Here is a 115,343-nt window from a genome sequence, read left to right as displayed (position 1 = left end):
GCTCGCCGGAGCCGAGCTTCATGGCGGCTTCTTCCGCCTTCTGCTGGTCCATGGTCGCCTCGGCCTGCTCGATGAGGGAGAGCAGGTCGCCCATGCCGAGGATGCGGCTGGACATGCGGTCCGGGTGGAAGATGTCGAAGTCTTCGAGCTTCTCGCCGGTGGACGCGTAGAGGATCGGTTTGCCGGTGACCTCACGGATGGACAGGGCGGCACCGCCGCGCGCGTCGCCGTCGAGCTTGGTCAGCACGACACCGGTGAAATCGACACCGTCGGCGAAGGCCTGTGCGGTGGCGACGGCGTCCTGGCCGATCATGGCGTCGATGACGAAGAGGACTTCGTCCGGGTTGACGGCGTCGCGGATGTTGCGCGCCTGGGTCATCAGCGTCTCGTCGATGCCGAGACGGCCTGCGGTATCAATGATGACCACGTCGGCGTGGGTGCGGCGGGCTTCCTCGATCGAGGCTTGGGCCACCTCGACCGGGTCGCCGTGGGATGTGCCCATCTCATGTTCGCTCGAATCTAGGGAGGTGCCAGGGTCCGGCGCGAAGGTGGGAACGCCAGCCCGCTTGCCGACGATCTCCAGCTGCTGCACCGCACCCGGACGCTGCAAGTCACAGGCCACCAGCATCGGGGTGTGGCCCTGCTTGGTCAAGTGAAGGGCAAGCTTGCCCGCCAGCGTCGTCTTACCGGCACCCTGCAGGCCGGCAAGCATGATCACCGTCGGCGGGTTCTTGGCCAGATTCAGCCGGCGGGTCTCGCCGCCGAGGATGTTGGTCAGTTCCTCGTCGACGATCTTGATGACTTGCTGCGCCGGGTTCAGCGCCTCGGAGACATCGGCACCGAGCGCGCGCTCTTTGACCCGCTTGATGAAGGCGCGGACGACCGGCAGGGAGACATCTGCCTCGAGCAGGGCGATGCGGATCTCACGGGCAGTGGCGTTGATGTCCTCTTCCGTGAGCTTGCCCTTGCCGCGCAGGCCTTTGAGCGCTGATTGCAAGCGGTCGGACAATGACTCGAACACGTGTGGCACGCTCCTTGGAGAACGGTAGAGGGATAAGACAGAAACTTCCCTATACCCTAGCGCGCCGACACTCAACGCCCATAAGTGAAGGGGTTCCGGTACCGCTAATCCACGATCGCGTCCTCATCGGTTTCACCCGTGCGGACACGGATGGCGCGTTCGACCTGCGACACCCAAATCTTTCCGTCCCCGACCTCGCCAGTGTGAGCCGCACCCAAAATCGCGTCGACCGCCGCAGCCTCTTGCGCATCAGTCACCAGCACTTCGAGCTTGAGCTTGGCCACGTACGGCGATGAGTACTGTGCTCCGCGGTAAAACTCGACGCCGGCACGCTGCCTGCCCCTGCCCTGCGCTTCGGTGATCGTGATGCCCTGAATGCCGGCGTTTTCCAGCGCGACGACAACGTCTTCAAGGGTGAAAGGTTTGATGACTGCGGTGACGAGTTTCATCGTTCAATCTCCTTCTCGCGAGTGGCGACCTCTTTCTTCTGAGTTGTACCCGCTTTGCCGGAATGCGGTTCGTGGTGCTCCCGGGACTCGTTCAAACCGAGGTCCGCAGCCGGTTTATTGCCGGCGGGGAGACCTCCCGGCCGCATGCCGGGGCCGCCGAAGTCGTAGCCCGTTTCGCGGTGTATCGAGTAGTCGATTCCCTCGAATTCCTGCTGGCGGGTAATGCGCCAGCCGATAGTGTGCTTGATCGCGAGCGCGATCAGCAGCGTGATGACACCGCTAAGCAGCATGGCCACCACAGCAATGAGGGTCTGCACGACGAGAAGCTTCCACCCGTCAGCTCCACCGCCGGTGAAGATTCCGCTCTTATCGGCGAAGAACGCCACACCCACCGTGCCCCAAATACCTGCCACCAAGTGGACGCCCACGACGTCAAGCGAGTCGTCGTAATTGAAGGTGTATTTCAATCCCACACCGAAGCACGCGAAGATGCCGCCGATGAACCCCAGAACGAGAGAAGAGACAGGACTGATATCGCCCGCCGCGGGTGTGATGGCCACCAAACCGGCCACTAGACCTGAGGAAGCACCGAGCGAGGTCGCGTAACCGTCACGGAGGCGCTCAATCGCCAACCAGCCGAGCATCGCCGCGGCTGCCGCGGCGACTGTGTTCAACCATGCCAGCCCCGCAAGACCGTCAGCGGCGAAAGCCGACCCGCCGTTGAAGCCGGCCCACCCGAACCACAGCAGGGCGGCGCCGATCATGACCAACGGCAGATTGTGTGGACGGGAGTTGGAATGCGGGAATCCCTGACGGCGCCCGATAACCAGTGCCAGCACGAACGCTGCTGTGCCCGCAGAAATGTGCACCACGATGCCTCCCGCGAAATCAATGGGCACGATTGTGGCTTCACCGTTCTCGTGCCCAAATAGCAGAGCAGAAAGCGAGTTCTCGCCCTCGCCGAGGATTCCTCCTCCCCACACCATGTGGGCAAGCGGGAAGTACACGAGCGTCACCCACGCGACGACGAATGCGATCCAGGCGCCGATCTTCACGCGGCTTGCAATCGCACCCGAAATGATCGCCGCTGAAATCACGGCGAATGTCAGTTGGAAAACGATGTCGACAACATTCGCGTAGCCGTTAGCACCTTCGAGATACGATCCGTTCGCATCGACGATCGAATTGCGCAGACCGAAGAACTCGACCGGGTTGGCAAAGAGGCCGGCAACGGACTGGCTTCCGTAGGACTCCGACCACCCCCAGAGCACGTACACCACCGGCACGACTCCGAGCGCGGTGAAGGACATCATCATCATGTTGAGAACACTTCGGCGTGAAGACATTCCCCCGTAGAAAAGCGAAAGCGCCGGTGTCATGAGCAACACCAGCGCCGCTGACACAAGCATCCAGCTTGTGTTACCTGCCATAGTGGCTGTCTGTTCGGGCATCACCTTCATCACCTCACAAGATCTCTTTCGGTTATCGGTGCTGGTCTCAGCAACCGTTTAAACCGTAAACCTGCAGACCCTGCGTAAATCCGGCAAAACGCAAAAAATGCGACATAGGTCACGCCTATGCCGCATTTTAAATTCATTCGGTTGGACCTATGAGCCAGTCATAGAACCGCAACCGCAGCTAGCCGAGCAACGCGTCGACAAAGCCCTCCACCTCGAACGGAGCGAGGTCGTCCGCGCCCTCGCCGAGGCCGACGAGCTTGACCGGCACGCCAAGTTCCTCCTGGACCTGGAAGACGATGCCTCCCTTGGCGGTGCCGTCCAGCTTGGTCAGGACGACACCGGTGATCTCGACGACGTCCTTGAACACGCGCGCCTGGGTCAGGCCATTCTGGCCAACGGTGGCGTCGAGCACCAGCAGAACCTCGTCGACCTGAGACTTCTTCTCCACAACGCGCTTGACCTTGCCCAGCTGGTCCATCAGGCCGGTGGAGGTGTGCAGGCGGCCTGCGGTGTCGACGAGCACGACGTCAGCCTGCTGCTCCACACCGGTCTTGACCGCGTCGAAAGCGACGGACGCAGGGTCTGCGCCTTCCTTGCCGCGGACGGTGGAAGCGCCCACGCGGCGGCCCCACGTCTCCAGCTGGTCTGCTGCGGCTGCACGGAAAGTATCCGCTGCACCGAGCACCACGCTGTGGCCCATGGAGATGAGCACGCGCGCCAGCTTGCCGGTCGTGGTGGTCTTGCCGGTGCCGTTGACGCCGACGACGAGGATGACTGCCGGCTTGCCGTTATTCGGCATCGCCTTAATGGAGCGGTCCAGTTCCGGCTTGCCCGCCTCGATGAGGGTCTCGCGCAGCATCGCGCGCGCTTCTTCCTCGCTGGACACGCCGCGCTCGGCGATTTTCTCGCGCAGGGATTCGGTGACCTTCATAGTCAGTTCCGCGCCAAGGTCCGCCATGATCAGCGTGTCCTCGATTTCTTCCCAGGCGTCCTCGTCGAGGTCGCCTGCGGAGAGAATGCCCAGCAGACCCTGGCCGATCGCGTTCTGGGAGCGTGACAGGCGCCCGCGCAGCTTCCCGATGCGGCCCGCTGCCGGCTCAATGTCGTCCAGCTGCTCGTCGGGTACTGGCTCGGTCTCGATGACGCTGGCCTGCGTCTCTTCCGCGGCCTCGTTTGCTTCTGCGGTGCCCGCCGCCGCAGCGCCGGCACCGGCGGCAGCCGCACCAGCCGCACCGGTAGTACCAGCAGCGGCATCCGGCTTCGGTGCCGGAGTCTGTTCGCGCGCCTCTTCGGCAGCGTCAGCGGTCGTTCGTGCCGCCTCGGCCGCTTCCTTCGCTTCTGCTTCTGCTTCGGCTTCTGCCCGAGAGTCATCCGCGGCGACTTCGGGTTCGACCAAGTGGTCGGCGCCAGCAATGCCGCCGGGCTTGCCCGTTGGCTCAGCGGGGGTTTCCGGTTTAGCAGGCGGTGCAGCCTTCCCCTGATCAACCTGTGCTTCCGGGGCGGGGTCCTTCGCCGGCTCGATCTCGGCCGGATCCGGCTCAATCACTTCGGTCTCGGTCTCGCCAAGCTCGACGGGGTCGACCTCGTCTGCGGCAGTCGGTGCCGGCGCGATCTGCTCCATCTCGGTGGTGCCAGTGGTATCGGATACGTCAGAAGAATCGGAAGCATCAGCAGGCTTTGCTGCCGAAGCTGCGGCGGCACCAGCAGCTCCAGCGGCAGCGGCACCAGCGCCTGCTGCTTTAGCGGAGGTGGAGGGGGTGTCGCGCTTCAGCGGTTCGTCGACACGCACAGGCTCTTTCTCAGCCGTCGGCGCGCCGGCGGGAGCAAAATTGAACCCGCCCTTGGCCTGGTAGTTCCCGGATTTCTCCTGCTGGGTGAGTTCCTTCTGCTGCTCCGGCTCCTTCTTCTCGAAGGAGACGGTCTTGGACTTCTTACGGTTCTTACCGACGACGATGATGATGCCCAAAATGATGAGCAGCGCCACGACGACGGCGATGGTGACCCACAGTGCAGTTGAATTCATCATGTCCCCCATAGTGCCACCAGATCCGGTGGCGGGGCGCAGCTACTCCGTAGACTCCGCGGCTTCGCGCGGCGCGGGGCTCATGCGCTGGGAAATCACGCGGGTCACTCCGTCGCCGCGCATAGTCACACCGTAGAGCACGTTCGCGACATCCATCGTGGGTTTCTGGTGGGTGATCACGATGAGCTGCGAGTCTTCGCGGAGTTCTTCGAGGAGAGCGATGAGGCGGCGGAGGTTGACGTCGTCAAGCGCTGCTTCGACCTCGTCAAGGACGTAGAACGGGCTGGGGCGCGCGCGGAAGATGGCTACGAGCATGGCGAGCGCGGTGAGCGATTTCTCGCCGCCGGACAGAAGCGAGAGGCGTTTGACCTTCTTGCCGGGCGGGCGCGCTTCGATCTCGATGCCGGTGGTGAGCATGTCGGAGGGGTCGGTGAGCAGAAGGCGCGCCTCGCCGCCGGGGAACAGCGTCTGGAACACCCGCGGGAATTCACGTTCGACGTCGTGCCACGCGTCGGTGAAGAGCTGCAGAATTTGCTTGTCGACATCCTCGATCACCCCCGCCAGGTCCTTCCGCGCCTGGACCACGTCGGCGAGTTGGGTGGACAGGAAGCTGTAGCGCTCCTCGAGCGCCTTGTACTCCTCCAGCGCCAGGGGATTGACTTTGCCGAGCGCGGCGAGGTCCCTTTCCGCCTTCTTGAGGCGCTTGTTCTCCTCGGCTTCGTCGAAGTCCTCAGCGGGCGTGTAATCGGCGAGGAGATCGTCGATGGCGATGCCGAGCTGCTCGACGATCTTCGTTTCGGCCTCGTCGATGCGCACTTGCGCCTGCTCACGGGCAATGTCGGCGGCGTGCGAGGTGTCACCGAGGCGGGCGAGCTGCTGGCGCAAAGCGCTGACCTTCTCGCGGGCCTGGGATTGGCGTGCGGCGAGCTGTTTCACGTCGGCGGCCAACGTGTCGCGGCGATGCGTGGCGCGCTCGAGGGAGTCGGCGATGCGCGAGGCGAGGTCGCGGGCATGTCCGGCGACAGCCTCGGCGAGCTCGGCCTGAGCACGTTTACGCGCCATCGCGGCGTCGTGACGGGCTTTCGCCTGGCGCTCGTGCTCCGCTTGACGACGAAGCGCCGCTCCCCTGCCCGCAACATTGTCCACCGCTTGCTGGGCGGAACGCGCCGCGAGCGTGGCTTCCATTTCCGCGGAACGGGCCTCGGTCAGTGCGGCGTTGGCTTCGTCGCGGGCGGTCGCGTCGGCCTCCTCGTCCGAGTCGGGGCGCTCCACGCGGGAGAGGCGGTCGCGGGTCTCGGCCAGGGCCTTCTCGCGTCCGCTGAGGCGGATATCCGCCTCGTTGGCCTGTTTCGCGGAACTGGCATGCTGCTTCTGCGCCTGCTCCGCCTGCTTGATCAAACGCTGGTGGTCGCGCTTCCACGAATCGGCCTGCGCGTCGTGCTCTTTGAGCGCGGCCTTGGCGGATGCGGCGGCCACGCGGGCCTCCTCCGCGGCGATCTTCGCGCCTTCGAGGGTGCCGGAAAGCTCATCCAGCTGCGCCTGTGCTTTTTCCAGCTCGGAAGTAGCGGATTCAATCTGAGCGGCGACCTCCACGCTCGACGCACCGCCGGAACCGGCGGCGAGCCAGCCTTCGCCCACGACGACGCCGTCGAGGGTCACCGCGCGCAGGCGCGGGTCATCGGCGACGGCACGGCGGGCGGCGGCCACATCGTCGGCAAGCACGACGTCGACGAGAATGCGGGTGATGGGGCCGACAACCTCGTCGTCGAGCGTGACGTGGTCGAGCAGCCAAGTGGCGCCGGCAGGCGGGGTACCGTCGAGGCGCCACGAGCGGCCGCCTGAAGTTGTGTCCACTACCACGCCGCGCGAGGCCCCGCCGAGCTGCTCAGCGATCATATCTGTGTCGACGTCGCCGGCGAGTGCCTCCGCATGCGCGCCGAGGGCCGTCGCGAGTGCCTTCTCCATCCCCTTGGCTGGTTTCATGCGGTCGGCGACAGGCGAGAAGGCCGCGCCGAGCACATCGGCGGCCTCGGCGACGGGAGCGGTCTCGCTGAGCGTCGCGATGCGCGCCGACAACGAGTACACCGCCTTCTCCCTCGACTTCTGCTCTGCGCGCAGCTGCTCCAGGCGCTGTTCGGCTGCTTCCGCCTCCGCGGCAGCGCGCACATGGGCGTTTTCCAGTGGTTCGCGTCCGCGGGCAATCTCGGCGATTTTCTCCGCGGCGGACTGTGCTTCCGCATCAGCTTCCTGGGCCCGCGCGCGGGTCTCGTCGGCTGCGGCTGCGAGCCGCTCGATCTCCTGCTTCGCGCTCTCGACAGCTGCGACCTGACTCTCCTCCTGGGCGAGCAGGCGCACCACGCCTTCACGCCGGTCGGCGATCGCGCGTACCTGGGCCATATGTTCCGCCTCCGCGGCGCGGGCCTTTTCAGCCAGTTCCTCAACGCGGGCGGCGATGTCTTTGCGCTTCTGCTCGGCTTTCTCGTATTCGGCCAAAGCGTTGGCGTGCTGCTGCTCGGCGCGCTCCGCACGTGCGACCAGATCGTCGGGGTCCTGGCCGCGGTACTCGGTGGTGTCCCCCACATGCGAGGCGCGCTCGGTGGCAATACGCAGGGTTGCGGACGTGCGCTCCGCCAGAGACGACAACCCGAACCACAACTGCTGCGCATGCTCGGAATTCACCGCTGCAGCAGAATGCAGTTCCTCCACCTCCCCCTGGTGCGCTTCAGCGTCGGCGAGCTGCCCGGTCACGGTCTCGACCTGCTGGGCATGGAGGTTGGCGGTGCGCGCGGCGTCGTCAAGCGATGCCCGGAGCGTGACCACCTTGTGGCCCGCAAGACGCAGACGCGCATCACGGACATCCGCCTGCACGGTCGCTGCGCGCTGCGCGGCCTCGGCCTGGCGCGCCAGCGGTTTGAGCTGCTTCCCCAGCTCGTCGGTGAGATCTGTCAGGCGGTCGAGATTCGCCTGCATGCCCGTGAGTTTGCGCTGGGCCTTCTCGCGGCGGCGGCGGTGCTTGAGCACGCCAGCCGCTTCCTCAATGAACGCGCGGCGGTCCTCCGGGCGCGACTCGAGAATCTCGTTGAGTTTTCCCTGCCCGACGATGATGTGCATCTCACGGCCGATGCCCGAGTCGGACAGCAGCTCCTGGATATCCATCAGGCGCGCCTTCGCCCCGTTGATCTCGTACTCGCTGGCTCCGTCGCGGAACATGCGACGCGTGATGGCCACCTGCGAATACTCGATCGGCAGCCTGCCGTCAGTGTTATCGAAAGTCAGCGTCACTTCCGCTCGTCCGAGCTGCTTGCGCTCCCCCGCGCCAGCGAAGATGACGTCCTCCATCTTCCCGCCGCGCAGATTCTTCGCGCCCTGCTCCCCCATCACCCAGGCAAGAGCATCCACCACGTTCGACTTACCGGATCCGTTCGGACCGACGACCGCGCAAATGCCCGGCTCGAATTTCATCGTCGTCGCAGACGCGAAAGACTTGAATCCTCTAAGCGTCAGCGAAGTCAGGTGCATTGCACCAATATTACCGAATCGCGCCCCGACCTTGAACTTCTCCGGACACGGCGGCTGTGTCACGCCACGTTTTACAACCTGATCGCGATCTACCCGTATGCACGCGAGTACATTTCGGATGCCACGCGCCGGATGGGCCTTCCGGCGTTGGTTCTGGACCTGTTGAAGCGGTAGGCCTACCGCTCTTCGAAGCCGGTCGCGCCGCGCGGTTCGCTGTACTGCGGCACGACGGCGCGCACTTCGCCGGGACGCCTAGCTGTCGAGGGTTGCTCTTCAAGTAGGGCGAGGAGCTTGTCGATGTCCGCCTGCTCCCCTTCCGCCACCACTTCCACGCGTCCGTCGCGCAGGTTCTTCGCGTAGCCGGCGAGTCCGAGTTCGAGGGCGCGGCTGCGCGTCCACCAGCGGAAGCCGACCCCCTGGACGCGGCCGGAGACGAAAGCTGTCATTCGTGTGGTGCTCATGCGCACCACACTAGCCTTAGATGCGGGTGAGCCCGCCCTCGTCGGTGCCGTCGGCCGCACCTTCGCGGCGCGCCTCGTCGACGGCCACACGGTCCTCGGCGCTGCGGCGGGTGACCGGGTCGGAACCGTCCCAGAACTCGACGTTCTTGAGCTCCGGCAGCATGTCGCGGTGGAAGACTGGGTCAAGGCCCTGAGCGCGCTGCTCGCTGAAGTTCTTCAGCAGCTTGAAGGCGATACCGCCGAGCGGGACGATCGCGATCAGGTTGATGAACACCATCGTGGCGGCCATCGTGTCGCCGAGCGCCCACACGAGCGGCAGGGAGCCGAAGGCGCCGAAGATGACGAAGCCGATCACGCCCAGACGGAAGACGGTCAGCACCGACTTCTTCTTGGTCAGGTACTCCACATTCGCCTGCGCGAGGTAGTAGTTGCCGATCACGGAGGAGAACGCCAGGAAGAACAACACGAAGGTGATGAAGTGCGTGCCCCATGCGCCGACGGAATCCGACAGCGAAGCCTGCGTCAGGGCGGCGCCCTGCACTTCCTCGCCGTAGATCGGTGCCGGGCCGAGAAGAATGATCAAAGCGGTGATCGAGCAGACGATCAGGGTGTCGAAGTAGACGCCCAGTGTCTGGACCAGGCCCTGCTTGACCGGGTGGGACACCGTCGCGGTCGCGGCGGCGTTCGGGGCGGAGCCCTGGCCGGCCTCGTTAGAGAACAGGCCACGGCGCATGCCGTACGTGAAGGCGTGGCCGACAGTCGCGCCTGCGACCTCCTTGATTCCGAGGGCGTGCTCGACGATGAGGGCGAACATGCCGGGAATCTCGCGGTAGTTGACCACAAGAACCACCAGGCCGATGAGAATGTAGGCGCCGGCCATGAACGGAACGACGATCTGGGTGACGTTGGCGATGCGGGTGACACCGCCGAAGATCACCAAGGCAGTCACGATGGCCACGCCGGCGGCGACGGCGCTCTTCAGTGTGTTCGAATCAGTGCCCAGGGAGCCGCCGACGGACTCCACGATGGAGTTGGTCTGGATGGCGTTGTAGACGAAGCCGTAGGTAACCGAGATGGCCACGGCGAAGATGACGGCCAGCGGCTTCCACTTCTCGCCGAGGCCGCGCGTGATGTAGTAAAGCAGGGCCACCGTGGTAATTGCCCTGGGCATCCTTGGTCTTCCACAGCTGGGCCAGGGTCGACTCGACGAAGGCCGTCGCGCCGCCGACTAGGGCGATGATCCACATCCAGAACACAGCACCCGGGCCGCCCATGGTGATCGCGAGGGCCACACCCGCGATATTGCCAGTTCCCACGCGCGAAGCGGCGGAGATGGTGAAGGCCTTGAAAGCGGAGATACCGCCGTATTCCTCGTCGAGGTCGCGGCCGTCGTGGTCTTTGCCTTTCGGGCTCTCCGCCACGGCCTTGAACATGTCGGGCAGCATGCGCAGCTGCACGAAGATGGTGCGCAGCCCGAAATAGATACCCGCCGCGAGAAGCAGGAACGGGATCACCTTCCACAGGTTGTCGTTGACGATATCCGTCACGAACGACTCAATTTTTTCATGCGGGGAATTCTATACGGCCCTAGGGCGTGCCAACGATTTCTCGGCGGCCGGTCAGCGGAGAGTCAGCGCGTCTGGCAAGACGGGCAATAATAACTCGATCGGCCGTTGACGACGGTGCGGATGATCGGCGTACCGCAGCGCGCGCAGGGTTCACCGGCTTGGCCGTAAGCGTTCAGGGAACGAGAGAAGTAGCCGGAAGCGCCGTTGACGTTCACATAGAGGGAATCGAAGCTGGTGCCGCCCGCTTCGAGCGCGCGGGCCATGACAGCGTGCGATTCCTCGAGCAGGGCAACGGCATCGCGCTGGCGCAGCGCCTTGCCTTTGCGTGTGGGCTTGACCCCTGCTGCCCACATCGCCTCATCGGCGTAGATGGAGCCGATTCCGCTGACCACAGACTGATCCAGCAAAAGCGATTTCACAGCCACATTCTTCTTGCGCATGGCGCGGGCGGTGGCCACCGGATCGAAGTCGGGTTCAAAAGGATCGGCCGCGATGTGCGGAATGGTGGTGGGGATGGGGCGGCCCCGACCGGAAACAGTGAGCGGCACATACTGCCACGACCCGAAGGTGCGCTGGTCGACGAAGTCGAGCTCCTTGATTCCATCAGGGCTGTGCAGCTGCGCACGGATGCGCAGATGGGGGCTGTCCACCACACCAGGCTCCCCCACCAGCATCTGCCCCGACATGCGGAGGTGGACGAGCAGCGCGGCACCGTCGGAAAGCGTCAGCCACAGGAATTTTCCGCGGCGGTCGGTCCCGGTGATGGTCAGGCCGGGCAGCACCTCGGCAAGATCGACTTCGTTGCCGCGGACGGCGCGGGGGTGGAGCACGTTGATCTCACCGAATGCCGCGCCGACGACGTGGGTGTCGAGGCCGCGGCGCACCACCTCCACTTCGGGAAGTTCCGGCACAGCCTATTCCCGCCTAAGAGCGATGGTTTCCGGGTGGTCTTTGAGGAAGAAGAAGGCTTCGCGGGCCGCGTTCTGCTCGGCGGTCTTCTTGTTGTGGCCGCGTCCGGTGCCGCGGGAGGTGCCGTCGATAAGCGCGTGCGCGGTGAAGACCTGCTCGTGCTCCGGGCCTTCGGCGGTGGCGGTGTAGACCGGCGGGTGGCCGCCCAGCTCTGCGACGCGCTCCTGCAACTCCGTCTTCCAGTCCTGGATCCAGTGTGCGTTGTCGATCTTGTCCTTGAAGAGGCGCAGGATCACGTCACGGGTGCAGTTGAAACCGTGCTGGCGGTAAATCGCGCCGAGGACTGCCTCGGTTGTGTCCGCGAGGATCGAGTCCTTGTCGCGACCGCCGGTGGTCTCCTCGCCCTTGCCCAGCAGAATGTGCGCGCCGAGCCCAATTTCGCGGGCGACGTCGGCGAGACCGTAGCGGGACACGATGCGGGCGCGCATCGGCGACAGGTCTGATTCAGGGCGCGACGGAAAGCGCTCGAACAGCGCGTTCGCAATGGTCAGACCAAGCACCGCGTCACCGACGAACTCGAGGCGCTCGTTGTTCGGTAGTGTCCCGTGCTCGTTCGCGAACGAGCGGTGCGTCAACGCAAGGCGCAGGATGTCCGGTTCGATCTCGACACCGAGCTTGTCCAGCAGCGGTGTGTGGTCAACAGCGGCGAACGCTTCGGCCAAGGCCTGGTCGCCGGGAATCTTGTTCTTCTTCGCGCGTGGCACGTGACCCCCAGTTACTTCCCGGAGCCTGTTTCAGCGCCAGCGTTCGTGCTGTCACCGCCATCGCCGCCGGTGAGGAATTTCTCCAGGCCGGCCCAGCGTGGATCCACCAGATCGTTCTCTTCGCCCGACACTCCGTCGGCGCTCGGCACCTCGGAATCCTCCGGGCACTCCGGCTCGCACACCGGGTTGAACGGCAGGCTCAACCCGACCTCGTCGACGAACGCTTGCTCCAAGTTAACGGTGTCGTCGATGATCTGCGGGACATCGTCGCCGGAACCTTCGTCCTCGGAGGTGACGTCATCGCCGGTGATGAAGTCGTCGGAACCCGAGAACACCTGGGAGACGGTGATGGTCTCTGTCGGGGTCAGCTCACGGAGGCAGCGCACGCACTGGCCTTTGAGCTGTACCGTCGCCGTAGCGTCGACAAGCACGCCCTCACCGAGCGGCGTGACAGTCGATTCGACGCTGATTTCCTGCCCTTCCGGGATGGCGATCATTTCCGGGCCGATGCGCGACGGCGACGGGCCTGTCTGGGTGGTGGTCACCGGAAGCCCGTCGCCGCGCTGGGCGGCCGAGACATCCACAATAAACGGGTTAGTAGCCATAACGCACCCCAGAATACATTGAGGAAAACCTGCGGCTCATCCACGCCGGGATGCCGCCGGGAAAAGCGGTTTTAGTGCCCGCGCGGGTAGCCGCGGTCGTCGCGGACTTCCCTAGCGTCACGGGCGTCACGGGTGTCACGGACTTCACGGACATCGCGCGCACCGCGCTCGTAGCGGCCGGAGGCACCCGCGCCGTGGCGGAGGGCGGAGCGGTCGGAGGTGACGGTGCGCAAAACACCGGTGAGGGTCTCCTCAAATTCGGCGAGTTTCCCGTCGACGTACTCGTCGCACTCGTTGCGCAGGCGGCTGGACTCCGCGTGGGCGGACTCGACGATCCGGTGGGCTTCTTCGTCGGCGCGGCGGGTGACCTCAGCCTCGGTCACCAGGCGCTGCTGCTCCTCCAGACCCTCAGCAACGGAGCGGTCGTAGGACTCGTTGCCGTCTGCGACGAGTCGCTCCGCTTCACGACGAGCACGCTCCACCAGCTGTTCCGCCTCGTCCCGCGCACGGGTGACCGTGTTGTTGGCGTCCTCCTCCGCATTGGCGACCATCAGGGTCGAACGCTGCTGGGCATCGCTCAGCATGGATTCGGATTCATTGTGGGCATCGCCGACCAGGCGCTGGGCTTCACCTTCCGCGTCCCCGATAATCGCGTCCGCGCGGTCCTCGGCGCCGCGCAGGATCTCGTCCTGCTTATCCAGCACGTCCTGCGCGTCGTCGATCTCGACGGGGAAGGCGTTGCGGATGTCGTCGAGAAGCGCAAGCACTTCATTGCGCGGAACCATGCAGTTCGACGTCATCGGAACGCCGTAGGCCTGTTCGACGGTGTTGACCAGTTCATCGAGAGCTTCAAATACGCGGTACATGAGCCCAACAGTACTGGTAATACAACGAACGCCCCGGCAAGCCGGGGCGCGTGTCCTGCGATGGGCAGTGAAGTTCAGGCGCTAGATGACACCCTGGGCCAGCATCGCGTCGGCGACCTTCTTGAAGCCGGCGATATTGGCGCCCACCACATAGTCGCCCTCATGGCCGTATTCGGCCGCGGTGGCGGAGGTGTTGCGGAAGATATTCTCCATGATGTCCTTCAAACGGTTGTCGGTGTACTCGAAATTCCACGAGTCGCGCGACGCGTTCTGCTGCATCTCCAGTGCAGAGGTGGCTACACCGCCGGCGTTGGCTGCCTTGCCCGGCAGGAAGTGGATCTTGTTCTCGCGGAAGACTTCGATCGCCTCAGCGGTCGACGGCATGTTGGCACCCTCGGCAACATACTTGACGCCGTTGGCCACCAGCTTCTTCGCGTGCTCGCCGTCGAGCTCGTTCTGGGTCGCGCACGGCAGAGCGACATCGGCCTTGAGGTCCCAGATGGAGCCGTCGCTGTGGAAGGTCGCGTCCTCGATCTGCTCGGCGTACTCGGAGACGCGGCCGCGGCGGACTTCCTTGATCTCCTTGAGGAGCTTCACGTCGACGCCGTTCGGGGTGTCGACCCACCCGGACGAGTCGGAGAAGCCCACGACAGTCGCGCCGAGCTCCTGCGCCTTCGCGATTGCGTAAATGGCCACGTTGCCGGAACCGGAGACGATGACCTTGGCGCCGCTGAGGGAATCACCGTTTTCCTGCATCATCTGGTTGTTGATGTAGACGGTGCCGTAACCGGTGGCCTCGGTGCGCACGAGGGAGCCGCCCCAAGTCAGTCCCTTACCCGTCAATACGCCGGACTCGTGCTTATTGGTCAGGCGGCGGTACTGGCCGAAGAGGTAGCCGATCTCGCGGCCGCCCACGCCAATGTCACCGGCGGGGACGTCGCGGTACTCGCCGACGTGGCGGTGCAGCTCAGTCATGAAGGACTGGCAGAAGCGCATGATCTCAGCGTCCGACTTGCCCTTCGGATCGAAGTCGGAGCCGCCCTTGCCGCCGCCGATGGGCAGGCCGGTCAGGGAGTTCTTGAAAATCTGCTCGAAACCGAGGAACTTGATAATGCCCAGGTTCACTGACGGGTGGAAGCGCAGGCCGCCCTTGTAGGGGCCGAGCGCGGAGTTGAACTGGACACGGAAGCCACGGTTAACGCGAACTTCGCCATCGTCTGCGACCCACGGAACGCGGAAAATGATCTGCCGCTCCGGCTCGCAGAGGCGCTCAATAAGGCCGTAATCGTTGTAGTGGGGATCCTTGTGCAGAACGATCCGGAGGGAGTCCAGCACTTCGGCAACCGCCTGGTGGAATTCTGGCTCCCCCGCATTGCGCTTCAGGAGTTTGTTGTAGTACCCCGAGATCTGGTCTTCGTTCGACATCACTATCGATCCTTTCTTCCGACTGCTCGATAATTAAAAAACTATAGTCGCGGAAAGAGTGATCGAGTTCTCTTCTCAAGCAAATTGTTAGCATTCGAGGAGCCAAACGCGATAGACATGCGCACCGTCGAGCCGCCGAGAACAACCGGAAGTCAAAGGAGCACAGTTTCCATGTTCAGTTCCCGCCCGATTCCCGATCCGGGCATCCCCGAAGATGAAAGCGCGGGATTACCAGCGAATTTCGTCGCCGACGCACAAACCCTGCGTGTCGCCGTGGCCCCCGATTCCTTCAAGGGATCCGCGACAGCGCAGCAAGCGGCGGAATGGATCGCCGAAGGCATCCAGTCCATTATCCGCGACTGTGACATTGAGCACATTCCTATGGCAGATGGGGGCGAAGGAACATCGGCACTCTTCAGTGGCGAGGTAATCACTCTGCCGACAACGGACGCCGCGGGGCGCCTCACCGAGGCCAGCTACGTCTACAGCGCGGCGGAAGAAACCGCCTATATCGACGTGTCCGCGGCAACAGGATTGCCCGCTGTCAAAGACAATCCGGTCCCGCTCACCGGCGACACCTACGGCACCGGCGTTCTCATCGCGGACGCGCAAACCCGCGGCGCCCGGCGCATCGTGCTCGGCTTGGGCGGCACCGCAACGATCGACGGCGGCACCGGCATCCTCGTCGCCCTTGGCGCCAACCCCCTCAACGCCGACGGCCATCCCCTGCGGCACGGCGGCGGAGCCCTGAGCGACCTGGCGGATTTCGACACCGCCAAGGTGAATATTCCTGCTGCCTCCGTCGAGTGGATTCTCCTGGCGGATTCCGAGTTCCCCGCCACCGGCCCGCACGGCGCGGCGCGGGTCTTCGGCCCGCAGAAAGGTGCGGGACCCGAAGAGGCGGAGAAGGTCGACGCCGCACTCGCCCACCTCTGCGAGGTCACCGGCATCGACCCGGAGCAGCCCGGCTACGGCGCCGCCGGTGGCCTACCCATCGGCATCACCTGGCTGTCCGAACTGATGCACGGCAACCGCGACCACGTCCACGTCGTCTCCGGCGCGCGCACCGTCGCCGCCGCGCAAGGACTGCGCGAGAAAATCGCCGAAGCCAATCTCGTAGTCACCGGCGAAGGAAAATATGACGAGCAGTCCGCCGCGGGCAAGGTCGTCTCAGTGGTCGCCGAACTCGCCGAGGGAACCGGCGCCACGGTCGCCGTGCTCGCCGGCGCATTCGAGGCCGACCTTCCGGAAGGCGTGCTGGCGGTCGAGATCGGCGAGCAGACCGACGATGTGCGCGAACAGCTCACCCGTGCGGGAGCCCAAGCCGCGGTCGACTACCTCAATACCTCGACGGCCCAGGGATAGACCGCGGGCAGTTCGAAATCCATCTGGCGCTCCAGCGCCACGGGGTCTTTAGGCAGCTCGGCTTTCGGCGTGAGCACCCGGGACAGGCCCATGGCCAGCTGGTTGACGGAGCCCGCGCCCTCGGACTCGATGAGGTACCGCTGCACGGCCGCGTCGCCGGGCTCCACACCGCGCTCCTCCTCGTAGACCCGGCGCAGCTGCGCGGTCGTTTCCTCGGGCACGTCGGGTTCCGCCACTCGCGTCACGGAGCCGGAGGTGAGGCGTTCGTGGCGGACGAGGATCTCCACGGCACTGGCGAACGCCTCCTCCACCCGCTTTCCTGCTGCGTCATCGGGAACAAGCACGTCAAACTGGATCGTCGGCATGAGGACAGAGTAGCGAATAGCCTTGGAATGCATGACGCACCCGACGTTTCCTCTGTCGCCCCCTCTATCGGCCTCGCGCGATCCGCTGCAGCGGATGGCGGATGGGACCCTCAAGCAGCTCAACCCGTTCTCGGGCACGCAGGTGTGGACAGTGCCCGGCCGCGGCAACCGTCCCCTGTCTGTGCCGAAAAAGGAGCCGGAGAAGCTCGGGGAGAAAGACTTCACGGATAAGTGCAATTTCTGCGTCGATAAGCAATTTCGCACGCCACCGGAAAAATCCCGAATGGTGCGGCGCGACGGCGGCTGGGAAATTCTGCGGGACCTGCTCCCCGACCAACTCGGCGACACCGAGGCCGCATTCCGCCGCGTGCCCAACCTGTTTGAGATCGTCTCTTACGACTACTGGGCCCAGAATTACGGCTTCAGCATGGACGAGGCCCGCCACAACCAGATGGAGCGCTACCTCGCCGACGACGAAGGGCGCCGCCATGTCCTCGACATCGTGCGCATGCGGTTGACCGCTTCCGGCCAGGACGACAACGTTAGCGAAGAAGAGCTGCTCTCCCACGCTCCCGCGTATTTCGGCGGCGGGCACGACGTGATCGTCGCGCGGCGCCACTACGTGGACGGCGCGACGGAATCCACGCAGCTGGCGTCGTCGGGCACTCTGCCTCTCGCCGAGCACAACGCGTTCATCGTTTTCACCATCGACTCGCTGCGCGACCTCTACGAGCACAACCGCTATGCGCCGTACGTCTCCGTGTTCCAGAACTGGCTGGCGCCCGCGGGCGCCTCGTTCGAGCACCTCCACAAGCAGCTCGTGGCTATCGACGAACGCGGCGTCCAGACCGAGCTCGAAATCGCCAAACTGCGGCAGAACCCGAATATGTACAACGAGTGGGGCGTGAACTACGCCAGCTACCACAACCTCGTCATCGCGGAGAACGACCACGCGGTCATGTGCGCCGGTGTCGGCCACCGCTATCCCACGATCAGCGTGTACTCGAAGTCCGCGGTCCCTGAGCCCTGGCTGCAAACGGACGAAGAGGTCCGTGGCATGTCGGATCTCCTGCACGCCGCGCACGCCGGCACCGGCCCGGAGGTTCCGTGCAACGAGGAATGGCACCACAAACCGGTCGACTTGGATGTGCCCATGCCGTGGCGCATCAACATCAAGTGGCGCGTGTCCGTCCTCGCCGGCTTCGAAGGCGGCACGAAAGTGAACGTGAACACCATCTCCCCGTACGACCTCCGTGACCGCATGGTCAGCAGCTTGTACCGCCTCCGCGACGAGGGCAAGGTCGCGGCCGACATCCGTATCGCCACCGAGTGCGCGCCCGCCCGCAACGTGCTGCGGTACAACCCGGTTCTCTGGCGCTGACCGACCAGCGCCCCCACAACCGGAGCCACGCCTAGACTGGGCTGTCGCACGACCAAGACCGTCTATCCACCCCCACCACTACCGAGGAGGACCTGAAATACATGCCCGCCCATGCTGATCTGAGCGCGATCAAGGAGATTCTGCGGAACTACACAGTTGATCCCGCATGGCAGCGCGAGCTGTACGAGTACCTGCACGCGCACCCGGAGCTGTCCATGCAGGAAGAGAACACCCACAACCGCATCCTCAAGGAGCTCGAGCGCTTCGACTGCCGGGTCATCGCACCGATCGGCGGGTACGGCATCGTCGCCGTGTTCCACAACGGCGAGCCGACGCACGGCTCCGCGGGACCGACGGTGCTCTTCCGTGCGGATTTCGACGGCCTCCCGGTAACAGAGACCACCGGCGCGCCGTACGCGTCGCGCGACACCGCCAAGCGCGCCGACGGCACCGAGGTCGGCCTCATGCACGCCTGCGGCCACGACATGCACGTGACTGCCCTGCTGGGCCTGTGCGACATCATGGACAACAACAGGGAACACTGGTCCGGCACGTTCGTCGCCCTCTTCCAGCCCGGTGAGGAAATCGGCCGCGGCGCCACCGAGATGATCACCGACCGGTTGACCGACCGCGTCCCCCGGCCGGATATCTGCCTGGGCCAGCACGTGATGCCGGGCCGCGCGGGCCAGGTGCAGACGAAGCCCGGCCCCCAGTTCGCCGCGTGCGATTCCATCCGCATCCGCATCCCCGGCCGCGGCGCCCACGGCTCGATGCCGCACGCCGCGGTGGACCCTACGTATACCGCCGCCCACATCATCCTGCGCCTGCAGGGCATTGTCGGCCGCGAGGTGGCACCGAAGGACTTCGCGGTGGTCTCCGTCGGCCAGATCAACGCCGGAACAACGAACAACATCATCCCGGACCACGCAGAGCTGGTGCTCAACTGCCGCTTCTACAGCGACACGGTCAAGCACAAGGTCTACGAAGCGATCCAGCGCGTCGTCATCGCCGAGTGCGAGGCCTCCGGCATCAAAGACGAGCCGCACTTCGAGTTTTTCGCCCACGGCGAGCTCCTGGACAACGACCGCGGGGCGTTCATGACCGTGCGCGAAACCTTCGACGAGGTGTTCGGCCCGGACTCGGTGGACTCGCAGCCGTCGACGGTCTCGGAGGATTTCTCCAATATCCCGCTCGCATTCGGTGTGCCGTACATTTTCTGGCTCATCGGTTCCACCCCGCGCACCGTGTGGGACAAGGCAGTCGCCGAGGACCGCGTGATCACCGATGTTCCGGTCAACCACATGCCCACCTTCCTGCCCGAGTACGAGCCCACGGTCTACGCCGCCACCAACGCCGCCGCCGCGGCGGTGCTGACCTACTTGGCGAACCCGCTCGAGCGCCAGCCTTAGACGCGGCGCGGCGTTCCGGGACCTCCGGTCACTCCCGGGTGCAATACCGGTACAGTGGGCGGGCGTTAGCGATCTATTGGACGATCTGACTCCCCGAGGTATTCAACGTATGAATTTGCCAGCGCATCCCCCTGCTTTCATCGACACTGTCGGCGGCCACGTCCGTTCGGTTTCCGGCTCCACCCCCGACGCGTCCAGCCGGAAGAAGTTCTGGACCGGTCTGTCCCTGGCCACAATGGAGCAGTTCGCGGACAAGTGGGATGCCACCCGCAACGCCTACGCTAAAACCCGCCAGCAGGCGTACTTCTCCGCGGAATTCCTCATGGGCCGCGCCCTGCTGAACAACCTGACCAACCTGGGCCTTGTTGAGGACGCGGTCAAAGCCGCCGAGGCCAACGGCCACGATCTCCTCAACGTTCTCGAAGCCGAGCACGACGCGGCGCTGGGCAACGGCGGTCTGGGCCGTCTCGCCGCGTGCTTCCTCGACTCCGCCGTCACGCAGGATTACCCGGTCACCGGTTACGGCCTGCTCTACCGCTACGGCCTGTTCCGCCAGGAGATTGCCGACGGTTTCCAGAAGGAGCACCCGGACGCGTGGCGCGAGAGCTTCTACCCGTTCGCGGTCCGCCGCGGCACTCAGCAGCGCATCGTGAAATTTGACGACATGCACGTCCGCGCGATCCCCCACGACATGCCGATCACCGGCTACGGCACGGACAACGTGGGCACACTGCGTCTGTGGGACGCCTCCCCGATGGCCGAATTCGATTACGACGCATTCAACTCCCAGCGTTTCTCCGACGCGATCCTGGAGCGTGAGGCTGTCCACGACCTCACCCGCGTGCTGTACCCGAACGACACCACGTACGAGGGCAAGGTTCTGCGCGTGCGCCAGCAGTACTTCTTCGTCTCCGCTTCCCTGCAGGAGATGATCGACAACTACATCGCGCACCATGGCGAGGACCTGCGCGGCTTCGCCGAGTACAACTCCGTGCAGCTCAACGACACCCACCCGGTGCTCGGCATTCCGGAGCTCATGCGCCTGCTTCTCGACGACCACGGTATGACGTGGGAAGACGCTTGGGACGTGACTACCAAGACGTTCGCGTACACCAACCACACGGTGCTAGAAGAGGCGCTGGAGACCTGGGAAGAGTCCATCTTCAAGAAGCTGTTCTGGCGTATCTGGGAGATCGTGGAGGAGATTGACCGCCGCTACCGACTGGACATGGAGTCCCGCGGCATCGCCCCGGAGACGGCGCACCACTACTCCCCGGTGCACGACGGCAAGGTGCACATGGCCTGGATCGCCTGCTACGCCTCCTACTCCATCAACGGTGTCGCGGCGATCCACACCGACATCCTGAAGCGGGACACGTTGAGCTTCTGGCACGACTTGCACCCGGAGAAGTTCAACAACAAGACCAACGGCGTCACCCCGCGCCGCTGGCTGCGCATGTGCAACCCGCGCCTGTCCGGCCTGCTCGACCGGCTCGTCGGCTCCGACGAATGGGTCACCGACATGGACAAGCTCAAGGAGCTGCGCCGCTACGCCGAGGACGACGCGGTGATGGAGGAGCTGCGGGAGATCAAGGCGGCGAACAAGAAGGATTTCGCCGACTGGGTGCGCGTGCACGAGCATGTGGAGATCGACCCGGAGTCGGTCTACGACACGCAGATCAAGCGCCTCCACGAGTACAAGCGCCAGCTGCTCAACGCGCTCTACATCCTCGATTTGTACTTCCGCATCAAGGACGGCGAGACCGACATCCCCAAGCGCACTTTCATCTTCGGCGCCAAGGCGGCTCCGGGCTACGACCGCGCCAAGGCGATCATCAAGCTGATCAACGCCATCGGCGACCTGGTCAACAACGACGACGAGGCATCGAAGTACCTGCGGGTGGTCTTTATCGAGAACTACAACGTCTCTCCCGCCGAGCACATCATTCCGGCCACGGATGTCTCCGAGCAGATTTCCACGGCGGGCAAAGAGGCCTCCGGCACCTCCAACATGAAGTTCATGATGAACGGCGCGCTCACCCTCGGCACGATGGACGGCGCGAATGTGGAGATCGTTGATTCCGTCGGCGAGGACAACGCCTACATCTTCGGCGCCCGCGAGGAGGAGCTGCCGGAGCTGAAGAAGAACTACGACCCGAACGAGATCTACAAGAACAATCCGTCCATCAAGCGCGCGCTCGATGCGCTTATCGACGGCACTCTCGACGACAACCACACGGGCATCTTCTCCGACCTGCGTAATTCTCTGCTCGTCGACGGCGGCTGGAACACGCCGGACCCCTACTACGTCTTGGGCGATTTCGAGTCCTACAGGGAGACCCGCGACCGTATGGCCGCCGAGTACTACGCCGACCCGCTGCACTGGGCGCGCATGTGCTGGATCAACATCTGCGAGTCCGGCCGCTTCTCCTCCGACCGCACGATCCGCGATTACGCGGACGAGGTCTGGAAGATCAAGCCGACCCCGATCGCCGAGATTTAGGACGTAAACGCGGCGAAAACGGAATTGACGCGCTAGCCCAGCACCCGGGGCTAGCGCGTTTTCTACTTCCCGTTATTCAGGCAGAAATACGGGACGAGACCTGTGCATTGCTACCTTGCGCCAGCGATGAGCACGCGCCCCGTCGCGGTTTCTCGTTCGGCCACTTCAGCAGGGGTCCCATCGGCGATGATCCGTCCGCCGTCGGCACCTGCCCCCGGCCCCATCTCAATCACGCGGTCTGCCTGGGCGATGACCGATAGGCCGTGCTCGACCACGATCACGGTCTGGCCCGCGTCAACGAGCCCGTTCAGTTCGTTCACCAGCAACTCGGTATCGGCGGGATGCAAGCCGGTCGTCGGCTCGTCGAGCAGGTAGACCGTGTGGCCCCGGCGCGAATTGCGGGAGCGCTGGAGTTCGGTGGCGAGCTTGATGCGTTGTGCTTCGCCGCCTGAGAGTTCCGGTGCGCCCTGCCCCAGCTTCAGATACCCCAACCCGACTGCCTGCAGGGTCGCCACCGCGCGGCGAATCTTCGGCTCGTCGGCGAATACTTCCGCTGCTTCATCGACGGTCAACTGGAGGACATCGGCAATCGTGCGGCCTTCCCACGTGACCTCGAGCGTCTCGTCGTTATAGCGGGCGCCTCCGCAGTCCGGGCACGTGGTGTACGAACCAGGGAGGAAGACGAGCTCAACCTCGATCTTGCCCGCACCTCCGCAGGTGGGGCACTGCCCCTGCTTGACGTTGTAGGAAAAGCGCGAAACCGTCCACTTCCGCTTCTTCGACTCAGGGGTGGACGCGAAGAGCTTGCGGACGCCGTCGAAAAGCCCCGTGTAGGTCGCGAGCGTCGAGCGCGGCGTGCGGCCGATCGGCTTCTGGGTGATCTGCACGACGCGGCTCACAGCGTCGAACCCAGCGCGCTCATCGACGCTCCACTCCCCCGTCTCCTGCTCCCTGTCCTCGTCGTTCTCGGCGACGGCTGAGGCTGTTTCACGCAAGGCTCCTGCAAGAACGGTGCTCACCAGCGTGGACTTACCTGAACCGGATACACCGGCCACTGCCGTGAATTGGCCGAGACCGAAGTCGACATCGAGGCCATCAATGGACCGGGAACGGACCCCCTTGAGCGACAGGGTTCCCGCGGCATCGCGCGGGTCGTCGTTGAGCGAAAGCGTGCGGTTGTTCAGCGCACGCGCAGTCGGTGTGTCCGCCGCGTAGTCTTTTGTGGGCCCGGAGTAAACCACCTCGCCGCCTCGCTCGCCCGCGCGGGGACCGACATCAACGAGCCAGTCTGTCTGTGCCACGAGGTCCATGTCGTGCTCGACAAGAAGCACCGAGTTCCCCGCATTGATGAATCGGCGGCAAATATCCAGCACCGCTCCCCTCTCCGCCGGGTGCAGGCCTGCCGAGGGTTCGTCGAGCACATACGCCACACCGAATAGCCCCGAGCGCAGCTGTGCCGACAGACGGATGCGCTGCAGCTCCCCCGCCGACAAGGTGGGTGCGGGCCGGTCCAAGCTCAAGTGCGCCAAGCCGAGGTCCAGCGCGGATTGCAGGGCCGGAAGGATCTGCTTGAGCAGCAAGTCCTCCGCTGAGTTCTCCGCCGGTGTCTGCTCGGCCAGCACGGCGTGGACGTGCTCGAGGGGCAGGGCGCCGAGCTCGTCGATGGGCATTCCCGCATAGGTGACCTTGAGTGCCTCCGGGTTGAGGCGGCGGCCACCGCACGTCTCGCACGTGCGCGATTCCATGTAGGACAGGACGCGCTTGCGCAGCGTGTCCGACTGGGTCTCGGCCAGCGTGTTCGTCAGGTAACTCGCCACGGAGCGCCACGTGCCCTCGTAGTTGCGCTGGATCTGGTCCGCTCCCCGCAGGGGCTTGACGGTGACCACGGGGCGTTCATCGGTGAACAGGATCCAGTCGCGGTCCTTCTTCGGCAGGTCCTGCCACGGCGAGTCGAGGTCGTAACCGAGTGTTTGCAGGATGTCGTGGAAATTCTTCCCTGCCCACGCCCCAGGCCAGGCCTGGATCGCTCCGTCCTCGATGGACAGCGTCGGGTCCGGGATCATGGATTGTTCCGTCGGTTCATGGACCACACCGGTGCCCTGGCATTCCGGGCACATCCCCTCCGGCGTGTTGGGCGAGAAGGAGTCGGAGTACAACCCCTTCGGGTTGTCCCCGGAGCGGGAGTACAGCAGGCGGATGCTGTTGGACAGCGCCGAGACGGTGCCCACTGTGGAGCGCGCCCCGCCGCCGGAGGTGGACTGCTGCAACGCCACTGTCGGCGGGAGTCCCTCGATGTCGCCGACCTGTGGATCGACCGCGGAACCGATCAACCGGCGCGCGAACGGCGCCACCGATTCAAGGTAGCGCCGTTGCCCCTCGCCGTGGATGGTGCCGAAGGCGAGGGAAGATTTTCCGGAGCCGGACACCCCCGTCACTGCGACGAGCGTGCCGCGGGGAATGTCGACATCGACATCCCTCAGGTTGTGCAGGTGGGCATCCCTGACTTTGATTCCGTCGGAAGCTTCCGTTGTTTCAGGCATGCCCTCCAGCGTAACGAGAGCGGGCAGTTAGCGCGGGGCGCGCGTGTCCTCGCCCAACTGGTGCACGTGAATCATGTTCGTCGTGCCCGCGACCCCCGGCGGGGTGCCGGCGACCACGACCATCATGTCGCCTTCCTTGTACTTGTCCAGGTGCAGCAGCGCCTCGTCCACGACCTGCATCATCTGGTCGGTGTTGTCCACGTGCTGGCACAGGAAAGTCTCCGCGCCCCACGTCAACGCGAGCTGGGAACGCACCTCCTGGTTCGGCGTGAAGACGAGCAGCGGCAGGTGCGAGTGCAGGCGTGCCAGACGGCGCGCGGTCTCGCCGGAGCTGGTGAACGCCACCAGCGCGCGGGAGTTGAGGCGCTCAGCGATATCGCGTGCGGAGTACGAGATCACGCCACGCTTCGTGCGCGGAATGTGGTTCAGCGGCGGGACAGAGCCCATCGACTCCGCAACACGCACGATGCGGTCCATGGTGCGCACGACATTGTGCGGGTCCACGCCCACCGACGTCTCACCGGAGAGCATGACCGCGTCAGTGCCGTCGAGCACCGCGTTCGCCACATCGGAGGCCTCCGCGCGGGTCGGGCGCGAGTTGTCGATCATGGAATCGAGCATCTGCGTCGCCACGATCACCGGCTTGGCGTTCTCGCGCGCGATCTGGATCACGCGCTTTTGCACCAGCGGGACCTGCTCGAGAGCGATCTCCACGCCCAAGTCGCCGCGGGCGACCATCACTGCGTCGAAAGCCAGCACGATGGATTCGAGAGCATCGACTGCCTCCGGCTTCTCCAGCTTCGCGATCACCGGGACGCGGCGGCCTTTTTCATCCATGATCTCGTGCACGAGATCGACATCGGATGGGGAACGCACGAACGACAAGGCGATGAAGTCCACGCCCAGCTTCAGCGCGAAGCGCAGGTCCGCCTTGTCCTTCTCGGACAGCGCCGGCACGGAGATATCCATGCCCGGCAAGGAGACACCTTTGTTGTTGGACACAGGGCCGCCCTCGGTGACCTCGCAGACGACATCGCTGCCGTCCACGTCCTTGCAAACGAGGGCGACCTTCCCGTCGTCGACAAGCAGTCGGTCGCCCGGCTTCGCGTCCTGGGCGAGATTCTTGTACGTGGTGGACACGCGGTCGTGCGTTCCCTCCACGTCGTCGACGGTGATGCGGACGGTCTCACCCGTCTCCCAATACGTCTTGCCGTCGCCCTCGAAGCGGCCGAGGCGGATCTTCGGGCCCTGCAGGTCGGCGAGAATGCCGACCGCGTGCCCCGTCTCATCCGTCGCTTCGCGCACCCACTTGTAATTCTGTTCGTGATCCGGGTAATCACCGTGCGAGAAGTTCAGGCGAGCGACATCCATGCCGTCACGCACGAGTCCAAGGATTGCGTCCTTGCTGGCTACTGCAGGTCCGAGAGTGCAAACAATCTTGGTGCGTCTATCCACAGTTTCCTTCTTCTGGTCTGTGCGGCCCAGCCGTGGTTTCAGCTGGACCGGATAGGAATTGGCTACGCCGCCCACGCTACCGAAACACTATGGCTTTCGCCGTTGCTCCGCGTCTTCCGCGTCTTCCGTCTCCCCGTGCGGGTCGACCTCCTCCGGGGCTTCACGGCCGCGGCGCATGAGGAAGAACACGATCACGGAGGCGACGAAGATCACCGAGGAAACCACGAAGTTCACGCGGAGGCCGAAGATGGTGTTCGCGGCGTCGTCGCGCATGGTCTCCATGAAGATGCGGCCCAGCGTGTAGGAGGCGATGTAGAGGACGAACACGCGCCCGTGGCCGAGACGGAAACGGCGCTCAGCCCACAGCAGGAACGCGAACGCGGCGACATTCCAGATCATCTCGTACAGGAATGTCGGGTGGACACTGGTGACGATCTCCCCGGTTGAATGCCCGGTCAACGGAGCGAAATTCCCGTTCCCGTCGACGCGGTAGTAGATGTCCAGCGCCCACGGCACATCCGTCGGGCGGCCGTAGAGCTCCTGATTGAAATAGTTGCCCAACCGGCCGATCGCCTGCGCAAGAATGATCGTCGGGGCGACGGAGTCGGCGAACGGCGCTAGCGGCACCTTGCGGTACGCGAACAGCGCCCACACGCACAGCGTGCCGAGCGCCACCGCCCCCATGATGCCCAGCCCGCCGGCGGAAAAATTGAAGACCTGCCAGGGATCCTTGCCCGGCCCGAAGTAGCTGTCGTAGTCGGTGACCACGTGGTACGTGCGGCCGCCGATGATGCCGGCGGGAATAGCAACGATCGCCGCATCCCACACCATGTCCGTGTTGCCGCCGCGCGACTTGTAGCGCTTCAGCGTGAGCGTCATCGCAACGATGATGCCGGTGATGATGCACAGCGCATAGGCGCGGATCGGGATCGGCCCGATGTGCCACACGCCCTGCGGGGGCGACGGGATATTAGCCAGAATCTCAGTTACCACGCAGAACAGTTTGCCCGATACAGCCCGTCGTTGGCGACAGCGCACGCGGAAAGCCTGCGGCCCCGTCGAGACCTGCGCGGTGGGGCAGTTAACGCGACGGGCAGGCCGGGTGCTGGCCCGCGGCGACCAGGCGGCGGGTGGCCGCAGTGACATTCGTGCTCGTCATCACGGCTTCACCGGCGAGCACGGCATCCGCCCCGATGGAGGCGGCGGAGATCAGGTCGCGGGCGTTGCGCACGCCGCCGAGACTGATGCGCAGAACACTTTCCGGCAGGCCGGGTTCGATTTCCCCGAAAGCCTCGCGGTTCAAGTCGTTGGTGTCGAATGTCCACGAGTTAACGCCGATCACCGATGCGCCCGCGCGCAGCGCACGGTCCGCCTCCTCCACGGTACGCACCTCCGCCATGCCGACCATGCCGAGGGATTCCACGCGGTCGAGCAGGCTTTCAAGGCGCGCCTGCTCCAAAAGGCCCACCTGCAACGGCACCATGTCGGCGCCGTAGCAGCGGGCCTCGTGAATCTGATAAGGGTCGACGATCACATCGCGGCACACCATCGGAAGACTGGTGGCCGTGCGCGCCTTCTCCATGTCCTCAAGAGAGCCGTCGAAACGCAGGCGTTCCGTCTGGCACGCAATCAGCGCGGCACCTCCCGCCTCGATTTCCGTGGCGAGCTGCGCCATCGAGTCGATCACCCCCGTCGGGCCGAAGACGGGCGAGGTGCGTTTGATCTCCACGATCACCCCGCAACCTGGACCGAGGAGGGCGGCGCGCACGTCCCTCGTGTCGGGCATGTTGCGCGAGCGGGCCTTGATCTCCTTGAAAGGGATATTCGCTTCACGCGCGGCGACGTCCGCCAGCACCCCCGCGACAACGGGATTGAGTGTCGCGTCGGTGACCAGCTGCCGTTTCCCCTGCACCGCGGTCATGCATATGAGGTTATCCGCTAAAGTCCTGTCCACGAAATCAACCGGCGTTTCGGGGCCAGATCGAACTGGGAGGTCAATTCGAGTCCTTTTGTGAAGAACGATCCGCGGTATCTGTCGGATCCATGTCCGCGTCGATGGCATCCCACAGCACACGGCCGGAATCCGGCTCGGAAGCCAGGTCCTGCTCAATCTTCTCGCGGCGCTGCGATGCCTTCTCGTATTTATTCACTGTCGCGGTGTCGCGGCCGGGACGCACAGCCAAGATCAGGCCGCCCGCTAAGGCGACGAGCGCTCCCAGCACTGCACCCGCCGGACCGAGCACAGAGACATCGATGCCGGAGATATCCGCCCACTCCGGGATCGCCGCCTGCCCCTCAGTGCTTCCGATCGTGGTCTCCTCCCCGCCGAGCGTGAGCAGAGCTTTGGCGCGCGCTGGATCCGGGGACCCGACCAACAGCATCACCGGCGGGATGAGGACCGCGGCGGAGGCGACAGCGCCCACAGCACCGACGATGCGGCGCCCCCAACGCCGCAGCGCCAAGCCCGCGATCGTGGCGGCGAGCAGCAGCAGGACCACAGCGGTGACCTCCGTCGACCACGTCGCACCGTTGACGGCCACCTCACCGCTGCCGGTCCGGTCGTCGGTGTAGCTCACCGTCATCCATCTCGCGCGCGATGCCAACCACAGCACCAGCGCACCGGCACCCATCAGCAGTGCACCGAGGCGCGAGGTGCGCTTGCTGGTGCGCGTCTCTGTTTCGGTCTGTGACGCCGTCCCTGTCATCGCTGTCCTTCCTGCGGAGCCAGCAGCAGGTCGTTGTCGAAGCAAGTGCGATCGCCGGTGTGGCAGGCCCCTCCACGCTGCTCGACTTTCACGAGCACCGTGTCGCCGTCGCAGTCGAGGCGCACCTCGGTGACCCGCTGGGTATTGCCGCTCGTGAGACCTTTCACCCAGTACTCGGCGCGCGAACGGGAGAAATAGGTGCCCCGGCGCGTGGCCAGGGTGTAGGCCAGCGCATGTTCATCCATCCACGCCATCATGAGCACTTCGCCGGTGCCGGCCGCCTGCACGACGGCGGGCACGAGACCCGCGTCGTTGAAGCGGATGCGATCCCGGACCGCGCTATCGAGCTGCGCGTCCTCGGGACGCAGAGGTTCGTTGTTTCCGGTGCTCACTAGAGGCTCACCTCGCAGCCGGCGTCGGCAAGCGCCTGCTTGACCTCGCCAATGCCCACTTCGCGGAAGTGGAAGATCGACGCTGCGAGCACAGCATCCGCGCCGGCCTTCACCGCGGGCGGGAAATGCTCGGCCGTTCCTGCGCCGCCGGACGCGATCACCGGAATCGACACCGCCTCGCGCACGCGCTCGATGAGCTCGATGTCGAAGCCTTCCTTCGTGCCGTCGCCGTCCATGGAATTGAGAAGGATCTCCCCCACCCCGAGCTTCTCGCCCGTCTTCGCCCACTCCACAGCGTCGAGCTCAGCCGAGCGGGTGCCGCCGTGGGTGGTCACCTCGAAACCGGACGGCTGCGGTGTGCCCCCTTCGGGCACGCGGCGGGCATCGACGGACAGCACGATGCACTGTGCGCCGAAGATCTGCGAAAGCTCCCGGAGCAACTCCGGCCGCGCGATCGCAGCAGTGTTGACAGAAACCTTGTCCGCGCCGGCGCGCAGCAGCTCGCGCACATCCTCCTCGGTGCGCACGCCGCCTCCCACGGTGAGCGGGATGAAGACCTGGTCGGCGGTGCGGCGCACGACGTCGAGCATCGTGCCGCGCCCCTGCTTGGAGGCTGTCACGTCCAAGAACGTCAGCTCGTCGGCGCCCTGCTCGCCGTAGTGCTTCGCCAGCTCCACGGGGTCGCCAGCATCGCGGAGATTCTCAAAATTGACACCCTTGACCACTCTGCCGTTGTCCACGTCCAGGCACGGAATGACCCTGGTTGCTACGGCCACTGCCCCATCACTTCCTTCCGGCTTCGCGCTGAATGGACTTCATGGTACGCAGGACCGACGCATGCACATCGGCGGACCCCGCAATGACTCCGAGGGACCCCAACGCCCACGGCTCGCCGTCCACATCCGTGACGACGGCACCGGCGCAGCGCGCCAACAGCACACCGGAGGCGTTATCCCAGGGGAAGGGCGAAAAGCTCACCGCAGCCTCGTAAATGCCCTGCGCGACGAAGGCCAGGTCCAACCCCACCGAACCGCTGATCCGCGGGCGCATGTTGGAGTACTCCAGCGCCTTGATCAGCTTCAGCCGGCTGTCCGGCGGCACTCGGCTCGTGTCGTCGGTGCCCACTGTTCCGACACCGACTTGGTTGCTCACCGGCGCCGCTTCGTCGAGACGCGGAAGCTGCGTTCCGTTGAGCGTGACGCACGAACCCTCGACAGCGGTCAGGCGCATGTTCAGCATGGGAACGTCCGTGACGGACACGACCGGCTGGCCGTCGACCACGAGAGAGATCAGCACAGCGCAATTCGGGTTTCCGGAGGAGAAATTCGCGGTGCCGTCGATCGGGTCGACGACCCACAAGGCTTCCCCGGAATTCCGGCCGCCCTTTTCCTCACCGAGAACAGGTATGCCGGTGGATTCGGTGAGGTGCGCACGTAGAGAGGCCTCAATCTGCAGGTCGACTTCTGTTGCGAAGTCGTTGGCCCCCTTGTACATCGCCGGTGCCGCACCGATGCCCTCGACAAACTGCCGGTGCGCGATATCCGCGGCCTCCTCGGCGACTGCGAGGAACCTGTTCAACTCGTCCGGTTGCATCGCCGCTTACTCGTCTCCCGGGGCGGCTGCAGTCTCCAGGGCCTCGCGCAGCGTGAAGCGCTTCTCATACAGCGCCTTCCCCACGATGACGCTGTCGATTCCTTCGTCAGCGAAGCGCGCGATCTCGGCAATATCGGAAAGCGAGGACACGCCGCCCGATGCCGTGACGGCCGCGTCGGTGGCGGCGGAGACCTCGCGCAACAGATCCAGATTCGGTCCGGCCAGGGTGCCGTCCTTGCTCACATCCGTGACCACGAAGCGCGCGCACCCGGCGGAATCGAAGAATTCAAGGACCTCCCACAGGTCCCCACCATCGGAGGTCCAGCCACGGCCCTTGGTGCGCCACTGACCGTCCTCCTCGCGCACCGCGATGTCGACAGCGATCGCCTCGCCGTGCTTCGCGATGGCCTCCGCCGCCCAATCCGGGTCCTCCAAAGCCGCCGTACCAATGTTCACGCGCTTCGCCCCTGTCGCCAGCGCGCGATCCAGCGAGGCGTCGTCGCGGATGCCGCCGGTGAGCTCGACGTTGATGGACAACTCACGGGTGATCTGCGCCATCATTTCATGGTTCGAGCCGCGCCCAAAAGCCGCGTCCAGGTCGACGAAGTGCAGCCACTGCGCGCCAGCTTCCTGCCACTGCAGCGCCGCCTGGAGCGGCGAACCGTAATTCTTCTCCGTGCCGGCTTCCCCCTGGTCAAGGCGGACAGCCTGGCCGTCGACGACGTCTACTGCGGGCAGAACAGTGAAACTCATATCCGCAGTCTAATGGAGATGACCTACCCAGTTCCGCAATAACGTCAACCCGGCGTCACCGGATTTCTCCGGGTGGAATTGCGTGGCCCACAACGGCCCGTTCTCCACCGCCGCGACAAAGCGCGAGTTACCGTGCGTGGACCAGGACACCTTCGGCGCGGCGATGAAGTCGTCCGCCTCCATCTCCCAGCTCTGCACGCCATAGGAGTGGACGAAGTAGAACCGCGTGTCAGCATCCAGTCCGGCGAACATCTCGGATCCGTCCGCCACATCGACGGTGTTCCAGCCCATGTGCGGGAGAACAGGGGCATCGAGCTTATCGACGACCCCCGGCCACTCCCCGCAGCCTTCCGACTCAATGCCGTGCTCGACGCCCTTATCGAACATGACCTGCAGTCCGACGCAGATGCCCAGTACCGGCCGGTCGCCCGCCAGGCGCTGCCCGATCAGGCGCGGCCCGGAGACCGCGCGCAGCCCGCGCATGCAGGCGTCGTACGCGCCGACCCCTGGCACCACCAGGCCATCGGCCTCCACGGCGATCATCGGATCCCGCGTCACCACCACGTCTGCACCGACATGCTCGAGTGCGCGCTGCGCCGAACGGAGATTGCCGGCACCGTAATCCAGTAGGGCCACCACGTTGCTCATGCCACGGAAGTTTAGCGCTGGCTAGCGGCGCAGGCGACGCCGCCCCACCGCCCAATCGGCTGTGGTCATGACGATGCCGGCGATGACCACCGCACCGGAGGCGGCGAAAGCGCCCGCGGCACCGAGACCGGCGATCATGCCGCCGAACAAGAAAGAACCGACGCCTTGGCCGCCGTCGAAGCCGACGTTCCACACGGCGGAAGCGTGGCTGACCTTGGACTGAGGCAGGCGGTAGAACATGCTGAGCAGAGACTCGTTCTGCACCGCACCGAAGCCGGCGCCGAAGAAGATAGCGGAGACGACCAGCCACACCGGGTGGGCGCCGGCGGCCAGGCAGGCGGCGAAGCCGAACATGCCGATGGCGGCCGCGACCTGGAACGGAATCATCAGTGTGCCGGGCTCGCCGCGGCGGTCGGCGATGACTCCGGTGAAGATGCGCGCCGACATGACGGCGAGGTTGATCACGGCCAGGATCAGACCGCCGAGCGCAGTGCCGGAGGTGATGCCGACCCCGCGGATGGCGTCCGGCAGGAAATTGGCGATCAGGCTGTACGCCATCGCCGCGATGGCCAAGGCCAGAGTCGGCACGAGCACGAGCTTCCAGGTCGGGGCTGACACGGCGCCGCTGGTCACGGCATCGGGTTGGGCGCCCTTCAGTGGCGGGATTCCCGCACAGGCCAAGCCACCGATCGCTGCGACCACCAAGGCGATGACCCAGACGGGGCCATAGCCGAAACGCTCGGCGACAAACAACCCCAACGGCAGGGCGACCATCTGGGCTGACCCACTCGAGGCGCCGAAGACACCCGAGGCTTTGCCGAGGAACTTGCGCGGCACGAGCTCTGCGATGATGGCCGCTTCGGCGACCGTCATGGCACCGAAGCCGACACCACGCAGCACACTCACTCCGAGCACAACCGCCGGGTCCATGTTCCAGATGAACGCCAACGCCGGGACACCGAGCAGCACCGCCGAGAACGCAATCGCGGAGCGGTAGCTGAAACGGCGCAAAAGCCGAGGCATGAACACCTGCGTGAGCACCGTCGCCGCCATGAACACGCCTGTCGACGCACCCGCCAGCGCGTGGGAACCGCCCGCATCCAGCACAGCCACCGGAACGACCGGCAGCAACAGCGCCCACGAACCGAAAGCGGCGGCAACAGCCACCAATGTCGGAATGAAGCCAGATGCCTCCCAGACCGAGTTGACCTCGGCCGCGGAGCTGGACTGACCAGTCCCTTGCGGGGAACCCACGGTGAAAACCCTCCTAGAACTCACATCGACTGCACAAACAAAAAAGGAACCGGACGGTTCCAACAAGAAAAATCAGGCCACACCAGCAGCGAACAATCACAGCTGGAAACAGCCCGAAAAATCAGCGTTGTCCGGCGGGCCGGATAACGCTGACGTCGATAAGCGCGTTTTTAAAGCGCGCCCTTGGTAGAGGGTACGCCTTTCACACGCGGGTCGATTTCGTAAGCCTGACGCAAGGCGCGCGCGACGGCCTTGTACTCGGCTTCCGTGATGTGGTGCGGGTCGCGGCCGTAGCGGACGTTGACGTGGAGGGTGATTCGCGCGTTGTACGCCAAGGTCTCGAAGAAGTGGCGGTTGATGACCGTGGCGTAGTGGCCGCCGATGATCTGCCATTCCATGTTCTCCGGCTCACCATTCATGATGAAGTACGGGCGGTTGGAGATGTCCACGACGGCTTCGACGAGCGTTTCGTCCATCGGCAGGGACATGGAGCCGAAGCGGCGGATGCCCATCTTGTCCCCCACCGCATCCATGAGCGCCCAGCCGAGCGTGATCGCCGTGTCCTCGACGGTGTGGTGCGCGTCGATGTAAGTGTCGCCCTTGGCCGCGACCTTCAGGTCGAAACTGCCGTGGGTGCCGAATGCGGTGAGCATGTGGTCGAAAAACGGAAGGCCCGTGTCCACCTCGACGTTTCCGGTGCCGTCGAGGTTGATCTCCACGGTGATGTCAGACTCGCTGGTGGTGCGGGTCGCGGTGCCGATCCGGTCAGCCATGGTTAGTTCCCTTCCTCTTCGCCGCGCACAGCTTCGGCTGCGGCGAGGAACGCGTCGTTTTCTTCATCTAACCCGATTGTGACACGCAAATGTCCACCCACGCCGACATCGCGGATGAGCACACCGCGGTCGAGGAATTTCTGCCAGGCGGCGTGCGCGTCCTCGAAGTCGCCGAAGAACAGGAAATTCGATTCGCTGGGCACGACTTTGTACCCGAGCTCAAGGAGCACCGCCTGCACCCTTTCGCGCTCGGAAGCGAGCTTATCGACGTTGCACAGCGTCTCCTCCGCGTGCCGCAGCGCCACCCGCGCGGCGGCCTGGGACAGGACAGAAAGGTGGTACGGCAACCGCACCAGCATGACCGCCTCGATGAAGGCGGGGGCGGCGACGAAATAGCCGAGACGTCCACCGGCGAAATCGAATGCCTTGGACATGGTGCGCGAGACGACGAGCTTGTCGGCGTACGCGTCCAGCAGTCCCACTGCGGACGGACTCGGCGAGAACTCCGCATAGGCCTCGTCCACGATGACGATTCCGGGGGCGGCCTGGATGATGCGCTCGATGTCCGCGAGTTCGGTGACATCGCCGGTCGGGTTGTTCGGGGTGGTGATGAAGACGACATCGGGCTTCCTCTCTTCGATCGCAGAGAGGGCCGCGTCCATGTCGATGCGGAAATCCACCCCGCGCGGGACACCGATGAATTCGGTCTGCGTGCCAGAGGACAAGATCGGGTGCATGGAATAGCTCGGCACGAAGCCCATCGCCGAGCGCCCCGGGCCACCGAATGCCTGGAGGAGCTGCTGCAGCACCTCGTTGGAGCCGTTGGCTGCCCACACCTGGTCGCGGGTGACGGCCACGCCGGTCTGCCGGGAGACATAGGCGGCGAGGTCGTCGCGGAGCTCCACCGCGTCGCGCTCCGGGTAGCGGTTCAGGCCGGTTGCCACACGCCGGACTTCCTCGACCAGATCGCCGATCAGCTCCTCCGAGGGCGGGTACGGGTTCTCGTTCGTGTTCAGCGCCACCGGCACGCTCAACTGCGGCGCCCCGTACGGGGATTTGCCGCGCAGCTCCTCGCGCAGCGGAAGATCGGACAAGGACGGTTGGGGCTGGTCAGTCATTAATTCTCCTCGTTATTCCCTGGTGTATCCGCGTCTGCCGCGTTGGCGGTGCGCGCTTTGATCGCTTCGCCGTGGGCGGGCAGCTGCTCGTCGGTGGCGAGAGTGATGATGCGGGGACCGACCTCAGCCAGCGCCGGTTCGTCATATTCGATGATGTTCACCGGCCGCAGGAAAGTGTGGGTGGACAGACCCGGGGTGAAACGCGCCGTGCCTGAGGTGGGAAGGACGTGGTTGGAGCCCGCGATGTAGTCCCCCAGCGGAACCGGGGAGAACGGGCCGACGAAGATCGCACCTGCATGAGTGATCCGACGGGCGGTGCCGGCGGCGTCGCGGGTGTGGATTTCCAGGTGCTCGGCGGCGTACGCGTTGGCCACAGCGATACCTGCTTCCAGGTCGTCCACCAGCACGATGCCGGACTGGTCCCCGCCGAGGGCTGTGCCCGCGCGCTCGGCGTTCAGGGTGGCAGCGGCACGAATGTCGATCTCCTTGTCCACTGCCGAGGCGAGCTCCGCTGAATCCGTGATCAGGACCGAAGCAGCATTCTCGTCGTGCTCGGCCTGGGAAATCAGGTCCACAGCAACGAGGACGGGATCGGCGGTGCCGTCCGCGAGCACCGCGATTTCGGATGGGCCTGCTTCCGCGTCGATGCCCACGATGCCGTTGACCACGCGCTTCGCCGCCGCCACGAAGACATTCCCCGGGCCTGTGACCATGTCGACCGGTTCGAGCCCCGCGGCGTCGTCGCCGTACGCCATGAGCCCCACGGCCTGGGCACCGCCGACAGCCCAGACTTCGTCGACGCCGAGCATCGCGCACGCAGCGAGAATCGTCGGGTGCGGCCAGCCGCCGTTCTCCGCCTGGGGCGGGCTGCACACGACGAGGCTGGAGGCACCTGCTTCCTGCGCCGGAATGGCGTTCATGAGCACCGACGACGGATAAACCGCCTTCCCGCCGGGGACATAGAGCCCCACGCGCTCAACCGGGAGGAAGACTTCCGTGACCGCCGCACCGGGAGCGAGCTCCGTGGTGTGCTCCCCCGGCTTCTGTTCCGAGTGGACAGCGCGGATGCGCGTGATCGCCTCCTCCAGCGCGCTGCGCAGATCCTCGTCGAGCTCCTCCGCACAGCGGGAAATGACCTCATTGGGAACTCGGACAGAACCGGGACGGACAGAATCGAATTTCTCGCCGTAATCCAGCGCCGCAGATGCGCCGTGATGCTTCACGTCCTCGATAATCGGAGTGACGGTGGGGACCACCGACGCGACATCCATGCCGCCGCGGGGCAGAATCCGCCGCAGCTCCGAAGTCGAAGGTGTGCGGCCGCGAAGATCAGTGACTTTCAGCATGGCGCTCATCATATGCGCCGCCAGAGTCTCCCGGGCCAAGTCCCGGAGAAACTGCGAGTCCGAGCCAGTACGCCAGCGCCGCCACGAACGGTCCCGCCAGCCACGCTGCCCCCGGCCGCAGGAGAGGGACGAAGGTGAGCGTCTCCCCTTCTTTCAAATCGTGGGGGTCGGGCACGCCGTTGAGCATGTCGGCCGACCAAGTGCCGAGAACATAAAGGGTCCAGCTGGAAAAAGCGGCGACCGCCACCGCGAAAAGCATGCGCCAAGCGTTGGCGCGCCTTACTGCAGTGGCGAATGCGGTCAGCCCGATGAAGAGTCCGAGCAGTGCCGTGAGCCCGGTGAAACCGGCGAACGAAATGAACTCGACGTTCTCCGGGTTCGCCGCCGGATCGATTCGTGCGGCGCCGCCTTCAACCGTGGCGGTGTAGCCGGGCCGGGTCAGTCCCCATAAAGCACCGGCGACCGCGCCGACGCTGCCTCCAAGCGCAACAATCCCCGCGCCCCAGCCGAACGGCCGGGTAGAACGCGGGGACCTGCTTAGTTGCACACCTTCCACTGCTTGCCCTCACGCTGGAAGCGCTGGACACCAGACTCGGTCTGACCGTTGGAGTTTACGGTCACATTGGCGGAGGCGGTATCGCCGTTCACGCGGACGTCGCTAAGCTGCGCCTGCGTCTGCGGAACCGGCGGAATCGGGCGACCTGCGGCCTTAGCTGCGTCGATAGCCTGCTGCATCTCGCGCTCCGTCTGGTCCAGGGAGGTTCCCTGGCTGGCGAGCTCCTGGTTGGTCTGATCCACAACCTTCTTGCAGGAGTTGTCCATGATCACGCGGGACCAAGAAACGAGATCCTTCGGGTTGTAGATCTTGTTCATGGTGTCGGTCATGGCCTTGATGTCGGCCTCGCTGGCCGCCTGGCCGCCCTCGACCGGCTTGACCTCGGCGGTGGGCAGAGTGCCGTCCTCGAACGGGTTGACCACGCCGGCCGCACCCTCGTTCGGCACACCCTGGGCCTGCGGATCATCCGGGTTGGCCTGGTCCGCGGATTTCTGGTCCTTCTTGGCCGCCTCGTCCTTTTTGTCCTTGTCGTCCTTCTTCTCGTCGGAAGCCTTGCCTGCATCAGGTGCGACAGTGACCACGTTGGTTTCCGTAGCCAGCCCCGATGCAGTGTTCTCTTCCTCGTTGGAACCGCAGGCAGCGAGTGTCAAAGGTGCCACGAGTGCCACTGCCGCAATCGCCTTCTTCGAAGCGATGGTCAACGTCATAAAAGAAGTCTCCTCCAACTGTTCCGTTATCCAGAGCCCTCTTTGAAAACGACAATCTGGGCCACGTGATGCTCAGGCACTAAGCCACCGCGCCGAGTGACGAGTGACGCAGGAACATCTTTGATAACGCAAATTACTTTGTGCTGCTTTCAGTGCACATCAAATCATAACAATCCCCTTGACGCGGCCATCAATTCCAGGACGTTGAACATGCCATGAACTCGCTGTGAAAAAGCCGGGGAGCTGGGTGTACCCTTTTTAGCCATGCAGTTGTCCCGCCCGGTCATCGCGCGCGCCGCCGTTGAGATCCTGGGCGCCTACGGCCTCGCCGATGTGTCCATGCGCCGGGTCGCGGGTTCCCTGGGTGTCGCTCCCGGTGCCTTGTACTGGCACATCGACAGCAAGCAGGCGCTCATCGCGGCGATGGCCGAAGAAATCATCGCTCCCGTCCTGGCTGTGAGGCACGACGGCCCGAAAGCTTTCTGCTCCGCTCTCCGCAGAGCCTTGCTCGCGCACACCGACGGCGCCGACGTGGTCTCCACCGCCGCCGCCCAACCAGACTCTCCTGTCTTCCCCGACCTCATGTCCGGCCTTCGTGCCGCGTTCGACGGGAACGCCTCTGACGCGGCGGCAGCCGGGCTTCTGTATCTCACGTTAGGGGCGGCGAACATGCACCAGGCCGGAGCACAGTTGCAGCAATTAACAGCAGGTGAAACGAATATTCCGCACGGTTCCGCCGAGGCTGTGGATGAGGCAGTGGACCTCCTTCTCGCCGGGCTGCGCGCGGGCTGACGCTAGGCAGGTCGCTGACCCCGTTATCTATTAACATCGGGTCTCATGACAAATCCGAGTGCGCACGAGCAGACCATCCAGGTGTGGCCTGGATCCTCCTACCCTCTGGGATCCACTTACGACGGTGCCGGCACCAACTTCGCCATTTTCTCCAATGTCGCCGAGAAAGTGGAACTCTGCCTGATCGACCGCGAAGAAAATGAGATCCGCGTGAACCTCGAAGAGGTGGACAACCACGTCTGGCACGCCTACCTTCCAGGCGTTCTGCCGGGCCAGCGCTACGGCTACCGCGTCCACGGACCGTGGGACCCGGCGAACGGCAAGCGCTGCGACCCCTCCAAACTGCTGGTCGACCCGTACGCGCGCGCTTTTGACGGCGAGTTCGACGGGCATTCGTCGCTCTTTTCCTATGACATCCACGCCGAGGAGCCGGGTACCGGCCGCAATGAAGAGGACTCTCTCGGGCACACGATGAAGTCGGTGGTGATCAATCCGTTCTTCGATTGGGGCGACGACCGCGCTCCGCGCATCCCGGAGAACGACGCGATCATTTACGAGCTGCATGTCAAGGGCATGACGCAGCTGCACCCGGATGTCCCGGACGAGCTCCGCGGCACCTACGCAGGACTGGCGCACCCGAGCGTCATTTCCTACCTGCAGGATCTCGGCGTGACCTCGGTGGAGCTCATGCCGGTCCACCAGTTCCTGCAGGATGATCGCCTGCGCGATCTGGGTCTGCGCAACTACTGGGGCTACAACACCTTCGGGTTCTTCGCCCCGCACCAGGATTACGCGGCGAGCAAGAAACCGGGCGATGCCGTCGCCGAGTTCAAGGGCATGGTCCGCGCCTACCACGAGGCGGGCATGGAGGTCATCCTCGACGTGGTGTACAACCACACGGCCGAGGGCAACCACCTGGGCCCGACCATCGCTTTCCGCGGTATCGACAACGAGGCGTACTACCGGCTTGTCGACGACAACCGGTTCCACTACATGGACTACACCGGTACCGGAAACTCGCTCAATGTCCGCGACCCGCACTCCCTGCAGCTGATCATGGATTCCCTGCGCTACTGGGTCTCTGAGATGCGCGTGGACGGATTCCGTTTCGACCTGGCTTCCACCTTGGCCCGCGAGTTCTCCGACGTGGACCGCCTGGCCACCTTCTTCGACCTCGTGCAGCAGGACCCGGTCGTCTCCCAGGTCAAACTCATCGCCGAGCCGTGGGATGTGGGCGAGAACGGCTACCAGGTGGGTAATTTCCCGCCGCTGTGGAGCGAGTGGAACGGCAAGTACCGCGACACCGTTCGCGACTTCTGGCGCGGCGAACCTGCCACGCTGGGTGAGTTCGCCTCCCGCCTGACGGGTTCGTCAGACCTGTACAACCACAACGGCCGCCGTCCCACGGCGTCCATCAACTTCATCACCGCGCACGACGGGTTCACCCTCAACGACCTGGTCAGTTACAACGAGAAACACAATGAAGCAAACCAGGAGGACGGCCGCGACGGCGAGAGCCACAACCGCTCCTGGAATTGCGGTGTGGAGGGACCGACTGATGACCCGGAGGTCCAGACTCTGCGTGCGCAGCAGCGCCGCAACTTCCTGACCACACTGCTGCTGTCCCTGGGCACCCCGATGATCGCGCACGGCGACGAGTTCGCCCGCACGCAGGGCGGAAACAACAACGTTTACTGCCAGGACAACGAAACATCCTGGATGAACTGGGACCGCCTGGAGGTGGGCGACGATCTCCACGATTTCACCCGCCGGCTGATCGCGATCCGTAAGAACCACCCGGTGTTCCGCCGCCGCCGCTTCTTGGCTGGCGGCCCGCTGGGCACGGACGCCCAGGACCGCGATGTCGCGTGGCTGACCCCGGACGGCAAGATGATGACGCAGGACGACTGGGACTTCGCCTTCGGCAAGGCATTGCAAGCCTATGTCAACGGCAGCCAGATCGCGGAGCCTGATTCCCGCGGCCAGCAGGTCACGGATGACTCATTCCTGCTGATGTTCAACGCTTTCCACGAAGACATCGAATTCACCCTGCCGCCGAAGAACCTCGGCGCGAAGTGGGAGGTTCTCATCGACACCACCGAGCCGTTGGGGCACCCGGCCGAGACCGAGGAGATCGCGGCTGACGGCACCAAGAATGTGCCCGCACGCTCCACGATTGTGCTGCGCCAGATCGAACCGCCGATTTTCGACGACACCGCTGAAACGGCCGACACGGAAACGCAGAGTGAAGCGGCGCACGACGATACACCCCAGGGCGGCGCAGCGAAGGAAGCGGAGGCGTAGAACGTAGATGATTAGTGCTCACGGAGCCAGGGTTCTGGTCACCGAGACCGCACTGGAGATTCACCCCGATCCACTCGAAGCGGCGTTGACCGGCAGCTCGGAGCCCACGGTCATCACGCTGGGGGACGTCACGGAGGTGAACGTGCTGCCCGGCGACGACTGGGATGGGGCACGCGTCGTGGTCGCCGCCGACGGCGGCGAAAGAGCCATCCGGTTTGCACCGGGCGATGAGAAAGGCCCGGAACAGCTGCGGACCATCGTTGAGGCCGCACGGTCAGGCAAGAAGATCAGTACCGACGGCATCCCCGCATTCAGTTTCGTCGCCTTCGACGTGGAGACGGCGAACCAGTTCTGGGGTTCGGTCTGCCAGATGGGCCTGGTGCGCGTCATCGACGGGGAGATCACCGAGCGGGCATCGTGGCTGTGCCGGCCGCCTGAGGGACACGACCACTTCGACGATTTCAACGTGGAATTTCACGGCATCACGGCCGACGCGGTCGCTGACGAGCCGAGAGTCGGCGAGCTGGTCGGGCGGTTCAAGGAGTTCGTCGGTGACCTCCCAGTCGTCGCTCACAACGCATATTTCGACGCCTCCGCGCTGCGTTACGCGGCGCTCGAGTCGGGTCAGCCGGCACCGGAGATCACGTTCGCGTGCACACTGGCCCAGTCGCGCGCGGCGGATCTCGGCGTGGCCAACCACCGTCTACCTACCGTGGCCGAGCACTTCGGGGTGTCGCTGGAGAACCACCATGATGCCTGCGCGGACGCCGAGGCGTGCGCTGGCGTGATGGTGGCACTGGCACGCCGCGCTGAGCACACCGGAACGGTGGCCGAGTACGTGCACTCCACCGGCTTCGCGATGGGCTCGGTCGGACAGGGGCGTGTCACTCCTGTTCTCAAGGACCTCTCCGGCGCCCAGACTGCGCTGCAGGTCGCTGCCACCGCCGACAGTAAAGACACCGCCAACGACGGCGCGTCGAAACGCGGTCCGGCGCCCTGGCAGTCGGTGGCCACCCCGGACACCATTCCGGAACCGGCAGTCGACGCCGATCCGGATTCGCCGCTCTACGAGCAGAATGTCACCCTCACCGGCGAGTTCGAGCCCTTCGACAAGGGACAGCTGTGGGACGGTATCGCCGCCCGCGGTGGCCAGGTGGGCAAGAACGTCACAAAGAAAACGACGATCCTCGTCGTGGGGGAATGGGCGAGCATGACGTCGAAGGAGAAGCGCGCCCGCGAGCTGATGGACAAGGGCCAGGACATCGAGATCTGGCCGGCGGAGAAGCTGCTCGGCATTCTCGGACTGGATGAGGAGCCGCCGTTTTAGGCGTTGGACGGAACCTTCTGGGCACGGACGCAGTCTAAGTATTCATGAAGACTGCTCTGCATCCCGCGCCCGCTGGCACCGCTATCCACGCTCCAATCCCCGATTCCACGCCCGCACCGTCCCCGAAGCTCACCGCCCCGGGGCCGGTGGCATCCCTGCACGCGATCCCGGCACCACGTTCCCTGACTGTGAAAGCGAAGAACTGGGCTAGCCCGGGCACCTCCACGTCACCGGCCTACATCTCCCTCTCCCGGGACCACGTGGCCGTGCTGAAGTCTCCGGACGGGCGCTTGCTCACACCGATTGACCTGGGACGTATGGAGCTCAGCACCCAGCAGGCGTGGGACACCGCGGCGGACACCCTCCTGCGCACGCAGATCGGTCAGATTGAATTCACCGTGCGCAACGCCTCTTTCGCGTTGGGCGACATCGCGCCGCGCGGCCTCGAGGTGCAGGGAACCTCGCATCCCGCGGCTGCCTGGCTGGCTCACCCGCGGACGTTCAAGGTGCTTCACGCCCATTTCACGGAAATCCTCTCCCCGGCCAAAGGCCTTGTGTTTTTCAGCCGCGATCACGAGGAGCTCTTCGTCTTCGACGCACACGCGGCGGATGTCCGTCTGATCTTCCCGGACGCGGCGGTGATGACGTACTCCTTGGGCTTCCCCGTCAGCCCATCTGTGCCGCACCAGCGCTCAAAAGCACAGAAAGTCAAAGACCGGTGAAAGCTCACTTGCGTCTCACTAGGGTGTGAGGGTGTACCAGTGGCGACGATAAGGAGTGCCCGCACATGTTCCGCCCGATCACATCGACGTACCGCCTGCAATTGAGGGGATCGAAAGCAGACCCGGCGGGGCGCAGTTTCGGTTTCGCGGACGCCGCAGACCTCGTCCCGTATCTGAAAGAACTGGGAGTCTCCCACCTCTACCTGTCCCCGATCTTCACCTCCTACCCGGAGTCCAACCACAACTACGACGTGACGGACCCGACCGTGGTCAATCCGGAGCTCGGCGGTATCGAGGGGCTGCGCCACCTGGCCGCCACAGCGCACGAGGCGGGGCTGGGACTCATCCTGGATATCGTGCCGAACCACCTCGGCGTGGAAACCCCGCAGCTGAATAAATGGTGGTGGGACGTGCTGAAGAACGGGCGCGAATCCGAATTCGAGAGCTACTTCGACATCGACTGGCACGAGGACAACGGCGCCGGCGGAAAACTCGGCCTGCCGGTGCTCGGGCAGCCGGGCGACGAGGACAAGTTCACGCTGACGCATCTCGACGAGATCGACGAGCCGGTGCTCGCCTACTTCGACAACTACTTCCCTCTAGCCCCGGGTTCCTTCGACAGCCTCGACGACGACCCGCGCGAGGTGTACGACCGTCAAAGCTACCGCCTGATGTACTGGCGCGACGGAGTGATCTCCTACCGCCGCTTCTTCTCCGTTAACGGCTTGGCCGGAATCCGCCAAGAAGACCCGCTGATTTTCGAGCACACGCACCGCACACTGCGGCAGCTCATCGCGGAAGATCTGATCGACGGGGTGCGCGTCGACCACCCGGATGGGTTGGCTGACCCGTTCACGTACCTCAACCGCCTGCGCGACCTGATCGGCGAAGACCGGTGGCTGGTGGCCGAGAAGATTCTCGGTGTCACTGAACCGCTCGACCCGCGCCTCGCCGTCGACGGCACGACCGGCTACGACGCGTTGCGCGAGCTCGACGGCATCTTCGTCTTCCGCGAAGCAGAGGACTCGCTGAGCATGCTCTCCCTCCAGCAGTCCGGCTCCACGTGGGATGAAGCTGCCATCACGGCCGCGGAGCACGAGCTCAAGCGGGACGTCGCCCAGTCCGAGCTCGCCGCGGAGATCCGCCGACTGACCCGCGCCATCCGCCGCGATAATTTCTCCACCGCAGGCGCCGATGTCTCCGACGAGGACCTCGAGCGCACCGTCATCGACATGGTCGCGGCCATTCCGGTTTACCGCGCGGACTACATCTCCCTGTCCCGCCTCACCTCCACCATCGTGGCCGACATGGTGCGGCGCTTCCCGTCCCGGCGGGCGGCACTCGACCTCATCTCCGCCGCTTTCTTGGCTAACGGCGAGGCGAAGGTCCGTTTCGCCCAGGTATGCGGCGCAGTGATGGCCAAGGGAGTGGAGGACACCCTCTTTTACCGGGCCGGCCGTCTCGTCGCCCTCCAGGAAGTGGGCGGCGCACCGGGCCGCTTCGGGGTCTCCGCCGCGGAATTCCACCTGCTACAGCAGGAGCGCTCCATGCTGTGGCCGCACGCGATGACCACGTTGACCACGCACGACACCAAGCGCAGTGAAGACACCCGTGCCCGCATCATCGAGATCACGGAACGCCACAAAGACTTCGCGGAAGTGGCGCACCAAGTCCACGCTTTAGTGCCCGCTCCGGACGACGCGACGGCGCACTTCCTCCTCCAGAACGTGATCGGTGTGTGGCCCACCGACGGCGGCGACAGCATGGACAGCGTCCGTGAACGGCTCAGGGACTACGCCGTCAAAGCCGTGCGTGAGGCAGGCCTGCGCACCTCCTGGTTCGACAACGACGAGCGTTTCGAAACAGCCATCGTGGATTGGGTCGACGCGCTTATCGATGGCCCCGCCACCGGCATCATCGACGATTTCGTCGGCGAGATCCACCGAGGCGCCGTGCAACTATCCTTGGGCCGCAAGGTGCTGCAGCTGATCGGACCGGGCATCCCGGATACCTACCAGGGGCAAGAGTTTTTCGATCTCTCCCTGGTGGACCCGGATAACCGCCGCTTCGTCGACTACGTCAACCGCACACAGACACTTGGGCAGTTCAAAGAAAGGGCGCTGTCCGGCCACATTCACCGGGAACTGTGCTCCGCGCGCGACGCTGCGCGCGAGGAAGCACTCCCCGGCCTCTACCCGCACTTGGTCTCCCTCGCCGACCGCGCGAAGCAAGCCGTCGTGCATGAGGGTGTTTATCTGCGCCGCCAGCACCCCGATATCTTCCTGCAGGGCGAATACCAGGCAGTCTTCGGTGTCGGGGAGGCCGCCAGCCATCTTGTCGGCATGGCCCGCGGCATCTCCGGTCTCGATGTCGTGGCGCTGGCCACCCGCCGCCCTCTGGCATTGGAAGATCGCGGCGGTTGGGGCGAGACCACCGTCACACTGCCGGAGGGCACGTGGACCGACCGGCTCACCGGCACGACCTTTACCGGCACCGTGCCGGTTCTGGATGTGCTCGACGTGTTGCCGACGGCGCTACTCGTCGCCGAGCACACGGAGAACTAGAGCGACCGGAGGTCCAGAGTAGGCGCGAGCGCTAGTGCGCCTCGCGCAGCAATTCGAAAGCACGGCGCACCAACGCGCGCCCTTCAGAAGCCTCCCTCGGTTCAGGCAGCGCCCGGTATGCGTCCACAGCGGTAGCACCCGCGGTGCCCAAGGCGGTGAGGAGAACCTCGGCATCGAACCGTGTTGCTCCGGGAAAACGCCTGCGGATACTTTCGACGAGCGGATCCGTGAGATTCTTGACGGCTTCCTTCGCGGGCGGCCGAGACGATCCCAAACGGGCCTGTTCGACCAGGAAAATCAGCGTCGAAGCGGAATAGAGTCCTGATCCTTCCTCATCGATGGAGTCGAGCACGATCGTCTCGAGCGCTTCCACCGCCGAGAACTCAGGTGGGAGCGCGTCGATTTGCTCGGCGATGGCGCGGAACACCTTGCCCACGAATTCGAGGAGGGCTTCATCGATGTCCGCGAAATAGTTGTGGAAGGTGCGCGGCGACACACCCGCCCGTTCGGACACACGGGCGACAGTGAGTGCGCTCATCCCGTCCTCGAGGAGCAATGTCGCCGCGGACTCTGAAATCGCGAGACGAGTCGCCGCCTTCTTCTCTTCGCGCATGTTCATGGACTACACCGTAACGGGAGCCTTATCCGCGGCCTGCTCACGGTGAAGCTTCTCGCCCTCAATGTCCAAGTTGGGCAGAGCTTTGTCCAACCACGCCGGGATCTTCCAGGCGCGGTCGCCGAGCAGGAACATGGTGGCGGGAATCAACGTCATGCGCACGACGAAGGCATCGATCAAAACGCCTGCCGCGAGGGCGAAGCCCATCGCCTTGATGAACGGCTCGTCGATAAGCATGAATGCGGCGAAGACGGAGATCATGATCAATGCCGCAGCGGTGACGACACGCGCCCCGTGCTTGAAGCCGTTGGACACTGCGTTTCCGGCCGTCTTGTTCCGGGACACGAAGCCTTCCCGCATGCGTGTCACCAAGAAGACCTGGTAGTCCATCGCCAAGCCGAAGGTCAGGCCGATGAGCATGATGGGCAAGAACGACAGCAGCGGTTGAGGATCCTCGATCAGGCCGAACTTGCCTTCCTGGAAAATTGCGACGGTGACGCCGAAAGTCGCCGCCATCGACAACCCGAATCCGAGCGCCGCGATGAGCGGCACCCAGATGGAGCGGAAGACAAGGACCAGGACGATGAACGCCAACCCGAGCACGATGGCGATATACGGTACGAGCACGTCCGAGAGCTTCTCCGAGATGTCGTCGAAGATCGGCGTGATGCCAGTGATGCCGAAGGTCGCACCGGTGCTGTCCTCGAAGGGCTGCTTGAGGTCGCGCAGCCTCTCCAAAGTCGCGGTGGTGGCCTCGTCGGTGGCTCCGGAGTCCGGAGTGATTAGGACCTGAGCCGCGTCCATATTGTCGGTGGTCTGGACGATCTGGGCGTTGACCACGCCCTCGGTGCCGGAGAACTTCTGCAGGATGTCCTGGTAGGCGCCCATGCGGTCCTGCTCGGCCACGTTCGCTGTGTCCACGTACGCGACCATCGGGGCATTACGGCCCGGGCCGAACGCCTCGTCGACCATTTCGTATGCGTCGCGCTGCGGCGAACCGAGTTTCGCCGTGCCGTCGGTCGGCATAGCCAGACGCAGATTGCCGGCGGGAATCGCGAGAATCCCCAGCAGCAGCACGCCCGCGATCAGGTTCAACCAGGGCCGGGCGCGAATCTGGCGTGCCCACAGCAGGCCCATCGTCGGTTTCTCGTCCTCAGGATCCGGGACCTTCGGCCCCGGAATGCGGATCGCGAAAGCCCGGGTCCCCAGCAGGCCGAGCAACGACGGCAAGAACGTCAGCGCCACAAGGACAGCGATGAAGACTGTGCCTGCGGCGGCGAGCGCCATTGTGGTCAAGAACGGGATGCGGATAATCGACAGCGCAGCCAGCGCGATCAGCACCGTGGTTCCGGCGAACACGACCGATCCGCCGGCCGTGCCGAGCGCCATTCCCATTGCGTGGGCACGGGTGTCCTTGTCCATCTTCCTCAATTCCCGGGCGAGCTCTTTCGGTGAGAGATCGTTCAAGCCGGACGAGGCGATCAGTTCGTTGCGGAACCGGGCGACGATGAACAGGGAGTAGTCGATGCCCACGGCGAGGCCGATCATGGAGGCGAGCATCGGGGTCATATCCGAAATCGAGTCGGTGAGCAAGGTGCCAAGACGCACTCCGAGGAGACCGACACCGACTCCGATCACCGCCGCAATCAGTGGCAGACCGGCGGCGACGAGAGAACCGAAGGTCACCAGCAAGACAATCGCAGCAACTGCCATACCGATCAGCTCAGATGTCCCGTCCATTTCGCCGGCGCCGGAAAAGGCGTTGCCGTTGTACTTGACGGTGAGGTCCGAAGCATCGTAACGGTCGAGGATGCCCTTGACTTCCTCGAGATTCTCATCAGGAATCTCCATCACGTTCGCTTCGTTGAACGTGATAGAGATCGTGCCTGTGCGCTGGTCGGAGCTGAGCGGGGAAAGAGCGGCGAGGTCTGCGTCGATCTGATCCTGCGGAATTCCCTGGGCGGCCTTCGCCTCGCCCATCTGCTTCGCCATACCGCCGGCGGCGAGGACTGGGTTGACCATGCCCTCGGCGCCCTCGGCATCGCGCAGAGCGCCGGTGGCCTTCAAGTCCCCAATCATCTCGTCGACCTGTTCCGACACATCAGGATCGGCGAGTGTCGAGCCTTCGGGGGCTTGGACGACGATGGTGCCCGACGGAATGGTCGTGGCGTCCTCGTCAGTGCCGAAGCGCTCGTTCATTTCCTTCTGAGTGACGGTGGAATCCATGTCGGGCATGCTGAATGTGGGACTCGGAGATTTCGCGAAATTCGCGGCTCCGAAACCGAGCCCCGCGAGAAGGATGAGCCATACGGCGAGAAATGGCCAGATTTTCCGGTAGGACCAACTACCTAGGCGATACAAAAACTGTGACATGTTGCAGAGTCTATGCAACTTTGCACAATCCGTGCAATTTGAAAGTTCGCGTCGCCTCCGCGAATCAACGCCGCCCGAGCAAGCGGTCGATCTCGCGGCGCTCCTTCTTGGTGGGGCGCCCGGCACCGCGGTCGCGCTTGGGCATCGAGTAGAAGTACTCCTTCGGCGGCGGTGGCGGCGAATGGTCGATGTAGCACTGCCGGGCCACCGGAGCCCCGGCGCGTTTGCGCAGGGTCTGCACCACTTCGTATTCGATGTCGCGGTAGTCCTTCCACGCCTTGACGCGGTCGCCGGGAACAACCTGCGCCGACGGCTTCACCGCGGCCCCGTTGAGCTTGACGTGCCCGGCGCGGACCGCGTTGGCTGCCTCAGAACGAGTCTTGTACATGCGGACAGCCCACACCCAGACATCGATGCGGACGGGGCTCCCTTCGGGTTCAGCGCCGGCCACTATTGGACGTCTTGGTGGTTGACGATCTTCTTCACCTTGCTGTAGTTGTACAGCCCGCCCGCCACAGCGACGACCATGCCGAGGGAGAACCAGAACCAGAAGGAGGAAAAGATCAGGCCGAGTGCCACACCACCGAGAACACCGCCGCCGACACAGGCGACGCCGTTGCGGGAGTAGCGCCGCACAGCCTGCTTGCGGGCTTCAATGGGGTTATTCGGGCGAGGCGCGAGAGTCATGGCCAATAGTCTAGCGGGGCCGTTCGACCCACATTGTTCCCGCCTCGCGTGCGGCGGCGGAACCTTGTGTTACCGCGGCGAGCAGCGCATCGAACTCTTCCCTGCTCCCCGGAATAAGAGCGAAGGTGTAGCGGACCTGGGCACCGTAAGCCACGTCGACAACATCGATGCCGTGGGTGCGCAATTCCGCCTCGATGCGCCCAGCGTCGGCGTGCGGGAGGTCGACGTCGACCAGCTCCCGCAACGATTTCTCCGCACGGGGTACCTGCTCCACGGCAGCGCTGACAGATTCGGAATAGGCGTGAACGAGGCCGCCGGCACCGAGTTTCACACCGCCGAAATAGCGGATCACCACGGCCACCGCCGATTCGAGGCCGGAGCCGCGGAGCACGTCGAGCATTGGTTTACCCGCGGTCCCGGCGGGCTCACCGTCGTCGCTCGAGCGCTCGATCGGCACCGCACCGTCGACATGCACGATGAACGCGGAACAGTGGTGGCGCGCATCGGGGAATTCATGGCGGGCACGCGCGATGACCTCCCGCGCTTCCTCCTCCGATTCGGCACGCGCGATCCAGGTGATGAAGCGGGAGCGTTTGATCTCGATCTCGTTCACCGTCGGCTCACCCGAAACAGGCAATGAATACGTTGTCACCATCGCCGCACCATATTACTTAGGGCGGAACACATGAAGTTCGATGTATGGGCCCCTCACGCGCACGACACGAAGATCGTGGCGGAGGGCCCTGCCAGCGGCATGATCGCCGGCGACCCCGATCGCCGCCGCTCCATCGACTATGTCAACCGCGCACAGACCCTAACCCAGCTCAGGAAAATCGGCGAACACTGCGCAGAGCTGCGCTAGGAGCGCGACACTGCCGAAGAGGGCAGGCCCGTATCCGCCCTCCTGGTCAGTCACCACCTCGGGTCCGCCCGGTGGGACAGCTAATCACCGCAAAGATCCTTAAACGAAGATCACTGCGAGAGTCACGATAATGGTCACGATCACGGCGGCCAGAATGAGCTGCGTCTGAACGGAGAGCTTCACCGGGGACAGGCCCTGTTGCCAGAAATCGTAGTCCTCGCCGTAAGGGCCGCCATTATGAGCATTCTGCGCCGGGGGCGCAACTTTCGGCCCGTAGTTGGGCTGGGGCCGGTTCGATGGCGGATCGGGTAGAAGCGCGTCGCCAGAGAAGTTGGCGCTCGGCTCCGGGTAGGTGTTTATGTCAGCCACTTGCGCTCTCCTATCGCTTCGCGGACGTTAAGTTCGAACTGCTCGGGAGTCATCTCAACGTTGTTCGCTTCCTGTTGGATATCGATCCACTTGTTGAACAGTTCTGGAATGGTTGCTTCCGGTGCCGGGCTCTGCATCGCGAAATCGAGGGCGTGCAAGATACGCATCAGTCCAGTGCGGTTGAATCCAATCCAGTTCACTTCCCCGTCCACGGCCTTGAGTGTGAGTGTGAGCTCTTCTGCGGGCCCGTACGGGCGACCACAGAAGCCGGTGAGCCAGGCGTGGTCGATCACTGTCACCTGGCCGGGCGCAGTGCCAAGAAACAGGCGCGAAGTCGTGCACACGCATGCTGACGTGAACCCGGGAGCACTCGTGAGTGCCACCTCCAGGATTTCCTCTCCAGGCCCAAGCACCTGCATGACATCGTTCACGACGGCCGGTGCGATCTGGGTGTCGCCACAGCGCTCTAACGCTTTACGCACAAACTCGTTCTCATTGACCACGTGAGGCAGGTTATCATGCGTATTGCGCCAAATTCGTCTCAGAATCTAAGCAATAGTATTTGCTAAAACTGAGATCCGAGTCTGCTTGTGAGGAAGGAATCCCCTGATGACCGCCATCACCGCCGCACGGTTCGAACGCCCCCGCGCCAAGGCCGAAGATATGGCAGTTGACCTGTGGGAATGGAGCACCCCGCAGCCGGACCGTCAGACGGTGCTGGAGGCGGTCTTCGCCCTGCCGTACCGGGTGGGACACGACCGGCCCGTGGACACTCCCACGTTGCCTGTAAAGAAAAATCGCGTGCAATACAAACGCATGCTTGAGCAGTGGTGGGGCATCACCTCGGCTGATGAAACCCGCCAAATGATGGAGATGCTCATCGCCGGCGACATGCACACCGCGTCGCTTGATGCAGTGCTGCACACAGCCGAAATGCTCACGGGTGAGTTCGCGCCGCAGGAATGGCGTTCGAAGGATTTTGCGGAGCGCCGCCGGACGATGGAGATGTTCCTGGAGCACCTGGCTATTTCCAACTGGTTGGATCCGAAGCAGCTCTGGACCGACTTCGACCACTGGGTAGCTGTGCGCACCCACCCTTCGTTCGCAAACGTCAACGCGCCGTCGGCTCCGGCAACGACCCGCGCCTGGGACATCATGCGGGTGGAAATGACAGGCGCGACGGCCGTGCTCGTCGGACTCATCACCCCTGAGGAGTACTCCAGCTACGCCTCACGCGCTGTCGCCGAGCTGCAAAAGCACTTCCGGTCCTGGGCGGACGCCGCGGCCAGCTTCTGGTGGGGTCGCGCCATTTGGTCAGCCGACACCATTAGGGACAACGCAGACGACATGCAGGGTGAACTCCAGTTGTTCGACCACATTCTCACGGAAGCATTGATCGACCCGAACTCTCCCTGGCGGCGCTTCCCGCTCCACGTTTAACCACGCCTCCCACGCTTTGACGCGATCCCCCGGTACGGCTTGGGCTGCGGGTTTGACCAGCTCCACCGCTTGCGTCACCTACTCCGAGTAAGCGTGGACGAGTCCTCCCGCGCCTCCTCCTCCGATTCGGCTCACCCCGAACAGGCAATGAATACGTTGTCACCATCGCCGGGCCATATTACTTAGGGTGGAACACATGAAGTTCGATGTATGGGCCCCTCACGCGCACGACACGAAGATCGTGGTGGACGGCGTTGAGCATCAGATGCGGCGCGACGACCACCGCAGAGGCTGGTGGATCAGCGACGTCGAGAAGGTTCCGGGCCAGCGTTACGGCTTCTCGCTTTTCGACGGCGACGCATGGTCCGCTCCCCTCCCCGACCCTCGTTCAACCCGCCAGCCGGACGGGGTCCACGGGCTGTCGGAAGTGACGGACGACGAATTCGAGTGGTCGGACCAGCACTGGACCAACTACGAGCTCAAGGGGCAGGTCATCTATGAGCTCCATGTGGGGACGTTCACGGAGGAGGGGACGTTCGACGGTGTCGTCGACAAGCTCGATTACCTCGTCGACCTGGGCGTGACCACGATCGAGCTGATGCCCGTCCAGCCATTCGGCGGAGAGCGCAACTGGGGCTACGACGGTGTGGACTGGTTCGCGGTGCAGGAAAGTTACGGTGGACCGGACGGGTTGAAACGCCTCATCAACGCAGCCCACAACAAGGGTGTCGGTGTGTACCTCGATGTGGTGTATAACCACTTCGGCCCGGACGGGAACTATAACGGCCAGTTCGGCCCCTACACCACGGCCGGTACGACGGGCTGGGGCGATGTGGTGAATTTCTCCGGTTCGGATTCGGACGAGGTGCGCGCGTACGTGCTCGACGCGGTGCGCCGCTGGCTCGACGAATTCCACATCGACGGGCTGCGCCTCGACGCCGTTCATTCCTACGACGACCGCGAGGCGTACTCCATCATGGAGCAGATCAACATGGTCGCCGACCAGGTCGAAGCGGCCAACGGGCCGAATCCGATCATCATCGCGGAAAGCGACCTGAACGATCCGCGCATCATCTCCGACTACTCGGTCGGCGGGTACGGGTTGGACGCGCAGTGGCTAGACGATGTCCACCATGCTCTCCACACCGTCATCACCGGCGAGAATAACGCCTACTACGAGGACTTCGGCACCGTGGAGATACTGGCCGACACACTGCGCCACGGCTTCCGGTTCCGCAACGACTACTCCAGTTTCCGCGGCCGCACCCACGGCCGAGCACTGGACTTGGCCGCAATCCCGCCATGGAAGCTGATCACGTACACCACCACGCACGACCAAGTGGGCAACCGCGCGCAGGGCGACCGGCCGTCGCAGAACCTCACCCCGGCCCAGCACGCGCTGAAGGCCGCGGTGATCTTCTTCAGCCCGTTCACGCCGATGATCTTCATGGGCGAGGAATCCTTCGCCCAGACACCGTTCCCCTTCTTCGTCTCCCACACTGACGAGGAGCTCATGCGGCTGACACGTGAGGGCCGCGCACACGAATTCGCCCGCTACGGCTGGGATTTCGCGGAAGTCCCCGACCCCGCCGACCCGGCCACGTTCGAATCGGCGAAACTCGACTGGAACCACGGTGACACAGCCCAAAGCATGTACGGGGCGTACAAGACACTGCTCACGCTGCGACGCGAATTAGACCTCGCCCGCGAGGACCTCCGCGAGCTACAGGTCGAGCACTCCGGCGACTGGCTCACGATGGGCTACGACGATGTCGTCCTCGCAGCCAATTTCTCGGGGGACCCGGTGACGGTTCCGGTGGGCGGCGAGCTCGTCTATTCGTTCACTTCCCCGACCGTTACCGCTACAGAAACCCGGCTGGACCCGTGGGGCTTTGCTGTGATTGAACGCCGGCCTTAGCCGGTGACGATGAACTCGTACTCCGGGGTGCCCGGCATGAGCCGACGGCAGTCGAAGGATGCTTCCTCCATCCGCTCGAGCAGCGGATCAAGGTCGGCCGCGCGGGCGAGTTCGATGCCGACCAGCGCGGCGCCGGTCTCGCGATTGTTCTTCTTCAAGTACTCGAACAGGGCGATATCGTCGTCCGGTCCGAGCACGTCGTTGAGGAAGCGGCGGAGCTGCCCCGGCTCCTGGGCGAAATTGACCAGGAAGTAGTGCTTCAGACCCCGGTGGACCAGCGAACGCTCCATGATCTCGGCGTAACGCAGCACATCGTTATTGCCGCCGGAAATGACGCAGACGACGGTGCTACCTGGGGCGAGGGTGACGTCGGCAAGCGCAGCCACCGACAGCGCCCCTGCAGGCTCGGCGATGATGCCCTCGTTCTGGTACAGCGCGAGCATGCTCGTGCACACTGCCCCCTCGTCGGCGGCAAGCACGTGGACACGTCCGAGATTCTCCTCGATGATCTTGTAATTCACGTCGCCGATGCGCTTCACGGCGGCCCCGTCGACGAACGGATCGACCGTCTCTAGCGTCACCGGTTCACCGGCGTCGAGCGCCCCTTTGAGCGACTGGCCGCCCGCCGGTTCCACGCCCACCACGGCGGTGCGCGGCGACATATCGGCCAAGTACGAGGTGATTCCGGCGATCAGTCCGCCGCCGCCGACGGGCACGACGATGGAGTCGAGGGACTTGCCCAGACCGGACAGCTGGGAGACGACTTCGGCGCCCACGGTGCCCTGCCCGATGACGGTGTTGCGGGCATTGAACGGCTCGACGATCGTGGCACCGCGCGCCTCGGCGTCCGCGCGGGCTGCTTCAGCGGCTTCGTCGAAGGTGTCGCCGACGAGCACGAGCTCCACGTTGTCGCCGCCGTGGACCTTGATGCGGTCGCGCTTCTGCTTCGGGGTGCGTTTGGGCACGAAGATCTTGCCGTCGATCCCCATGGAACGGCAGGCGTACGCAGCTCCCTGCGCGTGATTGCCTGCCGATGCCGCGACGACACCGGCTGCCTTCTCCTCCTCAGTGAGGTTGCTGATGTTGTAGTACGCCCCGCGGATCTTGTACGAGCGCACGTCCTGCAGGTCTTCCCGCTTGAGATAAACCTCCACGCCGTAGAGCTGCGACAGGCGCGGGCAGTACTGCAACGGTGTTGGCGCGATAATGCCCGAAATACTCGCCTGTGCCCTTTGAATATCTGCTGCGTGCACGGGTGAAAAATCAGGCGAATGTGTCATACCTCGCAATCATAGACTCCACCCGGAAACGAGAAGCTTGCTTGGCCGACGAATTCCACGCGGCGGCAACCGGGCTGTGAACCCCTTGGCATTCACCCATGCAGGGCGTAAAATTCTCAGAGGTTCCCACTAGATTGCCCAACTTCCTGTTGAAGAAGGAGTCCTCCGTGTAGAAGCGCACCGCACTCGTCGCCGCAGCACTTTCCGCCGCGATGGCTTTCAGCGCAACCCCGGCTATCGCCCAGACCGCCGACAACGAAACCGCCCCGATCAACTCCGACACCGCTGCTGGTGAAGGCACGGCCGACGCGGAGAACGAAGCGGACGAAAACGGTGCCAGCTCCGAGTCCGGCAAGGACGGCATCTTCGGTTCGTCCGGCCTGAACCGCGCCGACAAGTACTTCAAGAGCAACCAGTTCAAGACGATCTCCATGATCGTGTCGGTCATCGCCGGTGTGATCACGGTAGGCTCTCAACTCGCCGCGATCATCATTTCCGTCTCCCCGACGGCCAAGGCGCAGTTCGAAGCCTTCATGAAGAACTTCGGGTAATCACCCTTCAACTCAGCCTTCCTGCGCGGGTGGGGGCTAGTGCCTCACCCGCGCAAACTTGAAGACTCCTCCACCCCTGGATCCAATTGTGGGCGGAGGAGTCGTCTGCTTCTCTACCCCAGGACTCCTGCGCCCATGGCTGCTTTGAGGTCCCCCATGAGGCTGCCCGAACGTTCGACACGCAAGTGGTCGCCCAAGACCATGAGCTGCGACTGGTCGCCGTTGACGAGGTTCAGGTACACATCGGAATCACCCGGGTTGTTCACCAGCACCTGCTTGAGCTTGCGGATGTTGTCCACTGTGCACTGCTCCGTGCGCAGCGTCAGGCGCAGGGGCAGACCAGCACCGTTTCCCGGCCCCAGTTCCGGCACCTTCACATCGTCGCCGAACAGGCTCATGCGCTCGTCGCGGATGGACACGTGGGCCTTGACGAGGATGATGTTGTCCTCCACGATCTGCGGCGCCACAAGGGCGTAGACCTTGTTGAACAGCAGGACTTCCACCTGGGCACCGTGATGGTCCTCCAGTGTCACAATCGCCCAGGGCGAACCGTCCTTCTTGGAGTAGCGCCGGTCGACGCTGGAAATGATGCCGCCGATGGTGACTTGATCGCCGTGGCGCATCTCGCCGCCGAGAATCTTCGGCAACGCGGTGTCAGTCTGTGCTTCCAACACCTCCTCGAAGCCGTCGAGCGGGTGGCCGGAAACGTACAGGCCGAGCATTTCGCGCTCGAGGGCGAGCTTGTGCTTCTTTTCCCACTCCTCGTCCGGCACCTCGATAGTGAACGCGTTAGCCGCGCTCTGCTCGTCGCTGTCGTCCCCGCCGAAGGAGGAGAACAGATCGAACTGCCCCTTGTCCGCGGCCTTCTTGGTCGTCAGCACCGAGTCCACCGCACCGTCGGAGACGAGCAGCAGCCCCTTGCGCGGGTGTCCGAGCGAGTCGAAAGCGCCGCCCTTGATCAGTGATTCAGTAATTCGCTTATTGCACGGCAACAGATCGATCTTGTCGAGGTAGTCGGAGAAGCTCGTGAACGCGCCCTTAGTGCGGCGGGTCTCCATGATGGATTCCACCACCTCAACGCCCACATTGCGGATCGCTGCAAGACCGTAGCGGATGTCCTTGTCCACAGCGAGGAAGTTCTCTTCGGACTCGTTGATGTCCGGTGGCAGGACGGAGATCCCTAGGTGGCGGCAGTCGGCGAGGTAGATCGCGGACTTGTCCTTCTTGTCGCCGACCGAGGTCAGCAATGCCGCCATGTACTCGGAGGCGTAGTTCGCCTTCAGGTATGCCGTCCAGTACGACACCAGCGCGTAGCCCGCGGCGTGCGACTTGTTGAACGCGTAGGAGGCGAACGGCTCGATCGTGCCCCACAGCGCGTCAACGGCGGATTTTGTGTACCCGTTGTCGAACATGCCCTGGGAGAACTTCTCGTACTGCTGGGCGAGCACTTCCGGCTTCTTCTTGCCCATCGCTTTACGGAAGCCGTCTGCCTCGCCGGCCGTGTAGTTCGCCACCTTCTGCGAGATCCTCATGATCTGCTCCTGGTAGACGATAAGGCCGTAGGTCTCGTCCAGGATCTCCCGCAGTGGCTCCTCCAGCTCCGGGTGGATCGGGGTGATCGGCTTGCGCCCGTTCTTGCGGTCCGCGTAGTCCCAGTGGGCGTTCACGCCCATCGGTCCTGGGCGGTAGAGCGCCAGGGACGCGACAATATCGTTGAAGCCCGTCGGCTTCATGCGCTTGAGCAGCTCCTGCATGCCACCGGAGTCGAGCTGGAACACACCGAGCGTGTCGCCGCGCGACAGGAGTTCGTACACGGCTGGATCCTCAGTGTCCAGGCTTTCCAGGTCGAGATCCTCGCCGCGGTTCTTCTGGATGTTCTCGATCGCGTCACCGATGACAGTGAGGTTGCGCAGACCGAGGAAGTCCATCTTCAGCAGGCCGATTGCCTCGCACGCCGGGTAGTCCCACCCCGTGATGAGCGCGCCGTCGGCGGGGCGCTTCCACATCGGGATGTGGTCCATGAGCGGCACAGACGCCATGATCACCGCGCAGGCGTGGACACCGGCCTGGCGCACGACTCCTTCGAGGCCGCGGGCGGTCTCATAGATCTTGGCCACGTCCGGATCAGTCTCGATCATGGAGCGCACCTCGGCGGCTTCCGAGTAGCGCTCGTGCTCCGGGTCGGTGATGCCGGACAACGGAATATCCTTCGCCATGATCGCCGGTGGCAGTGCGGCGTTGATCCGGTCTGCCATCTGGAAGCCCGGCTGGCCGAAGTTCACCTTCGCGGAGTCCTTGATGGCCTGCTTCGTCTTCACTGTGCCGAATGTGATCACCTGGGCGATCTTGTCCTCACCCCAGTTCTCCGCGGCGTAGGTCAGCATTTCCCCGCGGCGGCGGTCGTCGAAGTCGATATCGATATCGGGTGCCGACGGACGCTCCGGGTTCAGGAACCTCTCGAAGAGCAGGCCGTGCTCCATCGGGTCGATATTCGTGATCGTCAACGCGTAGGCGACCAGTGAACCAGCCGCCGAACCACGGCCCGGTCCGACACGGATGCCCACCGAACGGGCGTGCTTGATCAGCTCGGCGACGATGAGGAAGTAGGACGGGTAGCCCTTCATGTCGATGACGTCGATCTCGTAGTCGGCACGCTTGTAGTACTCCTCGGGCACGTCCTTGCCCTCGAAGCGCTCCTGGAGACCGCGGTGCACTTCCTTGCGTAGCCACGTCGTCGGGGTCTCCCCCTCCGGCACCGTCGCGATAGGCATGCGGTCGTGCGGGTGCTCCTCCCACAGCTCGCCGTAGTCGCCGACGCGCTCGGCGATCCACAGGGTGTTGTCGCAACCGTCCGGGACCATGTCGTCCCACGTGGCGCGCATCTGCTCAGCGGACTTGATGTAGAAGTCGGTGGCGTCGAATTTGAAGCGGTCCGGATCGAGCAGCGTCTTGCCTGTCTGAACGCACAGCATTGCCTCATGGGCTGGTGCCTGAGATTCGAGCACATAGTGGCAATCGTTGGTGACCAGCGGCGGCAGGTCGAGCGCCTGGCCGATGCGCAACAAGTCGTCGCGGACCCGGCGCTCGATATGCAGGCCGTGGTCCATCAGCTCGAGGAAATAATTGTCCTTGCCGTAGATGTCTTGCCACATCGCGGCGGCCTCGAGCGCTTGGTCGTACTGGCCGAGACGCAGGCGCGTCTGGACATCGCCGGACGGGCAGCCGGTGGTGGCGATGATTCCGTCGGCATGCTCGGCGACAAGCTCTGCGTCCATGCGTGGCCACTTGCCCAGCTGCCCCTCGTAAGACGCCAAGGAGGACAGTTTGAACAGGTTGTGCAGGCCCGTGGCATTCTCCGCCAGCATCGTCTGGTGCAGGTAAGCACCGGAGGCCGAGACGTCGTCGCCCTTCTGGTCGGGAGTACCCCACAGCACACGCTTTTTGTTGAAGCGGGACTCCGGGGCCATATACGCCTCGATGCCGATGATCGGCTTCACGCCGGCTTCCACCATCCGGCGGTAGAAAGCGTTGGAGCCGAACATATTGCCGTGGTCCGTCATGCCCACGGCGGGCATGCCCTGGCGGACGACTTCCTCGGCCAAGAGATCCACCTTGGCCATACCGTCGAGCATGGAAAACTCGGTGTGGTTGTGCAGGTGAACGAACGAGGAGTTTTTGGCCATGCCGGTAGTTTACTCGTAGCGCAAAGCGTCGATCGGCTGCATCTTGGCGGCCCTGTTCGCCGGGTACGCGCCGAAGAAAACACCGATCGCCATGGAGAAGAGCAGCGACGCAACCACGGCACTGACCGGCGGCCACGCCATTGGTCCGTATTCGCCACCGCCAAACATGCCGATAAAGCCGCTGGCGACCGAGCCAATGAGACCACCCAAAACGATGCCGATAATGCCGCCGAGGAGACAGACCATGACTGCCTCAACGATGAACTGGGTGCGGATATCACGGCGGGTCGCGCCGAGCGCCTTACGTACACCGATTTCGCGGGTGCGTTCGGTGACGGTGATGAGCATGACGTTCATGACACCGATGCCGCCAACGAGCAGCGAGATACCGGCGATGGAGGCGATCACTGCACTGATGGCGCCGAAAATCTTGGTAAACGACGCGAGCTCGGCCTGCATGTCGATGACCTCGGCCTGCGCAGTATCGCTGTTGGAGTACCAGCGGTCCACATACTTCTGCAGTTCGTCGCGGAACTCCGCCGGATCCTCATCACCTTTGGCCTGCACGTTGAACATATCGGTGCTCGTGATCGGCTCCGCGACACGGTCGACAGAGCTGATGGGGATAAAGGCTTGACCAGCAGCGGACTCCTGGCCGAAGTTGCTGGCGTCTTGCTCCTCCGCCTCGGCGACACCGACAATGGTGAACACACCCGTCGATTCCACGGTCAGGTCGACGCGCTGCCCCAGGGCAGATGCTGCGTCGCCGTCGAAGAAGGCGTCGACAAGCTCCTGCGAAACGACCGCGACTGGGCGCTGGCTGTCGATGTCCCGCTGCTCGATCGCGCGCCCGTAGGCGATCTTCACGTTGCGCACTTCCATGGACTCGCCGAGAACTGGGTTCACCTGGGCCGAGGAATCCTGATCCTTGAATTTGGCAGTGCCGCCGAAGCTGTTCTGGATGTCCACGCCGACGATGCGGTCGCCGAAGTGGTCCTTGAGTTCGGCGAGCTGCTCGAGCGTGACTTTGTCCGCTTCGTCGGTGGCAGGCGGGTTGAAGCCTCCCGGTTCTTCTTCGCCGTCAGCGCCGTCCTGAGGTTTCTCGGTGATGAACACCGCTTGCTGCGAAGCGCCAATGTCCTCGAGGCCGCTGGTCACGGAATTCTGCAGTCCTCGTCCGAGGGTCATGATGATCACCACGGCCATGATGCCGATGATGATGCCCAGCAGGGTGAGGATCGAACGCATCTTGTTCGTCCGCAGACTACCGAGCGCAAGGTTGACTGATTCACGGAATTCCATGGCTTAGACCGCACCTCCCGTGCGCACGTCGACGACGCGGCCATCCTTCATCTCCACGATGCGCCCTGTTTCCTTCGCCAGGTCGGGGTTGTGGGTGATGAACACGATCGCCTTGCCGTACTCCTGGTTGAGCTGGTGGAACAAATCCATCACCATGCGGCCGGTCTCGGAATCGAGCGCGCCCGTCGGCTCGTCGGCGAGCAGGAGGTCCGGGTCGTTGGCCAGGCTGCGCGCAATCGCCACTCGCTGCTTCTGGCCGCCGGAAAGCTCGTTCGGCGCGTGCTTGAGGCGGTCGCCCATGCCCACGAGATCGAGCAGCTCAGCGGCACGCTCTTCACGCTCGCGCTTGCCCACACCGGCGTACATCATCGGCATGGCCACGTTCTGCAGCGCGTTGATGCGGCCGACCAAGTTGAAGTTCTGGAAGATGAAGCCGATGTTCTGGGAGCGGTACGCCGCGAGCTCGTTGTCCAACTTCTGGAAGATATCTTCACCGTTGAACGCGTACCCGCCGTGCGTCGGCTTGTCCAGCATGCCGATCAGGTTCATCAGAGTCGACTTGCCGCAGCCGGACGGGCCCACGATAGACACGAACTCGCCATGGTCGGTCTCGAAGTCGATGCCGTGCAGGACTGTCAGCTCAGTGTCTTTGCCTTTGTTGTAGGTCTTGACGATCCCGCGCATGAAGATCAGCTTTTCGGGGTCGATCTTGACCATGGCCGGCTGTTCGCCGCCGTTGATGGCCGTGCTCACAGGGCTATTCTCCCCTTACTTATCTGACTTGTCGGCGTCTTTGGCTTTGTCAGCCTTGTCGTTCTTGGAAGCCTTGTCCGCGCCGGACGGAGCGAAATTCTCGTCGGAGATCGTGACGGTCTCGCCGACTCGGTCGCGGAAGTCCTCCGGCCACGCGATGACGACGTCGCCCTCCTTCAGCTCGCCGCTGGTGACCGCGATGTCGGTGTCGTTCTTCACACCGGTCTTCACCGTGCGCTCTTCGATGGTGCCCTCGGTTGCGTCCTTGTTGGCACGGTTCAGCACGAGGATCTTGTTCTCGTCGTAGACGGCGTCGAGCGGAATGCTCAACTGGCCGCGGTCTTCTTCGGTGATGACCTCAACACGGGCCGAGCCGCCGAGACGGAGTCCCTTGGTGTCGCCGGTGACCTCGATTTCAACCGGGAAGCTGATGCCGGTGTCCTTCTTGCTGTTCTGGCTGTCGTTGCCGCCGCCCTGCATGGCACGTGCGGCGGCCGCGGCACCACCGTCTTCGGCGCCGTCGGCCATCGGCGCGACGCGGCGCACCTTTCCCTCGAACTTCCGGTCGCCGGTGATCGGGGTGGTGAAAGTGACGCGGTTGCCTTCCTTCACGTTTGCGACATCGGACTCGCGCACGGAGGCCTTGACCAGATACCGGGAGGTGTCGGCCACGGTCATGAGAGCGCCGCCAGCCGGGGAACCCTCCTCGGCCTCGATCTTGGTCACCACACCGTTGATTGGGGATGTGACCTCGCGCTCCTGCATCTGGTACTCGAGCATGCTCGTGTCACCGCCGGCGCCGCCGCCCTGCGCCATAGCCTGTTGCTCAGCCATGGCCTGCTGCTGCGCCATCATCTCTTCCTCGGACATGCCAGCACCGGCACCTGCGCCGGCGCCAGCACCCTCGCCGCCAGGCATCTGGGCCTGCTGCTGGAGCGCCGCTTGCGCTTCCTGGGCGCCCTGCGCGCGGCCCTGCTCATGGGCCTGGTTCAGCGCCTCCTCGATCTGTTCGCGCGACGGGCCCTGCGGCGCGGGCGCCGGCGCCGGGGCCGGTCCGGGAGCTGGCACAGTGACGCTGCCCGGAATGATCGGTTTCAGGCAGTCCTCGATGGTCTTGCCTGCGTCGGCGACGATCTTTTTCAAGTCGCTCGCGGCGGTCATCTGCACCGGCGCGTCGCCTTCGCCTTGGCTCATCACCTGCTGGTTGGCCTGCTGCTGCGCGTCGATCTCGCGCTCGATGGAGCTGGTGTCCATGGTGACCAGCAACTGGCCCTGCTTGACCTTGTCGCCGACCGCAACGTGGATCTTCTCCACCGGGACCTGCAGGGTCGTAGAGATGCCAGCCTGGCGGATGGGTGCCACCGTGCCGTCGACGATGATGCTGTTGACCACGTCTTCCTTGGCCACGACATCGTATTCGCCGGCGCCGAGGGAGTTGCCGTCGTCCTTATTGTCGCCACCACCGCCGATTCCGCACGCAGTCACGAAGAACAGCGTGGATGCCACAGCGAGCGATGCTCCGGTCTTACGGATAGCTGACACGTCTCATCTCCTCATTTAAGGACCGAAAAATAACCCTCAATGACCTTACACGACCATAAGGCGTAGACGATAGGCGAATTACTCAGCCTGAATGTCCACTGGACGCATCCCGAAGGCTCCCCACACGGCATCGGGCGGGAGCACTTCCACTGCGGCGATCCGCTCGTCAGCTGCGGCGAAACGCAAGGCCCTGCCGGTGTCGCGGACCACCGCGCCAACGATTTTCTCCCCCACCGCGATCCGGAAAATCTCCGTGCGGTCGCGCCCCGCCGCCGGCTCGCCCACAGGTTCAGGGGAGGCCCCGGCGGCAGCCACGGCGCTGACGCGGGCGACCGGCTCGAGCACCGCCGACGCCTGTTCCGGGGTGAGTTCGCGGGAGAAGGTTACGAGGGCGAAGGCGGGTTCATCCGCGGGCGCTGAATCCAGGGTGCTGGCAGCCCGGGCCGCGTAGTCGTCGAAGCTCTCTCCTGCTTCCTGCCCCAACTGGTCGCCATGCGGAACGGGGTCGACACCGGTGTGGGAACCGAGCAGGGCGACCGCGCCGATGAGGAGTGCGCCGACGACCAGAACGAGTCCCGCAGTGAATTCGCGCCGGTTCATGCACGCAGCTCGTCGACGGCGTGCTGGAGGTCCTCCGGGTACGGCGAAGTGACTTCCATCCATGCGCCCGTGCCCGGGTGGGTGAAACCGAGGGTGGTGGCGTGCAGCCACTGGCGCTTCAGCCCCAGGCGCTTGGTCAAGTTCGGGTCCGAGCCGTACATCGGATCGCCGACGCAGGGATGCCCCACCGAGGACATGTGGACGCGGATCTGGTGGGTGCGTCCAGTTTCCAGGTGCACTTCGAGCAGACTTGCTTCCCGGAACGCCTCGAGGACCTCGTAGTGGGTCACTGAGTGGCGGCCGTCCGTGGTCACGGCGAATTTCCAGCCGGACGACGGGTGGCGGCCGATGGGCGCATCGATGGTGCCCACGATCGGGTCGGGCAAGCCCTGCACCACGGCGTGGTAAGTCTTTTCCACCGTGCGCTCCTTGAACGCCCGCTTGAGCACTGAGTAGCCCTGAACCGAGTTGGCCACCACCATCACACCGGAGGTGCCCACGTCGAGGCGCTGCACAATTCCCTTGCGCTCTGGCGGCCCAGCATCGGGAAGTTGGAAGCCCATCGCCACCAATCCCCCGACGACGGTCGGTCCTTCCCACCCCAGTGTCGGGTGTGCCGCCACCCCGACCGGTTTGTCCACGACGATGACGTCCTCATCGTCGTAGAGGATCTCCAAGCCTTCCACCGGCTCATCCTTCGGCATGGGCACTTGCTTGGGTTCAGGCAAGGTCACTTCGAGGGTCTGGCCCGGGGTGAGGCGGGTGGATTTGGGGACAGCGGTGCCGTCAATAAGCACCTCGAGCTCGGCGGCGACGGAGCGGGAAACACCGAAGGCCTTGGCCACAGCGGCGTCGACGCGCATACCGGCGAGGCCCTCCGGAACCATCATCGACCTGTACCCGCTGGTCATGCTCACTCCTCTCCCCCGCCGCAGCCCTTGTTCCTTCGTCCATCCGCTGGGCCGTCCTCTTTACCTTCCCCGCCGTTTTCGATGAACAGCGTCTCCTCCTTGCTGAACAAGATTGCGAGGACGAACACCGCAACACCGATGTTGATCGCGGTGTCGGCGAGGTTGAACACGGCGAAATCACCGACGGAAATGTAGTCGACTACATGGCCGAACCAGAACCCCGGCGGGCGGAACAGGCGGTCGATGAGATTGCCCAACGCGCCGCCGGCGACAAGAGCGATGCCCACAGCCGCCGAACGGACGCGGAGCCGCGGCGCGGCGATGAGAGCGCCGACGACGAACGCCAACTGAATGGCGGTGATCAACCAGGTGAGGTTCTGCCCCATTGAAAACGCCGCGCCGGAATTGAACAGCAGCAGCCAGCGGAACCAGTCGCCAATGACGGCAACGGGCTCTCCCGGGGTCAACGTGGCCACCATGACCTGTTTGACCACCTGGTCAACGACCGCGACGGCGACCATAATGCCCGCGACCAGCGCGAGGTACGTGCGGCGGCGGGCAAAAGCAGTGGAACCGGCTGTTGCCGTGGACGCGTTGGAAGAAGTGGTGCTCATCGTCGCCTTACTGTAGTCGTTTCGCCGTGCGGTAGGTTCAATGTGTGAGCATTAGGTTTCTCCCAGCAATCGCCGCCGCGGCCGCTTTGAGCCTCACCGTGGCTCTTTCCGCGTGCTCGTCGCAGGATTCCGATCCGCTCGCGGAGGTCCCCGCCTTCGACGTCGATCCGCAGCGCGTGAAGCTCGTCGACGCGGGCGACGGCGAGAAGAAGGTGCTCTCCTACGCCACCGAGGGCGCACAGCAGGCGACGAGCGTCGAGGTGGCGAACGGCATCTACCAGGGCTCTGTCGCCACCGACAAGGTCGATGCCGCCGCACCTCAGCCGGGCGCCGCGGACGCCCAGACACTGCATCTGGATGTCACCAGCACGGGGACGACCACCGATGTCGTCGCCGAAGGCTTCCGCATGCGCTGGTCCTTCAACCCCACCGGGCAGATCAACGACGTGAAGCTGCTCCCCGAGGACGGCAGCAGCGACGAGGACCGCGAGCGCCTCGAGACCGCGTTGCTGCAGATCATGTCCTCCATGCCGGTCTTCCCGCGCGAGGAAGTCGGCGAAGGCGCAACGTGGACGTCGACGGCGCAGACCCTCGGCCGGACTTCCATGAACCGCACGACCACCTACACCGTCACCAAGATCGAAGGGACGACGGTGACGCTCGACCTCGACATTTCCGAGGAGCCGCCGCGGGAAGCATCCAGCCCCATCCCCGACTCCGGCTCGAAACAGGATGAGGCCGCCCCCGACGCAGAGCAGCTCAACGAAGAGAGCTTCAACACTACGTCGCAGGCGGAGATCACGGTCGATCTGACCAAGCCGATCCCCGTGGCCGGGCAGAATGCCGCAACGACGCGGCTTGTCTACGCCGGCCAAAACCAAGACTTCAAGGTGGTCCAGGACGTGACCACCGCGACACGGTACGGAAAGTAGCCGCATTATGCCCGCACCGCTGCACATCGGACTCGACGGTGTTTCGTTCACCTACCCCGACGGGCACCGCGTCCTCACCGACGTCTCCTTCGCGGTTCCGTCCGGCTCCGTCACGGGCCTGATCGGCGAGAATGGCGCGGGAAAGTCGACCCTGCTCGGTGTCATTTCCGGCGACCTCGCCCCCACTGCGGGCACGCTGGTCACCCCGCCGGTCACCGGGTTCATCGCCCAGGAGACGTCGCTTCCGTTCACCGAGCCGGCGCGCATGCTTATCGACGCCGCCGTGGACGAGCTCCGCGGCGTCGAGCGCGCCATCACGGACCTCTCCGGAAAGATGGCGGAGGACCCCGAGAACACCCGCTTGGCTGAGGAATTCGACCTTGCCTTGGCCCGCGCCGAGAATTCCGGGGTATGGGAGCTCGATGCCCGTATCGCGGCTGTCCTGGCCGGCCTCGGTTTGGCGAATGTCGACCTGGCCACCCCGCTGGGTGAGATGTCCGGCGGCCAGCGCCGCCGTTTCGCGCTGGCGACTCTGTTGCTGCGCCCCGTCGACGCGATGGTGCTCGACGAGCCGACGAACCACCTCGATGACGAGGCCGTGGACTTCCTCGTCGGCGAGCTCGAAGCCTTTTCCGGCCCAGTGCTCGCTGCCTCGCACGACCGTTATTTCCTCGATGCGGTGTGCGATGCGCTCGTCGACCTCGACCCCGGTCTCGGTGCGGAAGGAGGCATGGGCGAGGAAACCCGCCAGGGAGCACGGTTCACCGGCTCTTTCAGCGACTATCTGACAGCCCGGGAGCAGCGCCGCCAGCGGTGGGCCACCGATTACGCCGCCCAGGAGCACGAGCGCGAGCGACTGGAGAAAGCCGCCGAGCAGTCCGCGCAGGACATATTCCATTCGCAGGAAAACAAGACGGAGACGCGCAAGGCGGCGAAGTTCTACGCCGACCGCGCCGCGAAAACAGTGGGCAACCGCCGCCGCGCGGCCGAGCAGCGATTGGAAACGCTCGAGCGGTACCAGATCCCCGCTCCCCCGAAGCCGCTGCGCTTCAGCGGCATCCCGGAGCACACCGCGACCTCGCTCGGTGTGCCCGCTGTCGTCGCCACACAGTTGGCGGTTGCCGATCGTCTCGCTTCGCTGGATCTGAAGGTGCAGCCCGGCGAGCAGCTTCTCGTGGAAGGCCCGAACGGTTCCGGAAAGTCGACGCTGCTGAAGATCCTTGACGGGGAGCTGACCGACTATGCCGGCGAGCTTGTCATGCCGGAAGAAATGAGCGTCGCGCGCCTGGAGCAGGACGACTCATGGACCGATCTTTCCGTCACGGGTGCCGACATCGTTCCCGGCATCGTCGACATGGGGCTGATGACCCCGGAGCAGGCCGCAATGCCGCTGGAGGACCTCTCCCTCGGCCAGCGCCGGCGTGTCTCACTGGGCAAGATCTTGTCCTCTCCGCCGGATTTGCTGCTTCTCGACGAGCCCACCAACCACCTCTCCCTCGCCCTCGCCGAGGAGCTCGAAGCCGCGTTGGTGGATTTCCCCGGCACCGTCATCATCACCAGCCACGACCGGTGGATCCGTCGCCGCTGGCGCCAGCGCATGGCCCAGAAAGACGGACGCGCCACACTTCTCACCCTGTCCACGCTGTGGACCGAGGAAGTGTGGCGCGAGGAAAGCTAAGCCCCCGTCAGGCTCTTTCCTGTACTTCGGCTACAGAGCCGGTGCCTGTGCCGGTGCACCGCCGGCGTTGCCGCCCTGCGCCGGAGCCGGAGCTTCCTGTCCGCCCTGCGCGGGCGCCTGTCCGCCCTGCGCGGGCGCCTGGCCGCCCTGCGCCGGAGCCGGAGCTTCCTGACCACCCTGCGCGGGTGCCTCAGTGCCCTGGCCGCCCTGGGCGTTGCACATCGCCGGGACCTGCTCCGGGGTGACGGTGTTGGTGATCAAAGTGCAGGCCCAGGACTGGGACAGCTTCCAGGTGTTGTCCTCGAAGACGAAGGAGACATTCTCCGCCACGGACGGGCCCTGATTCGGCTGGGTGAAGTTCACCGCGGCGAGGACCTCGTTCGGGGTGTAGCCGGGCAGGATCGGCTCAACGACCTGGAAGTCGGCGCCGGATTCCTGCTTAGCCTGAGTCATCACGTCGAAGAGTTCGCGGGCGTTCTCGCCGCCCTGGACCGTCTTCACGCGTTCCTCCATCGGGAGCTGCGGGTTCGTTGCGCGGGCGAGAACCTCGTTCAGCTGCGCCGCGGTCGGCTTCTCAGCTGCCGGAGCGGCCTGTTCGGAGGCCGTGTTGGTCTCGGTGGCAGTGTCCGTCTTGGTGTCGGTGTCGTCGTTCGAGCACGCCGCGAGGGTCACTGCAGCGCCGAACGCAGCCGCGATGGCGGCGAATTTCCGTGCGTTGGTCGGTGCGTTCATTCATCTCTCCTTGGATTTCCGCTATCCGGCCCAACGTTACCGTCGCCGGATAGGCCAGCCCTAATTGGCACGCCTAATCTGAACTTCATGAACCCTTCTGAAATCGCTGTGGTCGCCACCGGTGGGACCATCGCTTGCGTGGCCGACGAGAATGGTGCCTTAGTACCCCGCCGCACCGCGGCGGAACTGATCGACTCGGCCGGCGTGGACATCCCGTGCCGTCCGGTGGATGTGCGCGCCCTCGACTCGTCGTCGATGACGCTTGCGGATATCGACGCCCTCGCCGCCACCGTCCGCGAGCAGCTGGCCGACCCTTCGGTCGCCGGCGTTGTGGTCACCCACGGAACGGACTCCCTCACGGACACCGCCTTCGCCCTCGACCTGTTCCATTCCGACCCGCGGCCGGTGGTGGTCACGGGGGCACAGCGCGCCGCCGACTCCGCCTCCCCCGACGGGCCGGGCAACCTGCGCGCCGCACTCACCCACATCGCGCGCACAGAGGGCGGCACCGGCCGCGGCGCTCTCAGTGCCGAACCGGATACCGTCCTGGGTGTCGCAGTGGCCTTCGGCGGGCGCATCCTCCCGGCGCGGGGCTTGGTCAAGGCGGATACGCACGCGCTCGATGCGTTCCGTCCCACCTACCCCGACTCCGCGAATCCCCCCGAGCGCCCTGAACCAGTGGCACCGGTTGCTTTGGCCGGAATGAACGTCCCGATCATCGCGGGATGGGCAGGTGCCGAACCGGACGTGCTCGACGCGGTGACCGCGATGGCCCCCGACGGCATCGTCATCGAGGGCATGGGCTCGGGCAATGTCTCTGAGCAGATGGGTGAAGCGGTGCACCGCGCCCTGGACGCAGAAATTCCCGTCGTGGTGACCACGGTGGTCCCCCACGGGAAGGTGGAATTTAGCTACGGCGGTGCCGGTGGCGGTGCCACCTTGGGCGACCGCGGCGCCGTGCCCGCCGGGTGGCTGTGTGCGGGCCAGGCCCGCATCGCGCTCGCCGCTGCGCTGTCCGCGGGCATTGACCCGCGTGCGCTTATCGGCGGCTGAAATGCCACGCCACAGCTGCTGCGGCGGCGACTACCCCGCCGAGAACCAACCACAGGCTGGCCGGCATCCGGCGACCAGCTTCAGCGGTGTCCGCGGAATTTCCGGACGCCGCAGATGCCGTGTCTGTCTCCATCCCCGCCCCGGAGACAGTCTCCTCCCCCGCGATGGTCTTCTCAATCCACTCGGCCTGGTCCGCCACCGGAGTCACAGCGACCTTCGGGTTGCTCATCAGGTCTTCTTCGGAGGGGTTGTCGGGGTCGTCGAACAGGCCCGCCGACATCACTGCGGCGACCTTGCCGCCGGCGAAGATCGGGCCACCGGAGTCGCCGCTCTGGATGCGCGCTCCGTTCTTGAGGGAAACGACGGCGGCGGACGGGGCATCGAAAAGCGCTGGAGCATCGCCACCGGCGGAGGTGTCCGCCTCGCCTTTGGCCACTGGGAGCTTCGTTGCCCCGCCGGTGCCCTCGGACGACCAGCCGGACACTGTCACTTCGCCGTCGGCCAACTCCTCGCGGGAGATCTCGGCGTAGTGGTCGAGCTGCATGTCTTCTTCCGTGTGCACCAGGCCAATATCGCCGCGCGGCGCCTTCTCCCAGCGGTCGACCTTGTACATGCGCTGGTCGTCACCCTCACCGGTGCGCACGGTGCCGCCGGGCTTGGTGAACATCTCCATGCAGTGGCGTGCGGTGACGACCCAGTGCGGTGCGATCGCGGTGCCGGTGCAGCTGCCGTCCTCCGGTTCGTTGTCCTCCATGCGCAGCGAGACAACGGTGTCCGACTCAGGCGTCGAACCGGCCATGTCCTTGCTGTCCAACGCCCAGGCAGGTGCCGGTGCGGCGAGCAACGCGGTGAGCGCGAGTGCGGTAGTGCGGGTGAGTTTCATGGTTCTCCTTACAAATTGGTCGAATTTTCGCGAGTTGTCCGCGGAAGAGCGCTACAGGCGCGAGTGGGTCTGGCACGTCTGCTCGGCCGCGACGCGACGCCGCTTTTCTTTGCCAGTGGGCCGGACGCTGGCCGCCGTCACTGTGTCGATGCACCAGCGCACCAGCGCTTCCATCGGCCCGCGGCGGAAAAATGCCGCCCAGACGACAGCGAAGACGGCAAAGAGCGTGACGCTGACCGCGAAGCTGAGCACCTGCGCGGTGAGAATGTGCAGGCAGTAGATGGTCAACGACATGGAGCCGAGGGGTTGCAGCACGAACGACCGCGTAACCGGGCTGCACAGGCCCAGCACCGCCAACGCCATGCCCACGCACCCGGCGATGTCGAGCAGGCCGCCGGTGTGCCCGTTGGCCTCCATCCATGCGAACGGCACGACATAATTCATGCGCACCACGATCACGGTGGTGGCGGTGACAGCGCCTGCCACTGCGGCTGCCGCGGTAGTTGCGCACGACGGCAGTACTGTCTCTTCCGCCACCATCCCAGCCACGATGAGCGCGCCCCACATGGCCAGCGGGTACGGCGGGCCGAACAGCGCCCACGGTTCGAGACCGAACTGATAGATCAGCCCTGATGCCGCTGTCAACACGGCGAACAGCGCGAGCTTGCCGCGCACGTCCCACCGGGTGGTGAATCCGAGCGCGATCATGCAGATGCCAATGGGGAGCAGGACGACGGTGATACCGCCCGCGAACGGCAAGAGTGCGCAGTGCACCGCGATGAGCAGCACCCCGCGGACGGTGAACTGCACAGGCCCCGCGGTACGCGCCATGAGCATCATGGACACGCCAGCGAGGAAGGCGAACAGCGCGGCCGGGAATCCGTACAGCAACTGCCCGGTGATTCCGAGGGTGTTCGCGCCCGTGGTTGTCAGGTGCGCGGTGGTCATCGCGATGAGCGCGACCGCGCGGCACACGTCGATTCCTACAATCCGTTTTGGCATGCTGTGCACGCTATTCAGGCCGATGTTGCGAGAGCGTTAAGATCGTGGAGCATGACCCCGCGCGTACTCATCGTCGAAGACGAACGCTTCCTCGCCGACGCCATCGCAACCGCGCTGAACAGGGAGAATTTCGACGCTTCCGCGCTTTACGACGGCACCTCCGCCCTCGCCCACCTCACCTCGCATGCGGGGAGCATCGACGTGGTCGTGCTCGACCGCGACCTGCCGGGCGTGCACGGCGACGAGATCTGCGCCCGTATCGCCGCCGACTACCCGTACATCCGGGTGCTCATGCTCACCGCGGCCGGGACTCTCGACGACCGGTTGAGCGGATTCGGTCTCGGCGCGGACGACTACCTGCCCAAACCGTTCGAGCTTCCCGAGCTCATCGCCCGCGTGACAGCCTTGTCGCGCCGGTCCTCTCCCCAGCGCAACACGGTTCTGGTCCGCGGCGACGTGCGCCTGGACGGGACCCGCAAACGCGTCATGCGCGGCGATGCGGAGATCCCCCTTTCCCCGAAGGAATTCGCGGTGCTCCAGGTGCTCATGGAGGCCGGCGGCGCGGTGCTCTCGGCCGAAGAATTGCTCGAGGAAGCATGGGACTCCAATGCCGATCCCTTCACCAACTCACCGCGCGTGACCATTTCATATTTGCGGCGCAAGCTCGGCGAACCATGGATCATTCACACCCTGCCTGGCGAAGGATATTTCGCCGCCGACCCCGCGGAGATGGACTCATGAAAAAAGCGTTGAGTCTACGCGCCCGCATCACTTTGCTTTTCGTGCTCACCGTCGCCGGTGTCGGCGGCATTCTCATCGCGGTGATGTACGCCTATTTGAAGCTCACTCCAGTGCCGTTCGAAGCAGTTTTCCCCGACGATGCGGCGATCAGCGGTGCCGTTCCTGTCACAGACGACATCTTGAAGGTCGTGCTCACGGTGTCGCTGACCACGCTGGCCGTTCTCACCGTGTTGGCCGGCGCGATCGGCTGGTTCGTCGCTGGCTGGGCGATCACTCCCCTGACCGGTATCGCACAGTCTGCACGTCAGGTCACCGCCGGGAACTTGGACCAACGCACGGGCTACGCCGGCGCTAACGACGAGGTCGGCGACCTTGCCAACGCTCTCGACACCATGCTGGATTCACTCGCCGCTTCCATTGCCAGCCAGCAGCGTTTCTCCGCGAATGCGTCGCATGAGCTGAAAACACCCATCGCCACCATTCAGACCGTCGCCGACGTGGCGCTTGCCCCCGAAGCCGGCGAGGACGAGATGCGCGCGGCGCTCACCCAGATCCGCACCGTGAACGCACGCAGCTCCGAAACCGTCTCCGCTCTCCTCGACCTCGCGCGCGCCCAGACACCAAATGTGTCGGTCTTCGACCTCGCCGATGCGCTGCCCGTCTCCGCAATCACCTCCGCGACCGACACAGAAAGCTCTCACGGCGATGCACCGGTCACCGTCGCCGGCGACCCAGTTCTCATTCGCCAAGCCGTGGACAACCTGCTGCGCAATGCGCACGCCCACGGGACGGAGGGAACGACACAGCTGCGTCTGTTCACCGACGCGCATACCGCGGTCATCGAAGTGTCTAACGGCGGGCCCGAATTCAGCGCGGAGCAGTTGAACCAGCTCAAAGAACCTTTCGCCCGCGGCGCGAACCGAGTAGCCGGGCCCGGTCACGGTCTCGGACTCGCGCTTGTGGACGCCATTGCCACCTCCCACCACGGCCACCTCGATCTCACCCCGCGCCGCGGCGGAGGTGTCATCGCCCAGCTCAGCCTTCCGCGCTCGGCTCACCAAGTGCCGGGGCATCGTCCATCTGGGCCGGAGCATCCTCAGTCGTAGCCAGCCAGTCCTCCCATGCCAACGACGCGACAGGGTCGGCGGGGCTCAACTCGGGATCGTCCGCGCGGAGGTTCTTCACCGGGCCAGGACCTGTCGCGCGGGTCTCGAACCGTACGGTGACGAACCCGTGACCCGCTCCTTGAATCCAGCCGTGGCCGAATTCGGAGTGGTGGACATCCTGCGTCGCCGCCCACGCGCGCGTGCCGGTGGGCATGACCGGAAGGATCTCCCCCGTCTGCGGCTCGGGCAAATTTGCTCGATCGAGCTCCGGGAAGAGCACTTCTTGCATGACGGTCTCTAAACCGGAAAATCCCACACCGACGAGACGGATCGGTCCGAGCTCGTCCGGGTAGCGGGCAATGCGGAACGCCGCCGCCGTGAGCGTGTCTATGTCATCGGTGGCGTACGTCAAGGTGCTGGAACGCGACTCGATGTGGAAATCAGCCATCTTGAGTTTGACGGTGACGGTGCGGGCGCCGCGGCCGTCGATAAGCAACCGCTTGTGCGCTCCTTCCGCCGCGCGCCTGATAGCGGCCTCGACCTCATTCTTCGTTGTCAGGTCTCGCGGGTAAGTGTGTTCGGCGGAGATCTGCTTCGACTCTGCGCGCGGCGCGACTTCGCGATCGTCGATGCCGCGAGCCAGCGTCCACAGCTGCTTTGCCACGACTCCGCCCAGCGCCACTTCCACCTCACGCTCGCTCATGGCCGCGAAATCGCCGATGCTCTCCACCCCGATGCCGGTGAGCTTATTCGCGGTCACGGGCCCGACACCCCATAATTCGCCGACGGGTAGCGGGTGGAGGATCTCTGTCTGCTTCTCCCGCGGAATGATGAATGTGCCGTCCGGCTTTGCTAGACCAGACCCGATCTTCGCGTACTGCTTGCCTGTTCCCGCCCCGATGGAGCTGGGCAGGCCTGTCTCCCGGCGGATCGCCTCGCGAAGATTGTCCGCCCACTTTTTGACCTCGTCGGGGGACGCTCCCGCGAGTTCGCGCGGTTCGAGGAACGCCTCGTCGATGGAGAGCTGCTCGACGACATCCACTCTGCGCGCGATGATCCCGAAGACCCGGCGCGATGCCGTGGTGTACACCGGCCGACGCGGCGTGACCAGCACGGCTTTCGGCCCGACGAGTTGGACCGCGCGGTACGTTGGCATCGCCGAATGCGCCCCGTATTTACGCGCTTCGTAGCTCGCTCCCGCGACTACTCCCCGCCCGGTCACCCCGGCGACCAACACCGGCCGTCCTTGCAACGTCGGACGGGTCAGCTGCTCGCAGGACGCGTAGAACGCGTCCATGTCGATGTGCAGCACCCAGCGATTCATAGCCACTCCAGCGTAGGCCGGAAGGCCCGGTGACCGCAGGTCAGGTACCTGCCGCATCCTCGCTGACACGTAGCTAGCCGTGCTACGCTAACGCCATGACCGACATTATCAGCCAACGAGAGCTCCGCAATGACAGCGGTCGCATCATGCGTGAACTTGATGCGGGCCGCAACTTTGTCGTGACCAGGAATGCCCAACCCGTTGGTGAACTTCGGCCCTTGCGACGCCCTCGCTTTGCACGCAAAGAAGATCTCTTGGAAGCGTTCCGTAGTGCCCCGCAGGTAGATTTTCAGCGATTCCGCTCCGATGTAGACGCTTATCTCAATCAGGACATTGATCCGCGTGCATGAACGAGGTCTGCTAGACACGTCAGTTGTTTTGGATCTCACTGCCATTGATCCGAACCTCTTACCAAACGAATTCGCCATATGTAGTATCACAATGGCTGAGCTCCAGGCAGGTCCGGCCGCTACTGCCGACTGCGTTGAACAGGCCAAGAGGATCTCGCAGATTCAGCGCATCGAGTCTCTAATCGACTGCATTCCCTTCGATACTCAGGCAGCTCGCGCGTACGGGCTCGTTTACGCTGCAGTCGTGCAGTCAGGGCGAACCCCACGGCGACGCATTGCCGACCTCTTGATCGCTAGCTCGGCAATCGCTGAAAACCTTCCTCTTTTCACCCGAAATCCCGATGACTTCAAGGGCCTCGAAGAGCTGGTGCAGATTGTCGTTGTGTAATCGCGCACAACCATCGTCTCCACTGCAATAAGACAAACCCCTACTCCTAGGTACCTGTTCACAACGTGGTTGCCGCGGTGGGGTTTCCCGCGACGTTGTGAATAGGTGTTCTGGAATAGGTGTTTGGCGTAAGCGGACCGTTTAGCCGTTCTTGGTCACCTCCGCAGTGACGCCGTCGAGCACCTTGTGGCCGTCCTCGCCGCCCTCGCCGGCTTCGGTGGTGACGGTGAAGGATGTCGCCAAGGTCTCCGCGGCGATGTGGTCGGCGTGGCGGTTGGCCCACTCCTCCTTGTCCGCGGGGACGCGCAACGTGACTGTGATGCGGTCGGAGACGTCGAGCCCCTCGTTCTTGCGGGCGTCCTGCAGGCCGCGGATGACATCGGCGGCCCAGCCTTCGGCCTCCAGCTCCTCGGTGAGGGTGGAGTCGAGAACAACCAGGCCGTCCATGCCCTCCACGCGCGCGGTGGAATCCGGGTCAGCGGCGACGAGGCGCTCGGTGTACAGGTCCGGGGTGAGCACGAGATCACCGTCGACGACGACGTTGTCACCGTCCTGGACGTAGTTGCCCGCCTTGACGTTCTTGATCGCCCGCTGGACGTCCTTGCCCAACTTCGGTCCGGCGACCTTCGCGTTGACGACGACCTCGAAAGAACCGGCGGAATCGACATCCTGCGTGAGCTCGACGTTCTTGACGTTTACCTCGTCGCGGATGACGGACTCGAACGGGGCGAGCTTCTCCGCCTCAGGCAGAGCGACCTTGAGCGCCGGCAGCGGCAGGCGGTTGCGCAGCGTCTTCGCCTTGCGCAGGGAGGATGCCGCGGAGCAGACCGCGCGGGTGGCATCCATTGCCTCGACGAGCTCGTCGTCGGCCGGGAATTCCTCCGCCTTCGGGTAGTCCGTCAGGTGGACGGAGCGCCCGCCGGTGAGACCGCGCCACATGACCTCGCTGATGTACGGCAGCAGCGGGGCGGCGGTGCGGGCGAGCACTTCGAGCACCGTGTAGAGGGTGTTGAACGCCTCCGGGTGCTCCTCCTGGCCGGCCCAGAAACGGTCGCGGGAGCGGCGCACGTACCAGTTGGTCAGGGTGTCGGCGAAAAGCCGGACCTCGTCGCAGGCGCCGGAGATGTCGGTCGCCTCAAGCGCGGCACCGGTGCGCTTCACAGTGTCGTGGAGCTTCGCCAGGATGTAGCGGTCCAGCACGTTGTCCGAGCTGGTGTCCCAGGTGGCCTCGCGGTCGGAGTACAGCTGCAGGAAGCTGTACGCGTTCCAGATCGGCAAGATAGCCTGGCGCACGCCGTCGCGGATGCCCTGCTCGGTGACGATCAGGTTGCCTCCGCGCAGGATCGGACTGGACATGAGGAACCAGCGCATCGCGTCCGAACCGTCGCGGTCGAAGACCTCCTTCACGTCCGGGTAGTTGCCCTTGGACTTGGACATTTTCTGGCCGTCGTCGCCGAGCACGATGCCGTGGGCGACGACCTGCTTGTAGGCGATGCGGTCGAACAACGCGGTGGACAGCACGTGCTGCACGTAGAACCAGCCGCGGGACTGTCCGGAGTATTCGACGATGAAGTCCGCCGGCTGGCGGGTGTCGAACTCCTCCTGGTTCTCGAACGGGTAGTGGTACTGCGCGAACGGCATGGAGCCGGATTCGAACCAGCAGTCGAGGACATCCGGGACGCGGCGCATGGTGGACTTGCCCGTCGGGTCGTCCGGGTTCGGGCGGGTCAGCTCGTCGATGTACGGCCGGTGCAGGGACTTCGGACGGACACCGAAGTCGGCCTCCAGCTCGTCCAGGGAGCCGTACACGTCCACGCGCGGGTACTCGGGGTTGTCGGAAACCCACGCCGGCACTGGGGAGCCCCAGTAGCGGGTGCGCGAGATATTCCAGTCGCGTGCGCCTTCCAGCCATTTGCCGAATTGGCCGTCGCGGATGTGGCCCGGGATCCACTCGATTTCCTGGTTCAGCTCCACCATGCGGTCGCGGATGTCCACGACCTTGACGAACCATGCCGGCAGCGCCATGTAGATCAGGGGCTCACCCGAACGCCAGGAGTGCGGGTAGGAGTGGACGATCACCTTGTCCTGCAGCACACGGCCGCGTGACCGCAAATCGCGGATGATGTCGCGGTTGGCGTCGAAAACGAGCTTGCCCTCGTACTCCGGCACCTGGGAGGTGAACTTGCCGTCCGCATCAACGGGGATGACCAGGCCGATGCCGTATTTCTCGCAGGTGAGCATATCGTCCTCACCGAAAGCGGGTGCCTGGTGGACGACACCCGTGCCGTCCTCGGTGGTGACGTAGTCCGCCAGCAGGACTTGGAATGCGTTCTGCTCGTCGGCGAAGTACTCGAAGAGCGGCTCGTAGGTGATGCCCTCCAGGTCGGTGCCGCGGTAGGTGGCCAGGACCTCGGGGTTCTCCCCCAACTCCTTCGCGTACGACGGGATCAGGTCGGAGGCCAGGACCAGCTTCTTGCCGGCGAATTCTGCCACGGAAGTGTCCCCGCCGACGCGGACCAACGCGTACTCGATGTCCGGGCCCACAGCGAGAGCCAGGTTCGACGGAGTGGTCCAGGGGGTGGTGGTCCAGCCGATGAAGGCGGCGTCGGCAAGCTCCCCGTGCCCCTTGCCGTCCTTGATGGGGAACGTGACAGTGACTGTCGGATCCTGGCGCTCCTTGTAGGCATCATCGAGACGGGTCTCCTGGTTCGACAGCGGAGTGTGCTCGGCCCAGGAGTACGGCAGGACGCGGAAGCCCTGGTAGATCAAGCCCTTGTCGTAGAGTTCCTTGAACGCCCACATGACGGACTCCATGTACTCCGGGTCCATCGTCTTGTAGCCGTTCTCGAAATCGACCCAGCGGGCCTGGCGGGTGACGTAGTCCTCCCACTCGTCGGCGTAATGCATCACAGATGTGCCGCAGTACTCGTTGAACTTGGCCAGGCCCATGTCTTCGATCTGGGACTTGTCCGTGATGCCCAGCTGCTTCTCCGCTTCCAACTCGGCGGGAAGACCGTGGCAGTCCCAACCGAAAACGCGCGGGACGTGATATCCAGACATGGTGCGGAAACGCGGGACAATGTCCTTCACGTAGCCGGTGAGCAGGTGCCCGTAGTGCGGCAGGCCGTTCGCGAAAGGCGGTCCGTCGTTGAAGACGTACTCTTCGCGGCCCTCACGGTTTTCAAGGCTCGCCTGGAAGGTGCCGTCCTGGTTCCAGTAATCCAGGACAATCTGTTCCATCTCCGGGAACTTGGACGATCCGCCAGTCATGTCCATCTTCGGGTAGACACCACCGACGCCCTGTAGCTTGTCTGCCATGATTCCTCCACGCACTTTATCGCGCGGGGACGCAGCAACAGCGCTGCGCGGTACCACCCCGCTTGAGACTCCCCTATGAAGGCAGCCCCCACTTCATTGTGGTGAAGGATTGACGTATCCCTGGGCACGTCCGGTTCTACTGGGCCCGCGGCAGGCGGCCGCGAGCTGTTCTTCCGGAAACACTCCCCGGTGATGGCCGGATCGACGCGTGTCTCGTTATGACAAAGGTCAGTGTAGCCGCAAACGCAAAAGCCCGCCCACAAGGGGCGGGTCATTGAGGCTTTCGCGTGCTAGACGCTAGCTCCTACTTGTTCACGTCGCCGCTCGGCGCGGAGGAACCGCGGGTCTCCAGCTCCTCGAGCTGGGACTCGAGCAGCGTCTTCAGACGGGTGCGGTACTCGCGCTCGAAGGTGCGCAGCTCGGCGATGCGGGTCTCGAGTGCGGTCTGCTGCTGCTTCACCGTGTTCATAATCTCGGTGTGCTTGCGCTCGGCGTCGCTCTTCAGCTTCGCGGCCTGCTCCTCCGCCTGGCGGATCTGGGCCTCGGCACGGGAGTTCGCCTCGCTGGTGGTCTCGTCGGCCTTGCGCTGTGCGTCGCCGACCAGCTGGTTTGCGCGCTGCTCTGCGGCCTTGGTGGTCTCCGCGGCCTTCTTCTCGGCGTCGGACACCTGGGTCGTGGCGTTGGAGCGTGCCTCCTCGACGACGCGCTGGGACTCTTCAGCAGCCTCGCGGGTGAGACGGTCCGCAGTCTCCTGTGCGAGCTCGAGAACGCGGGCTGCCTGGACGTGCGCCTCGCCGGTGGACTTCGGCTGTGCGGCGGTGACCGGGCGGGAGATACCCTGGGCCTGCGACTCGGACTTCTCGGCCTGCTGGGACTGGGCCTCAGCCTGCTTGCGCGCCTTGGCCGCTTCTTCGCGTGCGGAGCGGATCTCTGCATCGGCGGCCTCGGCGCGGGAACGGGCAGCCTTCGCCTCGTTCTCGGCGTCGTTCAAGCGTGCCTCGTATTCCTTGCGCAGCTTCGCCTCGATCTCCTTGCGGATAGCGCTCTCGTCAACCTTGGCTGCCGGAGCGGCGGCTGCTGCCGGGGCGCTCGTGCCGGAGCCGAGCTCCTCAACGCGTGCGCGAAGATCGTCGTTCTCATCCTGCAGCTGGGCGAGGGTGTCCTCGACGAGATCGAGGAACTGGTCGACCTCGTCCTCGTTGTAGCCACGCTTGCCAATCGGCGGCTTGCTGAAAGCGACATTGTGCACGTCAGCTGGTGTCAGCGGCATTTGCGTTCCCTTCAAATAATGACGTTTGTTGCCGGCCCCGTGCGGGCCAGTGGCACGGTCTAGGCTTAAAGCCTAGCTGACAGTAGTTATACCCTCAACGTATACCCGAGGGTGAGTTTTCGCGCCGATTAAATAAGGAAGACGCGAATAAGCGGCTGCAGCACCGCAAGGGCGAGAAACAGCACGATCACGCTGACATCCAGCGCCACGCCACCGAGTGGCAGCGGGGGGATGAAGCGGCGCAGGAACTTGATCGGCGGGTCCGTGACCACGAAGAAGAATTCGCCCGCAACCATGAACCAGCGTGGCGGGGCGAAATGCTTGGAGAACGACTGGATAATCTCGATGACCAGCCGGACGATCACGAAGATCGTGTACAGACCGACGAGGGAATAGAGGACGGTTCCGAGCATATTCACGGGACACCACCCTACCTAGGCGCGCACACCAGTCGAATTAACGGAGGTGCGCGGCGCGCTCAAGCTCGCTGACGGTCGTGCGGGCGTTCTCCGGAACGATAGCGAAGACGAGGTGCGCGTCGCCGGTGCGGGAAAGCTTGTGCATCTTGCCGCGCGCGGCGAAGCACAGGCCAGCGGCGAAGTCGATCAGGCGCATTGCGGTCGGCTTGTCGACGTCGGACAGGTCCATGACCACTGCGTCGCCGTCGCGGAACGGTTCGCCGATCTCCTTGGCGTCGTTGTAGTTGCGCGGACGGACACTGATGATCGCGGCAGAGTAGTCGCGCGGCTCGTAGTAGTCGCGGTCACGGGTGCGCGGCTCGGCGACGGCGGCACCGGAGCGGGAGTACGCAGCCGTGCCGGCTTCCTCGTACGCCGGGTCGTCGTAGTAGGGGTCGACGGCCGGATCGTACTGGCCGATTCCGAAGAATTCTTTGAGGCTGTTAGAGAAGGACATTCGCGTAAGTCTCCTGTTCGCGGGAGGTTTTCAGGTGTCGGTCAAGCGCTGATCGTCAGCCTACGGGCCGCTTCCCCAGCAGCCCGGTTCCGACACGCACGACTGTCGATCCGTGAGCAATTGCCTCCTCGAAATCGCCCGACATTCCCGCAGATAGACGCAGGGGACGACCGAGCTTTCCCGCGTAGGAATCGCAGATGCTTTTCGACGCCGCGAACACCTCGCCCGGATCCGCGTCGAGGGGCGGGACGACCATGAAGCCGTCGAAAAGCAAATGCTCCGATTCCTCCACTGCGGACACCACTGCGTCAACTGCCTCCGCATCGTCGTGCGGGACTCCACCGCGTGCCGCGTCGCCGTCGAACGACAGCTGGACTAGGCACGGCAAGGTGCTACCCGTGCGGTCGCCGCGCTCGAGGGCGAGCCCCATGCCGCGGTCGAGTCCGTGGGCGAGCTTGACCGAATCGACCGAGTGGACCTCGCTGGCCCACCGGGCCACAGCATTGGCCTTCTTCGACTGGATCTGCCCGATCATGGCGAAGTCGAGCTCGACCCCGGCCGCGGCCAGTTCCTCGACCTTGCCGCGCGCTTCCTGCTCGCGGTTCTCACCCACGAGCCTGATCCCCAGCTCGGCAAGACTCGCGGCATCCGCCGCCGGATGGAACTTGGTGACCGGGAGGATGGACACACTGCCGGGTTCACGTCCCGCGCGCTTTTCCGCGGCGCGGACATCGGCGCGCAGCTTCTCAAGCTTTCCGGCGATCTCCTCGCGGCGCTCGTCGGTCATCCCGGGCAGATTCTTCGCGCTCTGCGCATCCATTACTCATTCCCCTTTCCTGTCAGCCAGACGACTCCAGCTTGGCGTCCGGTGGTCTTCTCCCGGCGGTAGGAGAAGAACGATGCGTCGGTCACGGTGTCACGCGGGTCCGCATCGATGTGGGTCACACCGAGGCTGAGCAGCTGGCGCACCAAGCCCGCGCGGATATCCAGGCCCGGCGTGCCTTTCTTGGTGCGCGCGCGGGATCCCGGGAGGTGGGCTTCCACATCGTCGGCCATCTCCTGCGGCACCTCGTAGGACTCCCCTGCCGCGGCTGGGCCGAGCAGCGCCTGGATGTTCGCCGGTTCCGCACCGAGCCCGCGCATCACCTCGACGGTCTTCGGGATGATGCCGTTGCGCGCGCCGAGACGGCCGGCGTGGGCGGCGGCGACGACCCCAGCGTTGTGGTCGGAGAGCAGCACCGGAACACAGTCGGCGACGAGCACGCACAAAGCGAGTCTTTCCGTGGTGGTCACCACAGCGTCCGTTGCCTCGACGGGCCCGTCCTGCGGGCCGTCGACGACGGTGACGTTGTTGGTGTGCAGCTGCTCCATCCACACGAAACGCGCGGCGTCGAGCCCGGCGATGTCCGCAAGGCGCTGCCGGTTAGCGCTGACAGAGTCCGGATCGTCGCCGACGTGCCCGCCGAGGTTGAATGAATCGTACGGGGATGCAGAAACCCCGCCCGCACGGCTGGTGAACAGCATGCGGACGGGGCGGCCGGTGGTGTCAATCATGACACCCAAGGCTACTACCGGAGGAAGTCCGGGACGTCGAGGTCGTCATCGCCGCCGCGCGGCGCGTCCTCGTAACGGCGGGACGGGCGGTAGTCGCGTTCACGATCGCGCTCTTGGTTCGTGAACAGACCCCCGCGGGACTCGTCGTAGCGGTGGCGCGGGGTGTATTCCTCCGGTGCCGCGGAGGGGGCGGTCTCCTCACGATCAACCGGCTCGAACAGGGAGCTGGAGGATGGTGCCGGGGTCGGGGTTTCGGCTGCCGCGGCCGGCTCGACCTGCACCTGCTGGGCCTCAGCCTGGCCTGCCGCCTGCTGTCCCTGATCCTGGCTGGGCGCCTGCGGACGGGCGTTGGCCTTCTCGTCGAAGCCGGTAGCAATGATGGTCACTCGGACTTCGTCGCCCAGGTTGTCGTCGATGATGGTGCCGAAGATGATGTTCGCGTCCTCGTCGGCCTTCTCCTCCACGATGGAGGCGGCGTTGTTGACTTCCATCAGGCCGAGGTCGGAACCGCCGGCGACGGAGATGAGCACACCCTTGGCGCCCTCCATGGTGGTCTCCAGCAGCGGGGAGTTGATGGCCTGCTCGGTGGCGGCCATGACGCGGTTCTCGCCGCGGGCCGAGCCCACACCCATGAGCGCGGAGCCCGCATCCGCCATGACGGAGCGGACATCGGCGAAGTCGACGTTGATCATGCCCGGGATGGTGATTAGGTTGGTGATGCCCTGGACACCGTTGTAGAGCACCTCATCGGCGGCGCGGAACGCTTCCATCATGGACAGGTCGGCCTCGCCGAGCTGCAGCAGACGGTCGTTCGGGATAACGATGACGGTGTCGCAGACTTCCTTCAGCGCGTCGATACCCTCGAGCGCCTGACGGGTACGGCGCTTGCCCTCGAAGGAGAACGGGCGGGTGACCACGCCGATGGTTAGGGCACCCATCTTCTTGGCGATGCCGGCGACGACCGGTGCCGCGCCCGTACCCGTGCCGCCGCCCTCGCCGGCGGTGACGAAGACCATGTCGGAGCCCTTGAGGGACTCCTCGATCTCCTGCTTGTGGTCCTCGGCAGAGGTGCGGCCCACCTCCGGGTTAGCGCCGGCACCAAGGCCGCGGGTCGCCTCGCGGCCGATGTCGAGCTTGGTGTCCGCGTCGGTGAACAGGAGTGCCTGGGAGTCGGTGTTTATGGCGACGAACTCGACACCCTTCAGCCCCTCTTCGATCATGCGGTTCACTGCGTTGACACCACCGCCGCCGACACCGACAACGCGGATCATGGCGAGGTAGTTGCTAGGTGAGGTCATGGGTGTGTGCTCGCCTTTCAAATAACGGGGACGTGTGATTCAGAGACGCCTCCCATCATGACCAACTACGGCGGCATTTCGGCGAATTTTTTCGGCGTGTCGGCACCCTCAACCTCTACTTTAGGGTTTATGACCTGGGGTTTTCCGGCCCCATGGACCTAAAGTACGAACCCCTCAGTCGGGGCACCACCGCGCCCGCCCGCTATTTCACGGTGACTTGGCGCGGATTGGTCACGTTGAATTCCTGGCCCTCGCGTTGCAGCACGGTGTCCACGGCGAGCGCCTTGTTCCCGTTGTCCTCGCTCGCACCCCAGATAATGGTGCGGTCGTCTTTGAGGTGCAGGACGAATTCGTACTTGGATTTCGCCTCGATGGACTTCACGGCACCGCGGCCCGTTTCGCTGAGGGCCGCGGCGATCTCCACGGCATCTTTGCGCACCGCATCGTCGGAGTCGACTGCCCCAGTGAGTTCAACGGTGTCCTCCGGCGGGGTGTCCACGGCGAATTCCTTGCCCTCGGGGTCGATCAAGTGCGTGCCGTCGGAGGCGTTCAGGAAGGCCACCGCGGTGTTCTCCTCCACCTTCAGCATCACTGTGGATGGCCAGGAACGCGATGCCGTGGCCGATTTCACCCACGGCAAGGAGACCACATTGGAGGCGGTCTGGCGCATATCCACCTGCGCCAACGGCGTTCCTTCAGGAACTCCGGCGGCAGAGATCACGTCCTCGGGCGCGAGGTGCTCGCTTCCCTCCACTTCGACGTTCTTCACCGCGAATAACGGCGTGAAATACACCACCGCCCACAGCACCGCCAGAACCAGCACCGCGATCGCGCCGCCGCCGAAGATCCGGCGCCACGGCAACGCACGCCGTCCACGCGCGGCGCGCGTGCGGCCGCGGTCTTTGCGGGTGCTTGACCCCGTGTCGAGTTTCTCTCCCAGATCTCCCGACTGGATGGGGCGCCGGGCCCGGTCAGGCTGTTCTGGCTGGTCAGGCCGGTCCGGCTGGTCGCTGGGAGATGGAGTCATAGAAGTGGACATGGCGCTAGTTCGCTTTCCCGGTGTTGGCAGCGGCGCCGGCCAGCTCATCGAGGATCGGGTCCGCGAGCATGGTGACAGTGCCAGCCCCCATGGTGATCACCACGTCGCCGGGGCGGGTGACGGCCGCGACGGACGCAGGTGCGCGGGAGAAGTCGGGTTCGTAGACCACCTCGGTTGACTCAGCGATGTGCTGGGTGATGATCCGCGAATCCACGCCTTCAACGGGCGTTTCGCGGGCACCGAAGATGTCGAGAACCACGGCGGCGTCGGCAAGCGAAAGCGCGTCGGCGAATTCCTCCGAGAATGCCTGGGTGCGCGAGTACAGGTGCGGCTGGAAACAGACGACGACGCGAGCACCGTTACCCTCGGACTCGACCTTGCCGCGCGCGGCGGAAAGCACCGCGTGGACCTCCGTCGGGTGGTGGGCGTAGTCGTCGTAGACGCGCGTGCCCTTCTGCTCCCCCGCCGTGATCTCTCCGCGCAACTCGAAGCGGCGGCGCACGCCGGTGAAACCGCTCAGGCCGTCAGCAAGCTTGCGCGGGTCCGCGCCGGCGACAGCGCTCGACACGAGTGCGGCGGCGGAGTTGAGCACCATGTGGCGCCCCGGAACCGACAGGTGGTACGCCACTGTGCCCTCGTGGCCGGCGACGTTCAGCTCCACGGCGATCTCGGTGACATGGCCCTCGACCGATTCTTCGGTGACCACGCCACCGGCGGGAATCTCCGGGTGGCGTGCAGCCGCCTCGGCGGTGCCGTAGCCCAGCACGTTGACGCCGCGCTCAGCCGCGCGGATTCCGCAGCTTACGGATGCCTCGTCGTCGAGGCACACAACGAGCGTGCCGTCCCCGGTGACGCGGTCGGCGAATTCGTCGAAGACTTGGTAGTAGCTCTCGGCGCTGCCGAAGTAGTCGAGGTGGTCCGGCTCGATGTTGGTGATCACCGCGACGGTCGGGCTGTAGCGCAGAAGCGACGCATCGGACTCGTCAGCCTCGGCGACGAAGATGTGGCCGCTGCCGTGGTGCGCGTTCGTGCCCGCCCGGTTGAGCTGCCCACCGATGGCGAAGGAGGGGTCCTCCCCCGCGGCCTGCAGAGCGACGACTGCCATGGACGTGGTCGAGGTCTTGCCGTGCGTGCCCGCGAACAGGACCTGGGTGTAGCCCTCCATCAGCTCGCCAAGCAGATCCGAGCGGCGGATGACCGGGATGCCGCGCTCAGCGGCGGCGACGAGCTCGGGATTGTCTTTCGGGATCGCGGCGAAGCTCGTCACCACCACGGTGGGCGGCTCGCCGGCGAGATCGAGGTTCTCGGCCGCGTGGCCGACCGCGATCACCGCGCCCTGGCTGTGCAGAGCGCGCACCGGACGGGAATCCTTCACGTCGGAACCGGTGACCACAGCACCGCGGTCCAGCAGGATCCGGGCGACGCCGGACATTCCCGAGCCGCCAATGCCGATCAGGTGGACACGGGAGAGGTCGATGGGTGCCGCAGAAGTCATGATGTCCTTTCGCCAATGATGCGCCGCGCGATTTCCTCCGCGGCGTTGCCCGCACCGGATCCGGCCAGCGCCGCGCGCATGTCGGCGGCGGATCCGTCCGAGCCGAGAATTCCGGTGACCGCCTCGACGAGGGCATCGGGAGTCAACGCGGCGTCGTCGATACGCACCGCGGCACCTTTGTCCACCAGGTGGGCCGAGTTTAAGCCTTGCTCGCCGTTGCCGTGCGGCAGCGGAATGTAGATCGCCGGCACGCCCGCCGCAGAATTCTCCGCCACGGTCATGGCGCCAGAGCGGCACACCACCACGTCCGCCACGGCATACGCGGCTTCCATGTCGTCGATATAAGGAACGGCGGTGTAGTGCTCGCGCTTGGCCGGGGCGTCGTTCTTGCGTCCGTACGCATGCAGGACCTGGTAGCCCGCGGCCGTCAAATGGTCGACAGCACCTTCCAGTGCCGTGTTGATGCTGCGCGCACCCTGGGACCCGCCGGTGACAAGTACCGTCGGGCGGTCCGGGTCCAAATTCCACGTCTTGTAGCCGCGTGCGGCCTTCACACCGTCATCGTCCACGCCGACGCCGGGGCGCACCGGGATCCCCAGAACCTCACCCGGCATACCGGAATTGGGCACCGCGTTGAATCCGGTGCCTCCCAGCTTCACTCCGAGTTTGTTGGCCATGCCGGCCAAAGCGTTGGTTTCCAGCACGTAGAACGGGATCCCGAGTGACTTCGCCGCCAGGTAGGCCGAGGCGGACACATATCCCCCGGTGCCGAAGACCGCATCCGCGGCCGTCTTCTTCAGCACCGCGCGGGTCTGACGCACAGAACGCGCCAGTTTCGCTGGGACACCGAGCAACTTCAACGGCTTCTTGCGCGGGATGGGCACTGGCTCGATGAGCTCGAGTGGGAAGCCGCGGGCCGGAACGATCGTTGTCTCCAGGCCTTTCTCGGTGCCGAGCGCAGTAACGTCTGCGCCGTGGGAGTCGCGCAAGACTTCCGCCACGGCCAGCGCCGGTTCGATATGGCCGGCAGTGCCTCCGCCGGCCACCACGATGCGTGCTGTCACGGGTGAATCAACCGCCTTTTCTATCCGGCGCGGCGGGTGTCGTTGTTCCGGTGGTTCCGGGGATCCCTGTTCGCGCGTGCGTTATCGTATCGCGTCCGCTCTATGGGCCGGGCGCTGGTGCGTGCCCCACTGCGGCCAGATCCGCGCGCCACCCCGCGGGGCTGGACCTTCGCTCGGCCCCGGCCGCGTGCCTGTGCGCGCTCGGGTGCTTTCGCCGGGCCGTTCGTGTTCGATTCCGGCACCGGGCTGCGGCGTGCCGTGACGGGAGTCCCGTAACGCGTCGCCTGCTCCTTCTTCGCCGAGCGGCCGGTGCGGGGGCGCGGTTCGCTCGCACTCGGCTCGCGAAGGAAGAACATGCGGTCGAACATCGGACGGCCGTAATTCTGCATCGCGGACACCGCGCCCGGTTCGTGGCGTGCCACGGAGGCGACCATGCCCATCGCCCCGAGGGTGATCACGGCGGAGGTGCCGCCGGCGGAAATCATGGGCAGCTGGATACCGGTGACCGGTAGCAGGCCGATGACGTAGCCGATGTTGATGAATGCCTGGGACACGATTCCGGTGGTGATCGACGCTGCCAGCAGCGCCTGGTACTGGTTCGCCGCGAGTCGCGCGGTGCGCAGGCCGAAGAACAGCAGCATGGTGAACAAAATGACAACCAACGCGCCGCCCCACAGGCCGAGCTCCTCGCCGATGACAGCGAAAATGAAGTCGTTCTTCGCCTCCGGCAGGTAGAACCACTTGGCGCGGGACTGGCCAAGGCCGACACCGAACAAGGAGCCGTCCGCCAGGGAGAGGAAGCCCTGGTAGGACTGGAACGCCACGCCGCGGGTGTCCTCGAAGCGGCCGAAAAGCGCATCGAAATAAACATGGAAGCGCTGGGAACGGTAGCCGCCGGCCGCCATCACGCCCGCAAACAGCAGGAGACCGAAGCCGGCGACCACGCCGATGAGTTTCCAGGAAATTCCCGCGAAGATAAGAATGAAGGCGACGACGATGGAGAAGGACACAGCCATGCCCAAGTCCCCCTGTGCTCCGATCAACAGGATGCAGAGTACGGCGACAACGGCGAACGGCACGTAACCGTTAGTCATTTCGAACATGCGGCGCGGGTCCTTGTTCGCCAGGATCGACGCACCCCACACACAGATGGCCACCCTGGCCACCTCAGACGGCTGCAGCTGGAAGCCGGCCACGTAGATCCATGACTGGGAGCCCACTTCCTCACGGCCTGTGCCGACACCGGGAATGAGCACCGCGATGAGCAAAAGGATCGCGATCACCATCAGGATCAGAGCGATGTTGCGCACCCGCTCAGGGGGTATCTGGAGCGCGAGCCAGAACATGAACAGACCCATCGCGACCACGATGACCTGCTTGAGCGGCTGAGCCCACACCGAGGAGTCGTTCAATACGGACCAGGTCATCGAGGAGCTGGTCACCATGACCACGCCGAGCCCGGCGAGCACCAGCACGATGGTGCGCACCATCGTGTAGTCCAGCAGCGGCCGGGCATCCATCCACGCGTTCATGCGCGCCAGTGCCCGAGCCATCCCGGAGGAGTACTGGCCCGAGGTCCGCTGGCGCGGCTGCGCGGGCCGCGGCGAGTTCTTCGCGTGCGGCTTACGGGGCTGTTGTGGCCGTGGTCGGCGCTGAGCTGCTGTGGTCATCGTGTTTCACACTGCCTTAAGCGTCGTGTTTTCCGTCGAGGGCGCGCGCGGATTCAGCGAAGATATTTCCCCGCTCAGCCATTCCTGAGTACATGTCCAGGCTCGCGGCAGCTGGTGCGAGGATCACCGCATCGCCCGGTTGTGCATGCTGCGCGGCGAACTCGACGGCAGCGGCCATCGCGTCGTGCGGGTCGGTGCTCTCCGTCAGGAAGACTTGGCATCCGGGGGCATGCTTATCGACGGCGCGCGCGATCTTTTCCCTGTCCACCCCCAGCAGGGCGACCGCCCGGAAACGGTGGGCGTGCTCCGCGACGAGCTCGTCGACCTCGGCGCCTTTGAGCTGCCCTCCCGCGACCCAGACAATGCGCCCCTGGCCCGCCCCGCGCAGCGCGGAATCCGCCGCGTGCGGGTTGGTGGCCTTGGAGTTATCCACCCAGCGCACTCCGCCCGCCTCGTGGACAACGGCACCGCGGTGTCCGGAAACCCGGTAGGTGTGCAGCGCCTGGTCGATGTGCGCGGGCGAGACACCCTGCGTGACAGCCACGGCAGTGGCTGCGAGCGCGTCGAGCACACCCGCCTGCCCAGCCGGCTCGATGCCGACGATGGAGGTGATCTTCACCGGCTCCGCTTGATCACCGATCCGGCTGACGATCATCCCGTCGACGACACCGACCTGGCCGGCGTCCGGCTCACCGGCCGTGAACCCGATAACGGTTCCACGGCCAGAGCGGCGGGCGTACTCGCGGACGTGGGTGTCGTCGACACCGGCCACGGCCACGGAGCTGGAGAAGACTTTGGCTTTCGCCGAGGCGTACGCATCGAAGGAGCCGTGCCAGTCGATGTGGTCCTCAGCGAGATTGAGCAGCACGCCCGCGTTCGGGGTCAGTTCTTCCGACCAGTGCAGCTGAAAGCTGGAAAGCTCCGCGACGAGCACGTCGATGCGCTGCGGGGCGGTCAGGGCGTCTGCTACAGAGACACCGATATTGCCGCACGCGGCTGCACGCTTGCCGGTGTAGGCGCTGCCCTCCTGCATCACTGCGGCGAGCATGCCGGTCGTCGTGGTCTTGCCGTTCGTGCCGGTGACCACCAGCCAATCGCGCGGCGGGCCGAAGACCCCAGCGCGGTCGAGGCGGTAGCACAATTCCACATCGCCGATCACCTCGCAGCCCGCGTCGCTTGCCGCGGCGAGCAACGGGGAATCCGGCCGCCATCCCGGCGAAGTCACCACAACCGGATAGTCGCCGGCCGACTGCGCCGCAGCCACCGTCGACAGGCCGCCGCGGTAGCGGGGACCGGCGGCCTGCTCAACGACAGCGAGCTTCTCGGCGTTGTCGTCGGCGACGGCGAATTCCAGGTCTGTCTGCGCCAGAAGTTTGGCGGCCCCCAGACCGGAGACACCGGCACCCGCGACGAGCACGGGACCGGAGAGAGGAAGCACAGGTGAACCAGCAGATGTCAGCTGCTCCGTCATGACAGGCTCACCCCGGCGGTGGAGAGCCATTCTGCGTAGAAGATGGCCAGGCCCAGCACGACCGAGATCGCGCAGATGACCCAGAAGCGGACGACCACAGTGGTCTCAGCCCAGCCGCCGTTCTCGAAGTGGTGGTGGAACGGCGCCATGCGGAATACGCGCTTGCCGGTCGTCTTGAACACTGCGACCTGGATGACCACGGATGCGGCCTCCATCACGAAGAGTGCTCCGATAACGACCATGAGCACCTCGGTGCGGCTGGAAATGGAGACACCGGCGACCAGGCCTCCGAGCGCGAGGGAGCCTGTGTCTCCCATGAAGATCTTCGCCGGAGCGGCATTCCACCACAAAAAGCCGATGCACGCGCCGAGACCGGCGGAGCACAGCACAGCCAGATCGAGCGGGTCGCGCACGTCATAGCAGCCCGCGCCCGGCGCCTGCGCACAGGAATTGCGGAACTGCCAGAACGTGATCAAGGTGTAGCCGAACATCACCAGCGCGGTGGAGCCGGCGGCGAGGCCATCCAAGCCGTCGGTCAGGTTCACCGCGTTGGACCACGCGGCGATGATGAAGTACACGAAGACGAGGAAGCAGATGGTGCCCAGCACGACTCCGCCCGCGGCGGCGTCGAACGTCTCGATGTCGCGGATGAAGCTCAGGTGAGTCGAGCCCGGCGTGAGCCCCGTGCGCTCGTTGGGGAACTGCAGGAGCAGGAAGCCGAAAATCAGCGAGACAGCGAGCTGGCCGACAAGCTTCGCGGTCTTGTTCAGGCCCAAGTTGCGGTTGAAGAAGAGCTTCAACCCGTCGTCGGCGAAACCGAGCAGGCCCAGGCACATCGTCAGCCCCAGAACGAGCAGTCCGGAGGCGGTGAAGCCGCCGTGGCCGGTAGCCATGCCCCAGAAACCCACGACCAGATAGGCGACGAGAATGCCCAGCAGGATGGCGATGCCGCCCATGGTGGGCGTGCCGCGCTTACGAATATGCGACGCCGGGCCGTCCTCGCGGATCTCCTGCCCCTTGCCTGCAGTCGTGAAGTAGCGGATGAGGAGGGGCGTGGTGAAGATGGCGACGAGGAAGCTGATCGCTCCCGCCATAATGATCTGCGTCATGCTGGGCTACCTCGGGCCTTCCTGGTTCGTCTGCGTGGGATGGGGGTTCGGGGGCGCGGCGGCGAGCAGCGTCTCGGCCACCCGCCACAGCCCGACCGCGTTCGATGCCTTGACGAGCACCACGTCGCGGTCTGCACGGCTGCGCCAATTCTCCTCCCCAGGCGGGGCGGTGCGCACAATCTCGCCGACGATGTCCGCGGCATTGTCGACGCCGTCTGCGGTGTGGGTGGCGATCCCGCGCTCAGCGGCGCGTTCCGCCAGCACGCGGGTCTCCTCGCTGTCCCCCACCACAACGAGGTGCGTGACGCGGTAACGCGCCAGCTCGTCGCCGAGTGCCCGGTGCGCTTCGACGGAGTCGGAGCCGAGCTCCCCCATCTCGCCGAGCACGGCGATTGACCGCACACCTGGGCGCGCGGCGGCTGTGAAACCGAGTGCCGCGATGCCGGCGCGCATGGAGTCCGGGTTGGCGTTGTAGGCGTCGTTGATCACCGTCAGGCCGTCGGCGCGGGTGTTCACGTCCATGCGGTTGACCGAAACGCTGTGCGCGTTCGACAAAGCGTCCGCCACAGTCGCCGCATCGAGTCCTGCCTCGATGCCTACAGCAGCCGCCGCCAGAGCATTCGACACCTGGTGCGCGCCGAAGACTTTCAGGCTCACCCGCTGCGGGTCGCCTGCGGGGGAATGCATGGTGAAAGTGGCCCGGGCGACGTCGTCAAGCTCGATGCCTGTGGCGAAGTACTCGCCTCCGCCCTCTTTCGCGGAGAAGCGCACGACGCGCCCCTTTGTGCGCGGCGCCATGCCGGCGACCAGGTCGTCGTCGGCGTTGAGGATGGCCACGCCGTCAGCCGGGAGGGCTTCAACCAGCTCGCCCTTCGCCTGGGCGATATTCTCGCGCGAGCCGAATTCACCGAGATGGGCGCTGCCGACGTTGAGCACCACGCCGATGTGCGGCGGGGCGATGTTGGCCAGCTGGGCGATGTGCCCGATATTGCGGGCGGACATCTCCGCGACCAGGAAGTCTGTGTCTTCGGTGCAGCGCAGCACTGTGTACGGCAGGCCGATCTCGTTGTTGAAAGATCCTGGCGGAGCGACGGTCTCGCCGCCGCGCCCGAGAACATTCGCGATGAGGTCCTTCGTCGACGTCTTGCCGGCGGACCCAGTCACGCCCGTGATGCGCAGGCCGTGCGTATCGACGAGTGTCCGTGCCACATGCGCCGCCAGTTTCGCCATTCCGGCGACGACGGCACGGGCAGAGCCGTCCGGGTCGCCCGCGGCGAGGTCAGAGTTGTCGCCCTCGATCTCTTCGACCGGGGGAAGAATGACTGCCGGCACGCCGACCTCGCGGGCGACCAGCGCGCCAACCGCTCCGCGCGCAATGGCGGATTCGGCGAAATCGTGCCCGTCGACGTTGCTGCCGGGCAGCGCGACGAACAGGCCGCCGGCGGTGATTTTCCGCGAGTCGAACTCGACGTAGCTCGTCACCGTCGCATCAGCGTCGGCAGATTCGCTCAGCGTGCCACCGGTGACCTGCGCGATCTCCGCCAGTGTCATCGGAATCATGCCTGGTCCTCCTTAGCTGTGCCCTGGGTACCGCGTGCGGTGCCGAATCCGGCTTCCGCCAGCGCTTCGCGCACTTCTTCGCGGTCGTCGAAATGGAAAGTGGTCTCGCCGATGATTTGGCCCACTTCGTGGCCTTTACCCACGACGATAACCGCGTCACCGGGCTCTGCCCACGCCACGAGCTGCTTGATGGCGTCCGCGCGCGAATCGCTCTCTCGGATCTCCACGTTTCCGCGCTCAGCCGCGGCATCTTCGGCGCCACTGCGGACCGCGGCGCGGATCGCCGCTGGATCTTCCGTGCGTGGGTTGTCGTCGGTGACGATGACCAAGTCTGCGCGGCGCGCCGATTCGGCGCCCATGATGGACCGTTTCGATTGGTCTCGGTCGCCGCCTGCGCCGACGACGATGCCGACCCGGCCGTCGACCTGTTCGCGCAGGGATTCCAGCGCTGCCGCGATCGCCGCGGGTTTGTGGGCGTAATCGACAACGGCGACGAATTCCTGGCCGGCATCGATGCGCTCCATCCGGCCGGGCACCGCTGCCCCGCTCAGGCCCTGCAAGAACGTCTCTGCGTCAATGCCTGCGGCATCCGCGATAGCCGTTGCCAGCGCCGCGTTCGCCACATTGAAGGCCCCCGGCAGCGGCAGGCGGGCGGAGATTGCCGAACCGCCGAGCCGCACCGTGATGTCCTGGGCGCCGCTGTCCGTCGTGCTGTTGAGCTCCGCCGCGCAGTCGACGTCTGCCTGGCCGCGGGTGCCCACGGTGATGACTCTCCGGCCTTCCCCACCGGTGGCCGCCCGGCGGGCCATCTGGCGGCCCCACTCGTCGTCTACGCAGACGACCGACGTGCCAGCGGCGACGGGCGAGGCTGCGTCGAAAAGCATCGCCTTCGCGTCGAAGTACTCCTCCATTGTCGGATGGAAATCCAGGTGGTCCTGGGAAAGATTTGTGAAACCGGCGATGGCGAATCGCGTGCCGGTGACGCGGCCGAGGACAAGCGCGTGGGAAGAGACCTCCATAACGACATGGGTCACCCCGCGGCTAGCCATGAGAGCGAAGAGCTCCTGCAGCTTCGGCGCTTCCGGGGTCGTGAGCGATGTCGGCACATCTTCGCCCTTGATGCGGGTGCCCGTCGTGCCGATGAGGCCGACAGCGCAGCCGGCCGCGGTGAGACCGGCCTCAAGCATGTACGTCGTCGTGGTCTTGCCCGAAGTGCCCGTCACGCCGATCACTGTGAGCTTCTCCGACGGGTTGCCGTAAATCTCGGAGGAGACGGGCCCCAGCACCGCACGGACATCGTCGACGACGAGGACCGGGCGTGTCTCCCCTGCCGCGGAGAGAATCTCCCACCCCGGTTCATCCGTGAGAACGGCAGCTGCCTTCGAACCAGCCGCGTAAGTCGCGCCGTGCACCCGTGTGCCGGGCAGCGCCGCGAAGACGGAACCTGCTTCGACCGCGTTCGAATCGAGGCTGATACCGGTGACCGTCAGCGTGCCGGCCGGCGCGTTCTCCACGCGCGCCTCGGCGAGCGCCGCCACTGTGTCGAGTGCGACGGCGGCCGCCAAGTTCTCGTTGTTGTCGTTCATGACCACTCCTCGCTTTCTCTACTGGGCCTGCAGGACCATCGGTTCGCCCGGATCCGGACTCTGAGGGATATTCTCTCGGTTGATCAGCCAGTTGGCGATCTCGGTGAAGATCGGTGCCGACGACTGGCCGCCACCGCCTCCTTCGAGTGGCCCGCGCTCCGGATCATCCAGCATGACCGCCACCACGAAACGCGGATCGTCCGCGGGAGCCACACCGGCGAAGGTGATCCAATAATCCGAGTTGGAGTACGCGCCGGTATCCGGATTGACCTTCTGCGCAGTGCCCGTCTTACCGGACAGCTGATAACCGGGGATGGCGTTGCCCTGGGCTGTACCGCTGTTGACCCCGTTCGGGTCCTCCTGGAACGGGGCGCGGAACATGTCGACAACGGTCTTCGCGGTCTTCTCGCTGACAACCCGGGTGCGGCGCGGGTCATCCTGTGGGATTTCCTCGCCGGAGGGTTGAGTGACGCTCTTGACCACGCGGGGTTCAATACGCTCCCCGTCGTTCGCGAGCGCCTGATAGATGCTGGCCAACTGCAGCGTCGTCACGGACATGCCCTGACCGATCGGAAGGTTGGCAAAGGTGCCGCCGGACCACTGTTCGCGGTCCGGAACAAGCCCGGAAGACTCGTTCGGCAGCTCCACGCCGGTGGCCTGACCGACGCCGAAGCGATGGAGGTAGTCGTCGAAACGCTCCTCGCCCACCTTCTGGGCGAGCATCAGCGTGCCCACGTTGGAAGACTTACCGAAGATGCCCGCGGTGGTGTACGGCGCGACATCGTGCTGCCACGCATCCGCAACTGTCACGCCGGACATCTCGATCGTGCCCGGCACCTGGTGGACCTCGTCCGGAGTGGTCAGCCCCTCTTCGATCGCGGCCGTCGCAGTGATGATTTTCGCCACGGAGCCCGGCTCGTACGGGTGGGAGATCGACGGATTCTCGAAACTGCGGCCCGACTCCAGCTGGCGTTCCAAGTCGCCGTTCGGGTCGATCGTGCTGGTATTCGCCATCGCCAGCACTTCGCCGGTCTTGGCGTCCAGCACCACAGCCTCAGCGTCCTTCGCCTTCGCATTGGCCTTGGACTGTTCCAGCAGCTGCTGCACGTAGGCCTGGAGATCCAGGTCGACGGTCAGCTCGACGCGTGCTCCGTCCACCACGGGCACCACGTCGCGCAATGTTCCCGGAATCGCTTGGCCGTTGGCGGAGACATCCTCAGTGGACCGGCCATCGATGCCGGTCAGGATCGAATCACTCGACGCCTCCAGGCCGAATTGGCCCTGCCCGTCCATGGACACACGTCCAACTATATTCTCGCCAATCGCCCCGTTCGGGTACTCGCGAATGTCCTGGCGGTCCGCTGCGACACCGTGGAATTTCTCGGCGACCTTCGCCGCCACGTCCGGGTCGACGTTGCGGACGAGGACCTCGTAGTCGGTGTCGGCATGGAGCTTCTCCAAAATGTCCTTGGAGTTCACGCTGGGGGTGGGGAGCTTATCCTTCTCGCCCTTCGATTTTTCGGTGTCGCCGGATTCCCCGCCCTTGTCCTTGCCGCTGTCTTTGCCACTGCCACCATCAGGATCCTGGACGTTGTCCTCCCCGATCATCGTCGGGATCTCGTTAGCCATCTGGCGCAGGACATCCTCGACGCGCGCACCTTCCTGTGCCTCGGCCTCGGCCCTGCTCGCACCGTTTTCGTACATCTCGTTGCGAGCGATCTCGCCGAGCTCCCGGCGGAGCGTCACTGGCGAAACGGTCAAGGAACGAGCCTTCATTGTGTAGGCGAGGTAGTTCCCCTCGCGGTCCACGACCGCGCCACGGCGCGCCGGATCCTCAAAATCGCGTTCGCGCTGTTCCGCCGCGACGCTTTGCAGTTGCGGCCCCCACTTCAGCTGCACCCAAGCCAAACGGCCAATCAAAACGAGGGCGACCACGAGGAAGAATGCGGTGAGAATGCGCATGCGGCTGGCAGTGACGACTTTTTGCGCGGGCACCGCCCGCGCCTGCCGCTTCCGCGGGTCCATTCTGCTCACGTCGTAGTCACACCTTCTCTTCTTGTGCCGTGGCGCCCAGTCAATGCCTTCATCTTGCCCCGATCACGGGGCGGGGTTATGACCGCCACACAAGAAACGGGAACTTAATGGTGGCTTACAGGCCACCCGGGAGAGCCGGAAGAGGTGCTTCGGGGCCAGCCGGAGCTGCCGGTGCTTGCGGTGCCTGCGACGCGTCGCCCGCAGCCTGTGGAGCCGCCGGTGCCGGCGCGGCATCGCCGGCAGACGTGCGGGAAGAACGGCCGGCATCAGGAAGCGACGGGGATGCCTCGCGGCCGGCGGGAAGGCTCGCCTGCGGCAGCGCGGAAAGGTTGTCCGCAATATCGCGTGTGGCTTCACTGTCACTGGTGGCCTGATCCGTGCGGATGGTCTCCTCGTTGACATCGACCACGCGGATCGTCTTAGCCGGGTCCGCCTCGCGCGTTTCGTTGGCCTTACCTTCAGCATCGACGTTGATGATGCCCGGCTGAACCGGAACCACCATGCCGGCCTGATCAGCCTTCGCCGCAACCTCCGCGGCCGCGCGGCTGTCCTCGACATTGCGGTTGAGCGTCTCAATCTCGTTGTTGAGAGTGCGCTCCTGGCCCTGCAGCTGCTCAATAGTGAAGGTCTGTTGCGTCGACAGCGCCGATAGGAGCATGGCACCGAAAATGCCCAGGATGAGCAGAGGCAGGGCCATCAACGACCGCTTGGAGAACTTTCTCTTCGCATCCGTGGTGTTGACGCGGCGGCCGCGCACAGAAACAACCTGCTTAGAGCCCAGTCGGCGCGGGCCGCGCGGGACATGCGGCGCGATCCGCGGCTTCAGCCCCGAAGGGGCCGGTGCGGTACGCGTGCGCTCACCGTGACGGGTGGTCCGCTGCGGGGTGCGCTCCAGTAGCGCAGTCGAGCCGCCAGCAGTGGTCCCGGCAGTGAGGTCTCGGCTTGCTCCCATTGTCGTGCTCCCCTTCGCTAGTGGCTGTTCTCTGCGTGAATTCGGTGTTTGTTTGCTCGGTCTTGTCGAGTTTCCTGGTGCCCCTACGGTGGTCATCGCGCACCCCCGGGAGGCTCGTTGTTCAGCTTCTCTACGGCGCGGACCCGCACTGAGGCCGCTCTCCGGTTCAGTTCGATTTCCGCATCCGAAGCCTGCTCAGCTCCGTGGGTGACAAGACGGAACTTGGCCTCCATACCGGGCAGCTCCGTCGGCAACCCCGCCGGGGTCTTCGATTCCGTCATATCCGCGAAAGCACGCTTGACTATTTTGTCCTCGTGGGACTGGTAGCTCATGAAAACAGCACGGCCACCTGGTCCGAGAGCGTCCGCCACCATCGGTATGACATTCGCCAGGGCTTCGAGCTCCCGGTTCACTTCCACGCGAAGCGCCTGGAAGGTTCGCTTTGCCGGGTGTCCGCCGGTGCGGCGAGTAGCAGCCGGAATGACCTTGTACAGCAGGTCGACCAAACGTCCGGAACGGTCGAAAGGCTCCTTCTCCCGCTCAGCGAGGACAGCTGAGGCGATCTTTCCCGCGAAGCGCTCGTCGCCGTAGGTCTTCAGCACACGAGCCAGGTCCCCGTGGCTGTAGGTGTTCAGGACATCCGCGGCAGTCATGCCCGAGCTCGGATCCATGCGCATATCCAGTGGCGCGTCGACGCGGTAAGCAAAGCCGCGCTCCTCCTGGTCAAGCTGCATCGAGGACACCCCGAGATCAAAAAAGGCGCCCGCCAACCCTGTTTCGCGGACGCGCTCGAACACTGGGTGCGCATTAGCTTGCAATTCTTCAGCCAGGCAGTCGAAGCGGCCCCGCACTGAGACGAACCTCCCGCCGAACCGCTCCAGACGCTGCGTCGCTTTCTCCAGCGCCGCCGCGTCACGGTCGATACCAATTACGGTGACGCGCGGGAACTCAGAAAGGAAGTACTCCGTGTGCCCGCCAGCCCCCAACGTGCCGTCGACAATCACGGCGTCGTCGGCGAACTTCTCCACCGCCGGGCGTAGAAGATCCCCCATGCGGTCGCGCATGACCGGGACGTGGCCGTGGTTGGCATCGATGCCAAAATCCATGTCGGATTCCTTCGACGTGTGATGTGCCACCCTGGTCCACCCCCCTTGGTTGCGCCTGATGTGTCGTGCTTTGATTTAGGTCTGGGTTAGTTCCGGATTAAGTCCGGTTTTTGTCTGACTGCACTTGTATCCACGGGGAACGTGCAGGGCCCTGCTCGGGGCGGTCATTCTGATATCGGGGAAGTACACCAGAACGACTCGCGCCCCGAACAGAGTCCGTGCACGCTCTCCGTCCGCCCGCTTAAAGCAGACCCGAGAGAATGTCGTCCTCGTCGGCCGCCGAGAAAGCGGCCTCGGTATTTTCTTGGTATTTCTGCCAGGACTCGGCGTCCCAAATTTCCAAGAAATCCACTGAACCGATGACCACGCACTCCTTCGAAAGGTTCGCGTAATCACGGTGCGCCGGCGACAACGTGATGCGACCAGAACCGTCGAGCGTCTGTTCATCCGCACTTGCCGCCAAGTTTCGGATGAAGGCACGCGCCTTCGGGTTCGTGCGGGAAACCGCGGCCGCCTTACGTGCGCGAGCCGCGAATTCCTCGCGGGGATAGACCGCCAACGAGTGGTCCTGCCCCTTGGTCACCATCAGCCCGTCCGCCAGCCCCTCGCGGAACTTGGCGGGCAACGTCAGGCGCCCCTTGTCGTCCAGCTTGGGGGTATAGGTGCCCAGAAACATCCGGCGCCCTACCTTCCTTCGCTCGACGACTCCGGCTGTGAATTTTTGTCAGATCCGACCCGGCATCGTCACACCGGCCCTTCACTGTCCCCCACTTTAACCCACTCTCCCCCACAATCGCCACATTGGAACACAAAATTCTTTTCTTGTGTCATAAATATACAGTTCAGAGCACTATTCACGCGTGGCGGACCCACCCGTCCCCACGTCCAGCATCCTGCCCCAAAACCACCACAAGAGCATTCTGGTCACTTTGAGTCACTCCACCACCATGAATGGAGACGCCATTTCCCCAGGAAAATCTGAAGCTTAGAGCAACTTTCCGCTCCAGTGGGTGAAAGTGGGGACCCGTGGTGGGGCGAAGTGGGCACACGGAAAATCCCCCTCACGTTTCCATGAGGGGGATAGAAGAAGCCGCCTAGAAGCCGGTGGATCCCGGAGACCTACTGGCCTTCGAAGCGCCGGCGAAAATTATCTTCCATTCGCGAGCTGACACCGTCACGGCGCAACTGCGGGCCGGCATTTTGCACACGCCTCGGCGCAACATCCTCAGCCGGGGCACGCAAGCCCCAAACACCGCCAATGAACATGACCACAAACCCGAGAATGCTCAGCGCAACGAACCAGAGGCTCTCCGCCGCCAACGCCACGCCGGAAATAAGCAGCACAAGGCCGAGCACGATCAGGGCCACAGCCCGCATTGTCGGGCGGAACCCCCCGCCGGACGATCCACGATCGGAAACGGAACTCACAGACGACCCGAATTTCGGGTCATCGGCCATCAGCGACTCCTCGATCTCGCGGAGCAACTTCTGTTCCTGCTCAGATAAAGCCACTTTCACTCCCAGCCTGATTTGGTCGCTGTCTTCTCTGAACTACAACGCTTGAGCGTCTTGTTTAGTTCCTTCCATCATACCGCCCATGCTTCCGGGCAGGACAGCCCCCAAACGACTAAGCAGCGGTCATACCGTCTTCCTCCCCCGCGATCTCCCCGTAAAAACTAGAGGCGAGATCCAGCAGGCGCTCCGCTTCCTCGCGGCGGGGACGGAGTTCAATTCCGGACGCAACCCTCCCCCTCAGCCGCGAGAAACCAGAAAAGGTATCCGCCCAGTACTTTCCCCTCGGGCCGGTCAGGGCCAACTTGTCCCACGCACTCGTGGGGAGACGCTTGCGCTTGGCCACTACCGGCGACTGCGCGGCGGCCGCCCCCGCCGTCCTCAGCGCGGCACGGTAGGCACTTTCCAGGGCAAGGTCCGGCGTCCCCGCGGCGAGCTGATCGTGCGCATCATTGAGATGCGCATGCGCCGAGCTAAGGAACTCATCATGCCGCGATGGCGCGGGCGTGGCCCCGTACACAGCACCGGTCGTTGCAGAAATCACGCTGGACACGTCATCCTCCTCGCTCGAAACTCACCGCCGTGGTTGCTTTTGTGAAATTCACATTAGAAAGCGGGTCCGACACAGCATCACGCGATTCGCACACATTTTCGAACCATTGCCGGAAATGCCCCTCTTCGTCCCTCCCATCCTGCATGGATTCAATTTGAAGCCTGTGGATAACCCGAACCGGCAACGGCTACGCACGGCTCGTGGTTCGATGGAGTTCGTGTCCGTTACTATCCGCGAGCTATCCCCGCACGAGTTCTCCGCCATGGCCCCAGACTTGGTCGACCTGTACATAGAGGCGATGCGTTATCCCGTGCGCATCCGTGATGAGCGGGTGGCTGTGTGGCGCCGCGACTCCGTGGAGCACGACTTCACCGCCACTGCCGCTTTCGACAACGGAGCACTCGCGGGAATCGCTTACGGCTTCCGCGGATCCACGCGCCGGTGGTGGGATCAGCAGCTGCGCCGGGGACTGGTCGAAAACCACGCCATGACACCGCGCATGCTCGAAGTAGTGGAGAGCTATTTCGAGCTCGCCGAAGTCCATGTGTCCCCCGGCATGCAGTGCCGTGGCCTCGGGCGCGCGCTCATCCACCGGCTTCTGGAGCAAGCTCGGCAGCCGTACGTCCTCCTCTCCACGCCGGAAGTTCCGCAAGAGAACAACGCCGCCTTCGGCCTCTACCGCTCGCTCGGATTCAAAGACATTCTCCGGGGCTTCACATACACGGGCGACCCACGCCCCTTCGCCGTGCTCGGCCGGACATTGCCGCTGCCTTCAGCCGCCCCGGTAGAGTGAGCGGTATTCGTCCACCCCGCGGTTAGAAGGAGCCACGACCTTTGAGCGAGCGCACGACTCACATTGCGGTAACTGATGTCCCGCAGGAAGTGGAGAAAGAACTGCGGCGATTCTTCACGGACAACGCGGCGCGCATCACCGAAATCGGCGGACCGGTCGCAGAATCGCTCGGGCACTTGCGTGATTTCGTGCTCGGCGGGGGCAAACGAATCCGTCCGACGTACGGGTGGGTGGGCTACGCTGCGACGGTCGATCCCAAAAACACGGACGAAGATCCGGTTGCTGTCCTCCGCGCGGTGAGCGCCCTCGAGCTGATCCAAGCGTGCGCGTTGATTCACGACGACATCATCGATGCCTCCGACACCCGGCGCGGCAAGCCGACTGTGCACCGGGCAATTGCCGCGAAGCACGCGCAGCGCGGCTGGCACGGAGACTCGAACATCTACGGAGAGAATGTCGCCATTCTCATCGGGGATCTTGCCCTCGCGTGGGCTGACGATATGTGGCGTTATTCCGGTGTGAGCGATGAGGCCCTCCAGCGCGCCGCCGAGCCCTGGCGCGGAATGCGCTCGGAGGTCATTGGCGGGCAGATCCTCGACATCGCGCTCGAAGCCTCCGGCAGCGAAAGTGCCGAGCAGGCGGATTCGGTCAACCGTTTCAAGACGGCCGCGTACACGGTGGAGCGTCCGCTGCACCTCGGCGCTGCGATCGCGGGGGCCGACGAGCGGACGATTGACGCCCTGCGCGGCTACGGGCGCGACATCGGCATTGCGTTCCAGCTCCGGGATGATTTGCTGGGTGTGTTCGGCGACCCTGCGGTCACCGGCAAGCCGGCAGGCGACGATCTGCGGGAGGGCAAGCGCACGGTGCTCTACGCACTGGCGCTTGAAGCGGCGGATGCCACTGACCCGTCCGCGGCGGAGAAGCTGCGGGCCGGCATCGGTTCCGCCACGGACCCAGCGGACATCGCCGAACTTGCGCGCATCATCGAGTCCACCGGCGCCGTGGACGTCACGGAGGAACGCATCACCCGTCTCACCGAGTCGGGCCTGAAGCACCTCGAGGAGGCCGCTATCACTGACGAGGCAGTGGAGACGCTGACAGCTCTAGCGATCAAGTCGACCTCTCGCCGCAAATAAGAAGCACCTGCCCGATGACTGCACGACTTTCCCCGACAACCGCGCTGCGGCTTGGCGCCGTTGGTGCCGCGCTGCTCATGGTGGGCTCCTTCGGAGCGGGCGCGACGCGGAACCGAGGTGGCGTACTCGCCTATTTCGGCCTTGAATTCCTGAGCTACGGGCATGCCCGCGGCCTGCTCGACGTCGCGCTCATCGCCGGTCTTTTGCTCCTGGTCGCCGGCTGGGTTGGCGCGGGACGCTACGTGGTGGACGGCCGCGGTGAGACCGGCCCGCGCGACAGGCTGGGCTATGCTCGTGCGTCACTCTGGTCGGCGACTGCCCCGCTGCTGCTGGCGGCTCCGCTGATGTCGCGCGACGTGTACTCCTACCTCATGCAGGGAGCGATGGTGCGCGACGGATTCGACCCGTACTCCGAAGGTGCCGCGGTCAATCCCGGCCCGTACCTGCTGGAGGTCTCCCACGACTGGCGCAACACCACCACCCCGTACGGCCCATTCCACCTGTGGATCGGAAACGCGGTCACCAGCTTTGTCGGCGAGAACGTCATGGCCGGGATCATCTGCTACAAGTTCATTTCTCTGGCCGGCTTCGCCGCCATCGCGTGGTCAATTCCCCGGATCGCGCAACGCCTCGGTGGTGATCCCGCCCTCGCTTTGTGGTTGGGCGTGGCTAATCCGGTCATGCTCATCCACATGGTCGCCGGCATGCACAACGAGTCGGTGATGGTCGGTCTTGTCAGTCTCGGCCTAGTGGCGTGCCTGTCGCGCCGCTTCCTGCTGGGAACGGTGCTCGTCGGTGTCGCTGTTTCACTCAAGGCGACGGCCGCGGTCACGTTGCCGTTCATCGTGTGGATGGTGCTCCACCACTACGCACCGGAGGGGTCACGGCCTGCCCGCCGCGTCGGAGTCTTCCTCGCCGGCGGTGCTTCGGTGGTGGCTGTGTCGGTCGCCGCCGTCGCTGCCGTGACCGTGGGTTCGGGTACCTCCTGGGGGTGGCTGGAGGAAATTTCCGGCAACTCCAAGGTGGTCAACCCGCTCTCTGGGGCGACACTCGCGGCGGAGGCGGTCACGCCGTTCATTCAGCTTTTCGACGAAGAATTCCCCTATAACACCGTCCTAGGCGTCACCCGCACGGTCGGGTCGGTGCTGATGCTGGCGGGTCTCGTGCTGGTTTGGTGGACGTTCCGCCAGAACGACCGCCGGAACGTCATGGGCATGGCGCTGGCCTACATGGTCGCGTTCGTCTGCAATGCGGTGACGCTGCCGTGGTACTTCGCGTCCGCGCTGTCAGTGGCGGGCACGTTCAGCCCACCGAGGTGGCTGATCCGCCTGACTGTGGGGGCATCCGTCATTGTGGCGTTCGCGTTCAGCGGTAGCGGCAACCACAACTTCTACAACGGAGTGTGGATGCTCGTGACGCTGGTGCTCGGCTGGTACGCCGCGTCCTGCGTCTTGCCGCGGTCTAAAACGCCATGGCCTGAGCGCGCCTGATCACTTCACGCGCACCGTGGCCATGCAGCGCGTCGATCGGCCGCCCCGGCAGACTCTCGTCCTCGGTGAACAGGTAGGCGAGAATCTCGTCTTGGTTGAAGCCGCCGTCGAGCAGCACGGTGATGGCGCCGGCGATGAATTTGGACAGGTCGGTGCCGTTGTCGAGCATGAGCTCCGGAATCAGCTTCGTGCCGTCTTTCTTGTAGGACACGAGCTTGCCGGCGTTGACGTAGTCGTGGACCTTCGTCACGGGGACGCCGAGGCGGTCTGCGACATCCGGGAAAGACAGAAGCGTTTCACCGCTCAGCAGGGCATCGAGGTCGTGTGCGTTGGGATCATGCTCTGAAAAAATCACGCCCCCACTCTACTGTCCGCCGGGCCGCTACCGATCGGTGCGTCGCGTGCACCATACTGGTGGGCATGACTCACCTCGCAACCGGCGACGTGCTGGACGGCCGGTACCTCATCGACCGCCCCATCGCCCGCGGCGGAATGTCTACCGTGTACCGCTGCCTGGACACGCGTCTGGACCGCGAAGTCGCGGCGAAAGTCATGGACGAGCGTTATGTCCACGACGAGTTGTTCCTCGACCGCTTCGCCCGCGAGGCACGCGCGATGGCGCAGTTGAGCCATCCGAACTTGGTCAACGTGTACGACTTCGGCGCCGACGGCGTGGACGTGTTCCTCATCATGGAGCTCATCACCGGCGGCACGCTCCGGGAGCTTCTAGCGGAACGCGGTCCGATGCCGCCGCACGCCGCCACTGCGGTCATGCGCGCGATGCTGACCGGGTTGTCTGTGGCGCACCGGCGCGGGCTCGTCCACCGCGACATCAAGCCGGACAACATCCTCATCAACGGCGACAGCGCAGTGAAATTGGCAGATTTCGGCCTGGTGCGCGCAGCGAGCGACTCGCGGCATTCCACCGATCAGATCGTGGGCACGGTCGCCTACCTCTCTCCTGAGCAGGTCGACGGCACGGAGATCACGCAGGCCTCCGATGTGTACTCCGCCGGTGTCGTTCTTTTCGAGCTTCTCACCGGCACAGTCCCCTTCGACGGGGAGACCCCGCTCGCCCACGCGATGGCGCGGCTGCGCTCCGACGTGCCGGCGCCGTCGTCACGCATGCAGGGGGTGCCGAAGCTTTTCGACGAGCTCGTCGCCACCGCCACCGCCCGCGATCCCCGCGGACGCTTCGCGGACGCGGAGGAGTTCCTCGAAGCGCTGGACGATGTTGCAACTGAACTGGATCTTCCCGACTTCACAGTCCCGATTCCCACCCAGTCAGCCGCGAACCGGGTGGCAGCCATTCCCACGAGCGTGACGCAGATCGACGCTCCTGCCCCGGCACTCGACCCCGAGCCCGAGCCCGCGGAGGAGGTATTCGCCCCGGCCCCGGAGCCTGTCCCCGCGCCGGCACCGCTTGCGGCCCCTGCTCCCGCACCCGCACCCACGCCCTACGAGCCGCACGTGCCTCCGCTGGAACGGAGGCAGCGGCAGATCGAACGGCGGGAGCCAGAGCCACCACCAGTGGAGACGAACCGCTCGAGTGCGGCCATGGTCGTGGTCCTGCTGCTCATAGCAGCAGCCACCGCAGCTGTCGCTGTCGGTGGCTGGTGGTTCGGCTCCGGCGCCTACGGGGAGATCCCCGAAATCCTCCGGATGCCGGAGTAGAGCGGACGGGGAAGCCGCTGCCTAGTTGCGGAGCATCTCCGCGACCAAGAACGCGAGCTCGAGAGCCTGCTCGGTGTTCAGACGCGGGTCGCACGCGGACTCGTAGCGGCCCGGCAGATCGATATCGGTGATGTCCTGCGCACCGCCGAGGCACTCGGTGACGTGCTCGCCGGTCAGCTCGATGTGGATGCCGCCTGGGTGTGTGCCCAGGTGGCGGTGCACCTCGAAGAAGCCTTGGACCTCGTCGATGATCTTGTCGAAGTGGCGGGTCTTGTACCCGTTCGACGCGGTGAAGGTGTTTCCGTGCATCGGGTCGGACTGCCAGACCACCTTGTGGCCGGAACGCTCCACGGCATCGACGATGCCCGGCAGGACATCGCGGACCTTGTCGTGGCCCATGCGAGCCACCATGGTCAACCGGCCCGGTTCACGGTTCGGGTCGAGCTTGTCCGCGTAGGCAACAGCTTCTTCCGGGGTGACTGTCGGCCCGAGCTTGATGCCGATCGGGTTGTCGATCAGCGCGGCGAAATTGACGTGGAAGTCCTCCAGGCCGCGGGTGCGCTCGCCGATCCACAGCTGGTGCGCGGACAGATCGTAAAGCTTGGTCTCGCCGTGCTCGTTCTCCGCGAGGCGCAGCATAGCGCGCTCGTAGTCAACCAGCAGTGCCTCGTGGGAGGCGTAGATCTCGGAGGTGCGCAGCTCACGGTCGTTCACGCCGCAGGCATCCATGAAGTGCAGCGAACGGGTGATTTCGCGCGACAGGGCCTCGTAACGTGCACCGGCGGCAGAGTTAGCCACGAACTCGCGGTTCCACGCCTCGACGCGGTACAGGTCGGCGGTACCGGACGTGGTCAGGGCACGGACCAGGTTCATCGCGGCCGAAGAGTTCGCGTAGGCGCGGATCATGCGGGCCGGGTCGTGTCGGCGAGACTCCTCAGTCGGCTCCACACCGTTAACGATGTCGCCGCGGTAATTCGGCAGGCCGTTTTCATCCAGGTCGGAAGAGCGCGGCTTCGCGTACTGGCCGGCGATGCGCGCCAGCTTCACCACCGGCGTGGATGCACCGTAGGTGAGCACGACCGCCATCTGCAGCAAGGTCTTGATGTTCGCGCGGATGTGCGGCTCGGTGTTGGACTCGAAAGTCTCGGCGCAATCGCCGCCCTGAAGCAGGAAAGCCTCGCCGTTGGCAACGTCGGCGAGCTGCTTCTTCAGTCTGTGAATCTCCGGCGCCACCACGACCGGCGGGACCGACTCGAGGATCTTGCGCACATACAGGGACGCGTTTTCATCCCAGGTGGGCTGCTGCTTCGCATCGCGGGAGACGGCGTCCTGGAACGCCTCGTTGATGTCACCGGGAAGCGGCGGCAGATCGGGCAATACTTCTTTGGGGATGTCTACTGTCCAACTCACCCCTTTACTTGTAGCACGTCTGACCACCGCTAAGTGCCAGAAGGCCGAAACGAGCTCGGGCTATTCCGGCCGCGTAGTCGCGTGACCCCGGCGATCAAGCGGAAGCGCACGCGAGCAGATCCTGAATTTAAGGAGGTTGTGGCGGGCGTCGACAAGCGCGTCGTGGTTGCCCTGGGGTGCGGGAGGAAGTGTGGGGCGGCCCGCCATATCCCAGTATTGGCGCAGCTCACGCGTGTAACGCGGCATTTCCTTCGGCAGCTTGGCCATATCGCCCCACAGCTGCGCGAGCACGACATGGTCGTACGCGCCGACCCAGGCCCACAGCTCGGGCTTGGAACCGGCGGCGGTGAGGAACGCGAAGACCTCTTCGCGGATCTTCTGTTTGGACTTCCATTCGGGGCGCTGCGGGTTGGGCAACTTCTCCAGCACGTTCTCCCGCACCCACGGGTTCGCGCGCGAGGCATCGAAGTCGGTGGATACGGCGTAGTATTCGCGGCCGTCCTCGGCGACGATGCCGATGGAGATCAGCTCGATCGTTGTGCCGTCCTCGATGAATTCGGTGTCGTAGAAGTACCTCACTGCATGTACTGCCAGTCAGGCTCCGTGCCCTCCGGGTAGCCGTTGCCGGCCTCGAGGGATTTCTTCACATCGGAGGCGTACGCGTCGACATAATCGTAACCGGACAACTCGACGAGGCGCTCCATGAAGAAATCGGTGAACGGGCGCCACACGGCAGAATCATCCGGGTCGTAGCCGTTGTCGCTCGCCCACTGGTGGGGGTCGACGGGCTCGCCGACATTCACCCGGACCTTCACGGGACGCGGAATCCAAGAACCAATGGGATTGGCGTCGCGGGTGCCGATCATGGCGACGGGAATGCAAGGCACGCCCGTTTCCATCGCGATGCGCGCCATCCCAGTCTTGCCCTTATAAATGCGGCCGTCGGGCGAACGCGTGCCCTCCGGGTAGATGCAGAACAGGTCGCCGTTGGCGAAGACCTCTTTGGTCACCTCGAGCAGGTGCGCGCCCGCGTCCTTGGACTGGCGGTCGATCGGCACCTGGCCGACGGAGGTGAAGAAGAATTTCTGGATGCGGCCGACCACGCCCGGAGCGGTGAAGTACTCCTTCTTCGCCGGGTGGACGAGCTGGCGCGGGCACACGAGCGGGAAGTAGAAGGAGTCCATGACAGCCTGGTGGTTGGACACCATGAGCGCAGGGGTGCCCTCAGGCGGGATATTGTCCAGGCCTTTTGTCTCCGGCCGGTTCCAGATCCGCAGCCACGGCCCGATCAAGACGTGCTTGAAAAACGCGTACCACTTGTTGTTCATGTCTCCCCTAAACCAGGTCTCGGGCCAAATTAGCAACGCCAATCATACCTGCCTGCGCGCCGAGCTCAGCGGTTTCCAGACGCGGAGTTGGCCGGTATCCGGAACCGACCACGCCGGATTCCATACCGGAACGCGCGGTATCCATGAACAGGTCCGCGTCTTGGCTCACTCCCCCGCCAAGGACGATCAGCTCGGGGTCAAGGACGTCGCAGACGATCGACAGGCCCTGGCCAAGCCACTGCGCGAAATGATCCATCGTTGCCAGCGCGAGCGCATCGCCGTGACGCGCCGCGGCCACCACGTCGTTGCCGGAGGCACGCTTATCGACGACCCGGCGGTACAGCCCGCAGCCGTCGAACCCCCCGCGTTCCGCGATCTCCACAGCGGTGTCCACGAGGGCGGTGCCGGAAGCGTAGCGCTCTAGGCAGCCCCTCTTGCCGCATGAGCAGGCGCGTCCGCCGGGGACGACGGTGAGGTGGCCGAATTCAGGGGCCGTGCCGAAGGAGCCGCGGTAGATCTCCCCGTTGTGCATGAGGGTGGCCCCGATTCCGGTCCCCACGGCGAAGAGCACCCACGTGCCTGCGTCCCGTGCCGCGCCGAAGCGGTACTCCCCCCACGCGGCGGAATTCGCGTCGTGCTCGAGCCGGACGGGCAGCTCTAGTTCCCTCTCCAAGATGCCGCGCACCGGCTCGTTGTTCTTCCACGGCAGGTGCGGTGCGAAACGGACCACCTCGCACGCCGGATCGAGGAATCCGGCGACTGCGACACCGACAGCCGAGATATCGTGGCGGCGGCGCAGCTTTTCGACGAGTTCCACGATCACGTGAACGAGCCCGTCCTCGTCTTCAGGGGTGTGCGTTGCCTCGATGTCAAGGATTGCGCCCGACGCGTCCACGACTCCTGCGCGGGTGTTCGTGCCACCAATATCGAACCCGATAGTGAGCGGGACGGCACTGTCTTGCGTAGGCATGAGTCAACATTGTAGTCGCGCTGCGACGAGCCCCATATTCATCTATCCCGCCCCGCCCGGACCCGCCTCAGGCTGGAGCAGGCCGGCTAAGCGGGCCCCCAGTACCTGCCAGGAGAAGCGCCGCCCCACCATCTCGCGGCCCGCGGCTCCCATCGCCGCTCTGCGCTCCGGGTCGCGCAGGAGATCGATGACCGCCCCGGCCACAGCGTTGGCATCTGTCCCGTCGACAACGATCCCCGACTCCGCTGTCACAGTCTCGGGCGCCCCGCCCGAGTTTCCGGCGATAACGGGAACACCGCACGCCTGCGCTTCGAGATACACGATCCCGAGGCCTTCCACGTCCAATCCGCCGCCTCTGGTGCGCGCAGGCATGGCCACGATGTCGGCGGCGGCGACCAAATCGCGCATATCCTCCCGCCGCACTCGGCCGAGAAAGGTCACGAAGTCCTCCATTCCTCGGCGCTGCACGAGCTGCTCCAGCTTTCTTCCGTAGCGCCCCTCCCCCACAACAGCGAGACGTGCACCCGGCACTGCTTCGAGCACAGTTGGCCAGCACCCAATCAGTGTGTCCTGCCCTTTGCGGGGTACGAGGCGCGACGCCACCACCACCAGGGGACCGTCGCCGAAACCGTGGCGGGCCCGGGCGGCGGCACGTTGTTCGGCAGTCGCAGGGCGGAAGAACTCCGTGTCCACACCGGACGGCAGCGGCACGAAATCGGGGGAATCACCGAAAGCACTCCGGAAACGGCGCAAAGTGTAGTCGGAAATATACGTGATAGTGTCGGCCGAATCCCCGATCCGTCGCAGGACCTGGCGGGCACCGGGCAGCATCGACCAGCCGACTTCGTGGCCATGTGTCGTCGCCACGATCCTCTGCGCCCCCGCCTTGCGGGCTGCCGGCCCCATCACGGCAAGCGGCGCCGCCGCCCCGAACCAGACGGTAGTGATGCCGTGTTCGCGGATCAGCTCGCTCATGCGGCGCACAGTCGCCGGAGTCGGCAGCATCATCGAAGTGGGCCAACGGTGGACGGGATAAGGCAATGAAGCGTCGAAAAGCGCCTCCTCCTCCTCGTCCTGCGTGGATGCGAAAACGACGAGCGAACCCGCACCCCGTAAACGGACAAGCTCGTCGGTGAAATCCCGCAAATACGACTGAATCCCGCCGATTGTGGGCGGGAAATCATTCGTGACGAGGAGCGTGGCCATACGCCTCGGGCGCTAGTAGCGGACGGCGCCCTGCACCGGCATCGAATTCATCGGAACGACCTGGACCGGAATTCCGTAGTCGGAGGCGTGAACCACCTGGCCGTTACCCACGTACATCCCGACGTGGGTCACGCCCGGGTAGTAGCCGATGATGTCGCCCGGCTGGAGCTCAGAGAGGGGCACCGGGGTGCCGCCGGCGAGCTGGGCGCTTGAAGTGCGCGGGATCGATTTGCCGTTCTGGGCATATGCCCAGAACATCAGGCCGGAGCAGTCAAACTGGTCAGGGCCGGCAGCGCCCCAACCGTACGGGGAGCCGATCTTGGACAGCGCGGCACCGACGACACCGTTGGCGTTCGCTGACGGCGGCACGTTCAGCGAAACCGGGCCGTTCTTCGACTCCCAGCGGGAACGCTGTTCGGGAGTGAACGCGTCGACACGCTTCTCCACATTCTTCATCTGCTCCTCGAGCTCTTTGCGCTCGTTGTCCAGCCTCTTGCGCTTGCCCTCGAGCTCAGCCTGGCGGTAGTTCGCCACCGCGACTGCGATATTCGCGTCCGTGGCACGCTGAGCGGCCTCGCGGTTCAGCTTCTGGGACTCGTCGAGAGTGCGCTGAGCGGAACGCGACAAAGAGCCCAGGTACGCCGCACGGTCGATCGCCTCCTGCGGGTTGGCGGACTCGAGTGCGTTGACGTTCGCGTCGCTGGAGAGATTGCGGTACTGCGCGCGTGCGTGCTCATCCACATCGCCCTGCGCACCGTTCTGCGCCGTCGACGCCTTGCGGGCGTCACGTTGAGCATTGTCCGCCGTTTTCTTTAGAGCCGCGACCTCGCGCTCCCCCTTGGCGATATCGTCCTCGATCTGCTTGACCTCCTCCGACTTCGCGGTGGCCTTCTCGGACGTGTCACTGAGCTGCTTGATCAGCTCGTCGACCTCATCCGCCTGCGCAGGAGTGACGGTGCCGACGGCCAGCATCGCCGCGGCCAAGCCGGCGGCTTGGAATGCGCGAGTAAAGGAAAGACGGGAAGAAGCGCGGTGCTTACCCATTGGGAACCTCGATTCCAAAAACACAGAAGCGCCCCGATCTCCGAGGCAGCAGCGAGAGTTGAGGATTACAAACTTGTAACAAAGTTAATCGCCCGAAGCTCCCCGGTCAAACTCCGAGACCACTTATTTTCCCAGGTGATAACGCTGTGACAAGAGTGAAAAGATGAAAACGGCCGCAGTTCCCCAGTTGAGAAACAAGGGACTGCGGCCGGCAGATAGCGCCGCGGCGGCGCCGACGCTTAGAAGCGGACAGCCGAGTGGATCGGCATGTAGTTCAGCGGGCGGTAGCCCACCGGGGTGCCGGAGTTCAGGGCGTCGATGATCTGGCCGTTGCCGGCGTAGATGGCAACGTGCGATGCGCCGCTGTAGTAGACAACGACGTCGCCCGGCTGCAGATCGGAGATGGCGACCTGCTTTCCGGCGGAAGCCTGCGCACCGGAGGTACGCGGGATCTGCTTGCCAGCCTGGGCGTAGACCCAGGAGGTGAAACCGGAGCAGTCGAAGGCGTTCGGGCCAGCTGCACCGTAGACGTACGGGGAGCCGATCTTAGACTTGGCGATGGACACGATGCGGTCGCCCTGCGACTGCTTCGGGGCCGGCACCGGAGCGGCAGCCTTGGTCGCAGCACGGTACTCGGTCTTAGCCGGTGCCGGAGCGTACTTAGCCTCAACGCCGGCAATCCACTGGCTGAAGCCCGGGACGTTGTTGACACCCGGAACGTTCTTCACTGCGGCAATAGCGGCACGGACGTCCGCGTTACTGTCGGCCTTGCCGGCGAGGGACGGAATCCACTGATCAATGCCCGGGACGTTGGCGATACCCGGAACGTTCTCAATGCCCGGGACCTCGGTTGAGAAACCGGAGTTCGGGACGGTCACCTGAGCCGCGTTTGCGTTAGCCGGTACGAAAAGGGTTGCGCCCGCGACGATCGCGGAGGCGGTAGCGATGCTGCGCTTTGCAGTCACGGACTGACGGCGGTGCTTAGCCATGGACAATCTCCAATATCTTCCAGTAATGCCTACCGGGTTAGCTGTCGGGTTCGGTGCGGGAAATCACCTTGGGAAGCTCTGGCGCCGGCATGGCACCCCTTACTTCCCGCTCACCCCAGGAAACGTTGTCGGTTCCCCGGCTTCCACCTCCGCTTGGCCGCGGGCGGTGGAATTCGGCTTTGTGTTCAGATGTCTTATCGCTTGCGCCTCTGTGGCCGCAAGGTCTCAGATAGGTTACGAAATGGATACGGGACTTGTCTAACGACGCGCCCGTTATCATTTCGTGATTTTAGTCTATGCCTACGTAGGTGTACATACGGAAATCCGGCCCCCAAAGCTCTATCAACGACAAAGAATTGGCCAAACAGCTCCTACCAGCACAAATTGCAAGCAATCACGCTATCCACGGCGCCCGCTAAAGGTGCACTGAATCCACCGGCAAGATAATGTGATCCTCGACACACTGTTATATAAACGCTACAAACACGAGAACAGCCCCTCCCCCGAGCCCGGTTAAGACGGGCTAAGGGAAAGGGCCTTCAACGGCTACAGCGTGTAGCTTACGGGTAGCCTACTTGCGCTTGCGCTCGATGGCACCTGCATCACGATCGGAAGCTTCCTTCTCCGCCTCGAGGGCACGGAGAGTCTCGATCTCCTCGTGGTGGTTAGCACGCTTGATCTCGTTGCGCTTCGCGGTGATCGACGGATCATCCGGGGAGAAGATGCCGGAGGTCTCCGAGTCGGCGTAACCGAGCTCGTTGAGCTGCTTCGGCACACGGGCGCCAGCGTACTCCAGGGGCAGCTGGTGGCCGTGCTGGTCGACCGGCCCCAGCGGCTGGTGAACACCAACGAAGGCACCGTTCGGCAGCTTCTGGATGACGCCGGTCTCGATACCGTGCTCCAGCACTTCACGGTCGCTGCGCTGCAAACCGATGCAGATGCGGTAGGTGATGAAGTACGCCAGCGGCGGCAGGACGATCAGGCCGATACGGCCGATCCAGGTCATCGCGTTCAGGGAAATCTGGAAGTGGTACGCGAACAAGTCGTTACCGCCGGACAGCGTCAGGAGCAGGAAGAAGACCAGTCCCATGACACCGATGCCGGTGCGCACCGGAACATCGCGCGGACGCTGCAGCAGGTTGTGGTGGGCATCGTCGCCGGTGACCTTCTTCTCGATGAACGGGTAGGTCAGCAGCAGGACGACCATCAGGCCTGCCAGCAGTGCGACCCAGAACACGCCCGGGATCGTGTAGTTGCCCAGGTAGAGCTCCCACGCCGGCATGACACGGGCGGCACCGTCAGTCCACAGCATGTAGATATCCGGCTGCGAACCAGCGGAGACCTGCGACGGGTTGTACGGGCCGATATTCCAAATTCCGTTGATGGTGGTGACACCCGCCATCAGGGCCAGAACACCGAACACGAGCATGCCGAAGCCCATGGCCTTGACGGCGAACACCGGCATGATGCGGATACCGACAACGTTGTTCTCGGAACGGCCCGGTCCAGGGAACTGGGTGTGCTTCTGGAACCAGACGAGCAGCAGGTGCGCCGCAATAAGCGCAAGGATGATGCCCGGCAGGATCAGCACGTGAAGGATGTAGAAACGGTCGAGCATCAGATCCGACGGGAAGTCGCCGCCGAACATTGCCCAGTGCAGCCAAGTACCGATAATCGGCAGGCCGACGATGATAGCGGACATGATTCGCAGACCGACGCCGGAGAGCAGATCGTCCGGCAGGGAGTAGCCCATGAAGCCCTCTGCCATGCCCAGCAGGATCAGGGTCACACCGATGATCCAGTTGGCTTCACGCGGGCGACGGAAAGCACCGGTGAAGAAGATGCGCAGCATGTGGGCGAACATCGCCATCATGAACATCAGGGCGGCCCAGTGGTGCATCTGACGGACGAACAGACCGCCGCGGACCTCGAATGAGATGTTCAGGGCAGTCGCGTAGGCGCGCGACATTTCGACGCCGTTGAGCGGCAGGTAGCCGCCGTCGTAGATGACCTTGGTGATCGAGGGATCGAAGAACAGGGCCAAGTAAACACCGGTCAGAAGCAGGATGATGAAGCTGTACAGCGCCATCTCACCCAGCATGAACGACCAGTGGGTCGGGAAGACCTTGTTCAGCTGCGGGCGGAGAACGCCCGAGATTGTGTACCGCGAGTCAATGTTGTCCGCGGCTTGTTCCAGTTTCGTGCTCATTATGACTTACGCTCCCAGAATGCCGGGCCGACGGGCTCAATGAAGTCCCCGCGGGCGATGAGGTAACCATCTTCGTCAATTTCAATAGGCAGCTGCGGCAGTGCGCGGGCCGCCGGGCCGAAGACCGGCTTACCGTGCTCTAGCGCATCGAACTGCGACTGGTGGCACGGGCACAGGATGCGGTTGGTCTGGGCCTCGTACAGAGAGGTCGGGCAACCGATGTGCGTGCAGATCTTGGAGTAGGCGTAGTAGT

Annotated in this window: 101 protein-coding genes, 2 pseudogenes and 1 riboswitch (2 of these 104 cut by a window edge); of the genes and pseudogenes, 24 read left to right on the top strand and 79 right to left on the bottom strand. The window is 64.6% G+C overall.

The genetic code is table 11. From position 1 onward, the window contains the following. The 12 genes and pseudogenes from ffh to gdhA all read right to left on the bottom strand — a co-directional run. On the bottom strand, nt 1-1,021 hold the 5' portion of the coding sequence (gene ffh / locus QYR03_RS00775) for a signal recognition particle protein (protein WP_259848732.1). 626 nt of this gene lie to the left of the window's left edge; only the first 1,021 of its 1,647 coding nucleotides appear in the window; the start codon lies at nt 1,019-1,021; its stop codon lies beyond the left edge, outside the window. A 104-nt stretch (nt 1,022-1,125) separates the two neighbouring features. Then, entirely contained in the window at nt 1,126-1,470 is a 345-nt protein-coding gene (locus tag QYR03_RS00770) for a P-II family nitrogen regulator (protein ID WP_301712255.1), read from the bottom strand. Next, complete coding sequence (locus QYR03_RS00765) at nt 1,467-2,900, bottom strand: ammonium transporter (RefSeq protein WP_301712254.1); 1,434 nt, start codon at nt 2,898-2,900, stop codon at nt 1,467-1,469. Before QYR03_RS00765 ends, QYR03_RS00770 begins: the two co-directional genes overlap by 4 nt. Nucleotides 2,901-3,108: 208 nt before the next feature. After that, nucleotides 3,109-4,953: a signal recognition particle-docking protein FtsY gene (gene ftsY / locus QYR03_RS00760; RefSeq protein WP_301712437.1), complete on the bottom strand. Its 1,845-nt coding sequence runs from the start codon at nt 4,951-4,953 to the stop codon at nt 3,109-3,111. A gap of 42 nt (nt 4,954-4,995) precedes the next feature. Then, a complete protein-coding gene (smc, locus tag QYR03_RS00755) occupies nt 4,996-8,472 on the bottom strand; it encodes a chromosome segregation protein SMC (RefSeq protein WP_301712253.1) in 3,477 nt (1,158 codons plus the stop codon). A 176-nt stretch (nt 8,473-8,648) separates the two neighbouring features. Continuing rightward, entirely contained in the window at nt 8,649-8,933 is a 285-nt protein-coding gene (locus QYR03_RS00750) for an acylphosphatase (protein ID WP_301712252.1), read from the bottom strand. 16 nt (nt 8,934-8,949) lie between these two features. After that, nucleotides 8,950-10,492 (bottom strand): annotated as a pseudogene (locus tag QYR03_RS00745) (alanine/glycine:cation symporter family protein). 71 nt (nt 10,493-10,563) lie between these two features. Next, entirely contained in the window at nt 10,564-11,412 is an 849-nt protein-coding gene (mutM, locus tag QYR03_RS00740; protein WP_301712251.1) for a bifunctional DNA-formamidopyrimidine glycosylase/DNA-(apurinic or apyrimidinic site) lyase, read from the bottom strand. Between the two features lie 3 nt (nt 11,413-11,415). Next, nucleotides 11,416-12,174, bottom strand: a complete 759-nt coding sequence (rnc, locus tag QYR03_RS00735) for a ribonuclease III (RefSeq protein ID WP_301712250.1) — start codon at nt 12,172-12,174, stop codon at nt 11,416-11,418. Nucleotides 12,175-12,185: 11 nt separating this feature from the next. Then, nucleotides 12,186-12,779, bottom strand: coding sequence for a DUF177 domain-containing protein (locus QYR03_RS00730; protein ID WP_301712249.1), 594 nt, complete (start codon nt 12,777-12,779; stop codon nt 12,186-12,188). Nucleotides 12,780-12,850: 71 nt separating this feature from the next. Then, complete coding sequence (locus QYR03_RS00725) at nt 12,851-13,645, bottom strand: DivIVA domain-containing protein (protein WP_301712248.1); 795 nt, start codon at nt 13,643-13,645, stop codon at nt 12,851-12,853. An 81-nt stretch (nt 13,646-13,726) separates the two neighbouring features. Beyond that, nucleotides 13,727-15,070 (bottom strand): NADP-specific glutamate dehydrogenase, encoded by a 1,344-nt coding sequence (gene gdhA, locus QYR03_RS00720; protein ID WP_301712247.1) that lies wholly within the window; start codon nt 15,068-15,070, stop codon nt 13,727-13,729. Nucleotides 15,071-15,241: 171 nt separating this feature from the next. On the opposite strand from gdhA, the gene QYR03_RS00715 reads away from it, so the two are divergent. Next, nucleotides 15,242-16,435 carry a glycerate kinase gene (locus tag QYR03_RS00715; RefSeq protein WP_301712246.1) on the top strand — a complete coding sequence of 398 codons (1,194 nt, stop codon included), beginning with the start codon at nt 15,242-15,244 and terminating at the stop codon, nt 16,433-16,435. Here QYR03_RS00715 and QYR03_RS00710 read toward each other — a convergent pair. Further along, nucleotides 16,405-16,800 (bottom strand): hypothetical protein, encoded by a 396-nt coding sequence (locus tag QYR03_RS00710; protein WP_301712245.1) that lies wholly within the window; start codon nt 16,798-16,800, stop codon nt 16,405-16,407. The genes QYR03_RS00715 and QYR03_RS00710 overlap by 31 nt on opposite strands. A 31-nt stretch (nt 16,801-16,831) precedes the next feature. Here QYR03_RS00710 and QYR03_RS00705 point away from each other — a divergent pair, with 31 nt between their 5' ends. The 3 genes from QYR03_RS00705 (at nt 16,832) to QYR03_RS00695 (ending at nt 22,093) form a co-directional block, all read left to right on the top strand. Beyond that, nucleotides 16,832-18,181 (top strand): DUF4921 family protein, encoded by a 1,350-nt coding sequence (locus QYR03_RS00705; RefSeq protein ID WP_301712244.1) that lies wholly within the window; start codon nt 16,832-16,834, stop codon nt 18,179-18,181. Between the two features lie 119 nt (nt 18,182-18,300). Further along, on the top strand, nt 18,301-19,590 hold the full coding sequence (locus tag QYR03_RS00700) for an amidohydrolase (protein ID WP_301712436.1): 1,290 nt from the start codon (nt 18,301-18,303) through the stop codon (nt 19,588-19,590). A gap of 109 nt (nt 19,591-19,699) precedes the next feature. After that, nucleotides 19,700-22,093 carry a glycogen/starch/alpha-glucan phosphorylase gene (locus QYR03_RS00695; RefSeq protein WP_301712243.1) on the top strand — a complete coding sequence of 798 codons (2,394 nt, stop codon included), beginning with the start codon at nt 19,700-19,702 and terminating at the stop codon, nt 22,091-22,093. Nucleotides 22,094-22,203: 110 nt separating this feature from the next. Here QYR03_RS00695 and QYR03_RS00690 read toward each other — a convergent pair whose 3' ends face one another. From QYR03_RS00690 to QYR03_RS00615, 16 genes are all read right to left on the bottom strand, one after another. Further along, nucleotides 22,204-24,633 (bottom strand): excinuclease ABC subunit UvrA, encoded by a 2,430-nt coding sequence (locus QYR03_RS00690; RefSeq protein WP_301712242.1) that lies wholly within the window; start codon nt 24,631-24,633, stop codon nt 22,204-22,206. A 27-nt stretch (nt 24,634-24,660) separates the two neighbouring features. Then, on the bottom strand, nt 24,661-26,088 hold the full coding sequence (gene pyk / locus QYR03_RS00685; RefSeq protein WP_301712241.1) for a pyruvate kinase: 1,428 nt from the start codon (nt 26,086-26,088) through the stop codon (nt 24,661-24,663). Nucleotides 26,089-26,175: 87 nt separating this feature from the next. Beyond that, entirely contained in the window at nt 26,176-27,081 is a 906-nt protein-coding gene (gene lgt / locus QYR03_RS00680) for a prolipoprotein diacylglyceryl transferase (RefSeq protein WP_259848748.1), read from the bottom strand. Between the two features lie 88 nt (nt 27,082-27,169). Continuing rightward, nucleotides 27,170-28,009, bottom strand: coding sequence for an indole-3-glycerol-phosphate synthase (locus tag QYR03_RS00675; RefSeq protein WP_301712240.1), 840 nt, complete (start codon nt 28,007-28,009; stop codon nt 27,170-27,172). A gap of 73 nt (nt 28,010-28,082) precedes the next feature. Next, the gene (locus QYR03_RS00670) at nt 28,083-28,793 is read right to left on the bottom strand and encodes a TIGR02234 family membrane protein (RefSeq protein WP_301712239.1); all 711 of its coding nucleotides are present in this window, start codon (nt 28,791-28,793) and stop codon (nt 28,083-28,085) included. After that, the gene (gene hisI / locus QYR03_RS00665) at nt 28,790-29,161 is read right to left on the bottom strand and encodes a phosphoribosyl-AMP cyclohydrolase (protein WP_259848915.1); all 372 of its coding nucleotides are present in this window, start codon (nt 29,159-29,161) and stop codon (nt 28,790-28,792) included. Before hisI ends, QYR03_RS00670 begins: the two co-directional genes overlap by 4 nt. A 23-nt stretch (nt 29,162-29,184) precedes the next feature. Then, complete coding sequence (gene hisF / locus QYR03_RS00660) at nt 29,185-29,961, bottom strand: imidazole glycerol phosphate synthase subunit HisF (RefSeq protein ID WP_301712238.1); 777 nt, start codon at nt 29,959-29,961, stop codon at nt 29,185-29,187. A 7-nt stretch (nt 29,962-29,968) separates the two neighbouring features. Beyond that, nucleotides 29,969-30,778: an inositol monophosphatase family protein gene (locus tag QYR03_RS00655; RefSeq protein ID WP_259848752.1), complete on the bottom strand. Its 810-nt coding sequence runs from the start codon at nt 30,776-30,778 to the stop codon at nt 29,969-29,971. 6 nt (nt 30,779-30,784) lie between these two features. Beyond that, nucleotides 30,785-31,531, bottom strand: coding sequence for a bifunctional 1-(5-phosphoribosyl)-5-((5-phosphoribosylamino)methylideneamino)imidazole-4-carboxamide isomerase/phosphoribosylanthranilate isomerase PriA (gene priA, locus QYR03_RS00650; protein ID WP_301712237.1), 747 nt, complete (start codon nt 31,529-31,531; stop codon nt 30,785-30,787). A 9-nt stretch (nt 31,532-31,540) separates the two neighbouring features. After that, the gene (gene hisH / locus QYR03_RS00645) at nt 31,541-32,179 is read right to left on the bottom strand and encodes an imidazole glycerol phosphate synthase subunit HisH (RefSeq protein WP_301712236.1); all 639 of its coding nucleotides are present in this window, start codon (nt 32,177-32,179) and stop codon (nt 31,541-31,543) included. A gap of 21 nt (nt 32,180-32,200) precedes the next feature. Beyond that, nucleotides 32,201-33,433, bottom strand: coding sequence for an MFS transporter (locus tag QYR03_RS00640; RefSeq protein ID WP_301712235.1), 1,233 nt, complete (start codon nt 33,431-33,433; stop codon nt 32,201-32,203). Between the two features lie 170 nt (nt 33,434-33,603). After that, nucleotides 33,604-34,206: an imidazoleglycerol-phosphate dehydratase HisB gene (gene hisB, locus QYR03_RS00635; protein WP_301712234.1), complete on the bottom strand. Its 603-nt coding sequence runs from the start codon at nt 34,204-34,206 to the stop codon at nt 33,604-33,606. 2 nt (nt 34,207-34,208) lie between these two features. Next, nucleotides 34,209-35,324, bottom strand: coding sequence for a histidinol-phosphate transaminase (locus QYR03_RS00630; RefSeq protein ID WP_301712233.1), 1,116 nt, complete (start codon nt 35,322-35,324; stop codon nt 34,209-34,211). Then, the gene (gene hisD, locus QYR03_RS00625; protein ID WP_301712232.1) at nt 35,324-36,670 is read right to left on the bottom strand and encodes a histidinol dehydrogenase; all 1,347 of its coding nucleotides are present in this window, start codon (nt 36,668-36,670) and stop codon (nt 35,324-35,326) included. The genes QYR03_RS00630 and hisD overlap by 1 nt, the downstream gene beginning before the upstream one ends. Continuing rightward, nucleotides 36,654-37,217: a hypothetical protein gene (locus tag QYR03_RS00620; protein WP_301712231.1), complete on the bottom strand. Its 564-nt coding sequence runs from the start codon at nt 37,215-37,217 to the stop codon at nt 36,654-36,656. The genes hisD and QYR03_RS00620 overlap by 17 nt, the downstream gene beginning before the upstream one ends. Then, nucleotides 37,208-37,933: a hypothetical protein gene (locus QYR03_RS00615; RefSeq protein ID WP_259848760.1), complete on the bottom strand. Its 726-nt coding sequence runs from the start codon at nt 37,931-37,933 to the stop codon at nt 37,208-37,210. Before QYR03_RS00615 ends, QYR03_RS00620 begins: the two co-directional genes overlap by 10 nt. Nucleotides 37,934-38,197: 264 nt before the next feature. Between QYR03_RS00615 and QYR03_RS00610 the strand changes: the two genes are divergently transcribed. From QYR03_RS00610 to treY, 5 genes are all read left to right on the top strand, one after another. Continuing rightward, nucleotides 38,198-38,725 carry a TetR family transcriptional regulator gene (locus tag QYR03_RS00610; RefSeq protein ID WP_301712230.1) on the top strand — a complete coding sequence of 176 codons (528 nt, stop codon included), beginning with the start codon at nt 38,198-38,200 and terminating at the stop codon, nt 38,723-38,725. Between the two features lie 45 nt (nt 38,726-38,770). Beyond that, nucleotides 38,771-41,029: a glycogen debranching protein GlgX gene (gene glgX, locus QYR03_RS00605; RefSeq protein WP_301712229.1), complete on the top strand. Its 2,259-nt coding sequence runs from the start codon at nt 38,771-38,773 to the stop codon at nt 41,027-41,029. Between the two features lie 7 nt (nt 41,030-41,036). Continuing rightward, complete coding sequence (locus QYR03_RS00600) at nt 41,037-42,356, top strand: exonuclease domain-containing protein (protein ID WP_301712228.1); 1,320 nt, start codon at nt 41,037-41,039, stop codon at nt 42,354-42,356. A gap of 44 nt (nt 42,357-42,400) precedes the next feature. Then, complete coding sequence (locus QYR03_RS00595; protein WP_259848764.1) at nt 42,401-43,078, top strand: hypothetical protein; 678 nt, start codon at nt 42,401-42,403, stop codon at nt 43,076-43,078. A gap of 65 nt (nt 43,079-43,143) precedes the next feature. After that, nucleotides 43,144-45,642 (top strand): malto-oligosyltrehalose synthase, encoded by a 2,499-nt coding sequence (gene treY, locus QYR03_RS00590; protein WP_259848765.1) that lies wholly within the window; start codon nt 43,144-43,146, stop codon nt 45,640-45,642. Nucleotides 45,643-45,673: 31 nt separating this feature from the next. Here treY and QYR03_RS00585 read toward each other — a convergent pair whose 3' ends face one another. From QYR03_RS00585 to QYR03_RS00565, 5 genes are all read right to left on the bottom strand, one after another. Continuing rightward, nucleotides 45,674-46,261 carry a TetR/AcrR family transcriptional regulator gene (locus tag QYR03_RS00585; RefSeq protein ID WP_301712227.1) on the bottom strand — a complete coding sequence of 196 codons (588 nt, stop codon included), beginning with the start codon at nt 46,259-46,261 and terminating at the stop codon, nt 45,674-45,676. Between the two features lie 3 nt (nt 46,262-46,264). After that, nucleotides 46,265-48,631: an MMPL family transporter gene (locus tag QYR03_RS00580; RefSeq protein WP_301712226.1), complete on the bottom strand. Its 2,367-nt coding sequence runs from the start codon at nt 48,629-48,631 to the stop codon at nt 46,265-46,267. A 64-nt stretch (nt 48,632-48,695) separates the two neighbouring features. Then, nucleotides 48,696-49,019, bottom strand: coding sequence for an RNA-binding S4 domain-containing protein (locus QYR03_RS00575; RefSeq protein ID WP_301978960.1), 324 nt, complete (start codon nt 49,017-49,019; stop codon nt 48,696-48,698). A gap of 62 nt (nt 49,020-49,081) precedes the next feature. Beyond that, complete coding sequence (locus tag QYR03_RS00570; protein ID WP_259848769.1) at nt 49,082-49,318, bottom strand: hypothetical protein; 237 nt, start codon at nt 49,316-49,318, stop codon at nt 49,082-49,084. Nucleotides 49,319-49,328: 10 nt separating this feature from the next. Beyond that, on the bottom strand, nt 49,329-49,973 hold the full coding sequence (locus QYR03_RS00565) for a YigZ family protein (protein WP_301712224.1): 645 nt from the start codon (nt 49,971-49,973) through the stop codon (nt 49,329-49,331). A 30-nt stretch (nt 49,974-50,003) separates the two neighbouring features. Between QYR03_RS00565 and QYR03_RS00560 the strand changes: the two genes are divergently transcribed. After that, nucleotides 50,004-50,180 (top strand): hypothetical protein, encoded by a 177-nt coding sequence (locus QYR03_RS00560; RefSeq protein WP_259848772.1) that lies wholly within the window; start codon nt 50,004-50,006, stop codon nt 50,178-50,180. Nucleotides 50,181-50,279: 99 nt separating this feature from the next. On the opposite strand, the gene QYR03_RS00555 is transcribed toward QYR03_RS00560, so the two are convergent. Both QYR03_RS00555 and QYR03_RS00550 read right to left on the bottom strand, forming a co-directional pair. Continuing rightward, nucleotides 50,280-50,549 (bottom strand): hypothetical protein, encoded by a 270-nt coding sequence (locus tag QYR03_RS00555; protein ID WP_259848773.1) that lies wholly within the window; start codon nt 50,547-50,549, stop codon nt 50,280-50,282. After that, nucleotides 50,537-51,052 carry a hypothetical protein gene (locus QYR03_RS00550; protein ID WP_301712223.1) on the bottom strand — a complete coding sequence of 172 codons (516 nt, stop codon included), beginning with the start codon at nt 51,050-51,052 and terminating at the stop codon, nt 50,537-50,539. The genes QYR03_RS00555 and QYR03_RS00550 overlap by 13 nt, the downstream gene beginning before the upstream one ends. A gap of 106 nt (nt 51,053-51,158) precedes the next feature. Here QYR03_RS00550 and QYR03_RS00545 point away from each other — a divergent pair, with 106 nt between their 5' ends. Together QYR03_RS00545 and treZ are read left to right on the top strand one after the other, a co-directional pair. Continuing rightward, a complete protein-coding gene (locus tag QYR03_RS00545; protein WP_301712222.1) occupies nt 51,159-51,989 on the top strand; it encodes a DUF1266 domain-containing protein in 831 nt (276 codons plus the stop codon). Nucleotides 51,990-52,185: 196 nt separating this feature from the next. Then, nucleotides 52,186-53,907, top strand: coding sequence for a malto-oligosyltrehalose trehalohydrolase (treZ, locus tag QYR03_RS00540; RefSeq protein WP_301712221.1), 1,722 nt, complete (start codon nt 52,186-52,188; stop codon nt 53,905-53,907). Here the strand turns inward: treZ and ilvA are convergent. Next, nucleotides 53,904-55,187, bottom strand: coding sequence for a threonine ammonia-lyase IlvA (gene ilvA / locus QYR03_RS00535; protein WP_301712220.1), 1,284 nt, complete (start codon nt 55,185-55,187; stop codon nt 53,904-53,906). The two genes, treZ and ilvA, sit on opposite strands and share 4 nt — an antisense overlap. A gap of 212 nt (nt 55,188-55,399) precedes the next feature. Between ilvA and QYR03_RS00530 the strand changes: the two genes are divergently transcribed. Further along, complete coding sequence (locus QYR03_RS00530) at nt 55,400-55,738, top strand: hypothetical protein (RefSeq protein WP_301712219.1); 339 nt, start codon at nt 55,400-55,402, stop codon at nt 55,736-55,738. A 113-nt stretch (nt 55,739-55,851) separates the two neighbouring features. Here the strand turns inward: QYR03_RS00530 and dnaE are convergent, their stop codons facing one another. From dnaE to lspA, 7 genes are all read right to left on the bottom strand, one after another. Beyond that, a complete protein-coding gene (dnaE, locus tag QYR03_RS00525; RefSeq protein WP_301712218.1) occupies nt 55,852-59,421 on the bottom strand; it encodes a DNA polymerase III subunit alpha in 3,570 nt (1,189 codons plus the stop codon). A 9-nt stretch (nt 59,422-59,430) separates the two neighbouring features. Further along, the gene (locus QYR03_RS00520) at nt 59,431-60,723 is read right to left on the bottom strand and encodes an ABC transporter permease (RefSeq protein WP_301712217.1); all 1,293 of its coding nucleotides are present in this window, start codon (nt 60,721-60,723) and stop codon (nt 59,431-59,433) included. A 3-nt stretch (nt 60,724-60,726) separates the two neighbouring features. Continuing rightward, nucleotides 60,727-61,440, bottom strand: coding sequence for an ABC transporter ATP-binding protein (locus tag QYR03_RS00515; protein ID WP_301712435.1), 714 nt, complete (start codon nt 61,438-61,440; stop codon nt 60,727-60,729). 51 nt (nt 61,441-61,491) lie between these two features. After that, nucleotides 61,492-63,018, bottom strand: coding sequence for an efflux RND transporter periplasmic adaptor subunit (locus QYR03_RS00510; RefSeq protein WP_301712216.1), 1,527 nt, complete (start codon nt 63,016-63,018; stop codon nt 61,492-61,494). 78 nt (nt 63,019-63,096) lie between these two features. Next, nucleotides 63,097-63,618: a hypothetical protein gene (locus QYR03_RS00505; RefSeq protein WP_301712215.1), complete on the bottom strand. Its 522-nt coding sequence runs from the start codon at nt 63,616-63,618 to the stop codon at nt 63,097-63,099. Beyond that, nucleotides 63,615-64,529, bottom strand: coding sequence for an RluA family pseudouridine synthase (locus tag QYR03_RS00500; protein ID WP_301712214.1), 915 nt, complete (start codon nt 64,527-64,529; stop codon nt 63,615-63,617). Before QYR03_RS00500 ends, QYR03_RS00505 begins: the two co-directional genes overlap by 4 nt. A 2-nt stretch (nt 64,530-64,531) precedes the next feature. Beyond that, the gene (gene lspA, locus QYR03_RS00495; protein ID WP_301978957.1) at nt 64,532-65,050 is read right to left on the bottom strand and encodes a signal peptidase II; all 519 of its coding nucleotides are present in this window, start codon (nt 65,048-65,050) and stop codon (nt 64,532-64,534) included. 137 nt (nt 65,051-65,187) lie between these two features. Between lspA and QYR03_RS00490 the strand changes: the two genes are divergently transcribed. After that, on the top strand, nt 65,188-66,075 hold the full coding sequence (locus tag QYR03_RS00490; protein ID WP_301712213.1) for a DUF6263 family protein: 888 nt from the start codon (nt 65,188-65,190) through the stop codon (nt 66,073-66,075). A 7-nt stretch (nt 66,076-66,082) separates the two neighbouring features. Continuing rightward, on the top strand, nt 66,083-67,753 hold the full coding sequence (locus QYR03_RS00485; RefSeq protein WP_301712212.1) for an ATP-binding cassette domain-containing protein: 1,671 nt from the start codon (nt 66,083-66,085) through the stop codon (nt 67,751-67,753). A gap of 30 nt (nt 67,754-67,783) precedes the next feature. Here the strand turns inward: QYR03_RS00485 and QYR03_RS00480 are convergent, their stop codons facing one another. Beyond that, nucleotides 67,784-68,485 (bottom strand): hypothetical protein, encoded by a 702-nt coding sequence (locus QYR03_RS00480; protein WP_259848792.1) that lies wholly within the window; start codon nt 68,483-68,485, stop codon nt 67,784-67,786. 87 nt (nt 68,486-68,572) lie between these two features. Between QYR03_RS00480 and QYR03_RS00475 the strand changes: the two genes are divergently transcribed. Then, the gene (locus QYR03_RS00475) at nt 68,573-69,538 is read left to right on the top strand and encodes an asparaginase (RefSeq protein ID WP_301712211.1); all 966 of its coding nucleotides are present in this window, start codon (nt 68,573-68,575) and stop codon (nt 69,536-69,538) included. Here QYR03_RS00475 and QYR03_RS00470 read toward each other — a convergent pair. Both QYR03_RS00470 and QYR03_RS00465 read right to left on the bottom strand, forming a co-directional pair. Beyond that, nucleotides 69,525-70,421, bottom strand: a complete 897-nt coding sequence (locus QYR03_RS00470; RefSeq protein ID WP_301712210.1) for a trypsin-like serine protease — start codon at nt 70,419-70,421, stop codon at nt 69,525-69,527. The two genes, QYR03_RS00475 and QYR03_RS00470, sit on opposite strands and share 14 nt — an antisense overlap. 51 nt (nt 70,422-70,472) lie before the next feature. Further along, a complete protein-coding gene (locus tag QYR03_RS00465) occupies nt 70,473-71,423 on the bottom strand; it encodes a DUF418 domain-containing protein (RefSeq protein WP_301712209.1) in 951 nt (316 codons plus the stop codon). 51 nt (nt 71,424-71,474) lie between these two features. Between QYR03_RS00465 and QYR03_RS00460 the strand changes: the two genes are divergently transcribed. Together QYR03_RS00460 and QYR03_RS00455 are read left to right on the top strand one after the other, a co-directional pair. Then, the gene (locus QYR03_RS00460) at nt 71,475-72,164 is read left to right on the top strand and encodes a response regulator transcription factor (RefSeq protein WP_301712208.1); all 690 of its coding nucleotides are present in this window, start codon (nt 71,475-71,477) and stop codon (nt 72,162-72,164) included. Then, on the top strand, nt 72,161-73,270 hold the full coding sequence (locus QYR03_RS00455) for a HAMP domain-containing sensor histidine kinase (RefSeq protein ID WP_301712207.1): 1,110 nt from the start codon (nt 72,161-72,163) through the stop codon (nt 73,268-73,270). The genes QYR03_RS00460 and QYR03_RS00455 overlap by 4 nt, the downstream gene beginning before the upstream one ends. Here the strand turns inward: QYR03_RS00455 and QYR03_RS00450 are convergent. Further along, entirely contained in the window at nt 73,200-74,594 is a 1,395-nt protein-coding gene (locus tag QYR03_RS00450; protein ID WP_259848799.1) for a DNA polymerase IV, read from the bottom strand. The two genes, QYR03_RS00455 and QYR03_RS00450, sit on opposite strands and share 71 nt — an antisense overlap. Before the next feature lie 95 nt (nt 74,595-74,689). Between QYR03_RS00450 and QYR03_RS00445 the strand changes: the two genes are divergently transcribed. Together QYR03_RS00445 and QYR03_RS00440 are read left to right on the top strand one after the other, a co-directional pair. Continuing rightward, complete coding sequence (locus QYR03_RS00445) at nt 74,690-74,944, top strand: type II toxin-antitoxin system Phd/YefM family antitoxin (protein ID WP_259848800.1); 255 nt, start codon at nt 74,690-74,692, stop codon at nt 74,942-74,944. Further along, complete coding sequence (locus QYR03_RS00440) at nt 74,937-75,332, top strand: type II toxin-antitoxin system VapC family toxin (RefSeq protein WP_259848918.1); 396 nt, start codon at nt 74,937-74,939, stop codon at nt 75,330-75,332. Before QYR03_RS00445 ends, QYR03_RS00440 begins: the two co-directional genes overlap by 8 nt. A 141-nt stretch (nt 75,333-75,473) precedes the next feature. Here QYR03_RS00440 and ileS read toward each other — a convergent pair whose 3' ends face one another. The 21 genes from ileS to QYR03_RS00335 form a co-directional block, all read right to left on the bottom strand. Then, nucleotides 75,474-78,650 (bottom strand): isoleucine--tRNA ligase, encoded by a 3,177-nt coding sequence (ileS, locus tag QYR03_RS00435; RefSeq protein ID WP_301712206.1) that lies wholly within the window; start codon nt 78,648-78,650, stop codon nt 75,474-75,476. Nucleotides 78,651-78,954: 304 nt separating this feature from the next. Then, the gene (locus QYR03_RS00430) at nt 78,955-79,920 is read right to left on the bottom strand and encodes a DivIVA domain-containing protein (RefSeq protein WP_301712205.1); all 966 of its coding nucleotides are present in this window, start codon (nt 79,918-79,920) and stop codon (nt 78,955-78,957) included. 128 nt (nt 79,921-80,048) lie between these two features. Then, a complete protein-coding gene (locus tag QYR03_RS00425; RefSeq protein WP_259848919.1) occupies nt 80,049-80,333 on the bottom strand; it encodes a YggT family protein in 285 nt (94 codons plus the stop codon). 43 nt (nt 80,334-80,376) lie between these two features. Further along, a complete protein-coding gene (locus QYR03_RS00420) occupies nt 80,377-80,835 on the bottom strand; it encodes a cell division protein SepF (protein ID WP_259848808.1) in 459 nt (152 codons plus the stop codon). 55 nt (nt 80,836-80,890) lie between these two features. Continuing rightward, complete coding sequence (locus tag QYR03_RS00415) at nt 80,891-81,655, bottom strand: YggS family pyridoxal phosphate-dependent enzyme (RefSeq protein WP_301712204.1); 765 nt, start codon at nt 81,653-81,655, stop codon at nt 80,891-80,893. Continuing rightward, a complete protein-coding gene (gene pgeF, locus QYR03_RS00410; RefSeq protein ID WP_259848812.1) occupies nt 81,655-82,389 on the bottom strand; it encodes a peptidoglycan editing factor PgeF in 735 nt (244 codons plus the stop codon). Before pgeF ends, QYR03_RS00415 begins: the two co-directional genes overlap by 1 nt. A gap of 14 nt (nt 82,390-82,403) precedes the next feature. After that, a complete protein-coding gene (ftsZ, locus tag QYR03_RS00405) occupies nt 82,404-83,687 on the bottom strand; it encodes a cell division protein FtsZ (protein ID WP_259848813.1) in 1,284 nt (427 codons plus the stop codon). Nucleotides 83,688-83,889: 202 nt separating this feature from the next. Further along, nucleotides 83,890-84,726 (bottom strand): cell division protein FtsQ/DivIB, encoded by an 837-nt coding sequence (locus tag QYR03_RS00400; RefSeq protein ID WP_301712203.1) that lies wholly within the window; start codon nt 84,724-84,726, stop codon nt 83,890-83,892. Between the two features lie 4 nt (nt 84,727-84,730). Beyond that, nucleotides 84,731-86,221 carry a UDP-N-acetylmuramate--L-alanine ligase gene (gene murC / locus QYR03_RS00395; RefSeq protein ID WP_301712202.1) on the bottom strand — a complete coding sequence of 497 codons (1,491 nt, stop codon included), beginning with the start codon at nt 86,219-86,221 and terminating at the stop codon, nt 84,731-84,733. Beyond that, nucleotides 86,218-87,285, bottom strand: coding sequence for an undecaprenyldiphospho-muramoylpentapeptide beta-N-acetylglucosaminyltransferase (gene murG / locus QYR03_RS00390; protein ID WP_301712201.1), 1,068 nt, complete (start codon nt 87,283-87,285; stop codon nt 86,218-86,220). The genes murC and murG overlap by 4 nt, the downstream gene beginning before the upstream one ends. A gap of 20 nt (nt 87,286-87,305) precedes the next feature. Further along, the gene (locus tag QYR03_RS00385) at nt 87,306-88,838 is read right to left on the bottom strand and encodes an FtsW/RodA/SpoVE family cell cycle protein (RefSeq protein ID WP_301712433.1); all 1,533 of its coding nucleotides are present in this window, start codon (nt 88,836-88,838) and stop codon (nt 87,306-87,308) included. A gap of 133 nt (nt 88,839-88,971) precedes the next feature. Next, nucleotides 88,972-90,426: a UDP-N-acetylmuramoyl-L-alanine--D-glutamate ligase gene (gene murD, locus QYR03_RS00380; protein WP_301712432.1), complete on the bottom strand. Its 1,455-nt coding sequence runs from the start codon at nt 90,424-90,426 to the stop codon at nt 88,972-88,974. After that, the gene (gene mraY / locus QYR03_RS00375) at nt 90,423-91,535 is read right to left on the bottom strand and encodes a phospho-N-acetylmuramoyl-pentapeptide-transferase (protein WP_301712200.1); all 1,113 of its coding nucleotides are present in this window, start codon (nt 91,533-91,535) and stop codon (nt 90,423-90,425) included. The genes murD and mraY overlap by 4 nt, the downstream gene beginning before the upstream one ends. 6 nt (nt 91,536-91,541) lie before the next feature. Continuing rightward, the gene (gene murF, locus QYR03_RS00370; RefSeq protein WP_301712199.1) at nt 91,542-93,095 is read right to left on the bottom strand and encodes a UDP-N-acetylmuramoyl-tripeptide--D-alanyl-D-alanine ligase; all 1,554 of its coding nucleotides are present in this window, start codon (nt 93,093-93,095) and stop codon (nt 91,542-91,544) included. Next, complete coding sequence (locus QYR03_RS00365) at nt 93,092-94,681, bottom strand: UDP-N-acetylmuramoyl-L-alanyl-D-glutamate--2,6-diaminopimelate ligase (RefSeq protein ID WP_301712198.1); 1,590 nt, start codon at nt 94,679-94,681, stop codon at nt 93,092-93,094. Before QYR03_RS00365 ends, murF begins: the two co-directional genes overlap by 4 nt. Before the next feature lie 18 nt (nt 94,682-94,699). Then, on the bottom strand, nt 94,700-96,706 hold the full coding sequence (locus QYR03_RS00360; protein WP_301712431.1) for a penicillin-binding protein 2: 2,007 nt from the start codon (nt 96,704-96,706) through the stop codon (nt 94,700-94,702). A 124-nt stretch (nt 96,707-96,830) separates the two neighbouring features. Then, the gene (locus QYR03_RS00355) at nt 96,831-97,667 is read right to left on the bottom strand and encodes a hypothetical protein (RefSeq protein ID WP_301712197.1); all 837 of its coding nucleotides are present in this window, start codon (nt 97,665-97,667) and stop codon (nt 96,831-96,833) included. Between the two features lie 92 nt (nt 97,668-97,759). Next, nucleotides 97,760-98,773: a 16S rRNA (cytosine(1402)-N(4))-methyltransferase RsmH gene (gene rsmH / locus QYR03_RS00350; protein ID WP_301712196.1), complete on the bottom strand. Its 1,014-nt coding sequence runs from the start codon at nt 98,771-98,773 to the stop codon at nt 97,760-97,762. A 241-nt stretch (nt 98,774-99,014) separates the two neighbouring features. After that, nucleotides 99,015-99,449, bottom strand: a complete 435-nt coding sequence (gene mraZ, locus QYR03_RS00345) for a division/cell wall cluster transcriptional repressor MraZ (RefSeq protein ID WP_076598706.1) — start codon at nt 99,447-99,449, stop codon at nt 99,015-99,017. Between the two features lie 443 nt (nt 99,450-99,892). After that, nucleotides 99,893-100,285 (bottom strand): DUF3040 domain-containing protein, encoded by a 393-nt coding sequence (locus QYR03_RS00340; protein ID WP_259848825.1) that lies wholly within the window; start codon nt 100,283-100,285, stop codon nt 99,893-99,895. Nucleotides 100,286-100,400: 115 nt separating this feature from the next. After that, complete coding sequence (locus tag QYR03_RS00335; RefSeq protein WP_301712195.1) at nt 100,401-100,829, bottom strand: SAV_6107 family HEPN domain-containing protein; 429 nt, start codon at nt 100,827-100,829, stop codon at nt 100,401-100,403. A gap of 226 nt (nt 100,830-101,055) precedes the next feature. On the opposite strand from QYR03_RS00335, the gene QYR03_RS00330 reads away from it, so the two are divergent. The 3 genes from QYR03_RS00330 to QYR03_RS00320 are packed head-to-tail and all read left to right on the top strand — an operon-like array spanning nt 101,056 to nt 104,260. Continuing rightward, entirely contained in the window at nt 101,056-101,631 is a 576-nt protein-coding gene (locus tag QYR03_RS00330) for an N-acetyltransferase (protein ID WP_301712194.1), read from the top strand. 41 nt (nt 101,632-101,672) lie between these two features. After that, on the top strand, nt 101,673-102,770 hold the full coding sequence (locus QYR03_RS00325) for a polyprenyl synthetase family protein (protein ID WP_301712193.1): 1,098 nt from the start codon (nt 101,673-101,675) through the stop codon (nt 102,768-102,770). Between the two features lie 14 nt (nt 102,771-102,784). Next, nucleotides 102,785-104,260, top strand: a complete 1,476-nt coding sequence (locus QYR03_RS00320; protein ID WP_301712192.1) for an alpha-(1->6)-mannopyranosyltransferase A — start codon at nt 102,785-102,787, stop codon at nt 104,258-104,260. On the opposite strand, the gene QYR03_RS00315 is transcribed toward QYR03_RS00320, so the two are convergent. Beyond that, on the bottom strand, nt 104,232-104,612 hold the full coding sequence (locus QYR03_RS00315) for an Rv2175c family DNA-binding protein (protein ID WP_259848924.1): 381 nt from the start codon (nt 104,610-104,612) through the stop codon (nt 104,232-104,234). The genes QYR03_RS00320 and QYR03_RS00315 overlap by 29 nt on opposite strands. Before the next feature lie 68 nt (nt 104,613-104,680). On the opposite strand from QYR03_RS00315, the pseudogene QYR03_RS00310 reads away from it, so the two are divergent. After that, nucleotides 104,681-105,931, top strand: a pseudogene (locus QYR03_RS00310) (protein kinase); the annotation flags it as partial. Nucleotides 105,932-105,955: 24 nt separating this feature from the next. On the opposite strand, the gene QYR03_RS00305 reads toward QYR03_RS00310, so the two are convergent. The 9 genes from QYR03_RS00305 to QYR03_RS00265 all read right to left on the bottom strand — a co-directional run. Beyond that, nucleotides 105,956-107,344: a class II 3-deoxy-7-phosphoheptulonate synthase gene (locus QYR03_RS00305; protein ID WP_301712190.1), complete on the bottom strand. Its 1,389-nt coding sequence runs from the start codon at nt 107,342-107,344 to the stop codon at nt 105,956-105,958. Nucleotides 107,345-107,404: 60 nt separating this feature from the next. After that, complete coding sequence (locus QYR03_RS00300) at nt 107,405-107,923, bottom strand: polyadenylate-specific 3'-exoribonuclease AS (RefSeq protein ID WP_301712189.1); 519 nt, start codon at nt 107,921-107,923, stop codon at nt 107,405-107,407. Continuing rightward, a complete protein-coding gene (locus QYR03_RS00295; RefSeq protein WP_301712188.1) occupies nt 107,920-108,672 on the bottom strand; it encodes a 1-acyl-sn-glycerol-3-phosphate acyltransferase in 753 nt (250 codons plus the stop codon). The genes QYR03_RS00300 and QYR03_RS00295 overlap by 4 nt, the downstream gene beginning before the upstream one ends. Before the next feature lie 7 nt (nt 108,673-108,679). Next, entirely contained in the window at nt 108,680-109,642 is a 963-nt protein-coding gene (locus tag QYR03_RS00290; RefSeq protein WP_301712187.1) for an ROK family protein, read from the bottom strand. A 42-nt stretch (nt 109,643-109,684) separates the two neighbouring features. After that, nucleotides 109,685-110,848 carry a glycosyltransferase family 4 protein gene (locus QYR03_RS00285; RefSeq protein ID WP_301712186.1) on the bottom strand — a complete coding sequence of 388 codons (1,164 nt, stop codon included), beginning with the start codon at nt 110,846-110,848 and terminating at the stop codon, nt 109,685-109,687. A 12-nt stretch (nt 110,849-110,860) separates the two neighbouring features. Further along, entirely contained in the window at nt 110,861-111,892 is a 1,032-nt protein-coding gene (locus tag QYR03_RS00280) for a C40 family peptidase (protein WP_301712185.1), read from the bottom strand. A 239-nt stretch (nt 111,893-112,131) separates the two neighbouring features. Beyond that, a complete protein-coding gene (locus tag QYR03_RS00275) occupies nt 112,132-112,881 on the bottom strand; it encodes a C40 family peptidase (protein WP_301712184.1) in 750 nt (249 codons plus the stop codon). An 11-nt stretch (nt 112,882-112,892) separates the two neighbouring features. Then, nucleotides 112,893-113,070, bottom strand: a riboswitch (cyclic di-AMP (ydaO/yuaA leader). A gap of 382 nt (nt 113,071-113,452) precedes the next feature. Next, nucleotides 113,453-115,090 (bottom strand): cytochrome bc complex cytochrome b subunit, encoded by a 1,638-nt coding sequence (locus tag QYR03_RS00270; RefSeq protein ID WP_259848840.1) that lies wholly within the window; start codon nt 115,088-115,090, stop codon nt 113,453-113,455. Continuing rightward, on the bottom strand, nt 115,090-115,343 hold the 3' end of the coding sequence (locus QYR03_RS00265; RefSeq protein WP_301712183.1) for a ubiquinol-cytochrome c reductase iron-sulfur subunit. Its footprint extends 970 nt past the window's final position; only the last 254 of its 1,224 coding nucleotides appear in the window; the start codon falls outside the window, past its right edge; it ends in the stop codon at nt 115,090-115,092. Before QYR03_RS00265 ends, QYR03_RS00270 begins: the two co-directional genes overlap by 1 nt.

It is taken from the genome of Corynebacterium sp. P4-C1, assembly GCF_030503595.1.
Taxonomy (GTDB): Bacteria; Actinomycetota; Actinomycetes; order Mycobacteriales; family Mycobacteriaceae; genus Corynebacterium.
This window is presented reverse-complemented; position numbering and strand designations above follow the sequence as displayed.

Bases quoted from the DNA above. Each gene is read 5' to 3' on its own strand.
- QYR03_RS00770 (WP_301712255.1), bottom strand. From the start codon at position 1,470: ATGAAACTCGTCACCGCAGTCATCAAACCTTTCACCCTTGAAGACGTT.
- QYR03_RS00765 (WP_301712254.1), bottom strand. From the start codon at position 2,900: ATGGCAGGTAACACAAGCTGGATGCTTGTGTCAGCGGCGCTGGTGTTG.
- ftsY (WP_301712437.1), bottom strand. From the start codon at position 4,953: ATGAATTCAACTGCACTGTGGGTCACCATCGCCGTCGTCGTGGCGCTG.
- smc (WP_301712253.1), bottom strand. From the start codon at position 8,472: ATGCACCTGACTTCGCTGACGCTTAGAGGATTCAAGTCTTTCGCGTCT.
- QYR03_RS00750 (WP_301712252.1), bottom strand. From the start codon at position 8,933: ATGAGCACCACACGAATGACAGCTTTCGTCTCCGGCCGCGTCCAGGGG.
- QYR03_RS00730 (WP_301712249.1), bottom strand. From the start codon at position 12,779: ATGGCTACTAACCCGTTTATTGTGGATGTCTCGGCCGCCCAGCGCGGC.
- QYR03_RS00725 (WP_301712248.1), bottom strand. From the start codon at position 13,645: ATGTACCGCGTATTTGAAGCTCTCGATGAACTGGTCAACACCGTCGAA.
- gdhA (WP_301712247.1), bottom strand. From the start codon at position 15,070: ATGTCGAACGAAGACCAGATCTCGGGGTACTACAACAAACTCCTGAAG.
- QYR03_RS00715 (WP_301712246.1), top strand. From the start codon at position 15,242: ATGTTCAGTTCCCGCCCGATTCCCGATCCGGGCATCCCCGAAGATGAA.
- QYR03_RS00710 (WP_301712245.1), bottom strand. From the start codon at position 16,800: ATGCCGACGATCCAGTTTGACGTGCTTGTTCCCGATGACGCAGCAGGA.
- QYR03_RS00705 (WP_301712244.1), top strand. From the start codon at position 16,832: ATGACGCACCCGACGTTTCCTCTGTCGCCCCCTCTATCGGCCTCGCGC.
- QYR03_RS00695 (WP_301712243.1), top strand. From the start codon at position 19,700: ATGAATTTGCCAGCGCATCCCCCTGCTTTCATCGACACTGTCGGCGGC.
- QYR03_RS00690 (WP_301712242.1), bottom strand. From the start codon at position 24,633: ATGCCTGAAACAACGGAAGCTTCCGACGGAATCAAAGTCAGGGATGCC.
- QYR03_RS00675 (WP_301712240.1), bottom strand. From the start codon at position 28,009: ATGACCGCGGTGCAGGGGAAACGGCAGCTGGTCACCGACGCGACACTC.
- QYR03_RS00670 (WP_301712239.1), bottom strand. From the start codon at position 28,793: ATGACAGGGACGGCGTCACAGACCGAAACAGAGACGCGCACCAGCAAG.
- QYR03_RS00655 (WP_259848752.1), bottom strand. From the start codon at position 30,778: ATGCAACCGGACGAGTTGAACAGGTTCCTCGCAGTCGCCGAGGAGGCC.
- priA (WP_301712237.1), bottom strand. From the start codon at position 31,531: ATGAGTTTCACTGTTCTGCCCGCAGTAGACGTCGTCGACGGCCAGGCT.
- hisH (WP_301712236.1), bottom strand. From the start codon at position 32,179: ATGAGCAACGTGGTGGCCCTACTGGATTACGGTGCCGGCAATCTCCGT.
- hisB (WP_301712234.1), bottom strand. From the start codon at position 34,206: ATGGCTGACCGGATCGGCACCGCGACCCGCACCACCAGCGAGTCTGAC.
- QYR03_RS00630 (WP_301712233.1), bottom strand. From the start codon at position 35,324: ATGACTGACCAGCCCCAACCGTCCTTGTCCGATCTTCCGCTGCGCGAG.
- hisD (WP_301712232.1), bottom strand. From the start codon at position 36,670: ATGCTGAAAGTCACTGATCTTCGCGGCCGCACACCTTCGACTTCGGAG.
- QYR03_RS00615 (WP_259848760.1), bottom strand. From the start codon at position 37,933: ATGACGTTGACCATCGCTTCGAAGAAGGCGATTGCGGCAGTGGCACTC.
- QYR03_RS00610 (WP_301712230.1), top strand. From the start codon at position 38,198: ATGCAGTTGTCCCGCCCGGTCATCGCGCGCGCCGCCGTTGAGATCCTG.
- glgX (WP_301712229.1), top strand. From the start codon at position 38,771: ATGACAAATCCGAGTGCGCACGAGCAGACCATCCAGGTGTGGCCTGGA.
- QYR03_RS00600 (WP_301712228.1), top strand. From the start codon at position 41,037: ATGATTAGTGCTCACGGAGCCAGGGTTCTGGTCACCGAGACCGCACTG.
- QYR03_RS00595 (WP_259848764.1), top strand. From the start codon at position 42,401: ATGAAGACTGCTCTGCATCCCGCGCCCGCTGGCACCGCTATCCACGCT.
- treY (WP_259848765.1), top strand. From the start codon at position 43,144: ATGTTCCGCCCGATCACATCGACGTACCGCCTGCAATTGAGGGGATCG.
- QYR03_RS00585 (WP_301712227.1), bottom strand. From the start codon at position 46,261: ATGAACATGCGCGAAGAGAAGAAGGCGGCGACTCGTCTCGCGATTTCA.
- QYR03_RS00580 (WP_301712226.1), bottom strand. From the start codon at position 48,631: ATGTCACAGTTTTTGTATCGCCTAGGTAGTTGGTCCTACCGGAAAATC.
- QYR03_RS00575 (WP_301978960.1), bottom strand. From the start codon at position 49,019: ATGTACAAGACTCGTTCTGAGGCAGCCAACGCGGTCCGCGCCGGGCAC.
- QYR03_RS00570 (WP_259848769.1), bottom strand. From the start codon at position 49,318: ATGACTCTCGCGCCTCGCCCGAATAACCCCATTGAAGCCCGCAAGCAG.
- QYR03_RS00565 (WP_301712224.1), bottom strand. From the start codon at position 49,973: ATGGTGACAACGTATTCATTGCCTGTTTCGGGTGAGCCGACGGTGAAC.
- QYR03_RS00560 (WP_259848772.1), top strand. From the start codon at position 50,004: ATGAAGTTCGATGTATGGGCCCCTCACGCGCACGACACGAAGATCGTG.
- QYR03_RS00545 (WP_301712222.1), top strand. From the start codon at position 51,159: ATGACCGCCATCACCGCCGCACGGTTCGAACGCCCCCGCGCCAAGGCC.
- treZ (WP_301712221.1), top strand. From the start codon at position 52,186: ATGAAGTTCGATGTATGGGCCCCTCACGCGCACGACACGAAGATCGTG.
- ilvA (WP_301712220.1), bottom strand. From the start codon at position 55,187: ATGACACATTCGCCTGATTTTTCACCCGTGCACGCAGCAGATATTCAA.
- QYR03_RS00530 (WP_301712219.1), top strand. From the start codon at position 55,400: ATGGCTTTCAGCGCAACCCCGGCTATCGCCCAGACCGCCGACAACGAA.
- dnaE (WP_301712218.1), bottom strand. From the start codon at position 59,421: ATGGCCAAAAACTCCTCGTTCGTTCACCTGCACAACCACACCGAGTTT.
- QYR03_RS00520 (WP_301712217.1), bottom strand. From the start codon at position 60,723: ATGGAATTCCGTGAATCAGTCAACCTTGCGCTCGGTAGTCTGCGGACG.
- QYR03_RS00515 (WP_301712435.1), bottom strand. From the start codon at position 61,440: ATGGTCAAGATCGACCCCGAAAAGCTGATCTTCATGCGCGGGATCGTC.
- QYR03_RS00505 (WP_301712215.1), bottom strand. From the start codon at position 63,618: ATGAACCGGCGCGAATTCACTGCGGGACTCGTTCTGGTCGTCGGCGCA.
- QYR03_RS00500 (WP_301712214.1), bottom strand. From the start codon at position 64,529: ATGACCAGCGGGTACAGGTCGATGATGGTTCCGGAGGGCCTCGCCGGT.
- lspA (WP_301978957.1), bottom strand. From the start codon at position 65,050: ATGGTCGCCGTCGCGGTCGTTGACCAGGTGGTCAAACAGGTCATGGTG.
- QYR03_RS00485 (WP_301712212.1), top strand. From the start codon at position 66,083: ATGCCCGCACCGCTGCACATCGGACTCGACGGTGTTTCGTTCACCTAC.
- QYR03_RS00480 (WP_259848792.1), bottom strand. From the start codon at position 68,485: ATGAACGCACCGACCAACGCACGGAAATTCGCCGCCATCGCGGCTGCG.
- QYR03_RS00475 (WP_301712211.1), top strand. From the start codon at position 68,573: ATGAACCCTTCTGAAATCGCTGTGGTCGCCACCGGTGGGACCATCGCT.
- QYR03_RS00470 (WP_301712210.1), bottom strand. From the start codon at position 70,421: ATGAAACTCACCCGCACTACCGCACTCGCGCTCACCGCGTTGCTCGCC.
- QYR03_RS00465 (WP_301712209.1), bottom strand. From the start codon at position 71,423: ATGCCAAAACGGATTGTAGGAATCGACGTGTGCCGCGCGGTCGCGCTC.
- QYR03_RS00460 (WP_301712208.1), top strand. From the start codon at position 71,475: ATGACCCCGCGCGTACTCATCGTCGAAGACGAACGCTTCCTCGCCGAC.
- QYR03_RS00455 (WP_301712207.1), top strand. From the start codon at position 72,161: ATGAAAAAAGCGTTGAGTCTACGCGCCCGCATCACTTTGCTTTTCGTG.
- QYR03_RS00450 (WP_259848799.1), bottom strand. From the start codon at position 74,594: ATGAATCGCTGGGTGCTGCACATCGACATGGACGCGTTCTACGCGTCC.
- QYR03_RS00445 (WP_259848800.1), top strand. From the start codon at position 74,690: ATGACCGACATTATCAGCCAACGAGAGCTCCGCAATGACAGCGGTCGC.
- ileS (WP_301712206.1), bottom strand. From the start codon at position 78,650: ATGGCAGACAAGCTACAGGGCGTCGGTGGTGTCTACCCGAAGATGGAC.
- QYR03_RS00430 (WP_301712205.1), bottom strand. From the start codon at position 79,920: ATGCCGCTGACACCAGCTGACGTGCACAATGTCGCTTTCAGCAAGCCG.
- QYR03_RS00425 (WP_259848919.1), bottom strand. From the start codon at position 80,333: ATGCTCGGAACCGTCCTCTATTCCCTCGTCGGTCTGTACACGATCTTC.
- QYR03_RS00420 (WP_259848808.1), bottom strand. From the start codon at position 80,835: ATGTCCTTCTCTAACAGCCTCAAAGAATTCTTCGGAATCGGCCAGTAC.
- QYR03_RS00415 (WP_301712204.1), bottom strand. From the start codon at position 81,655: ATGGATGCGCAGAGCGCGAAGAATCTGCCCGGGATGACCGACGAGCGC.
- pgeF (WP_259848812.1), bottom strand. From the start codon at position 82,389: ATGATTGACACCACCGGCCGCCCCGTCCGCATGCTGTTCACCAGCCGT.
- ftsZ (WP_259848813.1), bottom strand. From the start codon at position 83,687: ATGACCTCACCTAGCAACTACCTCGCCATGATCCGCGTTGTCGGTGTC.
- QYR03_RS00400 (WP_301712203.1), bottom strand. From the start codon at position 84,726: ATGTCCACTTCTATGACTCCATCTCCCAGCGACCAGCCGGACCGGCCT.
- murC (WP_301712202.1), bottom strand. From the start codon at position 86,221: ATGACTTCTGCGGCACCCATCGACCTCTCCCGTGTCCACCTGATCGGC.
- QYR03_RS00385 (WP_301712433.1), bottom strand. From the start codon at position 88,838: ATGGCTCGGGCACTGGCGCGCATGAACGCGTGGATGGATGCCCGGCCG.
- murD (WP_301712432.1), bottom strand. From the start codon at position 90,426: ATGACGGAGCAGCTGACATCTGCTGGTTCACCTGTGCTTCCTCTCTCC.
- mraY (WP_301712200.1), bottom strand. From the start codon at position 91,535: ATGACGCAGATCATTATGGCGGGAGCGATCAGCTTCCTCGTCGCCATC.
- murF (WP_301712199.1), bottom strand. From the start codon at position 93,095: ATGATTCCGATGACACTGGCGGAGATCGCGCAGGTCACCGGTGGCACG.
- QYR03_RS00365 (WP_301712198.1), bottom strand. From the start codon at position 94,681: ATGAACGACAACAACGAGAACTTGGCGGCCGCCGTCGCACTCGACACA.
- QYR03_RS00360 (WP_301712431.1), bottom strand. From the start codon at position 96,706: ATGGACCCGCGGAAGCGGCAGGCGCGGGCGGTGCCCGCGCAAAAAGTC.
- QYR03_RS00355 (WP_301712197.1), bottom strand. From the start codon at position 97,667: ATGGGAGCAAGCCGAGACCTCACTGCCGGGACCACTGCTGGCGGCTCG.
- rsmH (WP_301712196.1), bottom strand. From the start codon at position 98,773: ATGGATTTTGGCATCGATGCCAACCACGGCCACGTCCCGGTCATGCGC.
- mraZ (WP_076598706.1), bottom strand. From the start codon at position 99,449: ATGTTTCTGGGCACCTATACCCCCAAGCTGGACGACAAGGGGCGCCTG.
- QYR03_RS00320 (WP_301712192.1), top strand. From the start codon at position 102,785: ATGACTGCACGACTTTCCCCGACAACCGCGCTGCGGCTTGGCGCCGTT.
- QYR03_RS00295 (WP_301712188.1), bottom strand. From the start codon at position 108,672: ATGAACAACAAGTGGTACGCGTTTTTCAAGCACGTCTTGATCGGGCCG.
- QYR03_RS00290 (WP_301712187.1), bottom strand. From the start codon at position 109,642: ATGCCTACGCAAGACAGTGCCGTCCCGCTCACTATCGGGTTCGATATT.
- QYR03_RS00285 (WP_301712186.1), bottom strand. From the start codon at position 110,848: ATGGCCACGCTCCTCGTCACGAATGATTTCCCGCCCACAATCGGCGGG.
- QYR03_RS00280 (WP_301712185.1), bottom strand. From the start codon at position 111,892: ATGGGTAAGCACCGCGCTTCTTCCCGTCTTTCCTTTACTCGCGCATTC.
- QYR03_RS00275 (WP_301712184.1), bottom strand. From the start codon at position 112,881: ATGGCTAAGCACCGCCGTCAGTCCGTGACTGCAAAGCGCAGCATCGCT.
- QYR03_RS00270 (WP_259848840.1), bottom strand. From the start codon at position 115,090: ATGAGCACGAAACTGGAACAAGCCGCGGACAACATTGACTCGCGGTAC.